Origin of the sequence: Streptomyces flaveolus, from assembly GCF_044765825.1 — a bacterium.
GTDB lineage: Bacteria > Actinomycetota > Actinomycetes > Streptomycetales > Streptomycetaceae > Streptomyces > Streptomyces flaveolus.
Map to the genome: position 1 here is coordinate 1 of NZ_JBIWKU010000004.1, position 112,863 is coordinate 112,863.

Annotated in this window: 100 protein-coding genes, 2 tRNA genes, 4 pseudogenes and 1 riboswitch (1 of these 107 only partly in view); of the genes and pseudogenes, 53 read left to right on the forward strand and 53 right to left on the reverse strand. The window is 73.3% G+C overall.

Translation table 11 applies throughout. The features are described 5' to 3' along the window. The first annotated feature begins 352 nt into the window (after positions 1-352). A complete protein-coding gene (locus ACIRG6_RS13265; protein ID WP_364821877.1) occupies positions 353-2,530 on the forward strand; it encodes an FUSC family protein in 2,178 nt (725 codons plus the stop codon). 382 nt (positions 2,531-2,912) lie between these two features. On the opposite strand, the gene ACIRG6_RS13270 is transcribed toward ACIRG6_RS13265, so the two are convergent. The 4 genes from ACIRG6_RS13270 to ACIRG6_RS13285 form a co-directional block, all read right to left on the reverse strand. Continuing rightward, positions 2,913-3,371 carry a MaoC family dehydratase gene (locus ACIRG6_RS13270; protein WP_403322513.1) on the reverse strand — a complete coding sequence of 153 codons (459 nt, stop codon included), beginning with the start codon at positions 3,369-3,371 and terminating at the stop codon, positions 2,913-2,915. 30 nt (positions 3,372-3,401) lie between these two features. Further along, complete coding sequence (locus ACIRG6_RS13275; protein ID WP_403322514.1) at positions 3,402-4,748, reverse strand: MFS transporter; 1,347 nt, start codon at positions 4,746-4,748, stop codon at positions 3,402-3,404. 134 nt (positions 4,749-4,882) lie between these two features. Further along, the gene (locus ACIRG6_RS13280) at positions 4,883-6,121 is read right to left on the reverse strand and encodes an acetyl-CoA C-acetyltransferase (RefSeq protein WP_364821880.1); all 1,239 of its coding nucleotides are present in this window, start codon (positions 6,119-6,121) and stop codon (positions 4,883-4,885) included. Between the two features lie 103 nt (positions 6,122-6,224). Continuing rightward, entirely contained in the window at positions 6,225-7,127 is a 903-nt protein-coding gene (locus ACIRG6_RS13285) for a LysR family transcriptional regulator (RefSeq protein WP_403323107.1), read from the reverse strand. A 152-nt stretch (positions 7,128-7,279) separates the two neighbouring features. On the opposite strand from ACIRG6_RS13285, the gene ACIRG6_RS13290 reads away from it, so the two are divergent. The 3 genes from ACIRG6_RS13290 (at position 7,280) to ACIRG6_RS13300 (ending at position 10,618) form a co-directional block, all read left to right on the forward strand. After that, positions 7,280-8,197, forward strand: a complete 918-nt coding sequence (locus tag ACIRG6_RS13290) for a CoA transferase subunit A (RefSeq protein ID WP_403323110.1) — start codon at positions 7,280-7,282, stop codon at positions 8,195-8,197. A 26-nt stretch (positions 8,198-8,223) separates the two neighbouring features. Then, a complete protein-coding gene (locus ACIRG6_RS13295) occupies positions 8,224-9,000 on the forward strand; it encodes a CoA-transferase subunit beta (protein ID WP_364681434.1) in 777 nt (258 codons plus the stop codon). Positions 9,001-9,070: 70 nt separating this feature from the next. Beyond that, on the forward strand, positions 9,071-10,618 hold the full coding sequence (locus ACIRG6_RS13300; RefSeq protein WP_403322516.1) for a 3-hydroxyacyl-CoA dehydrogenase: 1,548 nt from the start codon (positions 9,071-9,073) through the stop codon (positions 10,616-10,618). A 120-nt stretch (positions 10,619-10,738) separates the two neighbouring features. Here the strand turns inward: ACIRG6_RS13300 and metC are convergent, their stop codons facing one another. The 8 genes from metC to ACIRG6_RS13340 form a co-directional block, all read right to left on the reverse strand. Then, complete coding sequence (metC, locus tag ACIRG6_RS13305) at positions 10,739-11,953, reverse strand: cystathionine beta-lyase (RefSeq protein WP_403322518.1); 1,215 nt, start codon at positions 11,951-11,953, stop codon at positions 10,739-10,741. Next, on the reverse strand, positions 11,950-13,212 hold the full coding sequence (locus ACIRG6_RS13310; protein WP_403322521.1) for an MFS transporter: 1,263 nt from the start codon (positions 13,210-13,212) through the stop codon (positions 11,950-11,952). Before ACIRG6_RS13310 ends, metC begins: the two co-directional genes overlap by 4 nt. After that, positions 13,209-13,376, reverse strand: a complete 168-nt coding sequence (locus tag ACIRG6_RS13315; RefSeq protein WP_403322523.1) for a hypothetical protein — start codon at positions 13,374-13,376, stop codon at positions 13,209-13,211. The genes ACIRG6_RS13310 and ACIRG6_RS13315 overlap by 4 nt, the downstream gene beginning before the upstream one ends. Then, a complete protein-coding gene (locus ACIRG6_RS13320) occupies positions 13,373-14,590 on the reverse strand; it encodes an ATP-grasp domain-containing protein (RefSeq protein ID WP_403322525.1) in 1,218 nt (405 codons plus the stop codon). Before ACIRG6_RS13320 ends, ACIRG6_RS13315 begins: the two co-directional genes overlap by 4 nt. Before the next feature lie 21 nt (positions 14,591-14,611). Beyond that, positions 14,612-15,853: a radical SAM protein gene (locus tag ACIRG6_RS13325; protein ID WP_364821890.1), complete on the reverse strand. Its 1,242-nt coding sequence runs from the start codon at positions 15,851-15,853 to the stop codon at positions 14,612-14,614. A gap of 100 nt (positions 15,854-15,953) precedes the next feature. Then, on the reverse strand, positions 15,954-17,174 hold the full coding sequence (locus ACIRG6_RS13330; RefSeq protein WP_364681422.1) for an ATP-grasp domain-containing protein: 1,221 nt from the start codon (positions 17,172-17,174) through the stop codon (positions 15,954-15,956). 643 nt (positions 17,175-17,817) lie between these two features. Further along, complete coding sequence (locus ACIRG6_RS13335; RefSeq protein WP_403322527.1) at positions 17,818-18,345, reverse strand: protease inhibitor I42 family protein; 528 nt, start codon at positions 18,343-18,345, stop codon at positions 17,818-17,820. Between the two features lie 300 nt (positions 18,346-18,645). Next, positions 18,646-20,478 carry a glycoside hydrolase family 15 protein gene (locus ACIRG6_RS13340; protein WP_403322530.1) on the reverse strand — a complete coding sequence of 611 codons (1,833 nt, stop codon included), beginning with the start codon at positions 20,476-20,478 and terminating at the stop codon, positions 18,646-18,648. Between the two features lie 336 nt (positions 20,479-20,814). Here ACIRG6_RS13340 and ACIRG6_RS13345 point away from each other — a divergent pair, with 336 nt between their 5' ends. After that, a complete protein-coding gene (locus tag ACIRG6_RS13345; protein ID WP_350720325.1) occupies positions 20,815-21,381 on the forward strand; it encodes a DUF6328 family protein in 567 nt (188 codons plus the stop codon). A gap of 142 nt (positions 21,382-21,523) precedes the next feature. Here ACIRG6_RS13345 and ACIRG6_RS13350 read toward each other — a convergent pair whose 3' ends face one another. From ACIRG6_RS13350 to ACIRG6_RS13365, 4 genes are all read right to left on the reverse strand, one after another. Further along, a complete protein-coding gene (locus ACIRG6_RS13350) occupies positions 21,524-21,766 on the reverse strand; it encodes a DUF5302 domain-containing protein (protein ID WP_350720322.1) in 243 nt (80 codons plus the stop codon). Positions 21,767-21,854: 88 nt separating this feature from the next. Continuing rightward, a complete protein-coding gene (locus tag ACIRG6_RS13355; protein WP_403322533.1) occupies positions 21,855-23,267 on the reverse strand; it encodes a DEAD/DEAH box helicase in 1,413 nt (470 codons plus the stop codon). A gap of 206 nt (positions 23,268-23,473) precedes the next feature. Next, a complete protein-coding gene (gene pntB, locus ACIRG6_RS13360) occupies positions 23,474-24,940 on the reverse strand; it encodes a Re/Si-specific NAD(P)(+) transhydrogenase subunit beta (protein WP_364681415.1) in 1,467 nt (488 codons plus the stop codon). A 5-nt stretch (positions 24,941-24,945) separates the two neighbouring features. Further along, positions 24,946-26,511, reverse strand: coding sequence for a Re/Si-specific NAD(P)(+) transhydrogenase subunit alpha (locus ACIRG6_RS13365; protein ID WP_364681413.1), 1,566 nt, complete (start codon positions 26,509-26,511; stop codon positions 24,946-24,948). Between the two features lie 257 nt (positions 26,512-26,768). Here ACIRG6_RS13365 and ACIRG6_RS13370 point away from each other — a divergent pair. From ACIRG6_RS13370 to ACIRG6_RS13395, 6 genes and pseudogenes are all read left to right on the forward strand, one after another. Then, a pseudogene (locus tag ACIRG6_RS13370) lies at positions 26,769-27,109 on the forward strand (SpoIIE family protein phosphatase); the annotation flags it as partial. Positions 27,110-27,395: 286 nt separating this feature from the next. Next, entirely contained in the window at positions 27,396-28,385 is a 990-nt protein-coding gene (locus ACIRG6_RS13375; RefSeq protein WP_364681411.1) for a ScbA/BarX family gamma-butyrolactone biosynthesis protein, read from the forward strand. A 54-nt stretch (positions 28,386-28,439) separates the two neighbouring features. Next, positions 28,440-29,144, forward strand: a complete 705-nt coding sequence (locus tag ACIRG6_RS13380; protein WP_350720313.1) for an HAD family hydrolase — start codon at positions 28,440-28,442, stop codon at positions 29,142-29,144. A 154-nt stretch (positions 29,145-29,298) separates the two neighbouring features. Further along, on the forward strand, positions 29,299-29,988 hold the full coding sequence (locus ACIRG6_RS13385; protein WP_364681461.1) for a transketolase: 690 nt from the start codon (positions 29,299-29,301) through the stop codon (positions 29,986-29,988). A 133-nt stretch (positions 29,989-30,121) separates the two neighbouring features. Continuing rightward, entirely contained in the window at positions 30,122-31,009 is an 888-nt protein-coding gene (locus tag ACIRG6_RS13390; protein WP_225637015.1) for a transketolase family protein, read from the forward strand. A gap of 190 nt (positions 31,010-31,199) precedes the next feature. After that, entirely contained in the window at positions 31,200-31,700 is a 501-nt protein-coding gene (locus ACIRG6_RS13395) for a nuclear transport factor 2 family protein (RefSeq protein WP_350720311.1), read from the forward strand. A gap of 108 nt (positions 31,701-31,808) precedes the next feature. On the opposite strand, the gene ACIRG6_RS13400 is transcribed toward ACIRG6_RS13395, so the two are convergent. Continuing rightward, entirely contained in the window at positions 31,809-33,044 is a 1,236-nt protein-coding gene (locus tag ACIRG6_RS13400) for an MFS transporter (RefSeq protein WP_350720309.1), read from the reverse strand. Positions 33,045-33,323: 279 nt separating this feature from the next. On the opposite strand from ACIRG6_RS13400, the gene ACIRG6_RS13405 reads away from it, so the two are divergent. The 7 genes from ACIRG6_RS13405 to ACIRG6_RS13435 all read left to right on the forward strand — a co-directional run bounded on the left by ACIRG6_RS13405 (position 33,324) and on the right by ACIRG6_RS13435 (position 39,824). Then, entirely contained in the window at positions 33,324-34,388 is a 1,065-nt protein-coding gene (locus ACIRG6_RS13405; protein WP_364821899.1) for a beta-ketoacyl-ACP synthase III, read from the forward strand. A 120-nt stretch (positions 34,389-34,508) separates the two neighbouring features. Further along, positions 34,509-34,805, forward strand: a complete 297-nt coding sequence (locus ACIRG6_RS13410) for an acyl carrier protein (protein ID WP_364681406.1) — start codon at positions 34,509-34,511, stop codon at positions 34,803-34,805. Continuing rightward, entirely contained in the window at positions 34,805-36,025 is a 1,221-nt protein-coding gene (locus ACIRG6_RS13415) for a beta-ketoacyl-[acyl-carrier-protein] synthase family protein (RefSeq protein WP_403322538.1), read from the forward strand. The genes ACIRG6_RS13410 and ACIRG6_RS13415 overlap by 1 nt, the downstream gene beginning before the upstream one ends. Positions 36,026-36,094: 69 nt before the next feature. Continuing rightward, positions 36,095-36,799, forward strand: coding sequence for an SDR family oxidoreductase (locus ACIRG6_RS13420; protein ID WP_350720303.1), 705 nt, complete (start codon positions 36,095-36,097; stop codon positions 36,797-36,799). A 146-nt stretch (positions 36,800-36,945) separates the two neighbouring features. Then, entirely contained in the window at positions 36,946-38,517 is a 1,572-nt protein-coding gene (locus ACIRG6_RS13425; RefSeq protein ID WP_403323113.1) for an acyl-CoA carboxylase subunit beta, read from the forward strand. Then, positions 38,514-38,738 (forward strand): acyl-CoA carboxylase epsilon subunit, encoded by a 225-nt coding sequence (locus ACIRG6_RS13430; protein ID WP_364821901.1) that lies wholly within the window; start codon positions 38,514-38,516, stop codon positions 38,736-38,738. Before ACIRG6_RS13425 ends, ACIRG6_RS13430 begins: the two co-directional genes overlap by 4 nt. A 192-nt stretch (positions 38,739-38,930) precedes the next feature. Continuing rightward, positions 38,931-39,824, forward strand: coding sequence for a thioesterase II family protein (locus ACIRG6_RS13435; RefSeq protein WP_403322541.1), 894 nt, complete (start codon positions 38,931-38,933; stop codon positions 39,822-39,824). Positions 39,825-39,857: 33 nt separating this feature from the next. Here the strand turns inward: ACIRG6_RS13435 and ACIRG6_RS13440 are convergent, their stop codons facing one another. Further along, entirely contained in the window at positions 39,858-40,670 is an 813-nt protein-coding gene (locus tag ACIRG6_RS13440; RefSeq protein WP_350720297.1) for an AfsR/SARP family transcriptional regulator, read from the reverse strand. A 249-nt stretch (positions 40,671-40,919) separates the two neighbouring features. Between ACIRG6_RS13440 and ACIRG6_RS13445 the strand changes: the two genes are divergently transcribed. Together ACIRG6_RS13445 and ACIRG6_RS13450 are read left to right on the forward strand one after the other, a co-directional pair. Then, positions 40,920-45,011: a type I polyketide synthase gene (locus tag ACIRG6_RS13445; RefSeq protein WP_403322544.1), complete on the forward strand. Its 4,092-nt coding sequence runs from the start codon at positions 40,920-40,922 to the stop codon at positions 45,009-45,011. Between the two features lie 57 nt (positions 45,012-45,068). Next, positions 45,069-45,722, forward strand: coding sequence for a TetR/AcrR family transcriptional regulator (locus tag ACIRG6_RS13450; RefSeq protein WP_351135445.1), 654 nt, complete (start codon positions 45,069-45,071; stop codon positions 45,720-45,722). 44 nt (positions 45,723-45,766) lie between these two features. On the opposite strand, the gene ACIRG6_RS13455 is transcribed toward ACIRG6_RS13450, so the two are convergent. Further along, positions 45,767-47,683: an ABC transporter ATP-binding protein gene (locus tag ACIRG6_RS13455; RefSeq protein ID WP_403323116.1), complete on the reverse strand. Its 1,917-nt coding sequence runs from the start codon at positions 47,681-47,683 to the stop codon at positions 45,767-45,769. A gap of 126 nt (positions 47,684-47,809) precedes the next feature. Here ACIRG6_RS13455 and ACIRG6_RS13460 point away from each other — a divergent pair, with 126 nt between their 5' ends. From ACIRG6_RS13460 to ACIRG6_RS13480, 5 genes are all read left to right on the forward strand, one after another. Further along, on the forward strand, positions 47,810-48,820 hold the full coding sequence (locus ACIRG6_RS13460; RefSeq protein WP_403322546.1) for a lysylphosphatidylglycerol synthase transmembrane domain-containing protein: 1,011 nt from the start codon (positions 47,810-47,812) through the stop codon (positions 48,818-48,820). A gap of 243 nt (positions 48,821-49,063) precedes the next feature. Beyond that, positions 49,064-49,888 (forward strand): S1 family peptidase, encoded by an 825-nt coding sequence (locus ACIRG6_RS13465; protein WP_403322549.1) that lies wholly within the window; start codon positions 49,064-49,066, stop codon positions 49,886-49,888. A gap of 203 nt (positions 49,889-50,091) precedes the next feature. Further along, complete coding sequence (locus ACIRG6_RS13470) at positions 50,092-51,438, forward strand: MFS transporter (RefSeq protein ID WP_403322550.1); 1,347 nt, start codon at positions 50,092-50,094, stop codon at positions 51,436-51,438. Positions 51,439-51,501: 63 nt separating this feature from the next. Further along, on the forward strand, positions 51,502-52,569 hold the full coding sequence (locus ACIRG6_RS13475) for a zinc-dependent alcohol dehydrogenase family protein (protein ID WP_364821912.1): 1,068 nt from the start codon (positions 51,502-51,504) through the stop codon (positions 52,567-52,569). Between the two features lie 93 nt (positions 52,570-52,662). Then, on the forward strand, positions 52,663-53,937 hold the full coding sequence (locus ACIRG6_RS13480; protein ID WP_403322552.1) for a DUF4380 domain-containing protein: 1,275 nt from the start codon (positions 52,663-52,665) through the stop codon (positions 53,935-53,937). 74 nt (positions 53,938-54,011) lie between these two features. Here the strand turns inward: ACIRG6_RS13480 and ACIRG6_RS13485 are convergent, their stop codons facing one another. From ACIRG6_RS13485 to ACIRG6_RS13510, 6 genes are all read right to left on the reverse strand, one after another. Continuing rightward, positions 54,012-54,884 carry an SMP-30/gluconolactonase/LRE family protein gene (locus ACIRG6_RS13485; RefSeq protein ID WP_365023665.1) on the reverse strand — a complete coding sequence of 291 codons (873 nt, stop codon included), beginning with the start codon at positions 54,882-54,884 and terminating at the stop codon, positions 54,012-54,014. 29 nt (positions 54,885-54,913) lie between these two features. Then, positions 54,914-55,897 carry a sugar kinase gene (locus tag ACIRG6_RS13490; RefSeq protein ID WP_403322554.1) on the reverse strand — a complete coding sequence of 328 codons (984 nt, stop codon included), beginning with the start codon at positions 55,895-55,897 and terminating at the stop codon, positions 54,914-54,916. After that, positions 55,894-56,562, reverse strand: coding sequence for a bifunctional 4-hydroxy-2-oxoglutarate aldolase/2-dehydro-3-deoxy-phosphogluconate aldolase (locus ACIRG6_RS13495; protein WP_364822020.1), 669 nt, complete (start codon positions 56,560-56,562; stop codon positions 55,894-55,896). The genes ACIRG6_RS13490 and ACIRG6_RS13495 overlap by 4 nt, the downstream gene beginning before the upstream one ends. Before the next feature lie 34 nt (positions 56,563-56,596). Further along, on the reverse strand, positions 56,597-57,742 hold the full coding sequence (dgoD, locus tag ACIRG6_RS13500; protein WP_403322555.1) for a galactonate dehydratase: 1,146 nt from the start codon (positions 57,740-57,742) through the stop codon (positions 56,597-56,599). A 76-nt stretch (positions 57,743-57,818) separates the two neighbouring features. Continuing rightward, positions 57,819-58,604, reverse strand: a complete 786-nt coding sequence (locus ACIRG6_RS13505) for an SDR family NAD(P)-dependent oxidoreductase (RefSeq protein ID WP_403322557.1) — start codon at positions 58,602-58,604, stop codon at positions 57,819-57,821. A gap of 151 nt (positions 58,605-58,755) precedes the next feature. Further along, entirely contained in the window at positions 58,756-59,496 is a 741-nt protein-coding gene (locus ACIRG6_RS13510; RefSeq protein ID WP_364681375.1) for a FadR/GntR family transcriptional regulator, read from the reverse strand. Positions 59,497-59,873: 377 nt separating this feature from the next. On the opposite strand from ACIRG6_RS13510, the gene ACIRG6_RS13515 reads away from it, so the two are divergent. From ACIRG6_RS13515 to ACIRG6_RS13525, 3 genes are all read left to right on the forward strand, one after another. Continuing rightward, complete coding sequence (locus tag ACIRG6_RS13515) at positions 59,874-60,953, forward strand: mechanosensitive ion channel family protein (protein ID WP_239764728.1); 1,080 nt, start codon at positions 59,874-59,876, stop codon at positions 60,951-60,953. A gap of 129 nt (positions 60,954-61,082) precedes the next feature. Then, complete coding sequence (locus ACIRG6_RS13520; protein ID WP_318215493.1) at positions 61,083-63,302, forward strand: NADP-dependent isocitrate dehydrogenase; 2,220 nt, start codon at positions 61,083-61,085, stop codon at positions 63,300-63,302. 116 nt (positions 63,303-63,418) lie between these two features. Then, a complete protein-coding gene (locus ACIRG6_RS13525) occupies positions 63,419-64,216 on the forward strand; it encodes an N-formylglutamate amidohydrolase (protein WP_403322560.1) in 798 nt (265 codons plus the stop codon). A 21-nt stretch (positions 64,217-64,237) separates the two neighbouring features. Here ACIRG6_RS13525 and ACIRG6_RS13530 read toward each other — a convergent pair whose 3' ends face one another. The 3 genes from ACIRG6_RS13530 to ACIRG6_RS13540 form a co-directional block, all read right to left on the reverse strand. Next, entirely contained in the window at positions 64,238-64,753 is a 516-nt protein-coding gene (locus ACIRG6_RS13530; RefSeq protein ID WP_318215491.1) for a hypothetical protein, read from the reverse strand. Then, complete coding sequence (locus ACIRG6_RS13535; RefSeq protein ID WP_225638991.1) at positions 64,750-65,328, reverse strand: RNA polymerase sigma factor; 579 nt, start codon at positions 65,326-65,328, stop codon at positions 64,750-64,752. Before ACIRG6_RS13535 ends, ACIRG6_RS13530 begins: the two co-directional genes overlap by 4 nt. Before the next feature lie 71 nt (positions 65,329-65,399). Further along, on the reverse strand, positions 65,400-66,833 hold the full coding sequence (locus ACIRG6_RS13540) for a S8/S53 family peptidase (protein WP_364681360.1): 1,434 nt from the start codon (positions 66,831-66,833) through the stop codon (positions 65,400-65,402). Between the two features lie 147 nt (positions 66,834-66,980). Between ACIRG6_RS13540 and ACIRG6_RS13545 the strand changes: the two genes are divergently transcribed. After that, positions 66,981-69,779, forward strand: a complete 2,799-nt coding sequence (locus ACIRG6_RS13545; RefSeq protein WP_403322564.1) for a CHAT domain-containing protein — start codon at positions 66,981-66,983, stop codon at positions 69,777-69,779. A 7-nt stretch (positions 69,780-69,786) separates the two neighbouring features. Here ACIRG6_RS13545 and ACIRG6_RS13550 read toward each other — a convergent pair whose 3' ends face one another. Next, positions 69,787-71,652 carry a LuxR family transcriptional regulator AbsR2 gene (locus tag ACIRG6_RS13550; protein WP_403322567.1) on the reverse strand — a complete coding sequence of 622 codons (1,866 nt, stop codon included), beginning with the start codon at positions 71,650-71,652 and terminating at the stop codon, positions 69,787-69,789. 71 nt (positions 71,653-71,723) lie between these two features. Between ACIRG6_RS13550 and absR1 the strand changes: the two genes are divergently transcribed. Further along, entirely contained in the window at positions 71,724-72,803 is a 1,080-nt protein-coding gene (absR1, locus tag ACIRG6_RS13555) for a beta-glucuronidase AbsR1 (protein WP_364681351.1), read from the forward strand. Positions 72,804-73,023: 220 nt separating this feature from the next. Continuing rightward, entirely contained in the window at positions 73,024-73,194 is a 171-nt protein-coding gene (locus ACIRG6_RS13560; RefSeq protein ID WP_403322569.1) for a hypothetical protein, read from the forward strand. 164 nt (positions 73,195-73,358) lie between these two features. On the opposite strand, the pseudogene ACIRG6_RS13565 reads toward ACIRG6_RS13560, so the two are convergent. From ACIRG6_RS13565 to ACIRG6_RS13610, 10 genes and pseudogenes are all read right to left on the reverse strand, one after another. Continuing rightward, positions 73,359-74,735 (reverse strand): annotated as a pseudogene (locus ACIRG6_RS13565) (NtaA/DmoA family FMN-dependent monooxygenase); the annotation flags it as partial. A gap of 20 nt (positions 74,736-74,755) precedes the next feature. Then, positions 74,756-75,973 carry an LLM class flavin-dependent oxidoreductase gene (locus ACIRG6_RS13570; protein ID WP_403322571.1) on the reverse strand — a complete coding sequence of 406 codons (1,218 nt, stop codon included), beginning with the start codon at positions 75,971-75,973 and terminating at the stop codon, positions 74,756-74,758. A 160-nt stretch (positions 75,974-76,133) separates the two neighbouring features. Beyond that, the gene (locus ACIRG6_RS13575) at positions 76,134-76,880 is read right to left on the reverse strand and encodes a GNAT family N-acetyltransferase (protein WP_350726357.1); all 747 of its coding nucleotides are present in this window, start codon (positions 76,878-76,880) and stop codon (positions 76,134-76,136) included. Between the two features lie 81 nt (positions 76,881-76,961). Then, complete coding sequence (locus ACIRG6_RS13580; RefSeq protein ID WP_403322575.1) at positions 76,962-77,987, reverse strand: ABC transporter substrate-binding protein; 1,026 nt, start codon at positions 77,985-77,987, stop codon at positions 76,962-76,964. 58 nt (positions 77,988-78,045) lie between these two features. Continuing rightward, positions 78,046-78,828, reverse strand: coding sequence for an amino acid ABC transporter ATP-binding protein (locus ACIRG6_RS13585; protein ID WP_364821943.1), 783 nt, complete (start codon positions 78,826-78,828; stop codon positions 78,046-78,048). Further along, complete coding sequence (locus ACIRG6_RS13590; protein ID WP_350726362.1) at positions 78,825-79,805, reverse strand: amino acid ABC transporter permease; 981 nt, start codon at positions 79,803-79,805, stop codon at positions 78,825-78,827. The genes ACIRG6_RS13585 and ACIRG6_RS13590 overlap by 4 nt, the downstream gene beginning before the upstream one ends. A 210-nt stretch (positions 79,806-80,015) precedes the next feature. Beyond that, the gene (locus ACIRG6_RS13595; protein WP_403322579.1) at positions 80,016-80,165 is read right to left on the reverse strand and encodes a hypothetical protein; all 150 of its coding nucleotides are present in this window, start codon (positions 80,163-80,165) and stop codon (positions 80,016-80,018) included. Between the two features lie 31 nt (positions 80,166-80,196). Continuing rightward, positions 80,197-80,306, reverse strand: a riboswitch (SAM riboswitch). Between the two features lie 53 nt (positions 80,307-80,359). Beyond that, positions 80,360-81,019, reverse strand: a complete 660-nt coding sequence (locus ACIRG6_RS13600; protein ID WP_403322581.1) for a glutathione S-transferase C-terminal domain-containing protein — start codon at positions 81,017-81,019, stop codon at positions 80,360-80,362. A gap of 100 nt (positions 81,020-81,119) precedes the next feature. Continuing rightward, the gene (locus tag ACIRG6_RS13605; RefSeq protein WP_302898758.1) at positions 81,120-81,242 is read right to left on the reverse strand and encodes a putative leader peptide; all 123 of its coding nucleotides are present in this window, start codon (positions 81,240-81,242) and stop codon (positions 81,120-81,122) included. Positions 81,243-81,394: 152 nt separating this feature from the next. After that, positions 81,395-81,468: transfer RNA gene (locus ACIRG6_RS13610), tRNA-Pro, on the reverse strand. A 239-nt stretch (positions 81,469-81,707) separates the two neighbouring features. Between ACIRG6_RS13610 and ACIRG6_RS13615 the strand changes: the two genes are divergently transcribed. The 5 genes from ACIRG6_RS13615 to ACIRG6_RS13635 all read left to right on the forward strand — a co-directional run bounded on the left by ACIRG6_RS13615 (position 81,708) and on the right by ACIRG6_RS13635 (position 86,176). Continuing rightward, positions 81,708-82,682, forward strand: coding sequence for a bile acid:sodium symporter family protein (locus ACIRG6_RS13615; protein ID WP_364681329.1), 975 nt, complete (start codon positions 81,708-81,710; stop codon positions 82,680-82,682). A 123-nt stretch (positions 82,683-82,805) separates the two neighbouring features. Beyond that, on the forward strand, positions 82,806-83,120 hold the full coding sequence (locus ACIRG6_RS13620) for a hypothetical protein (RefSeq protein ID WP_403322583.1): 315 nt from the start codon (positions 82,806-82,808) through the stop codon (positions 83,118-83,120). Between the two features lie 304 nt (positions 83,121-83,424). Then, a complete protein-coding gene (locus tag ACIRG6_RS13625) occupies positions 83,425-83,769 on the forward strand; it encodes a cupin domain-containing protein (protein ID WP_403322585.1) in 345 nt (114 codons plus the stop codon). Positions 83,770-83,921: 152 nt separating this feature from the next. Next, positions 83,922-85,085, forward strand: a complete 1,164-nt coding sequence (locus tag ACIRG6_RS13630; RefSeq protein WP_403322587.1) for a Gfo/Idh/MocA family protein — start codon at positions 83,922-83,924, stop codon at positions 85,083-85,085. Between the two features lie 86 nt (positions 85,086-85,171). Then, positions 85,172-86,176, forward strand: coding sequence for a Gfo/Idh/MocA family protein (locus tag ACIRG6_RS13635; protein ID WP_403322588.1), 1,005 nt, complete (start codon positions 85,172-85,174; stop codon positions 86,174-86,176). Positions 86,177-86,220: 44 nt separating this feature from the next. On the opposite strand, the gene ACIRG6_RS13640 is transcribed toward ACIRG6_RS13635, so the two are convergent. The 5 genes from ACIRG6_RS13640 to ACIRG6_RS13660 all read right to left on the reverse strand — a co-directional run bounded on the left by ACIRG6_RS13640 (position 86,221) and on the right by ACIRG6_RS13660 (position 90,666). Beyond that, on the reverse strand, positions 86,221-86,634 hold the full coding sequence (locus tag ACIRG6_RS13640) for a VOC family protein (RefSeq protein ID WP_318215473.1): 414 nt from the start codon (positions 86,632-86,634) through the stop codon (positions 86,221-86,223). 95 nt (positions 86,635-86,729) lie between these two features. Further along, positions 86,730-87,632 carry a sugar phosphate isomerase/epimerase family protein gene (locus tag ACIRG6_RS13645; protein WP_364681317.1) on the reverse strand — a complete coding sequence of 301 codons (903 nt, stop codon included), beginning with the start codon at positions 87,630-87,632 and terminating at the stop codon, positions 86,730-86,732. Between the two features lies 1 nt (position 87,633). Further along, positions 87,634-88,560, reverse strand: a complete 927-nt coding sequence (locus ACIRG6_RS13650) for an ATP-binding cassette domain-containing protein (RefSeq protein WP_403322591.1) — start codon at positions 88,558-88,560, stop codon at positions 87,634-87,636. A 7-nt stretch (positions 88,561-88,567) separates the two neighbouring features. Then, positions 88,568-89,644, reverse strand: coding sequence for an ABC transporter permease (locus ACIRG6_RS13655; protein WP_239764681.1), 1,077 nt, complete (start codon positions 89,642-89,644; stop codon positions 88,568-88,570). Next, positions 89,644-90,666 (reverse strand): sugar ABC transporter substrate-binding protein, encoded by a 1,023-nt coding sequence (locus ACIRG6_RS13660; RefSeq protein ID WP_364681308.1) that lies wholly within the window; start codon positions 90,664-90,666, stop codon positions 89,644-89,646. Before ACIRG6_RS13660 ends, ACIRG6_RS13655 begins: the two co-directional genes overlap by 1 nt. A 227-nt stretch (positions 90,667-90,893) precedes the next feature. On the opposite strand from ACIRG6_RS13660, the gene iolC reads away from it, so the two are divergent. From iolC to ACIRG6_RS13685, 5 genes are read left to right on the forward strand one after another with little or no spacing between them, the layout of a single operon-like run. After that, positions 90,894-91,856 (forward strand): 5-dehydro-2-deoxygluconokinase, encoded by a 963-nt coding sequence (gene iolC / locus ACIRG6_RS13665; RefSeq protein ID WP_403322594.1) that lies wholly within the window; start codon positions 90,894-90,896, stop codon positions 91,854-91,856. A gap of 13 nt (positions 91,857-91,869) precedes the next feature. Continuing rightward, entirely contained in the window at positions 91,870-92,757 is an 888-nt protein-coding gene (locus ACIRG6_RS13670) for a Cgl0159 family (beta/alpha)8-fold protein (RefSeq protein ID WP_403322596.1), read from the forward strand. Positions 92,758-92,811: 54 nt separating this feature from the next. Then, positions 92,812-93,729, forward strand: coding sequence for a 5-deoxy-glucuronate isomerase (iolB, locus tag ACIRG6_RS13675; protein WP_403322599.1), 918 nt, complete (start codon positions 92,812-92,814; stop codon positions 93,727-93,729). After that, on the forward strand, positions 93,726-95,597 hold the full coding sequence (gene iolD / locus ACIRG6_RS13680) for a 3D-(3,5/4)-trihydroxycyclohexane-1,2-dione acylhydrolase (decyclizing) (protein ID WP_365023791.1): 1,872 nt from the start codon (positions 93,726-93,728) through the stop codon (positions 95,595-95,597). Before iolB ends, iolD begins: the two co-directional genes overlap by 4 nt. A gap of 32 nt (positions 95,598-95,629) precedes the next feature. Next, complete coding sequence (locus tag ACIRG6_RS13685) at positions 95,630-96,415, forward strand: GntR family transcriptional regulator (RefSeq protein WP_364681295.1); 786 nt, start codon at positions 95,630-95,632, stop codon at positions 96,413-96,415. A gap of 3 nt (positions 96,416-96,418) precedes the next feature. On the opposite strand, the gene ACIRG6_RS13690 is transcribed toward ACIRG6_RS13685, so the two are convergent. Together ACIRG6_RS13690 and ACIRG6_RS13695 are read right to left on the reverse strand one after the other, a co-directional pair. Beyond that, positions 96,419-97,096 (reverse strand): NUDIX domain-containing protein, encoded by a 678-nt coding sequence (locus ACIRG6_RS13690; protein ID WP_318215464.1) that lies wholly within the window; start codon positions 97,094-97,096, stop codon positions 96,419-96,421. Then, the gene (locus ACIRG6_RS13695; RefSeq protein WP_403322603.1) at positions 97,093-98,061 is read right to left on the reverse strand and encodes an alpha/beta hydrolase fold domain-containing protein; all 969 of its coding nucleotides are present in this window, start codon (positions 98,059-98,061) and stop codon (positions 97,093-97,095) included. Before ACIRG6_RS13695 ends, ACIRG6_RS13690 begins: the two co-directional genes overlap by 4 nt. A 95-nt stretch (positions 98,062-98,156) precedes the next feature. Between ACIRG6_RS13695 and ACIRG6_RS13700 the strand changes: the two genes are divergently transcribed. From ACIRG6_RS13700 to ACIRG6_RS37735, 3 genes and pseudogenes are all read left to right on the forward strand, one after another. Next, complete coding sequence (locus tag ACIRG6_RS13700; protein WP_364681276.1) at positions 98,157-98,402, forward strand: DUF5133 domain-containing protein; 246 nt, start codon at positions 98,157-98,159, stop codon at positions 98,400-98,402. Between the two features lie 158 nt (positions 98,403-98,560). Further along, positions 98,561-99,484, forward strand: a complete 924-nt coding sequence (locus ACIRG6_RS13705) for a Vgb family protein (protein ID WP_403322605.1) — start codon at positions 98,561-98,563, stop codon at positions 99,482-99,484. Continuing rightward, positions 99,451-99,564 (forward strand): annotated as a pseudogene (locus ACIRG6_RS37735) (DUF1062 domain-containing protein); the annotation flags it as partial. The gene ACIRG6_RS13705 and the pseudogene ACIRG6_RS37735, both read left to right, overlap by 34 nt. Positions 99,565-99,652: 88 nt before the next feature. Here ACIRG6_RS37735 and ACIRG6_RS13710 read toward each other — a convergent pair. Continuing rightward, positions 99,653-100,621, reverse strand: a complete 969-nt coding sequence (locus ACIRG6_RS13710) for a GlxA family transcriptional regulator (protein ID WP_403322608.1) — start codon at positions 100,619-100,621, stop codon at positions 99,653-99,655. A 135-nt stretch (positions 100,622-100,756) separates the two neighbouring features. Here ACIRG6_RS13710 and ACIRG6_RS13715 point away from each other — a divergent pair, with 135 nt between their 5' ends. Both ACIRG6_RS13715 and ACIRG6_RS13720 read left to right on the forward strand, forming a co-directional pair. Further along, positions 100,757-101,395, forward strand: a complete 639-nt coding sequence (locus tag ACIRG6_RS13715) for an HD domain-containing protein (protein ID WP_403322610.1) — start codon at positions 100,757-100,759, stop codon at positions 101,393-101,395. Positions 101,396-101,484: 89 nt separating this feature from the next. Then, the gene (locus ACIRG6_RS13720) at positions 101,485-102,411 is read left to right on the forward strand and encodes an NADP-dependent oxidoreductase (protein WP_403322613.1); all 927 of its coding nucleotides are present in this window, start codon (positions 101,485-101,487) and stop codon (positions 102,409-102,411) included. A 144-nt stretch (positions 102,412-102,555) separates the two neighbouring features. On the opposite strand, the gene ACIRG6_RS13725 is transcribed toward ACIRG6_RS13720, so the two are convergent. Beyond that, a complete protein-coding gene (locus ACIRG6_RS13725) occupies positions 102,556-102,903 on the reverse strand; it encodes a MerR family transcriptional regulator (RefSeq protein WP_350721886.1) in 348 nt (115 codons plus the stop codon). A gap of 541 nt (positions 102,904-103,444) precedes the next feature. Between ACIRG6_RS13725 and ACIRG6_RS13730 the strand changes: the two genes are divergently transcribed. Then, entirely contained in the window at positions 103,445-104,017 is a 573-nt protein-coding gene (locus tag ACIRG6_RS13730; RefSeq protein ID WP_364681262.1) for a hypothetical protein, read from the forward strand. A gap of 76 nt (positions 104,018-104,093) precedes the next feature. On the opposite strand, the gene ACIRG6_RS13735 is transcribed toward ACIRG6_RS13730, so the two are convergent. Further along, positions 104,094-104,819 carry a dienelactone hydrolase family protein gene (locus ACIRG6_RS13735; RefSeq protein ID WP_364681259.1) on the reverse strand — a complete coding sequence of 242 codons (726 nt, stop codon included), beginning with the start codon at positions 104,817-104,819 and terminating at the stop codon, positions 104,094-104,096. A gap of 251 nt (positions 104,820-105,070) precedes the next feature. Between ACIRG6_RS13735 and ACIRG6_RS13740 the strand changes: the two genes are divergently transcribed. Both ACIRG6_RS13740 and ACIRG6_RS13745 read left to right on the forward strand, forming a co-directional pair. Next, a complete protein-coding gene (locus tag ACIRG6_RS13740) occupies positions 105,071-105,340 on the forward strand; it encodes an EamA family transporter (protein WP_403322616.1) in 270 nt (89 codons plus the stop codon). A gap of 70 nt (positions 105,341-105,410) precedes the next feature. After that, complete coding sequence (locus ACIRG6_RS13745) at positions 105,411-105,851, forward strand: ankyrin repeat domain-containing protein (protein ID WP_403322618.1); 441 nt, start codon at positions 105,411-105,413, stop codon at positions 105,849-105,851. Positions 105,852-105,904: 53 nt separating this feature from the next. Here ACIRG6_RS13745 and ACIRG6_RS13750 read toward each other — a convergent pair. Continuing rightward, positions 105,905-105,978: transfer RNA gene (locus ACIRG6_RS13750), tRNA-Pro, on the reverse strand. A 100-nt stretch (positions 105,979-106,078) separates the two neighbouring features. On the opposite strand from ACIRG6_RS13750, the gene ACIRG6_RS13755 reads away from it, so the two are divergent. The 3 genes and pseudogenes from ACIRG6_RS13755 to ACIRG6_RS13765 all read left to right on the forward strand — a co-directional run. Next, positions 106,079-106,606, forward strand: a complete 528-nt coding sequence (locus ACIRG6_RS13755; protein ID WP_364681250.1) for a DUF309 domain-containing protein — start codon at positions 106,079-106,081, stop codon at positions 106,604-106,606. A 284-nt stretch (positions 106,607-106,890) separates the two neighbouring features. Next, positions 106,891-107,664, forward strand: a complete 774-nt coding sequence (gene cobF / locus ACIRG6_RS13760; protein WP_318215440.1) for a precorrin-6A synthase (deacetylating) — start codon at positions 106,891-106,893, stop codon at positions 107,662-107,664. Between the two features lie 89 nt (positions 107,665-107,753). Continuing rightward, positions 107,754-108,020 (forward strand): annotated as a pseudogene (locus ACIRG6_RS13765) (MFS transporter); the annotation flags it as partial. Positions 108,021-108,071: 51 nt separating this feature from the next. On the opposite strand, the gene ACIRG6_RS13770 reads toward ACIRG6_RS13765, so the two are convergent. Together ACIRG6_RS13770 and ACIRG6_RS13775 are read right to left on the reverse strand one after the other, a co-directional pair. Further along, positions 108,072-108,821 (reverse strand): cobalt-precorrin-6A reductase, encoded by a 750-nt coding sequence (locus tag ACIRG6_RS13770; protein ID WP_364681245.1) that lies wholly within the window; start codon positions 108,819-108,821, stop codon positions 108,072-108,074. 154 nt (positions 108,822-108,975) lie between these two features. Continuing rightward, complete coding sequence (locus tag ACIRG6_RS13775) at positions 108,976-109,698, reverse strand: DUF4232 domain-containing protein (protein WP_403322621.1); 723 nt, start codon at positions 109,696-109,698, stop codon at positions 108,976-108,978. A gap of 278 nt (positions 109,699-109,976) precedes the next feature. On the opposite strand from ACIRG6_RS13775, the gene ACIRG6_RS13780 reads away from it, so the two are divergent. Then, complete coding sequence (locus tag ACIRG6_RS13780; RefSeq protein ID WP_403322624.1) at positions 109,977-112,286, forward strand: ATP-binding protein; 2,310 nt, start codon at positions 109,977-109,979, stop codon at positions 112,284-112,286. Here the strand turns inward: ACIRG6_RS13780 and ACIRG6_RS13785 are convergent. Then, positions 112,283-112,863 carry the 3' portion of a sulfite exporter TauE/SafE family protein gene (locus ACIRG6_RS13785; RefSeq protein ID WP_403322627.1) on the reverse strand. 193 nt of this gene lie beyond the right edge of the window, so 581 of the gene's 774 nt are visible here — the last part of the coding sequence; its start codon lies off the right edge, out of view — the gene reads right to left on this strand; its stop codon occupies positions 112,283-112,285. The genes ACIRG6_RS13780 and ACIRG6_RS13785 overlap by 4 nt on opposite strands.

Sequence of the window (112,863 nt, forward strand, 5' to 3'; positions counted from 1 at the left end):
CGCCTACGAGCACTTCGACGCCCGTGACGAGGGCTGGACCAAAGTGGTCCTGCACCCCGACGGACACGGCAACGGCCACAAGCGGTAAGAGAACCGCGGCCACCGCCCCGCCTGTGTCCCCCGGACCGGTCCGGGGGACGGGTGGCGATCTGCAACAGCGATCGTCCGCGCTCCGGCCCGGGGGACGGACGGCGGACGCTCAGCAGTGTCCGCCGTGGCGGCACCCCGTCCAGCGGCTGCGGCCGCCGGCCAGTTCGCGGGCCGCGTGGGAGGCTTCTGTGACCGACGGCTGCCGCACCTCGACCAGGCCACCGACGCGACCCGGCGGGGCGTTCCGGTCAGGCGGACACCCGTGACGTGGCTGCGTGCCTTCGGTGAGGTCGTGCGATCCGGGCTCACCGTCGAGGAGACGCGGCTGGAGCCCCTGCTCGCGCTGCGCACGGCCGCGGGGGTGGCGCTCGTCGTCGGGCCGACGCTGTGGCTGATCTCCCCTGCGTACGCCGCGTCCGCCGCCCTCGGCGCCTACTCCGCGGGCGGGGCAACCTTCCAGCGCACCTGGCGTCCACGCAAGGTGATCGCGCTCGGCGCGGGCGCGGGTCTGGCGCTCAGCACCTTCGTGGGCTACCTGGCGGCGGGGCGACTCGCGACGTTCCTCCCACTGCTGGCGGTATGGGCCTTTGCCGCGGGAATGGCCTGGGCCGTCGGATCGACCGCCGGGATCGTCGCAGCGACGACCGTGGGCAGCATGCTGGTGACCATCACCCTGCCCACGAGCGTCGGGCGCGCCCTGGAGCACGCCGGGGTCATCGCGCTCGGGGGCGTGACGCAGGCCGTGCTGATCTACCTGTTCCCGATCCGGCGTTGGGGGGCGCATCGTGACGCGCTCGCCGACGCCCTGGCCGCCGTGGCGGACTACGCCCGCCGGTTGCGGCACGACCCGACCGCCCCGTTCGACCCGGAACCGCTGATGACGGCCCGGGACGCGGCCGCCGTGACGCCGTCACAGGCCCGCACCCGCCCCTCCGTCCTGCACGGCCCCCGGGGACTGGCCGAGCGCATTCGGCCGGTCGTCGCCGCGCTCGCCGACCCGGACGTGGGAGCCCCGGCGGAGGGACCCGGGCGGGACCGCGCGCGGGAGTTGCTCGACGCGGCCGCCGACGTTCTGGATGCGGCCGCCCGTTCGATCCGCCGCGGCGCTCCCGCCGAGGTGCGGCCCGCGAGCATGGACGTCCTGCGCGTCGACGAGGAGCACGAGGTGCTGGAGGGCCCCGCGCGGCAAGCCGCCGAGCGGCTCGTGGAACTGCTCGGCGAGGCATTGGAGATCGCCGGGAGCGGCGGCGCGCGCGGGAGGACGCCCACGCCGCCCGGCCCCGCCCGTGCCCGGTTCCTGGTGCGCCCGACCATGCTCAGGCTGGTCCCGGTCGTCGCCCGGGCGGTCCGCCGTGAGCTCCGCCGGGACTCGCCCGTGTTCCGGCACGCCGTCCGCCTGGCGGCGGTGGCCACGCTCGGCTATCTGATCGCCACCCGGCTCCCGCTGGGCCACGGCTACTGGGCGCCCATCGCCTCGGTGATGGTGATGCGGCCGGACTTCCACCGGACGTACGCGCGTGCGGTGGCCCGTCTCGCCGGGACCCTGGCGGGGGTCGCGCTCGCCACCGGGATGGTCCGGGCCCTGGGCCCGGACGCCCATGTGTTCGGCGCGCTGGCGGTGGTCTCGGCGGGTCTGTCGTACACGCTGAACCGTACCGGCTACGCCTACTCGCAGTGCTTCACCGCCGCGTACGTCGTCTTCCTGCTCGGCATGGGCGGCCAGGCATGGGAGCAGACGGTCCCGGAGCGGGTGGTGCTCACCCTGCTCGGCGGGGCCCTGGCCATGCTGGCGTACGTGGTGTTCCCCGCGTGGGAGACGCCCCGGCTGCCGGGCCGGCTTGCGGACTGGCTCGCCGCCGACGGCCGCTACGCGGCCGCGGTGCTCCGGGACTACGCCGAACCGACCCGCGAGCATCACGTCGATATGCGCAGGGCCCTGCTGGCGAGCAGGGAGGCACGTGCCGCCTGGCAGGAGGCATACGACCGGGCACGGCAGGAACCGGTGCGCCCCAGGGGTCTGACGTCGCGTGAGGCGCAGGAGGCGCAGGAGGCGCTCAAGGGTTTCGGCCGGGCGGCGATGCTCATGGAGAGCCACGTCCCGCGGGCCGACGGCCGTTCCGTCCCGGAGGCGGAGCGGTTCGCCGAGGCTCTGGAGGCGGACACCGCCAAGGCAGCGGTGGACGTGCGCGAGCACAGGAATCCGGACTGGGGGCGCATGGAGGAGGCGCTCCACGCTTGGGAGGACACCGCCGCCGGCAACCGGAGCCCGGTCGTGCGACGCGAGGCGGAACTGCAGAAACGGGCCTTGGAAGACCTCGCGACGGCCGTGAGCCGCACCCCCCTGGAACGGGACGTCGGCTCTGCTCGCGAGGAGCAGCGGGTGCGGGCCGCCGTGGCGGCGGAAGGTGACGGGTCGGGACCCGCGCACCGGGGTGAGTGACGAAAAGTCGGCCACGGGGAGCGCCGCGTACGCCGCTGTTCCCATCCGAGGATTCGGCCCATCCGGGGTGCTGGCGCTGACGCCGTTTCGACGGCGGGCACGAGCGGTTGTCGGCGGTGGTTCCTTTCCTCGGCGGGAAGGACGGCGAGCCGCGTGCGACCGAGCCGTCCTTCCGTACGAGGGGCCGTGGGCGGGGGTGATGGTCGGGTCGCGGCGGCGGGCGGATCGGCTCGGCACAGTCGCCGCACTTGAGCAGCCCCCGAGGACGGGGCCCGTGCCGTGGGCGAGCTGTCGGGCCCCGTAGCGGACCTTCCGGGCGCAAGTCGTGATCACGCCTTGCCTCCACGGCGGGCCCACGCGTGCGCGTCGCGGCGTCGGCCGCTCAGGGACAGAAGTGGGTCAGTGACTCCGCGACGCAGGCCGGTTTCTGCGACCCCTCCAGTTCGAAGGTGAACGCCCGCGTCATCTGCACCCCGCCCCGGGCGACCTCCTTGACCTCGCCGACCGAGGCGCGCAGCCGGACGCGGCTGCCGACGGGGACGGGTGCCGGGTACCTGACGCGGTTGACGCCGTAGTTGAGTGCGCGCCCCACCCCGGTCACCTGGAGCAGCTCGCCGAACATCGGGATGCCCCAGCTCAGGACCATGTAGCCGTGTGCGATGGTGCGCCCGTACGGGCCGTCCGCGGCGCGCGCCACGTCGGTGTGGATCCACTGGTGGTCCCCGGAGACGTAGGCGTAGGCGTCGATGAGTTCCTGGGTGACCTCCTTCCAGCCCGAGTGCCCGAGGTCGCGTCCGCCGAGGGCGAGGATCTCCGGGATGCCGTGCACGGTCAGGGGCATGGGCGGTACTCCGTTCTGCGTGTGGGACGGTCAGGCGCTGACGGGGGCGGTGCGGGACTCGGCGACGGCGGGGCCTGCGGCCTGCTCGTCGTGGTCGGGACGCCTGAGCAGCAGGAGCATGCAGCCCAGGGTGAGTGCCACCTGGAAGACGGCGTAGGCGATGACCGCGGTGACGGAGCCGGTCCGGTTGAGCAGGAACTGGCCGATGATCGGCGTCGTGCCGCCCAGCAGCGTGCCGCACAGCTGGTAGCAGAGTGAGATTCCGGTGTAGCGCAGGTGGGCGGGGAAGCGGCTCGCGAGCATGCCGGCGAGGGCGGCGTAGTACAGGCAGTGCGGGATGGTGGCGACGGAGACACCGAGCATCGCCAGGCCGTAGTTCTCGGTGCCGATGAGGACGAACATCAGTGGCATCAGGACCAGTTCGGGCACCAGCATCACGAGCACGGCGCGGGACCAGCTCTTCATCCTGGTGGCCATGACCGCGCCGAAGGGCTGGACGACGATCTGGGTGATGTTGGCGACCAGGATGATCGTGAGGAAGGAACTGCGGTCGAATCCGAGCGAGCTGGTGGCCCAGGACAGGGCGAACGTCGACTTGAAGTAGGTCGCCGACAGGCCGATGGTGCAGGCGCCGATGCCGAGGACGATCAGCATGGGGTGGCTGCGCAGTACCTCGGAGAGCGGAAGCCTGACGACTTCCTTCTTCTCGATCAGCTTGGCCATGGCCGGGGACTCGGCGACCTTCAGCCGGACCAGCAGGCCGACCATGACGAGCGCGGCGGAGGCGAGGAAGGGCACCCGCCAGCCCCAGGCGACGAAGGCGTCGTCGGGCAGTTGGCTGATGGCCAGGAAGCTCAGGGTGGAGAGGGTGTTGCCGACGGGCGAGCCCTGCTGGGCGAACGCCCCGTACAGCACCGATTTGCCCTTGGGGGCGTGTTCGGAGGCGATCAGCACGGAGCCGCCCCATTCACCGCCGAGACCGATGCCCTGGATCATGCGGATGCAGACCAGGAGGATCGGGGCGGCGATGCCGATGGACCCGTAGTCCGGGAGCAGACCGATCGCGGTGGTGGAGAGCCCCATCATCAGCAGGGTGATGACGAGGGTCTTCTTGCGGCCGAGGCGGTCGCCGTAGTGGCCGAAGACGATGCCGCCGATGGGGCGGGCGAGGAAGCCGACCCAGAAGGTGGCGAAGGCGACCAGGGTGCCTACGGCGCCTCCGAGCTCGGGGAAGAACACCTTGTCGAAGACGAGTGCCGCCGCGGTGCCGTAGATGTAGAAGTCGAACCACTCGATGGTCGAACCGATGAAGGCTCCGAATCCCGCGCGGTTGGCGGCTTTCGTCTTCTCGCGTGCGGTGGCGGTGGACGCACTCATGGGTGGCTCCCTGTGAACATCGTTCATCAAGCGGATGGGGATGACTGACCGGGCGTCGCCCGGGACGCCCTGCGCCGCGCGAGTGGTACGGGGACGGCGGCGCGGAAGGGAAACGGCTGCGGGGGGGGGTGTCCTCAGGCGGTGACGCGCTCGAAGACCGCGGCGAGGCCCTGGCCGCCGCCGATGCACATGGTCTCCAGGCCGTAGCGGGCCCGGCTGCGGTGCATCTCGTGGGCGAGGGTGGCGAGGATGCGGGCACCGGTGGCGCCGACCGGGTGGCCGAGCGAGACTCCGGAGCCGTTGACGTTGATCCGCTGCTCGTGGTCCTTCTCGCCGAGGCCGAGCTCCCGGGTGCAGGCCAGGACCTGGGCGGCGAACGCCTCGTTGATCTCGATGAGGTCGATGTCGGCGAGGGTGAGCCCGGCGCGGCCGAGGGCGGCGTGGGTGGCCGGGACCGGCCCGATGCCCATGGTGGCGGCGGGGACACCGGCCCGGGCGAAGGACACGAGACGGACCAGCGGGGTGAGGCCGAGCCTTGCGGCGGTGGCGGCGCTGGTGACCAGGCAGGCGGCGGCCGCGTCGTTCTGACCGCTGGCGTTGCCCGCGGTTACGGTCGCCTCCGGGTCGCTCTCGCCCATGATCGGGCGCAGTGCCGCGAGTTGGCCGGCGGTCGTGTCGGGGCGGGGGTGCTCGTCGGCGGTCACCACCGTCTCGCCCTTGCGTGTGCGTACGGTGACGGGGACCGTCTCCGCGTCGTAGCGCCCCTCCGTCATGGCGCGGGCGGCTCGCATCTGGGAGCGCAGGGCGAGTGCGTCCTGGTCGGCGCGGCTGATGGAGTAGGCGCGGCGCAGGTTCTCCGCGGTCTCGATCATGCCGCCGGGGACGGGATGGTGGACGCCGCCCGCGGTGACCCGGCCGCGGGCCAGTGCGTCGTGGAGCTGGAGGCCGGGGCCCTTGATGCCCCAGCGGCCGTCGTGCGTGTAGTAGGGGGCGGCGCTCATCACGTCGACGCCGCCCGCGATGACGACCTCGCTGAAGCCCGCCCGGATCTGCAGGGCGGCGTCGAGGACGGCTTGCAGTCCCGAGCCGCAGCGGCGGTCGGTCTGGAGGCCGGTGACGGTGTCGGGGAGCCCTGCGTCCAGGGCGGCGACGCGGCCGATGGCCGGGGCCTCGGACGTGGGGTACGCGTGTCCGAGGATCACCTCGTCGACCCGGCTCGGGTCGATTCCTGTGCGGGCGACCACCTCCGCGACGACGCGTGCGGCGAGCGCCGCGGGTGTCTGCTGGGCGAAGACTCCGCCGAAACGCCCGATCGGGGTGCGCAGCGGTTCGCAGATGACGACGTCCGAGGGGTCGTCCGAGGGGTCGGGCACGGCGGAACACCTTTCGGCGGCTCGGGTGTGTGGGGCGACCTTCGCACCCGACCACTGAGTCGGTCCAATATCGAGTTGGCCTCCTATTGATTCGTCTCCCGTCTCAACGGGCCGGGGAAGGCGTCGGCAGGGCCTCCTCGGCCACCGCGAGTACGGTCCGCAGAGCGGCGGACGGATTGTCGGCGCGCCAGGCGAGCGCGGCCTGCCGCCGGACCGGAGGGCCGGCCAGGGGCCGGTAGACGAGCCCGCCCTGCTGGATGTGCCGGACGGAGGAGACGGTGAGTGTGACACCGACACCCGCCGCGACGAGGGCCAGGATCGTGTACGAGTCGGGGGCCTCCTGCACCACCCGCGGGTTGAAGCCGGCCGACTCGCAGACCTGGACCATCGCGTCGCGCACCGTGGAGCCGGCGTTCGCGGGGAAGGAGACGAAGGGTTCGTCGGCGAGGATCGCGATCGGGATGCTCTCGAGTCCGGCCAGCCGGTGGTCGGAGGGCAGAGCGCACAGCAGCTCCTCCTCGTCGATCACCCGGTAGGCCACCCCCGGCTGGGTCACCGGGAGACGGACGAACCCCAGATCGAGGGATCCGTCGGCGACCCGGGACAGGGCGACGTTGGCATACGTCTGCCCCTTCATGACCAGCTCCAGCCCGGGGTGGGCGGCCCGCACGGCCCGGGTCAGGTGGGGCAGCGTCTCGTGGCTGGAGGCGCCGGCGAAGCCGATGGTGACCCGGCCGCACTCCCCCCGCCCCGCGGCCTTGACCGCTCGCACCGCGGTGTCGAGGTCCTCCAGCACGGCCCGGACGGGTCCGAGGAAGGTCTCCCCCTCGCTGGTGAGCCGTACCGAGCGGGTGTTGCGCTCGAAGAGCTGGACGCCGAGCTCCTTCTCGAGCTGGCGGACCTGCTGGCTGAGCGGGGGCTGGGCCATCTGCAGCCGCTTGGCGGCCCGGCCGAAGTGCAGCTCCTCGGCCACCGCGGTGAACGCCGTGAGATGACGCAGTTCCATCGGAGAACCCATTCTTCGGAGTGTCGTCTTAATGGGACCTTAATTTGGTATTGGACAGCACTCAATAGCTGCTGCCACGGTAGGGCGACCGCACGCACTCGCCGAGGAGCACCGTGGAACGGACGCAAACGGCCGACGGGGCCGGCAAAGTCATGTCGATGAGGGAGGCCGTCGCCACCTTCGTGCACGACGGCGCCACCGTCGGCATCGAAGGCTTCACCCATCTGATCCCCACCGCCGCCGGGCACGAGATCATCCGTCAGCGCCGCCGTGACCTCACCGTCGTACGGATGACGGCGGACATCGTGGTGGACCAGATGATCGCCGCCGGCTGTGTCTCACGGCTGGTCTCCTCCTTCGTCGGCAACTCCTCGGCCGGTTCGCTCGGTGAGCTGCGGCGCAGGATCGAGCGCGCCGACCCGGCGCCGCTGGCCTTCGAGGAGTACAGCCACTACGGGATGGTCTGCCGCTACCTGGCCGGTGCGCAGCGGCTCCCCTTCTATCCGCTGCGCAGCTACGGCGGCAGCGACCTGCCGGGCGTCAACGACGATCTGCGCAAGGTGACGTCTCCCTATCCGGGGCCGGACGGCGAACCCGAGCAGATCTACGTCGTCCCGCCGGTCAATCCGGACGTCACGATCGTCCACGCCCAGCGGGCGGACCGCCTGGGCAACACCCAGATCTGGGGGTTGACCGGCATCCAGGCGGAGGCGGTGTACGCGGCGGACAGGGCCATCGTCGTGGTCGAGGAGGTCGTCGACGAGGAGGTGGTCCGCTCGGATCCCAACCGGACGCTGATCCCGGCACACGCCGTCGACGCCGTCGTCGTCTGCCCGCGCGGCGCGCACCCGTCCTTCGCACAGGGCTACTACGACCGCGACAACGCCTTCTACCGTGCCTGGTCCCACATCAGCGCGGACCCGGAGCGGCTGCGGGAGTGGCTGGACGAGTGGGTGTACGGAACGGCCGACCACGCCGAGTACGCCGCGAAGCTGGGCGAGGAGTACTGGGCGGGGCTCGCGGTCGGCGAGGCGCTCAGCGAACCGGTGAACTACGGGCGGCGGCTGTGAGCACGCCGCGGGAAAGGAAAGAGACCGTGACGCTCACCGCACCCGAGGCGGTCACGTCCTCGGAGCTGCTCTCCGTCGTCGCCTCCCGTGAGCTGGCCTCCCGGCGGACGGTGTTCGCCGGCATCGGGCTGCCGACGCTCGCCGCCGAGCTGGCCCATCTGACCGTCGCGCCGCAGATCGAGGTCGTGTACGAGTCCGGGGTCTGCGGCGCGCACCCGTCGCACCTGCCGGAGACCATCGCCGACGCCGTCCTCGTCTCGGGCGCGGAGGCGGTGCTGTCGATGCCGGCGCTGTTCGGATATGTGCTGCAGGGCGGCCACATCGACGTCGGTTTCCTGGGAGCCGCCCAGATCGACCGCTGGGGCAACCTCAACACCTCCGTGATCGGGGACTGGGAGCGCCCGGACGTGCGGCTGCCGGGCTCCGGCGGCGCGATCGAGGTGATGGCCAACTCCCGTGAGGTCTTCGTGGTGATGCGCCGCCACACTCCGCGCTCCTTCACCGAGACCCTGGACTTCTGCACCACCCCCGGACCGGACCGGGCGCTGGCGGAGGGCATCCGCCCTCTGGGCGTCGGCGTCACCCGGGTCATCACCGAACTGGGCATCCTCGCCCGTGAGGGCATCGGGGAGGAACTGCGGCTCATCGCCGTCCACCCCGGTGTGACGGTCGACCAGGTCCGCGAGGCCACCGGCTGGGAGCTGAAGGTGGACGGCTCCGTGGAGACCGTGGAGCCGCCGACCGCGGCGGAGCTGCGGCTGCTGCGGGAGGACGTGGACCCCAACCGCGTCTACCTCCGCTGAGCCGACTCGCCTTTCCGGTTCCCCGAGCCCCTACCGCACGTTCCGCACCTACGAGAGGACCGTAATCGCCATGCGCATCAGGATCGTCGGTGCCGGAGCCATGGGCCGCGGTATCGCCCAGTGGGCTGCGTCCGCCGGACACACCGTGGAGCTGTGCGACGTCCGGCGGGAGGCCGTCGCAGCGGCCGTGGACTTCGTACGGTCCATGCTGGAACGGGCGGTGGACAAGGGCCGGATGTCCACCGGGGACCGCGCGTCCGTCCTGGAGCGGCTGGTCCCGCTGGACGACCCGTGGGTCCCCGGCCCGGACGTCGAACTGGTCGTCGAAGCCGTACGGGAGGACCTGGACACCAAGGCCGAGGTGTTCGGGAAACTGGAGCAGGTCCTGCCCGCCTCCGCCGTCTTCGCCACCAACACCTCGTCCCTGTCCGTGACCCGGATCGCCGCCACCCTGGACGACCCGAGCCGGCTCGTGGGGCTGCACTTCTTCAATCCCGTGCCGCTGATGAAGATCGTCGAGGTGGTGCCGGGTGCGGCGACCCGGCCGGACATCCCGCCGGCCCTCACCGCGCTGGTGGAGGGCTGCGGCCACCGCGCGGTCACGGTCGCGGACACGCCGGGCTTCCTGGTCAACCACGCCGGCCGGGGCCTGGTCACGGAGGCGCTGGCGCTGCTGGAGGAGTCGGTTGCCGAACCGGTGGACATCGACCGGATCGCCCGGGACGTGCTGGGGCTGCGGATGGGTCCGTTCGAGCTGATGGATCTCACGGGGCTCGACGTCACGGCCGCGGTGATCGACTCGATCTGGGAGGGCTTCCGGCACGAGGACCGCCTGCGCCCCTCCTATCTCACCCCGAACCGGGTGACCGCGGGCCTGCACGGCCGGAAGACGGACCGGGGCTGGTACGCCTACGGCCCCGATGCTCCAGCCCCCGCCTCCGTCGCCGAGCCGCCGGTGACGGGCGACGCGGACCGGCCCGTGTTCGTGACGGAGACGGACTCGCCGTCCGCGGCCGCGCTGCGGGAGGCGCTGGCCGCCGCCGGGGCGACCGTGGAGGACGGCCCGGAGCCGTCCGGTGACGCGGTGGTGCTGGTTCCGGTCTGGGGCGCCACGGTGGCCTCCGCCGTGGCCGCGCTGGGTCTGCCCGCCGGACGCACCTTCGGGGTGGACCCGCTGCCCGCGGGGGGCCGGCGCCGGGTGCTCGCGGTGACACCTGCGGCCGATCCGTCCGCCGCGCGGGACGCGCGTGCGGTCCTGGCCCGGGCGGCGGACGGTGAGGAGCCGTACGCCGTGTCGGTGGTGCGGGACACGGCGGGCTCAGTGGCACAGCGGCTGCTGGCCTCCGTGGTGTCGGTCGCCTCCTCGATCGCGGAGCGCTCGCTCGCCGCCCCGGCGGACATCGACCTGGCCGTGAGGACCGGACTCGGCTACCCCGTCGGGCCGCTGTCCTGGGGTGACCGGATCGGCGCCGCCCGGATGCTGGATCTCCAGCGGGCCCTGCACGCCACGACCGGCGACCCGCGGCACCGCCCGACCCGGTGGCTCACCGAGCGCGCCCAGCTCGGTCTCCCCCTGGCGGCGCCGGGCACGTCGCCCGCCGACTGCACCGGCCGGTGACGGCGGAAGTCTCCGTTTCTCAGGGAGCCGCGTCTCGGGCACGCCGGATCGTCGACGTGCCCGGTGTCCCCCACCGCCCGCGCGGCGGGGGACGGGACCCCCGGAGCCTCCGCGAGCCTTCTAAGTGATCCGGTGCGACACGCGTCCGCGCAGGAGGGCCGCGAACCCCGCCCTCAGGTCCTCCTTCAGGTCGGCCAGGGCCTCGAAGCCGACGTGCACCCGGATCAGGGGGCCGCGGCCCGCCCACGTCCCGGGCAGTCGACGGGAGACGGGGTCGGCGGGGACGACGAGGCTCTCGTAGCCGCCGTAGCTGTGGCCGAGACCGAAGAGGCGCAGCTGGTCCAGCATCGCGTCGATGTGCGGTTTGCCGAAGGACGGATCGAGTTCCACCCCGAACAGGCCGGTCGCGCCGGTGAAGTCGCGGCGCCACAGATCGTGGCCGGGGTCCCCGGGCAGTGCGGGGTGCAGGACCGCCGCCACACCTTCCTGTTCCGCGATCCAGCGGGCCAGTTCCCGTCCCTGTTCGTGGTGGCGGGCCAGGCGCACCCCGAGGGTGCGCAGTCCGCGCAGGCCCAGGTAGGCGTCGTCGGCGCTCGCGCACTGGCCGAGCCGCATCGCCGCCCCCCGGACGAGCGGGTAGCTCTCCTCGGTGCAGACGACCGCCCCGAGGATGCTGTCCGCGTGGCCCGTCAGGTACTTGGTCGCGGAGTGCACCACGGCGTCCACGCCCGCGCCCAGTGCCAGCGGGCGGTGGTACACGGGTGTGGCCCAGGTGTTGTCGGCGACGGTGGCCACCCCGCGGGCCCGGCAGACGGCGGTGAGCGCCGGGATGTCCTGCACCTCGAAGGTGGTGGAGCCCGGGGACTCGAGGTACAGCAGCCGTGTCCGGGGGCGGATCAGCCGGGCGATCGCGGCGCCGTCCGCGGTCGGACTGTAGTACTCGGTCTCCACCCCCAGCGTGGCGAGCGAGTCGCAGAACTTCCGGGTCGGCAGATACACCGAGTCGCTGACGAGGATGTGGTCGCCGGCCTGGACGTACGCGAGGATCGTCGTGGTGATCGCCGCGAGGCCGGAGCACGTCACCACCGCGGCGTGGCCGCCCTCCAGTTCGGTCAGTGCCTCCTCGAAGGCGCGGGTGGTGGGCGTGCCGAAACGGCCGTAGACCGGGCCGCCGCGCTTGAGCGGGTCGGCCTGGGAGGCGTCCATCTCGGCCACGTCCCGGTAGAGGACCGTGGAGGCGTGGTGCACGGGCGGGTTGACGTAGCCGCCCTGCCGACGTGGGTCCGAACCGGCGTGGACGTACCGTGTCTCCGGCGAGTCGACGGGCTCGTTCACCGGCCCACCGCCGGTTCGGGCAGCGGCGGTTCGGGCACGGCGGGCTGCCGGTAGCGGCCGAGCGCCAGGGCGAGCAGTGCCGCGATCGCGCACTGAGCCCCCACCACGAGCCAGAACGTGCCCAGGTGCCCGGCGGACTTGTAGTGGGCGAAGACGAATCCGCCGACGACACCGGCGAGGAGTCCACCGACTCCGCCCGTGAGCCGCTGCACCCCGAAGGCGAACGCGGCGTTGCGCGGCAGGAGGTCGACGAGTTCCAGGTCGCAGCGGAGGAAGAGGAAGATCTCCCCCATGGTGAACAGCGCGGTGCCGCCCAGCAGGGCCGGGGTGCCACCGAGGGCCATGACCGCCATGCCGGCCGCCATCACGGCGAACGAACCGGCCATCAGCAGGCGGTAGTCGGCCCGGGCGATACGGTCGGCGAGCACCGGCTGGAGCACCACCACCATGGCGCAGTTGAGCAGCATGACCCAGCCCAGCGCCTGGATGTCGGACACCCCGGCCGCGTACAGACCTATGAAGCTCTGGAAGAAGAAGTACAGGTAGTAGGCGAGCGCGGTGAACAGGACCGGGCGCAGCGCTCCCCGCAGCGCCGCCCACTTCCCGGTGGGCCCTTCCTCCCCGGCCGTCTCCGGCGCCGCGGCCGGCCGGCGCTCGGCCTGCTTCAGGGTGATCTGGTGGGCCACGGTGATCAGCGCGAAGAGCGCGGCGAGACCGATGAGCAGTGCCATCGGGTCGGCGTCGACCAGCAGCGCGGCCAGCAGCGGGCCGAGGCCCATACCGGCATTGAGCGCGGCGCTGCTCACCCCGAGGAACAGCGGTCGCAGCTCGTCGGAGACGCTGGTGACGATGTACGCCTTGTTCGCCGGGAGGTACAGCGCGGGGCCGCCCGCCACGAGGACGACGGCCGGGTACGCCGCCCAGGGCACCTTGACGGCCACCCCGAGCAGCACCAGGCCGGCAGTGCGCAGGGCGAGCGCGAACACCATGGTCCGCTTGAGCCCGAGCCGGTCCACGACCGCGCCGCCGAGGATGCTGCCGCCGAACTGGATGAAGGTGGCCACCGCCACCAGGACCCCGGCCACGCGGATGTCCAGGTGGACGGCCTCGACCATGAGCACCCCGATGAACGGGGTGACCATGTAACTGCCCAGCGCGACGACGAACGACAGGACGATCAGGGCCTTGAGCCCGGACGGCAGACCGGTGAACGTCCGGTACCTCGCGGTGAGTCCGCCACCGGCGCGTCCCCCGCTCACGGCGCGTCGCTCTCGCCGGTGGCCACGGGGCGTTCCGAGGGCAGGCCCCACTCGCTCCGGGAACCGTCGTACACGGCGAGTTCGCGGTGGCCGGCCCGGACCGGCGGGCCGGGCGGGCCGGGCGGGCCGACGGCGTCGGTTCCCGTGGGCGCCGGCGCATTCACGCGATACCTCCCGAGGACGGGGCCGGCCGCCACCGGGAGGTGTCGGAGAACCAGCCCGCCACGCGTTCGAGATTGGCGGCCACCTCCTCCTCGCTGTCGCCACCGACCACGTAACCGGCCAGGAACAGCCCGGACTTCACGCCGCCGTGGAACTCCTGGCCGGCGGTCCCGGTGACCATCACCTCACGGACGCACTCGGGCTGCTCGGCCGCCGTGGGCAGCCGCTCCAGCACCCCGTTCTGCGGCGGGATGCACAGGGCGCCTGCGGGCCGGTACCCGTGGGTGGCCGGCGTCGGGGTCAGGCCGCACTCGGCGTACAGCCACGCCTTGTCCAGGTCCATCCCGAACGCCTGCCGGACCAGCGCGCTGATCATGCCTCCGCCGGTGCGGCTGGCGATCTCGCAGAAGACCAGCCGGTCGTCCGGCGTGATCCAGAACTCGGCGTGGAAGGCGGTGTGCGGCGGCGTCGGCAGCTCGGCCAGCACCGCCCGCGCCGCCTTGACCAGCCGGTCGTACTCGGGATCCTGCCGGGTGAGCGGCAGGTTGGCCACCCAGTCGTTGCTCCGGAACGACAGACAGTCGTTGAGGTAGCGGAAGGGGTGGACGAAGACGACCTCCCCGTCGGCCACCAGCCCGTCCACGTGGTACATCTGCCCGGGAACGAACACCTCGATCTCGCTGCTCCCCCGCCACGGACTGGCCAGGTAGGCGTCCAGCTCCGCCTCGTCGCGGATGATCGCCGCGCCCAGCGAGCCCGACTCGGACACCGGCTTGATCACGACCGGGTAGCCGTGCTCGGCGACGAATTCGAGGGCGGTGTAGGCCGAGTCGAGCCGGCGGTAGGCCGGCACGTCGACGGGACCGCCCGCGAGATGGTCCTTCATCACGACCTTGTCGCGGAAGGCCAGCGCGCTCGCGGTGTGCTGTCCCGGCAGACCGAGCAGCTCCCGCAGCTGGGCGGCGCGTACGACATCGGCCTCGGCCCGGGCGAAGACCGCCTCGACCGCGAACTCGCGGGCCAGCCGCAGCGCGGTCTTCTCGACCAGCTGGTTGGTGTCGTACGCGTCGAAGGCGTGCACGTGCGGGAGATGGGAGTAGCTCTCCGCGTACTCACGCGCGGTCACGACGACCGGGACGATCCCCGAGCCGGCCAGCCACTGGTCGTACGGGGTCTTGGCATACGGCGTCTTGGCGAAGACGAGGATGTGGCGCATTGCTGGGGTCTTTCTCTCGGTTCAGGAGGCGGAGTCGGTGAGGAGCGGCAGCCGGCGCCGCTCCGGGACCCGGGAGATCAGGCCGAGTTCCTCGGACAGCTCGGTGGCGAAGCAGCCGTCCTTGTACGTGCCGGACATCCGCTTGGCGGTGAACGCCTCGATCTCCTCGTGGTCGAACTCCACGTCGTACGTGGTGCCGCCGGTGGTGACGGTGCGGGTCAGGATGCCGAGGTGCGGTTCGAAGGTGTTAACACAGCCGACGACGTCGCCGATCTTCTCGCGGCGGCCATCGGGGCCCTCGGAGAGCACCTCCTCCGGCGCGGGGATGGCGGCGAAGAGCTGACGACCGGCCCGGCACCAGCCGACGTGGCCGGGGAAGCCCATGGCCTTGATGCCGAACGTGCCGAAGTCCTCGCTGACGCCGAGCTGGAAGCCGAGCGGGATCGTCTCGTGGAGCCACTTGAAGTCGCGGTACGCCTGCTCGACCTCCTGGCGGCTCAGCCGCAGCTCGGGGTGGCGGTTGCCGTGGTCGGTGAAGTTGTTGAAGCGGACGGTGGCCACGCCCAGCTTGTTGAAGTAGTGGGCGTAGCGCTCCAGGGAGGTGCGGCCGTGGTTGTGACGTCCGACGGTGACGCCGATGTTGACGCGGAACGCGTCCTCGGGGGCGACGCCCTTGTTGTACTCGGCGATGCGGCGCAGCACCTCCTCGGTGTCCGCGCCGGAGAAGACGCCCTTGATGGGGTACGTCTTGTGATCGGTGACCTCGAGGTTCTCGTCGATCACGCCGTGGTAGGTGATGGAGATGGTGCCGTAGCCGTTCTCCACCGCCCGGTCGAGGAGTTCCCGCCAGTTGTCGGCGAGCAGGGGGCGTCCGCTGGTCCAGGCGTCGCCCTTCTCCATCGTGGCGGTCGGTGTGTGGTCCAGCTCCTGGCGGAACTCGCGGTTGTTGGCCGGTCCGTAGAGGTTCATGAACTCGCCGTCGTAGGCGAAGCTGTCCACGTAGCGCGGGTACACGTGGTACCCGTGCGACTGCAGGCCCTCCAGGATGCGGGGGCCTTCCTCCATGGCGAAGGACTTGTCGTAGACCTTCTCGTAGTTGACGAACCAGCAGTGCGCGCACTTCTGGCCGCAGGTGTTCTTGCCGACCTTGGTGTCGAGGTCGAGGTAGATGTGGATGTCGTCGGGCTTGATGTCCTTGAAGGGCGTGGAGAACGGGACATCGCCGTGGAAATCGTAGGAAATCGGCGCGTTTTTGACGGTCATGTGGTCCCCCCGGTGTGGTGTGGTCGTCGGGAATGAGGCAAGCAGGCAGAACGGAGCGGAAGGTGCTCCAGGAGACGCGGTGCCGCGGTGCGGTCGCGCGTCAGAGGTGCGGCTCGGGCGCGGTGGTGACCACCGTCCGTGCGGTGAGTTCCGCGACGGCCGCCGCACAGGCTTCGGTGCCGGCCGCGGTCAGGACGGCCATGCCGAGCCGGTCGGCGGAGGAACGCATCGGGCGGACCTCGTCGCCGGGCCGGACGGAGAGTTCCCAGGCGTCGATCCGGCCGTGGGCGAGGGCCGGCGGCGGCGCGACGGCCGTGACGCGCCCGGGCGGGGCGGTGAGGAAGACGGTGGCGGCCGCGGCCGCCGTGGCGGCGCTGCGGCGGACCCCCGCGCCGATCGCCCAGCCCAGGGCGGCGCGTCGCCACTCGACTCCGGTCGTGAGCCGGACCAGGTCCGCGATGCCGTCGCCGCCGAGCCGGGTGTGGGTCTCGATGACGACGATCTTGTCGCCGTCGACCATGACCTCGGTGTGGCTGGGGCCGTCGGTGAGCCCGAGGGCGTCGAGGAGTTCACCGACCGCGCGGGCGACCAGCTCCTGACGTCGCGGGTCCAGGGAGGGCGGCGGCATCATGTGGCTGACCTCGACGAAGCCGTCCGCGGTGCCCTTCTCGGCGATGCCGACGACCGTGTGCCGCCCGCCCGTGGAGAGGGCCTCGACGCTGAACTCCCGGCCCTCGGCGAACTGTTCGTACAGGGTGGCGGCCGTACGGCGGTCCGCCGGGAGCGCGTCGACGCTCTCCATCAGGGCGATGGAGGCGCTGCCGACCCCGTCGACCGGCTTGGCGATGACCCGCCCGTAGGCGGCGAACAGCCGGTCCACCGCCTCGGTGTCGTCCCCCGCCGCGAAGGCCGGGTTCAGATGCGGTGCCTCGCGCTCCAGGACGCGCCGCATGGCCAGCTTGTCGCGGGTGACGCGGACGACGGCCGGGTCCACGCCGGTGACGCCGAGCCGGCGGGCGGCCAGGGCGGCCGGCTTCAGGCCGAACTCGGTGAGCGAGACGACGGCGGTGGGCCGCAGCGGGCGCAGCACCTCGTCGGTGAAGGCCAGGAAAGCGGGCAGGTCCCGGAAGTCGGCCGTCAGGACCCGGGTGCCCGGGTCGAGGGCAGGGGCACCGGGCTGCTGGACGTGGATCAGCTCGCCGGGCAGAGACGCCGCCGCCCTTGCCACGGTCGGGTTGGCGCCGATGATCACGAGAACGGAGTCGTCGTCCGTGTCCCTCGGACAGTCCTCGTCCGGCCCGCCCGTACTCACTGCGTCCACTTCTTCCTCCCCCTGCCGCACCCGACTGCTCGTTCGGTCGACGCGGTCAGCAAGACAATGCAAGCGCGCTCAGAGGATGTCAACAGGCTCACGCACAGTGACGATCGAGCCTCGCGACCATGCCTGACCTGGCAACTGCCCGCATCCGCTGGGCATGTCCGACCCCTCGTACGGCCGAGGCGCGCACCGAGCCAGGCCGCCAACGGACGCCCCCCGCCACATCATTCCGGCCAAGTTTCGGCCGCCAGGAAACATTCCGTTCACAAAAGCCGCTGTACGACGTGCCGGTCGTCGGCGGTTTCTGGTCAATAGTCGGCAGGGAGCGCCGCGCGGCGGCGATTCAGGCCGGCGCAGCGGGGCCGCGACAACACCCCGCCACTATCCGCTCACAGCCTTTTCCTGGGAGCCGCGCGACGAGCAACCGCCCGAGTTCGAGGAGTCGCGACGCGTGCAGCCAGGCGGCCGCTGTGTCGTCGGCGGCGGTGCCGCCCGCGGGTTCGGTGCCGGCCACCAGCCACTCGCCTACGAGGGCGGCCGCCTCCCGGCGGGGCAGGGGCTCGGGCAGCCGCGCGGGGCGGGCGAGTCCGCGGGCGCGCACGGTGTCGGCGAGGAAGGCGACTCGTCCGACCGGGCCGGCTGCGGCTCAGGCGACGGTGACGGTGTAGGTGATGCGCTCGGGGGCCTGGGAGGGGGTGGCCGATCCCGTGGCCGGGGTGGCGGAGGGGGCTGTCGTCCCGGGGGGCCGCGTGGAGGTGTTGCCCTGGCAGGTGGTGAAGGTGCAGTGCAGCAGCGTGAACCGGGTGGTTCCCTTGCCCTTGGCCTCGAAGGTGAAGGTGAGCCGGCCCCCGGCACCGGGCAGCGGCTCTTCGCCGGAGTCCGACGCGTGGTCCCGGCCGCGGCTGACGAGTACCGAGCTGTCGGGCGCGGGGTCGACCAGGTACCAGTACTCGCGGGTGGAGGCGTTCTGGTCGACGGTGAGCGTGAAGCGCTCGCCCGGCTCGGCGGTGATGCTGGTGTCGTTCACCGGGCGGCCCGAGGTGCCCTCGGAGCCGGCCGGTTCGCCGGTGCCCGGGCCGCAGCCCGTGGTGAGAGCGAGGAACGCGGCCGCCGCGACGGCGGCACCGCCCCTGCTACCGGGAAAGACAGACGCTGTACGCGTGGGGGAGATCATTGCTGGAAGCCTTGCCCATGGGGGAGTTGTACACCTGGAGCATGTCACCCTGCTGGGCGATGACGGTCATCGCGTGGACGCCCTCCCCACGCCGGCGCCGACACCGGCGCCGACGCGGCGCCGTGGCCGGCATCGCCGTCGGAGCAGGTCGTGCCGGACTCGACGGCGGAGCCAAAAGCGAAGTTGAGCGGTGTCGTAGTAGAGGCTCCACACCCCGCACCCGTCCACCGGGCCGTGCAGATCACCCGGACCAGGGGGCGCGCCCGGCTGGGTCGCTCGATGGCTGCCTTCCCGTCGTGCTCAGCCGAGGGCGCGGTCGAGGTTGAATGCGGCACTGATCAGCGAGAGGTGGGTGAACGCCTGGGGGAAGTTGCCGAGTTGTTCTCCGCTCCGGCCGATCTCCTCGGCGTAGAGGCCCACGTGATTGGCGTAGGTGAGCATCTTCTCGAAGGCCAGCCGGGCTTCCTCCAGGCGTCCGGCGCGGGTGAGCGCCTCGACGTACCAGAAGGAGCAGATCGAGAACGTGCCCTCGGAACCGGCCAGGCCGTCAGGGCTGGCCTGCGGGTCGTAGCGGTAGACCAGCGAGTCGGAGACCAGTTCCTCCGTGAGCGCGTCGAGGGTGGAGAGCCACTTGGGGTCGGTGGGCGCGATGAACTTGGCCATCGGCATCATCAGCACGGAGGCATCGAGCACGTCACTGCCCAGATCCTGGACGAACGCTCCGCGCTGTGCCGACCAGCCCTGGCTCATGATCTGCCGGTAGATCGCGTCCCGGCTCCGCTGCCAGCGGGCGAGATCGGCGGGCAGGCCGCGCCGGTTGGCCATCCGGATCGCCCGTTCGATCGCGACCCAGCACATCAGCCGTGAGTAGACGAAGTTCCTCCGGCCGCCCCGGGTCTCCCAGACTCCCTCGTCAGCCTGGTCCCAGTGGTCGCAGAGCCAGTCCACCACGGAACCGACCTCGTCCCAGTGCGCACTGCTGATGGGCTTCCCCCACTTGTCGTACAGGTACACGGAGTCGATCATCGCCCCGTAGATGTCCAGTTGGAGCTGCCCGGTGGCGGCGTTCCCCACCCGCACCGGAGTGGATCCCAGGTGCCCTTCGAGGTGGAGCAGCTCGGATTCGGGCAGCTCGGTGCGGCCGTCGATGCCGTACATGATCTGCAGCGGACCGGCCGGACCGGCTCCCGGCTCGATGCACCGCTCGGACAGGAAGCCCATGAACGCCTCGGCCTCCGAGGTGAATCCCAGGCGGAGCATCGCGTAGACGCAGAACGCGGCGTCGCGGACCCACACGTACCGGTAGTCCCAGTTGCGCTCGCCGCCGATCCGCTCGGGCAGGCTCGTCGTCGGGGCGGCGAGGATCGCACCCGTCGGCACGTAGGTGAGCAGCTTCAGCGTCAAGGCGGACCGGTTCACCATCTCCCGCCAGCGGCCGCGGTAGCGCGAGCGGCTCAGCCAGCGGCTCCAGAACCGGACCGTCGCCTCGAACTGCTCCTCGGCCTCGGCGCGCGGGCATGCCCGCGGGCGGAGGTCATCGGTGGTCCGGTCGAGGGCGAACACCACGGACTCGCCTTCGAGGAGTTTGAAGTGCGACGTGACGTCCCTCCTGTCGGCTTCCAGCGGCGCGGTGGAGGACAGCGCCAGCGACAGGGAAGGGGACTCGAAGACTGCTTCGTGGGCCTGCACGCGCACGGTGTGCGGTTCCGCGGCGTAGCCGAAGCGGGGTGCGACCCGGGCCCGGAACGGCAGGGTGCCCCGGACGCAGATCACCCGCCGGATCAGCCGGTGCCGGGACGCCTCGCGGGATTCGTCGAAGACCGGCATGAAGTCCTGGATCTCCGCGACCCCGTCGGCGGCGTAGAACCGCGTGATCAGCACATTGGTGTCGGGGAAGTAGAACTGCCGCGTCCGCGCCGGCACGTCGGCGGCCAGCTCCCACGATCCGCCCCGGTCGGCGTCGAGGATCGACGCGAACACGCTGGGGGCGTCGAAACGTGGGCAGCAGTACCAGTCGATCGTGCCGTTCGTCCCCACGAGCGCGGTGGTACGGAGATCACCGATCAGACCATGCTCGGAGATCGGCAGATAGCGTGAGCCGTCCACTCCCCCGGATCCGTTCCCGAACTCCATGCCGGCCTCCCTACCATCAGGCCACGGGCAGGTGCGGGCTCGAAAAGCCCCCTTCATGATAGTTCGACCCGAATCTCATGACAGCGATGCGAAGCACCACCTCCAACATTTATTCGAACAGCAGCTTCCGGTCGGGATCATCCACCGGCCCTGGGGCACCGCGCGCCCTCAAGATCGCGGACATGGCCACCCGCCCCTCCCGGCAGCCACCGGCCGCTGTCCTCGGCGGGGATCGGGCCGGCTTCGCCGCAGGGCACGGACATGGTGGTCGTGCGCCAGCACCTGCATGAAGAAGGCCGGACGGGGCAGACGGTCGGCCTGCGATCGGGAGGTGCCATGACCACAGCGGAGCAGTCGGCCGAGCTCCGGGAGAAGACCGCTTGCTGCGCACATCACGACGGCCACGGCCCGGGCTCCGGTGCCGAGGCCCCGGAGTCGCCGCGCGAGCGGGTGAACCGCCGCTGGAACGAGATCCTTCAGGAGACGCGGGTCACCCAGACCGGCGTGCAGATCCTCTTCGGCTTCCTGCTGAGCGTGGCCTTCACCCCGCTGTTCCGGGAACTGGGAACGGTGGACCGCGTCATCTACGTCACCACCGTGGTCCTGGGGGCCTCGGCGACGGGATCGCTCATAGCGCCCGTGTCCATCCACCGCTTCCTGTCCGGTCAGCGCATGAAGGACGACGTGGTGGAGGCCGCCGGCCGCTTGATGATGTGCGGGATGGTCCTGCTCGCGCTGACCATCGGCTGCACGCTGCTGCTGATTCTGCGTTTCGTGATCCCCGGCGTCCTCGCCGAAACGCTCGCCGCCGGTGTCATGCTCTGGTTCGGTCTGTGCTGGTACGTGCTGCCGCTGCACCTGCGCCGTCGCGCCGCTCGGCGCTCCCCCGCCGACGACGCGTAGCCGGTCGCGGGCGATGCCTTCGCTCACGCCTCGCCCGCGACGTGCGCAGTCGGATACGCACGTCGCGGGCCACTGCACGGGGCGCGCGGGTCAGGAGCGCGCGGAGTGCCGGTGAAGCGCCCGGGTCCCGGGACCGGTGGGCTCAGCCACCGCTCTTGCGCCGGAACGACCGCTGGCTCGCGGCCGGGCCGTGCGCCGCGCGCACCTTCGACGCGTCGGGGTTGGCGGCCATGTCGGCGGCGTCCGCCTGCGCACCGCGCTTGCGCGCCAGGGCTTCGCGGAACTTGCGCTTGAGGTCGTAGTTGCCGTCGCTGTCCGGCGTCAGAGGGGACGTCTCGGCGGCGGCCGGCTCCGAACCTTCCGTCGATGCGGGCTCTGCGGTCATGGTGACCTCCTGGGTTCGGGGGTGGGGCAAGCACAGCTTGCCATGCCGGGCGCGGTGCGGGGCGCCGGTGACCTCATCCCGCTGCGTTTCAGCCGTGGCGACGCACCAGGGCGGCCTTGCGGGCCTCGGCGAGCTTGCGGGCCTCGCCGGCCTTCCGGGACTTGCCGCCGGCGCCGCGGGAGGGGTCCTTGCTGGTGCCGAGGCCGCGGAACGGCGCGTTGTTGTTCTTGGGCCGGGGGGCGGGGGGCCCGCCGTCGAGCGGGGTGCCGGAGGGAGCCTTGGCGCCGGTGATCCGGCTCAGCTGAGCCTCGCCAGAACGCACCTTGGTGACGGTCGGCTCGATGCCGGCCCCGGCCAGCATCCGGCTCGTCTCGCGGCGCTGGCCGGACAGCACGAGCGTGACCACGCTGCCGGACTCACCGGCACGGGCGGTGCGGCCCGCCCGGTGCACATAGTCCTTGGGGTCGGTGGGCGGGTCGACGTTGACCACGAGATCGAGGTCGTCGACGTGCAGGCCACGGGCCGCGACGTTGGTCGCCACCAGGACGGTGATCTGGCCGTTCTTGAACTGCGCCAGGGTCCGCGTGCGCTGTGGCTGGGACTTGCCGCTGTGCAGCGCCCCGGCGTGCACCCCGCTGGCCCGCAGATGCCGGGTGAGCTGGTCGACGGCGTGCTTGGTGTCGAGGAAGAGCAGGACGCGGCCGTCGCGGGCGGCGATCTCCGTGGTGACGGCGTAGCGGTCGGGGCCGTGGACGACCAGGACGTGGTGCTCCATCGTCGAGACGGCGCCCGCGGACGGGTCGACCGAGTGGACGACGGGGTCGTGGAGGTAGCCGCGGACGAGCTGGTCGACGTCGCGGTCCAGCGTGGCCGAGAACAGCATCCGCTGACCGTCGGGGTGCACCTGGTCGAGCACGTCGACCACCTGCGGCAGGAATCCCAGGTCGCACATCTGGTCGGCCTCGTCCAGCACGGTGATCCTCACCCGTCCCAGGCGGCAGGCGTTGCGCTCGGTCAGGTCGTGCAGGCGTCCCGGGGTGGCGACGACCACCTCGGCTCCCTCGCGCAGCGCGGCGATCTGCCGGCCGATCGACATGCCGCCGACGACCGTGGCCATCCGCAGCCGCAGTGCCTCGGCGTACGGCGCCAGCGCCTCGGTGACCTGCTGGGCCAGTTCCCGGGTCGGCACCAGGATCAGCGCGAGGGGCTGCTTCGGTTCGGCGCGCCGGCCGGCCGTGCGGGTCAGCAGCGGCAGGCCGAAGGCGAGCGTCTTGCCCGATCCGGTGCGCCCCCTGCCCAGGACATCGCGCCCCTTCAGGGCATCGGGAAGTGTGGCGGCCTGGATCGGGAAGGGTTCGCGCACCTCGAGTCGGCTCAGCGTCCGCAGCACCTCGCCCGGCAGTTCCAGGCCGGCGAAGGAGACGGCCGGGGGCAGCGCCGGGGTCGTGACACCGGGCTGGGCGGGACCGCCGTGAGCGGTGCCGGAGTCGTCGGGATGCATCGTGAACAGCCTTCCGCAGGGGAACGTACCGAGGAAGGCCCGGCAGGATCGAACAGCCCGCGCACAAGCGGAACCGAACGTGCAGAATCGCCCACCGCGACGACCACGCAAACGCATGACACTAACACAGGGCACGACAGCACGCCGTGATCCCGATCTCCCCTCCCCGCGGGCGGCCACCGGCCGGGCCGGTGACCGCCCTCACGTCAGCCGCGGACCGGCGTGGCCCGACGCGTGCCCGGGGCCGGCCCGTGGTCGTCGTTCGAGCCGAGCGCGTGCAGGATCTCCTCGACGCTCAGCTTGGCGTCGCCGAAGAGCATGCTGCTGTTCTCGCGGAAGAAGAGCGGGTTCTGTACGCCCGCGTAGCCGGAGGCCATGGAGCGCTTGAAGACGATGACGTGTTCCGCCTCCCAGACCCGCAGCACCGGCATGCCGGCGATCGGGCTGGCCGGGTCCTCGGCCGCCGCCGGGTTGACGGTGTCGTTCGCGCCGATGACCAGGACGACGGAGGTGTCCGCGAAGTCGTCGTTGATCTCGTCCAGTTCCAGGACGATGTCGTAGGGCACCTTGGCTTCGGCCAGCAGCACGTTCATGTGCCCCGGCAGGCGCCCCGCGACGGGGTGGACGCCGAAGCGGACCTCCACGCCCCGCTCCCGCAGCCGCCGCGTCAGCTCCGCGACCGGGTGCTGGGCCTGGGCGACGGCCATGCCGTATCCGGGGGTGATGATCACCGAGGTGGCCCGGGCGAGCATCTCGGCCGCCTCCTCGGCCCGCACCTCGCGGTGCTCGCCCTGCTCCTCGTCGCGGCCGGACGGTGCCTCGATGCCGAAACCGCCCGCGATGACGGAGAGGAAGGAGCGGTTCATCGCCTTGCACATGATGTAGGACAGATAGGCGCCGGAGGAGCCGACCAGTGCGCCCGTGACGATGAGCAGGTTGTTGTCGAGCAGGAAGCCCGCCGCTGCCGCGGCCCAGCCGGAGTAGCTGTTGAGCATCGAGACGACGACGGGCATGTCGCCGCCGCCGATCGAGGCGACCAGGTGCCAGCCGAGCGCCAGGGCCAGCACGGTCACCGCGATCATCAGCGGCAGGCCGGGGCTGATCGTGAACCACACCGTCAGCGCGACGAAGACGCCCAGGGCGCCGACGTTCAGCGCGTTCTTGCCCGGCAGCATCAGCGGACGGGACGCGATGCGCGCCGAGAGCTTCAGGAAGGCGACGATCGAGCCGGTGAAGGTGACGGCGCCGATGAAGATGCCGATGAACACCTCGGCGTGGTGGATGCCCAGCAGGTCGGCACCGATCCGGGTCTGCGCCGTGCCGTGCGCCTCCACCTCCAGGTAGCTGTTCCAGCCCACCAGCACCGCGGCGAGGCCGACGAAGCTGTGCAGTACCGCGATGAGTTCGGGCATCTGCGTCATCTCGACGCGCCGTGCCCGCCACAGGCCGAGCGCCGCGCCGAGCACCATCGCCAGCACGATCAGGGCCACCGCCCCGGCGGTGATGCTCTGCGCCGCCACCACGACCGTGGCGGCCAGGGCGAGGGCCATGCCGGCGATGCCGTGGACGACGCCGGCGCGCGAGGTGCGGTGCTGGGACAGGCCGGCCAGGCTGAGGATGAACAACAGGGCGGCGACCAGGTCGGCAGCGTGAGAGGCCGTCATGGAGGTCATCCGGCTCAGCCTTTCGAGAACATGGACAGCATGCGGCGGGTGACGGCGAAACCTCCGAAGATGTTGATGCTCGCCAGCAGGATCGCCGCGAAGGACAGCGCGGTGACGATCCTGCTCTCGTGCCCGATCTGCAGCAGGGCGCCGATCACGACGATTCCGGAGATCGCGTTGGTGACCGACATCAGCGGTGTGTGCAGCGCGTGGTGCACCTTGCCGATGACGTAGTAGCCGATCACCACCGCCAGGGCGAACACGGTCAGGTTCTCGGCGAGTTGGGCCGGGGCGAAGGCCACGAGCAGGAACATCGCGAGCATGCCGAGCGCGAGCACGCCGAGGCGTGCCGCGGGCGTCGGTCCCGGTCGTCCGGGCCCTGGCGGGGCGGGTTCGGCGGCGGGCCGCACGGGCCCCGGGGCCGGCGCCGCCGAGACCGCCACGGGCGGTGGCGGCCAGGTGACCTCCCCGGCCCGCACCACGGTCACGGCCCGCTGCACGACGTCGTCGAAGTCGATCGTCAGCTGCCCGTCCTTGCCGGGCGTGAGCAGCTTGACCAGGTTGAGCAGGTTGGTGCCGAACAGCTGCGACGCCTGGGCGGGCAGCCGGGAGGCGAGGTCGGTGTAGCCGATGACGGTGACGCCGTTCCCGGTGACCACCGTGCGCCCCGGCACGGTGCCTTCGACGTTGCCGCCCTGGGCAGCGGCCATGTCGACGACGACGCTGCCCGGCTTCATGACGGCCACGTCCTCGGCCGTCAGCAGGCGCGGCGCCGGCCGGCCCGGGATCAGCGCGGTGGTGATCACGACGTCCACGTCCCGGGCCTGCTCGTGGTAGAGCTCGGCGGCGGCACGGTCGTAGTCGGCGGTGGTCGCCTTGGCGTACCCGTCGGCGCTCGTCTCCTGGGCGACGTTCACCGGCAGGTACTCGCCGCCGAGGGACTTCACCTGGTCCGCGACCTCGGGCCGCGGGTCGGTGGCCCGTACGATCGCGCCGAGGCTGGAGGCCGCGCCGATCGCCGCCAGACCGGCCACACCCACGCCGGCGACGAGCACCTTCGCCGGCGGGACCTTGCCCGCCGCGGTGACCTGGCCGGTGAAGAACCGGCCGAAGACGTGCGCGGCCTCGATGACCGCCCGGTACCCGGCGATGTTCGCCATCGACGACAGCACGTCCATCGACTGCGCCCGCGAGATGCGCGGCACCGCGTCCAGCGCCAGCGCGGTCACCCCGGCGTCGGCGAGCGCCCGCAGCAGTTCGGGCTTCTGTGCCGGGGCCAGCAGGGCGACCAGGGTGGCGCCCGGCCGCAGCCGGGTGACCTCCTCGTCGGAGGGGGAGTTCACCTTCAGGACGACGTCCGCGGTCCACGCCTCGCCGGTCTCGGCGCCGGCATCGAGGTAGGACCGGTCACTGAAGCCGGAGGCCGCGCCGGCCCCCGGCTCCACCACGACCTCGTAACCGAGGCCGAGCAACTGGCGGACCGTCGTGGGAGTCGCCGCGACACGCCTCTCCCCCGGAACGGACTCGGCCACCACGCCGATGCGCTGTGGTGGGTGGTGCGCGGATTCACGTGAAGACATGTCTCGTGTTCTCTCCTCGAAGGGGATGTAACGGGATGTCCTGGGTGTCCCTCGGCCCCTTTCCCTGGGGGCGCAGCCGTAGGAACCTACCCGTCGGAGCCGCCCGTGCAGAGGTGTACGACCGTGGCGCGTCTCACTCGGCGGGCGCTGCACCGCCGTCTGCCACCCGGACCTGCCGCCGGCGCGAGGCGGCTTCCCCGACCGGACAGGCGCGGTGGCCGCTCGGAGGGGCAGAATCGGTTCCAGGAGGCCCTGGGACCGGGCCGGACGGCACGACGTCGTTCCTGGACGTGCCCGCCGGGGCGCCGCTGGGGACCGGGGTGATCCCGTACGACCCGGTCGACTGCCCCGTGCCCCGGCGGGGGCGGCTGACGCTGTACACGGACGGGCTGAACAGGTCGCGCACCGCCGGTCCGACTCCGGGCCCGGCCTGCCGCAGATCCAGCACGCCGACGTGAGCGACGAGAGCGGGCGCGGGCTTCAGCCGATCAACATGCTGTGCCGGCGCTGGGGTTCGTGCCGCACGCCCGGCGGCACGGTCGTCCGGGCCGGACAGGACCTCCCCGCGCGCGGCGGGAGCACCCCTCCCGTGCGGTGAGGACCGCGAACCCGCCGCAACCCGCCGCGTCCCCGCCGCGAATGCACCGCGCTCCCCGTCCGGGCCGTCGGCCGGGACGGGGCCGGGCCGAGGGCGTCCCCGCGGGCCCCCTCGCCGGACTCGGCCCGGTGCGCGCGCCCGGCCTCGGTGCACCGGACGGTCCACGGGCCGACTCGGGTCGTGGACGGTGCCAGCCCCCGCGGGTGGACGTGATGGCGGTGTGACCGGGTGATGAGGCGGGGCGGCCACGGTGGCAGTACATGCACCCGGCCGAGAGGAGAGCCCGATGTCGGTAACCGTGCGGTCGCGCACCGCGGCGGGCGGTGACGCCCGGCGGACCCCGCACACGGTGCCGCGCGAGAGCGTGCACCGGCACTCGCAGTCCGAAGTGTTCCTCGGTTCCGCCGGTCCGGGGCCGGACGGGAGCTTCACGGCCCGGGCCGTGCTGCCGCGGGCGCACCCGTACTGGACGGACCACGCACATCCGCGGACAGCCGATCCCCTCCTGCTGCTCGAATGCTGCCGCCAGGCCGAGACCTACGCGGCGCACGAGTACTTCGGGGTGTCGGCGGACACGAAGTTCGTCCTCGTCGACTGGTCGCTCGCGCTGGAGCCGGCGGCCGACGGGCCGGCCGTGGCGGGCACGGAGGTGGCGATCGACGCCACCACGCACGACGTCGAGCGGCGGGGCGACGCGCTGCGGTCCCTGGCCTACCGGATGCGGCTGTCCGTGAGCGGCGCACCCGCCGGCGAGGTGCGGATGCGCGTGCGCTACGTGCCGGAGGCGGTCTACCGGGCCATGCGCGCCCGCCGGGGCGGCTCCGCCCTGCCCAGCTCCCTGGAGTACCGCGGCCGCCCGGACGGTGTCCCGGCCCCGCCCGCCGAGGTGGCCCGGACGGCCGCGGACAACGTCGTCCTGCTCGACGTACGGCGGGACGGTGACGCGGTGCGGGCACGCATGCGGGTGGCCGGCGACCACCCGAGCCTCTTCGACCACGCCCAGGACCACGTGCCCGGCATGGTGCTGATGGAGGCCGGACGGCAGGCCGCGCTCCTGGCGCTGGCCCGCTTCGGCGGCCACCCGGCGGCCGACTGGCGGATGAGCGTCCTGCGGGCGGAGTTCAGCGCCTACGCCGAACTGGACGCGCCGTTGACCGTCACCGCGCTCCGGCCCGAGCCCGCCGACGGCGCCGACGGGGCCCTCGGCGTACGGGTGACGTTCGCCCAGAGCGGCGGGACACCCGCCGAGGCCTTCTTCGCGGCCGTCACCGGCTGACCGTCCGCGCCCGTCGATCACGTACCCACTCGACAACACCCACAGGAGTTCGCCATGGAGTTCGACTCCCTGCGCCTGGTCGCCCTCGACACCGACGGCGTCCTGTTCAACGACACGTACAGCCCCGTCATCGAACGCTTCGTCACCCGGCACGGAGGGCGCTACACCCCGGAGCTGGAACGCGCGGTGTGGGGCTCCCCGCAGCTCGCCGCCGGGCAGTTCATGGCACTGGAGTGCAAGCTGCCCTGCTCGGCACAGGACGTGATGACCGAGTTCTTCCAGGAACGCGACCGCTACCTCCGGGAGCATCCGGTGGAGGTCACGCCGGGTACCGAGGGGCTGCTGGAGCTGCTGCGCTCCACGGGTGTCCGGGTCACCAGCTACGGCGGCCGGGAACGGTCGTACTCCTTCGACCGCTTCCTGGGACACCTCGCCGGCTACTTCGACGCCGAGACGCCCTATGTGGACGTCAACCCCTTCCGGCCCGGCGTCAAGGAGATCGTCACCGACGTCTTCGGCTACCGGTACGACCAGGTCCTCTTCGTCGACGACATCAACCGGGTGGCGGAGGTGACCAAGGCCCTGGGCGCCGGGTTCGTGGGCGTGCCCGCGAGCATGCCGCACAACTTCCAGCGTGCCCAGATGGCCGAGACGGGCGTGCGTCACACGGTCGACAAGCTGGACGGGATCACCCTCGACGTGCTGCGGGACGTCGACCGCCGCCTCGCGGACGGCACGCTGTGGGACCTGTCCCGGTGAGCCACCGTCCCGCGCCGTCCGCCGCCCCGACCACAGGAGGTGTCCCGTGACCGTTCCCGTCCGCAGCCGCACCGCACTCACCGCTCCGCCGCCGCCGGCGGACGCCGCCCGCACCCCGTTCGGCTACCACGACCTGGACGCACTGGTGGGCCTGATGACCGGGGACGAGAAGCACCAGCCGTCGTCCGCGTCCACCCTGGACGTGCTGTGGGTGCTCTACGACCGCGTCCTGCGCACGGACCCGCGCCGGCTGGACGACGAGCGCCGTGACCGCTTCTTCCTGTCCAAGGGGCACGGCCCCATGGCGTACTACGCGGTCCTGGCCGCCAAGGGGTTCCTGCGCCGGGACCTGCTGCCCCGCTACGGGGACTTCGACTCGGTGCTCGGCTACCACCCCGACCGGGAGCTGGTACCCGGTGTCGAGATGGCCAGCGGCTCCCTGGGGCACGGGCTGCCGCTGGCGGTCGGTACCGCGCTGGGCCTGCGTGCCCGCGGCCTGGACGAGGTCGCCACCTGGGTACTGCTGGGCGACGCCGAACTCGACGAGGGGTCCAACCACGAGGCCATCGCGTTCGCGGGCCGGGCGGAACTGGAACGGCTGCACGCGGTGGTGATCGACAACCAGTCGGCGAGCATCGGGTGGCCGGGCGGCGTGGAGGCCCGGTTCGCCCTGGAGGGCTGGACCGTGCGCAGGGCCGACGGGCATGACCACCGCGCCCTGGAGGAGGCCTTCCGCGCCCCGCACCCCGGTGCCCCGCTGGTGGTGGTGGCCGAGGTCGAACGCAAGGACGGCCTGCCCCGCACCCCGGACGACGGACCGGGCGGCACCGCCGTCCCCGACTGACCGTCCCCCGACCGACCGGGGCCGGGCACCGCGGCGCGGCCGCCGGTGCCCGGCCCGAACGGCCGTCACGACGGCCTTCGACACCGAGGAGGAAGACACCGTGGTCCTCACCTGGGAGCAGCGGTTCGCCGACATCAACGCCATGCGGCAGCGGTTCGCCGCCGTCATCGCCGACCTCGTCGAGGAGGATCCGCGAACCGCGGCCGTCTTCGCCGACATCACCTGGGACAAGCTGCCGCCCGGTGCGCGGGAGCATCCGAGGTTCATCAACGTCGGCATCCGCGAACAACTCATGATCGACATCGCCGGTGGGCTGTCGATGGCCGGACTGAGGCCCATCGCCCACACGTTCTCCAGCTTCCTCGTGGAACGCCCCTTCGAGCAGATCAAGATCGGGCTGACCCACCAGCGGGCCGGAGCGGTCCTCGTCAGCGCGGGCGCCTCCTACGACCTCGCCGTGGACGGCCGGACCCACCAGTCGCCCGCCGACGTGGCCCTGCTGTCCACGCTGGAGGACTGGAACATCCACGTGCCCGGGCACGCCGACGAGGCGGAGGCACAGCTGCGCGCCGCCGCGCGCGGCGACGGCTGGGACTACGTCCGGCTGTCCACCGAGGCCAACGAACGGCCGCTGTGGCACGGGGAGGACGGCTTCGTCGTCCTGCGTCAGGGGTCGCGCGGCACGGTGGTCGCGGTGGGGCCGCTCGCCGACGCGGTGCTGGCCGCGGTCGAAGGACTGGACGTGACCGTGCTGTACGCGCCGTGGGTCCGCCCCTTCGACGGCGCGACCCTGCGCGCCACCCTGACGGCGCCGGACGTGGTGCTGGCCGAGCCCTACCTCGCGGGCACCTCCGCCGCCGAGGTGACCGACGCGCTGCGCGACGTACCGCACCGGCTGCTGTCGCTCGGCGTGGCACGGGAGGAGCTGCGCCGGTACGGCACGCCGGCCGAGCACGCGGCGGCGCACGGTCTGGACGCGGCCGGACTGCGGCGCAGCATCGGGGAGTTCCTGGCCCGCTGAGTGCCGGCTCCCCCGCGCGCCTCGCCCGGTCCCGGCCGCTCCCGCCTGCCCGCCCCGCGGGCCACGACGCGGGAGCGGCCGGGGCCGTGTCGCCGGAGGGACGGACCGCCGGCGGCCGGGGCGGGGCGCGAGCGCACGAGACCGAGGACGGGTCCGCCCGACTGCGGCGACCCGGGAACAGGAGGAACGCATGAGTACGACGGACACGGCCGCCACCGGCGCGGCGCCGCAGGTGGCCGACGACGCCGCCCGCATCACCGACCTCGTGGACGATCTGTTCGAGGCGATGGAGGACGGCGACTGGGACCGGGTGCCGGCCCTGCTCGACGACGAGATCGAGGTCGACCACACCTCCCTGACGGGCGGTGCGCCGGTACGGCTGACGCGGACACAGTTGATCGCACGGTGGCGTGCGGCGCTGCACCCGGGCAAGACCAACGCCCACGTCCTCGGCCGGTGCCGGGTGCGGGTGCGCGGGACGTACGCCACGGCCCGCTTCAGCTGCCATGTGCTCAACGCCCTGGAGCCCGCGCTGGGCGGCGCCGAGTGGGAGGCGTGGGGCCGGCACACGCTGACACTGCGCCGCAGCGGTGCGGTGTGGCGGGTGGCGGGCATGGACTTCGCCACGTTCCACACCCGCGGTGACGTGCGGGCGTACACCCACACTGCCGGTTCCGCCGCGCCGGAGTAGGCGGGGCGTGCGCCCACCGCGGACACGTCGGTGACGGGGACGGAGCGAGGGCCCCGGCCGGGAATTCCGGCCGGGGCCCTCGCCTCGGTGCGTCGCCGCGCGGCGGTGTCACACGGTGGTCGGGTGCCGCCCGGCCTCCTCGTACCGGGCGCGGAGCTGCTGCTGGCGGGCGCGTTCCGCGCCACTGCCGAACGCCCACGCGAGCAGGCCCGCGGCGGCCAGGGCCACGCCCACCCAGCAGGAACCGTCCCAGCCCCAGCGGTGGTAGGCCTCGGCGGAGCACGCGGAGCCCACGGCGCCGCCCAGCGCGAAGGAGATCATGTATCCACTGGCCAGCCGGGACCGGGCGTCGTCGTTCAGCTCGTACACGACGCTCTGGTTGGTGACGTGCACCGCCTGGATCGCCGCGTCCATCACCACGGCTCCGGCCACCAGCCACAGGATGCTGGTGCCGCCGAGCATCAGCAGGGCGAAGGACAGCGCCAGCACCGCCAGGCAGACACCGGAGGACTGCCACCGCCAGTGGCGGTAGCGGTCGATCAGCCGGCCTCCGCCGGAGGTCATGAGCGCTCCCGCGACCCCGGACAGCGCGAAGACGCCGATGCCGATCTGCGAGTAGGAGAACGGCGGCGCGGTCAGCAGGAAGGCGACGCTGGTCCAGAAGGCGGTGAAGGCACCCATCACACAGGCGCCGAGGAAGCAGCGGGAGCGCAGCACCGGCTGGTCGCGGAACTGGGTGAGGACGGACAGCACCTGGGCGCCGTAGGCCATGCGCAGCGGCCGGGAGCCGTCGCGCACGATCCGCGGCACGGCCACCGTCACCACGGCCATGGCCACAGCGGCCACCGCGTAGACCGTGCGCCAGCCACCGGCGGCGGCGATCAGGCTGGCGACCGTCCGGGACAGCAGGATGCCGAACAGCACGCCCCCCATGATCACGCCGAGGGCGCGGCCGCGGGTGGCGTCGTCGGCCAGTCCCGCGGCGTAGGCGGTCAGGATCGGGATGGCGACGGCGCCGACGCCGATGAGCACGGCCAGCAGATCCAGCACCAGCACGTTCGGGGCGAGGGCGCTGCCCGCCAGGGCCAGGGTGTCCAGGGCGAACAGAGCGGTCAGCAGGAACTGCCGGCGCATGATGTCGGCGGCCGGAACCACGAACAGCAGGCCGCAGGCCACGCCGATCTGACCGGTCGTCACCAGCAGGGACACCGCCGACGACGAAGCGTTCAGATCGTGCGCCATGCGGTCGAGCAGCGGCTGGGCGTAGTAGGCGTTCGCCGTCGTGATGCCGCAGACGACGGCAAGCAGCAGCGTCAGCCCGCGCGTCAGAGGTCGTGACTGCACCTGCGGGAGCCTCCTCCTGTGATTCGGGCCGCGGCGCGGGTGCGCGCCGCGGGACTGCGGGATGCAGCGTCGTCCTTCACCCTCTCCCGGTTCCCTCCCCGCGTGCTCACATCCCGCTCATCCGGGTGTCGTGACCCGTGTGTGGGGCGCTCGTGAGCCGGAGCGGAGCGCGGGCGCCCACCGTGACGTCAGGGCCCCCGGACGGGTACCGGGTGCCGTCGCCCCGGCGGGCGTGCCGGAGCGGTGCGCAGACGACGAGACCACGGAGAGGCAGGCGAGGTGGACGTGCAGGACGCGCGACCCGCGGACGCGGGGACACGGGAACGGAGCGCGGTGCTCGCGGGGCTGGGCGCGTGGGTGCCGCGAAACGTGGTGACCAACGACGAACTGGCCCGCGTGCTGGACACCTCCGACGAGTGGATCCGCTCCCGCACCGGCATCCGCCGCCGGCATGTGATCTCCCCCGGGGAGAGCACCGGCGACCTGGCCGTGGAGGCCGGCCTGCGGGCTCTGGCGTCGGCCGCCCCGAGCGGCGGTGCCGACGGCGGTGACCGCGCGGCGGACGCGGTGGTGCTGGCGACCAGCACCCCGGACCGGCCCTGCCCGGCGACCGCGCCGGAAGTGGCGAGCCGGCTGGGCCTGGGCGGTGTGGCGGCCTTCGACGTCTCGGCCGTCTGCTCGGGATTCGTCTACGCCCTGGGCGTGAGCGGTGCCCTGATCACGTCAGGGGCCGCCGAGCGCGTGCTGGTGGTGGGGGCGGACACCTTCTCCACCATCCTCGACCCCGGCGACCGCACGACGCGGGCCGTCTTCGGGGACGGCGCGGGAGCCGTGCTGCTGCGGGCGGGGCATCCCGCCGAGCGGGGCGCCCTGTGCGGGCTGACCCTGGGCAGCGACGGCACGCGCAGCGACCTGATCCAGGTCCCCGGCGGTGGCTCCCGCCGGCGGTCGGCCGGCGAGCCCGCGCGGGAGGCCGACACCTACTTCACGATGGCCGGCCGGCCGGTGTTCGGCCAGGCCGTGCGGCGGATGGCGGACAGCGTGCGCGCGGCCGCGGGCGAGCTGGGCTGGAGCGTGACCGACGTGGACCGGGTGGTGCTGCACCAGGCCAACGCCCGGATCACCGCCGCGGTCGCGGATCGGCTGGACCTGCCCGTCGACCGCTTCCCGTCGAACATCGGCCAGGTCGGCAACACGGTGGCGGCCTCCATCCCGCTGGCCCTCGCGGACGCCGCGCAGGACGGCGTCCTGCGCCCCGGCCACCGCGTCGTGCTGTGCGGCTTCGGCGGCGGGCTCACCTGGGGCGCGGTCGCACTGGAGTGGCCGCAGGTCGAGCCGGGATGAGCACAGCGGCGTCCGCACGCCGGAAGAGCGACCGACGGCGCGGCCGCCGGTCCGACCGGCAGTACCGCGACAACGAAGCACAGCAGAAGACGGCAGTACTCACAGAAGGAGTGATTTCCCATGACGCAGACCCGGATCACGACCGGCGACGGCACCACGTCCGGCGGCCCGGACCGGGAGGCGGACGTGCAGCGGCGGATCGCCGCCGTCCTCACCGGTCAGTTCAAGGTCCCCGCCGAGTCGGTGCAACCCCACACGACGCTGCGGGAGATGAAGTTCGACTCGCTGGTGCTCATAGAACTCGGGCTGGTGCTGGACAAGGAGTTCTCAGTGGCCATCGAGGACGGTGAACTGTCCGACGAGTTCACCCTGGAACAGCTCGCCGAATTCGTCGTCGGCAAGCAGGCGGACGCCTGATGGCCGCGGACGTCGTCATCACCGGCCTCGGCCTGGTCACCCCCGCCGGCGTCGGTGTGGAGGAGAACTGGGCGCGGGTTCTGTCGGGCCGCTCCTGCGCCGCCCGCGACGACGCGCTCGACGGCCTGCCGGTCGACCTGTGCTGCCGCGTGCCCGGCTTCGACGCCGACGCGCTGCTGGGCGGGCGGACCGCCTGGCAGCTCGACCGGTTCGTGCAGCTCGCCGTGGCCGCCGCCCGCATGGCGGTACGGGACGCCGGCTGCTCCAGCGACACCTGGGACGGCACCCGGGTCGGCGTGGTGCTGGGCAACTCGCTGGGCGGGCCCGGCGTGCTGGAGGAACAGCACGCCGTGCTGTGCGAGGCCGGTTCGCGGCGGGTGTCGCCGCTGACCATCCCCAAGTACCTGCCGAACATGGTGGCCGGTCAGGTGGCCATCGACTGCGGCGCGCAGGGACCCAGCCTGGTGACGGCCACGGCGTGCGCCTCCGGGGCGACCGCGGTCGGCCTGGGCCGGGACCTGCTGCGGTCCGGGAGGTGCGACCTGGTGCTGGCAGGGGCCAGCGAGTCGGCGCTCACCCCGACCACCCTGGCGGGCCTGGCCAAGATGGGGGCACTGTCGCGCGGGAAGCCCGACGCCGAGCGCGCCAGCCGGCCCTTCGACGCCGACCGGGACGGCTTCGTCGCCGCCGAGGGCGCCGGGGTGCTGGTGCTGGAGCGGGCGGCCGACGCGCGGGCCCGCGGCGCCTCGATGCGGGCGGCGGTCAGCGGCTACGGCGCGGCGACCGACGCCCACCACGCCACCGCGCCGCACCCCGAGGGCCGTGGCATCCAGCAGGCGCTGCGGCAGGCGCTCGCCGACGCCGGGGTCTCCCCCGGCGAGGTCGACCACGTCAACGCGCACGGCACGTCCACGCCGATGAACGACCTGGTCGAGGGCGCGGTCCTGCGCCGGGTGCTGGGCGAGCGGCCGGCCGTGGCCTCGACGAAGGGGGTCACCGGGCACGCCCTGGCGGCCGCCGGCGCGATCGAGGCGGCGTACACCGCGCTGGCGGTGGAGCGGGGCACGGTCCCGCCCACCGCCAACCTGGAGCGACGGGACCCGCGCATCGACCTGGACGTCGTCAGCGGTGCTCCCCGCCCGGTCGGCATCGATGTCGCCGTCAGCACCTCGCTCGGCTTCGGCGGGCACAACGCCGCCCTGGTGCTGACCGCGGTCTGAGACCCACCCACCCCGGCCCGTGCCCGCGCCCGTGCGGCGCCGGTGCGGGCCCGGCGAAAGGAGTTGCACATGAGCAGGTCCGTGCTGGTCACGGGCGGCAACCGGGGCATCGGCCGGGCCGTCGCGGAGGCGTTCGCCGCCGACGGCGACCGGGTGGCGGTCACCCTGCGCTCCGGGCGCCCCCCGGCGGGGGCGCTGGGGCTCACCGCCGACGTGACCGTGCCCGAGCAGGTCGAGGCGGCGTTCAAGGCGGCCGGGTCGGAACACGGGCCGGTGGAGGTGGTGGTCGCCAACGCCGGTGCCACGCTGGACACCCCGGCGCTGCGGATGACGGAGCAGTGCTTCGACGACGTGCTGGCCGCCAATCTGCGAGGCGCGTTCACCACCGCCCGCAACGCCGTGCGCGCCATGCTGCCGGCGCGGCGCGGCCGGCTCGTGCTGCTGTCGTCGGTGCTGGGCTTCACCGGGTCGCCCGGCCAGACCAACTACGCGGCCGCCAAGTCCGGGCTGGTGGGCCTGTGCCGCTCGCTGGTGTGGGAGCTGGGTGATCGCGGGATCACCGTCAACGTCGTCGCGCCCGGCATCATCCGCACCGACATGACGGCCGGGATCGGCGAGGGCCGGATGGCGGAGCTGATGCGGATGACGCCGCTGGGCCGGCCCGGAACGGTCGACGAGGTGGTCGCGGCGGTGCGCTTCCTCGCCTCGGCGGACGCGGGTTACGTCACCGGGGCGGTCCTCCCGGTGGGCGGCGGCCTCGGCATGGGCCTGTGAACGGCGGCCCGCGCGCCGGCGTCCGCGGCCCGGACGGCGGTGACGCGGGCCTCGCGGAACCGAGAGGAACCAGGGCGCCCGCGACCGGGCGTCCGCGACCCGAGGAGGCAACGATGGCGTACCAGGAGGCGGACCGCCGCGCCGCGATGTCCGGGGGCGGGCCCCCGGTGGACGAAGCGCGCCACCGCGTACGGCGGTTGCGCACGCTGAAACGGTCCGTGTCCGCCGGTGATCCGCACGCCACCCGGCGGCTGCGCGACAAGGGCCGGCTGACGGTGCGGGAGCGGCTGGACCTGCTGCTGGACCCTGGCTCGTTCCGGGAGATCGAACCGTTGCGCCGCCACCGCGCCACCGGCTTCGGCATGGAGAATCGCCGGCCGCACACCGACGGGGTGGTGACGGGGTGGGGAACGGTGTACGGGCGGCGCGTGTTCGTCTACGCCCACGACTTCCGCCTGTTCGGCGGGACGCTCGGTGAGGCCCACGCCGAGAAGATCCACAAGGTGATGGACCTGGCGCTGGCCGCCGGGGCTCCGCTGGTCTCCCTCAACGACGGGGCGGGCGCCCGCGTTCAGGAGGGGGTGAGCGCGCTGGCCGGCTACGGCGGCATCTTCCGCCGCAACGTCCGCGCCTCGGGCGTGATCCCCCAGATCAGCGTCGTGCTCGGGCCGAGTGCCGGGGGTGCCGCCTACTCCCCGGCGCTGACGGACTTCGTCTTCATGGTGCGCGGCACTTCGCAGATGTTCGTCACCGGCCCGGACGTGGTGCGCGCGGTCACGGGCGAGGACGTCGGCCATGACGGGCTCGGCGGTGCCGACGTGCACGCCGACGTGTCGGGGGTGGCGCACTTCGTGCACGAGGACGAGGAGAGCTGTCTGCAGGACGTGCGCTACCTGCTGACCCTGCTGCCGTCCCACAACCGCGCACTGCCCCCCGACCAACCGTCGCACGACCCCGCCGACCGGCGCTGCGAGGCGCTGCTCGACCTGGTTCCGGCGGACGCGAACCGCTCCTACGACGTCCGGCGGGTGATCGGGGAGGTGGTGGACGACGGTGAGTTCCTGGAGGTGCACGAGCGGTGGGCACCCAACGTGGTGTGCGCGCTGGCCCGGCTGGACGGGCAGGTCGCCGGGTTCGTGGCGAGCCAGCCCGGGCACACCGCCGGGGTGCTGGACATCCACGCCTCCGAGAAGGCGGCCCGGTTCGTGCAGATGTGTGACGCCTTCAGCATCCCGCTGGTCACCCTCGTGGACGTGCCCGGCTTCCTGCCCGGCGTCGAACAGGAGCACGGCGGCATCATCCGGCACGGGGCGAAGCTGCTGTACGCGTACTGCGACGCCACCGTCCCCCGTGTCCAGGTGGTTTTGCGCAAGGCGTACGGCGGCGCCTACATCGTGATGGACTCGCGTTCCGTCGGGACCGACCTGTCCTACGCCTGGCCGGGCAACGAGATCGCCGTGATGGGCGCGGAGGGGGCGGCGAACGTCGTGTTCCGGCGTCGTATCGCCGAGGCGGACGATCCGGAGGCGATGCGGGCGAAGCTGGTGGAGGAGTACCGGCAGGAGCTCATGCACCCCTTCCACGCCGCGGAACGCGGACTGGTCGACGACGTGATCGACCCGGCGGACACCCGGTCCGTGCTCGTCGACGCGCTGCGGATGCTGAGGGACAAGCACGCCGACCTGCCGGCCCGCAAGCACGGGAACCCCCCGCTGTGAGCGGCGAGTCCCCCGCCGGTGACGCCGCCCCCGTGCTCCGCGTCGTGCGGGGCGAACCGGACGCGACCGAACTCGCGGCGCTGGTCGCGGCACTGGCCGGGCGCGGCGTCCCCGGGGCCGGCGGGCCCGTGTCCCACGAGGCCCCGGCGCGTCCGGCGACCTGGCGGCGGGCGGGCGGCGGCTGCTCGCCGCGGTCCTGGCGCCGCGCAGGCCGCGGTTGAACCGGCCCCCGGGGCCGCGCGCCGGGGAGGGACCCGTCGGCATACGCCCGGGGCTCCCTCCGCCGCGGCACGCCTACGGGGTCCCCGCGTGCGCGCACACCCGAAGCCACACGTCGGATGCCGGGCGGGAGGAGCCCGCCGGAGCGGCCTGGGTTCCGGCCCGGCACCGGCTCGATCCGAGGAGGCGACACCATGCGAGTGAGGACAGGGCCGCGTGATGCGGCGGAGCGGAGCGGTGGACACCGTCGCTGGACGGTGCCGCTGCGGCCGGCGCGCACGGACGCGCGGGCCCGCGTCGTGCTGTTCCCGCACGCCGGCGCGGGACCGGCGCCGTACCGGCCGCTCGCGGACCTGCTGCCGGGCGACCTCGACGTGCTGGGCGTACTGCCGCCGGGCCGCGAGCAGCGGGACGCGGAGGCTCCGCGGTACACGCCCGAGGACGCCGTGGCGGGCGTGACCCGGGAACTGGCCGCCTCGACGGCGGATCCGGGCGCGGCGGCACCGCCCACGGTGCTCTACGGGCACAGCCTCGGCTCACTGCTGGCCGTGCTGACGGCAGACGCGGCGGACCGGCCGGTCACCGCGCCCGCGGGAGGCGGTGGTTGCGCCGAGCTGGTGCTGACCTGCGGCATGCCGGGCACCCGCGGCCTGTCGCGTCCCGGAGGCGGGCGGCCGCCGGCCACCCTGACGGCGGTGTTCGCCGGGCACGGACTGCCGGCGGACGCCCTGACGGCTCCGGATCTGACCGCGGAGCGACGCGTCCTGGCGCACGACCTGCTGGTGGCCCACCGCGCGCTGGCGGCGGTCGACCCGGTCAGGCTGCGCCGGCCGGTCACCGTGCTGTCCGGTGCGGACGACCCGCTGGTGCCCGCGGTCACGCTGCCGCTGTGGGCGCCGTTCACCACGGGCCCCTTCCGGGGCCGGGTGGTGGAGGGCGGGCACTTCTTCCCCTTCGCCCCGCAGGGCCGGGACCTGGTGGCCGCGGAGCTGACCGCCGCGGCCCGCCGGGCGGCGGCCGGGTGTCCGTCCCCGGCCGGCCGCTCCCGGAAGGGCGGGCGGGGCATTGCGGTCACGAGGGCCGCCTGACGTCCGCTCGTCCGCTCCCCGGCCGCGGTGGTCTCAGGCCACCGCGGCCAGGTGGCGGCTCAGTTGCTCCTGGCTGGGGGCCTGAGGGGCCTCCAGCACGGTCCGCTGCAGCCGCTGCAGGCGCGGTGAGGGCTCCAGGCCCAGCTCTCCGGCCAGGGCCGACCGCAGTGCGGCGTAGACGTCCAGGGCCTCCCCGCGCCGCCCGGACAGGTAGAGGGCCGTCATCAGCCGCTCGTGCAGCGCCTCGTCGTGGGGGTGCAGCGCGGTCAGGGCGCGCAGTTCGCCGATCACCTCCGAGTACCGGCGCAGTCGCAGGTCGAGGGAGAGGCGGCGGTACAGCACCACGTTGCGGTCCTCCTCCATCCGCAGCAGGTGGGCGGTGAGCACGGGGCCGGCGGGCACGTCCGCCAGCGGCGCGTCACGCCACAACGCCAGGGCCTGGTTCAGCCGCTCCGACGCGGACTCCGTGTCGCCCCGGTCCTCCGCCTCGTCCGCCTCGCGCACCAGCCTGCGGTGTTCCGCGAGATCGCTGTGCTCGACGGCCAGGGCCAGCCGGTACCCGGTCGGCTCGGTGACGAGGAGGCTCTTGGGATCCTCCGGCGAGCCGGCCTCCCGGCAGGCCTGCGCCAGCCGCTTGCGGATCTGCAGCACGTTGTTCTGGATACCGGTCGCGGCGCTGGCCGGCACCGCGTCGTCCCACAGTTCGCGCTCGATGGTGCCGACCTGCGCGACTCTCCCCGGGTTCATCACCAGCATCGCCATCAGCTTGCGCGCCTTGATCGCCGTGGGCACCACGGAGCGGCCGGCGATCGTCACGCGCAGCGGCCCCAGCACTTGGACGTCCACCCGTTGTCTCCTCACGGATCCGTACGCATACCTTCGTACATCGGTGAGTCTGAGTTCATTCATGCATCACAGTACACGAATGCTTGCGACAGCCCGTCTTCCCCCAACTCGACTGCACACGCGCGAATATGACACTCCGTTTGTCACCGTATCGAGATGCTTTCCGGATGCCTCCCCGGGAACCGCACCGAGGGACAGTGCCCTGTAGTCCATCTTTGGACTGCGATACGCACCGGAGGGAGAGACCTCATGACGCAGCCGACCGACTCCTGGATCGCCGTGGTCGGAATGGGTTGCCGTTTCCCGGGAGCGGCGGACGTCGCACAGTTCTGGGAGCTGCTGCGGCGCGGCGAGGACGCGGTCGGCCCCCTGCCCGCGGACCGGCCCGCACTGGAGGAGTGGTCGGCGGGTGCCGCGCCTCCCTATGCCGGCACCGTGCCGGACCTGCTGGCCTTCGACCCAGCCTTCTTCGGCATCTCGCCCCGCGAGGCGCGGTTGATGGACCCTCAGCAGCGACTGCTGCTGCACGTCGTCTGGGAGGCGCTGGAGAGTGCCGGAATACGCCCCTCCACCCTGTCCGGAACCGCCACGGGCGTCTACGTCGGCCAGGCGACCGGCGACTACGCCGACGTCTGCGGCCCGGCCGCCGGCTCGGACGCCGGTGCCATGGCCGGCAGCCGGCTGCGGGCGGTGACGTCGGGACGGCTGTCGTACGCGCTGGATCTGCGCGGACCCAGCCTGACCGTCGACACCGCCTGCTCGTCCTCGCTGGTGGCGGTCCACCTGGCGCGGCTCGGCCTGCTGGCCGGTGAGTGCGATGTCGCCGTCGCCGCCGGGGTCAACGCCATCCTCACCGAGGCGGACGCCGTCGCCTACGCGCGCAGCGGCATGCTCGCCGCCGACGGCCGGTGCAAGTTCGCGGACGCCGACGCGGACGGGTTCGTGCGCAGCGAGGGGGCCGGAGCCGTCCTGCTCAAGCGGCTCGCCGACGCCGTGCGCGACGGCGACGAGGTGCTCGCGGTGATCCGGGGCAGTGCGACGGTCAACGACGGCCGCGGCGGCGAGTCGATGCTTCAGCCGTCGGTCAGCGGCCAGGCGGCGATGATCCGCGCGGCCTGCCGCAGCGCCGCGGTCTCCCCCGGCGACCTGGACTACGCGGAAGCCCACGGCACCGGCACCCGGGTCGGTGACGGCATCGAACTGGGGGCCTGGGCCGAGGTGCTGGACGGACGCGAGGCGCGGCCTCCGCTGACGCTGGGCTCGGTGAAGACCAACATCGGGCACACGGAGGCCGCCGCGGGCATCGCCGGCCTGATCAAGACCGTACTGGTGGCCCGCCACCGCCTGATCCCGGCCAGTCTGCACCTGACCCGGCCCCACCCCCTGCTCGCGGCGGGGGATCTGCCGCTGCGCGTGGCCGACCGGCCGCTCGCACTGACGCCGCGGGGTCCGCACCCCCTGCTGTCGGCCAGTTCCTTCGGGCTCTCCGGCACCAACGCCCAGGTCGTCATCACCGACCTCGCCCCGGCTGCCTCCTCCCCGATGACCGCCGCAGCACCGGCCGCAGCGGCCCTCACCACGCATGCCTCCACGGCGCGGGACACCGCGGCAGCCCCACAGGGCCGGGGCGGGCACCGGGACGCCGCGGCACACGGCCCGGCGGAGCCCGGGTCCCCGGCTTGCGTCCCTGCCGCCGCGCACGACCCGGACCACGGCACCTCCGCCGGCCCGGCGGAGGACCGCGCCCCCGGCCGGGCGCCCGAACTGCTGGTGCTCAGCGCGCGCAGCCGGCGGTCACTGCGCCGGCTGGCCGCACGGTACGCCCGGCACCTCGTCGACGGCGCGGGACGCGGGCAGGCACTGCGCGACGTCTGCTTCAGCGCCGCCGTGCACCGCGACGCCCACCCCCACCGTCTGTGGGCCGTCGCCGCCGACCACGCCGGCATGGCCCGCGTCCTGAACGCCCTGGCCGAGGGCGAGGAGATCCCCGACGGGGGCATGGCGGCCTCTCCCCGGGCGGGCCGGCGCACGGTGGCGTTCGTGTTCCCCGGCCAGGGCGGACAGTGGGCCGGCATGGGGGCGCGCCTGTGGCACCGGGAGCCGGCCTTCCGCGAGACCATGGCCGCCTGTGACGCCGCGGTGGCCGGTGAACTCGGCTGGTCGGTGACCGACCTCGTCACCGCGGACGGCGGCGAACTGCCGGAGGCGGTCGGCCTGGTCCAGCCCGCCCTGTGGGCCATGGAGGTCTCCCTGGCCGCACTGCTGCGGGCCCGAGGCGTCGAGCCGGACGTCTGCCTGGGGCACAGCATGGGCGAGGTGGCCGCCGCGCAGGCCGCGGGAGCCCTCACCCTGCCCGACGCCGCGGCCGTCATCTGCCGCCGCAGCGCCCTCATGGAGCGGGCGGCCGGACGCGGCGGCATGCTGGTCGTCGGCCTGCCGGAGCACGAGGCGGCCGACGCCGTAGCGGACCTGCCGGTGTGCGTGGCAGCCGTCAACTCCCCGTTCGACAGCGTGCTCGCCGGACCTCACGAGGCGCTGCGGAAGGTGTCCGACCGGCTCGAGGCACGGGACGTCTTCTGCCGCGCCGTTCCCGTGGACGTCCCTTCCCACTCCCCCGCCATGGAACCGCTGCGCACCGAACTGGCGCACCGCCTGTCCGGCATCACGCCGCGGCCGGCCACGACCGAGATGTTCTCGACGGTGCGTCGCGCGCCGGTGGCGGGCACGGATCTCGACGGGGACTACTGGGCGGACAACCTGCGCCGGCCCGTGCGGTTCCTGGACAGCGTGCGGGCTCTGGGCGAGCGCGGAGAGACGGTGTTCGTGGAGGTGAGCCCCCATCCGGTACTGCACCAGGCGCTGCGGCGCACCCAGCGGGCGGCGGACGCCGAGGAGACCGTCGTGCCGGTGATGGTGCGCCGTCAGCCGGTGGAGGCACTGGCCGCCCGTGCGGCCGGACGCGTCTTCGCCTTCGGCGGCCGGGTGGACTGGCGGCGCTGGTACGCCGACGGCGGCCGCCGGGTCCCCCTGCCCTCCTACGCCTGGGACGCGGAGGAGTTCGGCCCGCCCGTGACCGCTTCACGGCCCGCTCCGGACCGGGGCGTCCCACGGCGACGCCGCAGCCGTGACGTCGCGTTGGCCGCGCTCGGCGTGGAGCGGGCGGGCGCAGGCGTCCACTGGGGCGACCCCGCACCGCTGCCCCCGACATTCGCCCTGGACGCCGCCGCACGGGCCGCGGGCGACGCCCTCGGCCGGACGGCGAACGGGTGGACGACCCTGGAGGACGTCCGGCTGTGCGCGCCGCCGCCTCCTCTGGCCGCCGTCGCGGACGCGGCCCTGCGCGTGGTACTGCAGGACGCGCCCGGCGCCCGCGGGCCGGCGTTCCAGGTCGCCGTGGCGCCCGACGGCCGACCCTGTGCCCGGCCACGGCCCGACGAGGACGGGACGGAGGCGGGGGCCGGCCCGGACACCGATGTCTTCGTGACCGGTCGCGTCACCGCCGCCTCCGGCCCGGGTGACGACGTCCCACCGCTCGACGGGGCGCTGGACGGACTGGCGCGGTACTGCCCCGAGCACCTCACCGGGGACGCCTTCTACCACCGGACGGCCGGCCTGGGGTGCCGTGTCGACGCCCCCCTGCGTCTGGTGGAACGCCTGTGGCTGGGGCGGGACCGGGCCATCGCCCAAATGCGGTTGCCGCACGGGCCGGACGCCGCCGGCCTGGAGGCCGCCCTGCTGACGGTGCTCACGGTGTGCCCGGCGGACGGACCGGGGCGCTTCCTGCCGACCGGCTTCGACCGCGTACGGCTGAGGTCCGGCGGCGGGGGTCCCGCCTGGGCCGTGGTGCGGCGGCAGGCGGGCGACGACCCCCCGGACGCCGCCGGGGCGTGCTGCGCCCTGTATCTGTACGGCGGCGACGGAGAACCGTGGGCGGCCTTCGAGGGCATCCGGCTGCGGCGCGCGGTCCACGCCGGCGACGTCCCGCACACGGCGCCGTCGCGGCCACCGGCGTCCGGCAACCGGCCGGCGGCGGACACCGCGGACACGGTCCTGCGCCTGGTCGCCCTGGTGCTCGGCACGACCGTCGACCGTCTGGACGCCCGGTGCTCGCTGCGCGACCTGGGCATGGACTCCCTGCTCGCCACCGAACTGGCCACGCGGCTCACCCGCGCCCTGGGCCGGCGTGTCCATCCCCGCCGCCTGCTGGCGGAGCGCGACGTCTCCCGGCTCGTCGAGGGGCTGTCCCAGGAGGCGAGCGTCACGTCCGCCGCGAACGCACCGTCCGGCACCGAAGCAGCCGACGCGGCCGACGTAGCCGAAATGGGTCTTGTTGATCTATGACTGCGGGTCAAAAATAGACTCTAGTCCGGACACAGCCGTCGAGAAGCAGGGGAGCCCATGTCCGCCACCCAGTCAGCCCGGCCCCTGGGGCGCCGCGAACGCAGTAAGCAGAGGGTCAGGGACGCCATCTACTCCGCCGCGCTCTCGCTGTTCGCCGAACAGGGTTACGACCGCACCACCATCGACCAGATCACCGAGCAGGCCGACGTCGCCCGCGGCACCTTCTTCAACTACTTCCAGCGCAAGGAAGATCTCGTCACCGCCTGGGCCGAGGACCGCGCCCAGCGACTGGAGGCCTGCATGGAGGAGACACTGCACTCCGGCCAGGACGACGTCACCGTCCACCTGACCCGGTGCGTCACCGCCCTCGCGGAGTTCAACGAGGCCGAACTCGCCTACGCCCCCGCCATGGTGGAGGCGTGGGTGAAGGCCGGCCGTCCGCTGACCGAGGAGCCGTACACCGGCCGGATCTTCGCGCGCATCATCGAGGAGGGCCGCCGGCAGGGGCAGATCTCCACCGACGTCGACCCGCTGCGCGTGGGCAACCTGCTGCGCGATTCCTACCTGGGCGCGCTCTACCGCTGGTCCCGCGACCCCGCGGCGGCGGCTCCCCTGCACACCGAACTGCGCGAGCTGCTGCGGATCGTCCTGGACGGCGTACTGGCCCACTCCCGTGTCATCCCCTCCCCCACCAGAAGGGGCGACACGTGACGGCGGCGGTACGCCCGGCCGGGCGGCGCCCGCGCCTTCGTGCCTCAACGCCCTGACGGCTCCGGCTCGGCCTGCCGCGGCCTGGCGGCCGCGTCCCCGGCCGGCCCGGGCGCGGCGAACTGCGTGCGGTACAGCTCGGCGTACCTGCCGCCGGCCGCGAGGAGTTCGTCGTGCGTGCCGCGTTCCACGATCCGGCCCGCCTCGACGACCAGGATCTGGTCGGCCGCCCGGACCGTGGACAGCCGGTGGGCGATCACGATGGCCGTCCTGCCCTCCAGGGCCTCGGTGAGCGCTTCCTGGACGGCCGCCTCGGAGGTGTTGTCGAGGTGTGCGGTGGCCTCGTCGAGGATGACGACGCGCTGGCGGGCCAGCAGCAGCCGGGCGATGGTCATGCGCTGGCGTTCGCCGCCGGAGAGGCGGTAGCCGCGCTCGCCGACCACGGTGTCGAGGCCGTCGGGCAGGGACCGTACGAGGTCGTCGAGGCGGGCGCGGCGCAGCGCGTCCCACAGCTCGGTGTCGGTGGCCTCCGGGCGGGCCAGCAACAGGTTGGCGCGGACGGTGTCGTGGAAGAGGTGGCCGTCCTGGGTGACCATGCCGAGGGTGTCGCGCAGTGACCGGGCGGTGAGGTCGCGGACGTCGACCCCGCCGATCCGTACGGCGCCGGCGTCGGTGTCGTACAGGCGCGGCAGCAGCTGGGCGATGGTCGACTTGCCGGCGCCGGAGGAGCCGACGAGCGCGATCGTCCGGCCCGGTTCGGCGCGGAAGGAGAGTCCGTGCAGAACCTCGTCACCGCCGCGGGTGTCCAGGGAGGCGACCTCTTCGAGGGAGGCCAGGGAGACCTTGTCGGCGGACGGGTAGCCGAAGCGGACGTCGTCGAACTCGACGGCGACCGGGCCGTCGGGGACGGGGCGGGCGTCGGGCTTCTCGGCGATCAGCGGGGTCAGGTCCAGCACCTCGAAGACCCGCTCGAAGCTGACGAGGGCGCTCATCACCTCGACGCGGGCCCCGGCGAGCGCGGTGAGCGGCGCGTACAGGCGGGTGAGCAGCAGCGCGAGGGCGACGACGGCGCCCGGGTCCAGGGTGCCGCGCAGGGCGAACCAGCCGCCGAGGCCGTAGACGACGGCCAGGGCCAGGGCGGAGACCAGGGTGAGCGCGGTGATGAACGCGGCCTGGGCGGTGGCGGTGCGCACGCCGATGTCCGCGACGCGGCGGGCGCGGGCGGCGAATTCCGCGGACTCCTCCTCCGGGCGGCCGAACAGCTTGATGAGCGTGGCGCCGGGCGCGGAGAAGCGCTCGGTCATCCGGGTGCCCATCGCGGCGTTCAGGGTGGCGGCCTCGCGCTGCATCCGGGCCATGCGGCGGCCCATGCGGCGGGCGGGGAGCACGAACACCGGCAGCAGCACCAGCGCGACGAGGGTGATCTGCCAGGACAGGGTGAGCATGACGGCGAGGGTCAGCAGCAGGGTGACCAGATTGCTGACCACCCCGGACAGGGTGTTGCTGAAGGCGCGCTGGGCGCCGATGACGTCGTTGTTGAGACGGGAGACCAGCGCTCCCGTACGAGTACGTGTGAAGAACGCCACCGGCATGCGCTGCACATGATCGAACACAGCCGTCCGCAGGTCGAGGATGAGTCCCTCCCCGAGCGTCGCCGACAGCCTGCGGGAGAGGATGCCGAGCGCCGCCTCGGCGACCGCGATCACCGCGATCAGCAGGGCCAGGCGGACGACCGTGCTCTCGTCGCCGCCGGTCACGATGGCGTTCACGACCTTTCCGGCCAGCACGGGGGTGGCGACGGCGAAGAGAGCGGTCGCCACCCCGAGCAGCACGAACCAGGTGATGCGGCGGCGGTGCGGGCGGGCGAAGGCGCCGATGCGGCGCAGGGTGGCGCGGGCAAAGGGACGGCGTTCCTGCTCGGCGTTCATCACGCTGTGCAGCTGCGTCCAGGCGGTGGTCTCCATGCTCATGCGGATGACGGTATGACCTCGAGCTTCCTTGAGGTCAAGGACGGCGTGCCCGCGATCCGTAAGCCCGCGTCCGCGCGCCGGTCATCCGCAGTTGGCGCGGCTCGGGGAACGTCTTGTGATGTGACAGCGGTACGCCGTCCCGAGACGCCCCTTTCCGGCCGTGTCCCGACCGTCGGGCGCGGCCGTGCCGGCCTGCACGGCCGGGCCCGTCCGGTCCGGCGGCTCGTCTGTGTCCTTCCGCTGCTGCTGGTCACCGTGGTGGCGGTGCGGCACCGGTCGGTGCTCGCCGAGGGTTTCGGCCGGCTCTCCGACGCCGAGGGGCCCTGGCTGCTGTCGGCGGCCGGCGTGACGTGTCTGACCTGGGTGGCCGCCGCCTGCACCCGGCAGGGTGCGGTGGTGGAGCGGCTGCCGTCGGGGCGGCTGCTCGCCACCCAGTTCGCGGCGGGCGCGGCCAACCATCTGCTGCCGACGGGGCTGGGCGCGAGCGCGGTCAACCTGCGGTTCATGACGGTGTGCGGGCTTCCTCTCGCCCGTTCGTCCGCCGCCCTCGCCCTGTATCTGCTGGCGGAGAGCGCCGGGCGGCTGGCCCTGCTGGGCGGCCTGCTGCTCGCGTTCCCCGGCGCGCTGCGGCTGGGCACGCTGCTGCCCGAGGGGGCCGTCGGCCCGCTGCTGCTCGCCGCGGGGACGGTGCCGGTCGTGGCGGCGGGTGCGCTGGTGCTGGTGCGGCGGCTGCGGACGGCCCTGGTCTCCTTCTTGCGGACGGCGCTCGGCGAGGCCCGCTCGGTGCACGCCCGCCCGGCGCGGGCGCTCGCGCTGTGGGGCGGCGCGCTGGCCTTCCCCGCGCTGCAGGCGACCGCGCTGGTGCTGGTCGGCCGGGCGCTGGGGCTCGGGGTGCCGCCCGGGCACATGGCGGTGGCGTACCTGGCGGCGACCGTCGCGGTCGCGCTGGTGCCCACGCCGGGCGGCATCGGCTCGGTGGAGGCGGCGCTGGTCGTGGCGCTGGTGGCGGCGGGCGGCCCGGCGGCCGTGGCCACGGCGGTGGTCCTCGCCTTCCGCGTCATCACCGTGTGGCTGCCGCTGCTGCCGGGAGCGCTGACCCTGGCGGTGCTGGTGCGGACGAAGGTGCTCTGAGAGCGGCGCCCTCGGGCCCTGTGGTGGTGGTCAGCCGGGTGTCCGAGGAAGGTACCGGTGACGGCATCCGGTGCGGTGGACCCCCTGCAGATGCGGTGATGCGGAGCATGCCGTCCGGGGGTTCTCCCTACCCTGCGCGGGCCCGCTCGCCGGAGCCCGGACAGGCCCACTGACCGGATGGATCAGTTCCTCTTGATCGCGGAGGCTGGGCACGTCGCACCTGCTCGATCGATCGGAGAACCAGTGTTCAGCTTGACGTCCTCGCGCCGCACGGTGGCGCGCACCGCCGCGGTGGTCCTGACGGGAGCGGCGTGCGCCGCTCTCATGGCCGGCAGCGCCGAAGCCATCGTCAACGGGGAGGATTCCACGCAGCGTTACCCGTCCATGGTGTCGATCCCGGTGACGGGTGTGGACGACCCCGCGTTCAAGGGTGTCTGCGGGGGATCGTTGATCGACCCGAAGTGGGTGCTCACGGCTGCCCACTGCGTGGACCCGACGCTTGTCACCCTGGACGGCACCGTCCGGATCGGCAGTGCGTGGAAGACGTCCGGGGGCACGGTCCGGTCGGTCGCGAAGACGGTGTCCCACCCGGGCTACCGGAACGGCGACGGCACCGGCCCCAACCGCGACGACCTCGCTCTGATCCGCCTGGACCGCCCGGTCGCCGAGAAGCCCCTCCGCATCGCCGACAAGCCGGGGCGGCCCGGCACCCCGACCCGGATCCTGGGCTTCGGCACCATCGTCGACGTACCCGACCTCGACGGATGGGTCTTCCCCGAGCGGCTCCAGGAACTCGACACGCGCAGGGGCGCCGACTCCGAGTGCGCGCCGGGCTACGCGGACCGCACCCGCCTGTGCACGATCAGCCGGGTGCCCAAGGCCATGGCGTGCAACGGCGACTCGGGTGGCCCCCAGCTCCAGCGGGGCCGGACGGGGCGCTGGGAACTCATCGGCGTCACCTCGGGCCCCGGTGCCCCGGGCGTGCGCTGCAGCGAGGGTCCGGGGCTCTACACCAGCGCGCCCGCCTACGCGGGCTGGATCCACCAGGCGACGGTCCGCAACGGCTGATCCGGGACACCGGCACGGTGCCCGTGCCGCTCGCCGCACCGCAGGCACGGGCACCGGGGCAAAGGGCATCACTGACCACGCACGTCACCGCGCCCTGTGACCGGTACCACCATTGAAACCCCAGATTAATTCATATTTAATGGCTGCGCTTGCCGCTTCCGGCTACGTCCCCGGCCTGTCCCGGGCCCCAGGAAGGAACTTCGATGAGCACAGCCCCCGGCGCGCCGACGGTGCCGCGCAGCGCGCTGCCCCGGGTGGAGCGCATAGGCATCCCCCGCCCCCTGATGTGGGGATATGTCGCCGTACTGATCTTCATGATCGGCGACGGTGTCGAGTCCAACTACCTGGAGCCGTACCTGCGCGACGGCGGCTTCACCTCGTCCGGCGCGGGACTCGTCATCAGCGTCTACGGCGCCTTCGTCGCCCTCGGATCCTGGCTCTCCGGCGCCCTGTCCAACCTGTGGGGACCGCGCCGCGTGATGCGGATCGGGGCGGTGCTCTGGATCGTCTTCGAGGTCCTCTTCCTCACGGTGGCCCTCCCCAGCCACAACCAGCTGCTCGTCTACGTCTTCTACGGACTGCGGGGCATCGCGTATCCCCTCTTCGCCTACGCGTTCCTCCTGTGGATCCAGCTCACGGCGCGCAGGGAACTGCGCGGGTCCGCCGCCGGCTGGTTCTGGTTCGCCTACAGCGCGGGACTGCCGACCATCGGTTCGGCGATCGCCGCCGTCAGCATTCCGCTGGTCGGTGCCTACTCCACCTTCTGGCTCTCCCTGGTGCTGGTCGTGCTCGGCGCGGCGATCGGTTCCTTCGCCGTGAAGGAGGCCCGCGGGACGCGGCCCATGGTCGACACCACGGCCCCGGACTTCTCCCTGCGGTCCGAACTGCTGCGCGGTGTCAGCGTGCTGAAGCGCCACCCGCGCATCGGCATCGCCGCGGTGGTCCGGATGATCAACACGACGCCCTACTTCGGGTTCTTCGTGTTCCTGCCGTCGTTCTTCACCGACGACATCGGCATCAGCGAGTCGAAGTACCTGGCCCTGGTCACCTTCATGGGCGTCATCGGCATCCTCGCCGACCCCTTCTTCGGCCGGTTGAGCGACAGGCTGGGCTGGCGCGACACCATCGCCTGGGCCGGCGGTGTGGGCTGTGCGCTCGGCGTGGCGCTCGTCTACTGGGTGCCGCAGATGGCGCCGGGCAACTACGCGGTGGCGCTGCTGGCCACGGTCGTCTACGGAATCATGCTCGCCGGCTACATCCCGCTGTCCGCGCTGCTGCCGTCCCTGGTGCCCGAGGAGGACAAGGGCAACGCCATGGGCATCTACAGCCTCGCCGCCGGACTCTCCACCTTCGTCGGACCGCTGACGTACTCCGTCGTCGACCCCCTCGTGGGCCACACCGGCGTCGTCATCGTCTACATCGGCATGTACCTGGCCGGCGCCCTGCTCACCTGGCGCTACCTGGACGTCCCCGAGGACCCCGGTTCGCGCCCGGCCCGTGGTGCCGTCCCGGCGGCGCCCGCCTCCCTCAAGGACCTCCAGTCCTCCTGACCCGGCCCGGTCCCCCACCGGCCCGCGCACACACGCGCGCAGCACCGAACCACGAGGAACACCATGAGCACAGACACCAGCACCGCCACGATGACGGGCGCCTTCCTGCCCGGCGACGGAACCGTCGACCTGCGCGCGACGCCCCGCCCCCGGCCCGGCCACGGTCAGGTCGTCCTGCGCACCCGGGCCTCAGGGATCTGCGGCAGCGACATCCACTACATCTACAACGGCCACATCGGCGAGGGCGGCGCCCGGTACGACAACGTCGTGGCCGGTCACGAGCCGGCCGGCGAGGTCGTCGAGGTCGGTCCCGGCTGCAAGCGGCTCAAGCCCGGTGACCGTGTCGCCGTCTATCACATCTCCGGCTGCGGCCAGTGCGACGAGTGCGCGCGCGGCTACTTCATCGGCTGCACCTCCGAGGCTCGCGCCGCCTACGGGTGGCAGCGCGACGGAGGCCACGCTCCCTATCTCCTCGCCGAGGAGAACACCTGCGTCCCGCTGCCCGAGCCGCTGACCTACGTCGACGGCGCGTTCATCGCCTGCGGCATCGGCACCGTCTACGAGGCGCTCACCCGCATCGCCCTCAGCGGTGCGGACCGCCTGCTCGTCACCGGGCTCGGCCCGGTCGGCGCCGCCGCCGCACTGGTCGCGCGGGCCTTCGGCGTGCGGACCGTGTACGGCGCCGAGGTCGTCCCGGAGCGGATGGAGTGGGCCCGTTCCCTGGGACTGTTCGACGAGGTGCTCGACTCCTCCGCCGAGCCGCTGGAGCGGATCGGGGAGCTGACCGACGGCACCGGGGTGGAGGCGGCCGTCGACTGCTCCGGTCATCCGGCAGCCCGTTCCCTCGCCCTGAAGGCCCTGCGGGTGCGCGGCCGACTGGCTCTCGTCGGCGAGGGCGGACAGATGACGCTGGACGTCTCGGACGACGTCCTGCACAAGCAGATCGTCATCTCCGGGTCCTGGGTCACCTCCGTACAGGGCATGACCCGGCTGGCCGAACTGCTGGCCCGGCAGGAACTGCACCCCGAGCGCCTGGTCAGCGACCGGTTCCCGCTCGCCGAGGCCGATCACGCCTACAAGGCCGCCGCGGGCCGCGCCGCGGGAAAGGTCTGCCTCGTCTTCGAGGACTGACGAACCCGGCCGGCCGCCGTCCCTCTCCCGCACGACCGGACGGCAGTGGTTCACCCCCTGCCGTCCGGTCCGTTTCCTCCGAGGAGCACGTCTGTGAGCAGTACCCCCGCCCACCGGGCCGACCGAGGCCTCGTCCGCGTCGTCCGCCGGGCTCGTGCCGGGCACGAGATCGTGGAGGTGGACAATGGCCTGCTCCGCCTGGTTCTCGCGCCCGCGCTGGGCGGGCGCATCCTGTCCGCGGTCCGTGACGGACGGGAGTTCCTGTACCGGAACCCGGCCCTCCTCGACGAGGCGCTCAACGCCCGGGACCCACGGGCCGTGGGCCCGCACGACGGGCCGATGTCCGCCTGGCGCAACTGGGGCGGCGACAAGACCTGGCCGGCTCCGCAGGGCTGGTCCGGGCCCGGCGAATGGGCGGGGCCCCCGGACCCCGTACTGGACTCGGGACCGTACGCGTACGCCGTGGACGTGGCGGACGACGGTTCGCGCGCCGCCATCACCCTCACCAGTGGTGACGACCCGCGCACCGGGCTGCGGCTGACGCGCGGGATCGTCCTGGAGGCCGGCCGGGCCGACTTCGCGCTGCGGCTGAGCGCGCGGAACGTCTCGGCACAGAGTGTGCGCTGGGCGCTCTGGAACGTCACCCAGTTGCCGGGACACCCGGCCCGGCAGCCGGGCGACGGTGTCTGGCTGGGTACGGCCGGATCGGGCGCGCCGGACACCGTGGACCTGGTCGCGGGCACCGGACGGCCCCGCGTCGAGCGCAGAGGCGATGTCCTGCACGTCCCGGCACAGGACGTCGTCGGCAAGGTCGGCTTCCCCGACGCGGCCGGGTGGATCGCCCATGTGGGCCCGGCCGGTACCTGGACCTACCGCTTCCCTGTCGACCCCACCGCCCCGTACACCGACGGCGGTTCGCGGGCCGAGGTCTGGATGGAACACCCGCTGGACGCGCCGCTGGAGCACCTCGGCGGGCTGCGGCCGAGCCACCGGGTCGTGGAGTGCGAGGCGCTCGGCCCCTGCCGCGAGCTGGCTCCCGGGGAGTCGGCCCACCTCGACGGCACGATGTCGCTCGGTCCCCGTCTCGGCGCGGTGAACTCGGTGGGCCGGCACGCCTGGTGGAGCGAGCCGCTCACGTTCGCCGAGGGAACGCTGACCGGCGTGTGCGTGCCGTCGGGCAGCGGTCCGGCCGGCCTCCTGCTGCTGGACGCGGACGGCCGCGTACTCCGTCGGCAGGAGCTCGGCGCCTGTGCGGCGGGCGCGCCCCTGGCCCTGGACCACGCGGTGCCGGCCGGCCGCGACGCCGTGCGTCTGGAGGTGCGCTGTGGGCGGGACCTGCTGGGATCGGTCGCGGTGACGGCCGACTGACCTCCCTCACACGTCTGTGCCCGGCACCGTGGCAGACCACGGTGCCGGGCACAGGCGTGCGGGGCGCAGGCCGGTCAGGTCGCCGTGGACCCGTAGGCGGCCGCCGGCGGGCCGGGCACGTCGACCCGGGCCCGGAACACCGCTCCGTCGAGCGGCCCGGGCGAGGGGAGACCCACCCGGGCCGTGGTGACGTGGAGGGTGCGTCCGTCGTCGCCGCCGAGGCAGACGCCCGCGGGCTGGGCCACCGGAAGGCGCAGTACGGTCTCCACCGCGCCGTCGGGCAGATACCGGCGGACCTCGCCCGCGCCCCAGACCGCCATCCACAGGGCGCCTTCGGCGTCGACGGTCATGCCGTCGGGGCTGCCGTCGTCGACCCGCGCGAACTCCTCGCCCGCGTCGAGGTCACCGTCGCGCGGATCCACGCGGTAGCGGCGTACGACACCGCGGGCGCTGTCCGCCAGGTACATCGTGGTGCCGTCACGGTCGAACGCGGGTCCGTTCGGGATCGTGAGGCCGTCGAGGACCCGGGTGACCGTGCCGTCGGGGTCGGTCCGGTACAGGGAGCCGGCGCCGGGTGTCCCGTCGTAGGCCATGCTCCCGGCCCAGAAGCGGCCGTGCGGGTCGGCGCATCCGTCGTTCATGCGCATCGCCCTCGACGCGTCCCGCTCGGGCTCGGCCAGCCACTCGGGGGCCGTGCCGGGGGTGAGCAGGCAGATGCCGGTGCCGGCCGCCGCGATCCAGGTGCCGGGCTGGCTCGCGACCGGGGCCACCGCGCCGAGCGGCACGTCCAGGCGGGCAAGGGACCGCAGGGGGGCGGCGCCGTCGCCGTCCGGGGTGAGCAGGCGGCCGGTGAGGATGTCGACGCAGACGAGCCGGCCGTCGGCCCAGCGGATGCCCTCGCCGAGTTCCAGGCGGTCCGGTGCGCCCAGGGGCGTCGGATCGGTCATGGTGCGGCACTCCCGGTGGTCGTGGACGGTCAGCGGATCGTGGTGCCCGGAGCGGCGGCGAGCAGGCCCAGTTCGTCACGGCGGGGCAGCCCCTCCCAGTCGCCGTCCGAGGCGACGGCGAAGGCCCCGAGCGTGTTGGCGCGGTCGAGGCGTCCGTCCGGGGGCAGTCCGTCGAGCAGACCGGAGAGGTATCCGGCGCAGAACGCGTCACCCGCGCCCACCGTGTCCCGTACGGGCACTCGCAGGGCGGAAACCGTGTGCCGGGAGCCGTCCCGGTCACGGAAGGCGGCTCCCTCTCCCCCGCGCTTGACGACCACTTCGCGCACTCCGGCGTCCAGCAGTGCGTCGACGGCCCGCTCCTCCCCCTCGGGCCGCTCGGCGAAGGCACGGGTCACCACGGGCAATTCGTCGTCCGAGGCGATCAGGACGGTGATGTGCTCCAGCAGGGGGAGCAGTGCCCGGCCCGCCTTCTCGGCCGGCCAGAGCCGCTGCCGGTGGTTGACGTCCAGGGTGACCGTCCAGCCATGGGTGTGCGCGTGGGCGGCGGCCTCGCGCACCGCCTCCAGCGGGCCCGGGCCGAGGGCACAGGTGATGCCGGTCAGGTGCAGGACGCGGGCGCCGGCGCCGAGAGCGGGCGCCAGGTCGGTGGGGGTGAGCAGCGAGGCGGCCGAGTCTCCGCGCCAGTAGTGGACCCGCACCAGGTCGGCGACCCGGCGCTCCCGGAGCAGGCCTCCGGTGGGCGCCTTCGGGTGGACACCGGCGTGGTCGGTGTCGACGCCCTCGCCCCTGAGCGTGCGCAGGATCAGGCGGCCGGGCTCGTCGTCGCCGACCAGCCCCGCCCAGGAGGCACGGTGGCCCAGCCGGGCCAGGCCGATGGCCACGTTGGACTCGGCCCCGGCGACGGTGGTCCGCGCCTGGGCGCCGACGGCGAGCGGTCCGGGCAGCTGTGCGGCGAGCATGGTCTCGCCGAACGTGAGGACGTCGGCGGCCACGGTTCCCGGAGCGGTGGTCATGCCTCCTCCCGCTGCGCTTCGTGGGCGCAGAGCGCGACGAACCGGCGTGCCCGGGCGCGCAGGGCGTCCGGATCACCCCCGTGCGCGGCGTCGCCCACCAGGGGCGAGCCGACGCCGACCGCTACCGCGCCGTGGGCGAGGTACTGCTCGGCGCTGGTGAGGTCGACTCCGCCGACCGGCACGAAGGGCAGGTCGGGGAAGGGATCACGCAGGGCCTTCAGGTAGGCGGGGCCGCCGATCGAGGCGGGGAAGAGCTTGACGGCGTCGGCCCCGGCCCGGCGGGCGGCGACGGCCTCGGTCGGGGTGAGGGCGCCGGCCAGGACCGGCAGGCCGACGCGGACCGAGGCCGCCACCGACTCGGTGAGCGCGGGGGTCACGATCCAGCGCGCGCCCGCTTCCCGGGCGCGGGCGACGTCGTCCTCGGTCAGCACGGTGCCCGCCCCGATGTGGGCCGAGGGGCCGGCCTCGGCGACGGCCCGGCGGATGACACCGAGGGCGTCGGCGGTGTTGAGGGAGACCTCGACGAGGGCCACGCCTTCGTCGAGCAGGGTCAGGACCGTGCGCAGCGCGGCATCGGCGTCCGAGCCGCGCACGATGGCGGCCAGCCGGGTGCGCCGCAGCACGGCGGAGAAGGGTTCGGCGTTCACGGTGTGCGGGAGTTCCATGTTCACGTCCGGGAGGGTCGGGGTCGGGCGGGGGTCACCATTCGGCGAAGGAACCGTCGGTGTGCCGCCATACCGGGTTGCGCCAGTCGGCGACGCTGTTGTCGGCGGCGCGGACCGCCTTCTCGTCCACCTCGACGCCGAGGCCGGGGGCCGCGGTCCGCAGCAGGTGACCGTCGTGGAAGTGCAGCGGCGTGGTGTCGACCAGGTAGTCCAGCGGACCGGCGCCCACGTTGTAGTGGATGCCGATGCTCTGCTCCTGGATGAGGAAGTTCGGCGTGCTGAAGGCGATCTGGAGGCTGGCGGCGAGCGAGACGGGGCCCAGCGGGCAGTGCGGCGCGAGGAGCACGTCGAAGGTCTCGGCGAGCGCGGCGATCCGGCGGACTTCGGAGATGCCGCCGGCGTGGGACAGGTCGGGCTGGACGACCGCCACCCCGGCGGTCAGGGCGGGGAGCACGTCGGTGCGCGAGTAGAGGCGTTCCCCGGTCGCCAGCGGCACCGGAGAAGCCCTGACCAGGTCGCACAGCCGGTGGGTGTACTCGGGGAGTACGGGCTCCTCGACGAACAGCGGGTTGTACGCGGCGAGATGCGGGAGCACCTTGGCCGCGTTGGCGGCCGTGAACCGGCCGTGGAAGTCGACGGCGAAGTCCTTGTCGTCGCCGAGTGCCTCGCGCGCGGCGGCGGCCCGGGAGACGACTTCGTCGATCTCCCGGGTGGTCGCCAGCCGGTTCATGCGCCCGGAGGCGTTCATCTTCACCGCGGTGAAACCGGCCTCCACCTGCTCGCTCACGGCCTCGGCGATCTGGGCGGGTTCGTCCCCGCCGACCCAGGTGTAGGCCCGCACGCGGTCGCGCACCGGGCCGCCGAGCAGCTGGTGCACCGGCGCGCCGTAGGTCTTCCCCGCGATGTCCCAGAGCGCCTGGTCCAGTCCGGCGACGGCGCTGGAGAGGACCGGGCCGCCGCGGTAGAACGACCCCTTGGTCATGGTCTGCCAGTGGTCCTCGATCCGCAGCGGGTCCCGCCCCACGAGGAGTTCGGACAGTTCGTGCACGGCGGCGCGGACGGTGGCGGCGCGGCCCTCGACCACCGGCTCGCCCCAGCCGACGACGCCGTCGTCGGTCTCGACGCGGCACAGCAGCCAGCGGGGCGGCACGGCGAAGGTCTCGACGCGGGTGATCTTCATGCTTCTCCTTGGTGCGGCCGGGCACCGCCGGCCGGTCGGGGTGCCGGACACGGGCGCCCACCGCGGGCGGCGCGATTCAGGAAGAGGTCTTGTAGGCACTCCAGCCGCCATCGACGACCAGCGAGGCGCCGGTGACGAAAGAGGCGTCGTCGCTCAGCAGGAAAGCCGTGGCCCCGGCGACCTCTTCGGGACGGCCGAGCCGTCCGGCGACGGTCTGCTCCGCGCTGCGCTGCCGGTCCTCCTCGCCGATCCCGTCCCAGGCCCGGGTGAGCACAGGTCCGGGCAGCAGCGCGTTGACCCGTACGTCGGGCCCGTACTCGACGGCCAACTGGCGGGCCAGTCCGGTGAGTCCGGCCTTGGCGGAGGCGTAGGCGGGGCGGCCCGGCAGTCCGACGAGGGCGTGCACCGAGGAAACCAGCACGGCGCTGCCGCGGGTGGCGCGCAGATCGTCCAGGCAGGCACGGAAGCCGAGGAAAGCGCCGGTCAGCGTGACACCGAGCTGCTGGTTCCACTGGTCGAGCGTGGTGTCGTGGGCGGGGGCGACGCGCACGGCGTAGGCATTGGAGACGAGAGCCGAGACGGGCCCGTAGGCCCTGCGAACGGCGTCCAGCGCCGCGGCCCAGGACGCTTCGTCGCTCACGTCGGTCGAGTGGAACATCGCCTCCCCGCCGGCGTCCCGGATGGCGCGGGCCGTGCGCTCGCCTTCCGTCGAGTCGATGTCGGCGACGAGGACGCGGGCTCCCTCGCCCGCGAGCCGTCGGGCGATCGCGGCTCCGATCCCCCCGGCCGCTCCGGTGACCACGGCGACGTGCCCGTCGAAGCGAGGCACTGTCCCGGACGGCTGCGGATTCGTGGACGGCATGGGCGGCTCCGAAGACTGCGGTGCGGACGGGTCGGGTCTCGTGCGGCCGGTGAGCAAGGACCCACCGCCACCGATATTAAATATGAATTATCGAGGGAGGCCAAGACACCCCCTGAGGCGCCCGTCACAGGGGAAAGGTCTCGCCGCCGTGTCAGCGGGCCTCGCGGTGAGCGGTGCGGTCCGCCGGGCCCACCGTCCGCCCGGTGAGCTGGTCGAGGTCCTCGACCGCCTTCGCCAGCAGGTCGAGCATGGCGAGTTCGGCACGGGCCGCGTCACCGTCGCGCACGGCGTCGAGGACCGCACGATGGCTGGGCACGGGGTCGTCGACGGAGGCATGGGCATGGACGAGACGGTCCCGCTCCCGCAGGCCCGGCTCCAGCAGCATGTCCATGCGGGCCAGCATCTCGTTTCCGGTGGCCGCCAGAAGCGCGCGGTGGAATGCCGCGTCGGCCTCGGCCGCGTCGGACGAGTCCGCCCGAGCCCGCCCCATGAGGCCGAGCGCCGCCTCCAGGGCCTCGAGGTCGGCGTCCGTCCTGTGCAGGGCGGCACGGTGGGCGGCAGCGGGCTCGATGATCGAGCGGACATCGGCGAGGTCCCGCATCAGCTCCTCACCGGCTCCCCCCTCGACGCGCCACCGGATGACGTCCGCGTCGAGGAGGTTCCAGTGCTTGCGCTCCCTGACGAACGTGCCCCGCTTCTGCCGTGCGTCGACGAGTCCCTTGCCGGCCAGGACCTTCAGGGACTCGCGCATGACGGTCAGACTGACGTCCAGCTCCTCCCCCAGCGCCCGCACGTCCAGCGTGGTGCCCTCGGGCACGGCGCCGCCCACGATGCGCGCTCCGAGCGACTGGACCACCTGTCCGTGCACGCCGCGGGTGCTGTAGGCCGCCATGCCGCCATCTCCTTGACATCGGGCGCACCTGAGGCGCGCGGGGGTGGGCGCCGCGGGCGCGAACGCGGGCCCATGGTAACGCCACGTATTAATTACTAATACATCTGACAGTGCTGTGAGCAGCGCGGTCGGGCCGTATCGCTCCAGCGCTCTCTCGCCGAGTACCGGCGACAGGCCGGCACCTGGCGGTGCCCGGGCGCCCCGTCGGTGCGGACGCCCCTGCGGGATACGGCAGGATGAGCCCTCGCGCCGGTCGAACTCCCTTGCGGGCCGGTGCGATCGCACAGATGAGAATCGAGCAGGTGACAGGTGACGAGTAAGCACATCCGCCCGTCGGTCAGCGGCTTCGCCGCTGCCGCACCCCTTGGAGGTGACCGATGACCGAGGACCTCACCGTGGACCACCTGGTGCCCGCCGGCATCGCACTGGCCGCCGGTCTGCTGGGGGCGTTCCTGCTGCGCATGCTGCTGCGCTGGCTGGGACGGCACGCCGAGCGCACCCGGTGGGGCGGCGACGACGTGATGGTGGACGCGCTGCGCACGGTGGTGCCGTGGGCGGCGGTCTCGGGCGGCGTGGCGGGCGCGGCGGCGGCGCTGCCGCTGACCCGGACCGTGCAGCACAACGTCAACCAGGTGCTGACGGTCCTGCTGATCTTCGTGGTGACGGTGTCGGCGGCCCGCGTGATCGCCGGGCTGGTCCGGACGGTGACGACGTCCCGTTCCGGGGTGGCCGGGTCGGCGACGATCTTCGTCAACATCACCCGGGTGCTGGTGCTGGCGATCGGCTTCCTGGTGGTGCTGCAGACGCTGGGCATCTCCATCGCGCCGATGCTCACCGCCCTGGGCGTGGGCGGTCTGGCCGTCGCCCTGGCCTTGCAGGACACGCTGGCCAACCTGTTCGCGGGCATCCACATCCTCGCCTCGAAGACCGTGCAGCCGGGCGACTACATCAGGCTCAGCAGCGGCGAGGAGGGCTACGTCGAGGACATCAACTGGCGGCAGACCACCGTCCGCGCGCTCTCCAACAACCTGGTGGTGATCCCCAACGGGCAGCTCGCCAAGACGAACATGACCAACTTCATGCGCCCCGAACAGCAGCTGACCATCCTGGTGCAGGCGGGCGTCGCCTACGACAGTGATCTGGAGCACGTGGAGCGGGTCACGATCGAGGTCGTCGCCGAGGTGATGACGGAGATCACCGGGGCGGTGCCGGAGCACGAGCCCGCCGTGCGCTTCCACACCTTCGGCGACTCGCGGATCGGTTTCACCGTGATCCTGGGCGTCGGCGAGTTCAGCGACCAGTACCGGATCAAGCACGAGTTCATCAAGCGCCTGCACCGGCGTTACCGCGAGGAGGGCATCCGCATTCCGGCGCCCGCCCGCACGGTCGCGCTCCAGCAGGGCACCGTGGTGATCCCGCAGCAGCGGACGGGCGAGGACACCGTGCCCTCCGCCTGATCGATCACCCCCTCGGCCGGGGCCGCGCGGCCGGATGGCCGGAATCTCCGCGCGACCCCTGTCGAGCCGAGGTCGAGCACGAGATATCTTGATGTCGAGCAATGTTGCAGACGTGGAGCGGAGCACCCGGTGACTGACTCGACCATCATCTACACACACACTGACGAGGCCCCGGCCCTGGCGACGTATTCCTTCCTGCCGGTGATCCGGGCGTACGCCTCGCAGGCGGGTGTCTCCGTGGAGACCCGGGACATCTCGCTGGCCGGACGGATCATCGCCCTGTTCCCGGAGTACCTCACCGAGGACCAGCGCATCCCGGACGCCCTCGCCGAGCTCGGCGAGCTGGCCAAGACGCCCGCGGCCAACATCATCAAGCTGCCGAACATCTCGGCGTCCATCCCGCAGCTCAAGGCCGCCATCGCCGAGCTGCAGGGCCAGGGCTACGCGCTGCCGGCCTACCCCGACGACCCGAAGACCGACGAGGAGCGCGACATCCGCGCCCGCTACGACAAGGTCAAGGGCTCCGCGGTCAACCCGGTCCTGCGCGAGGGCAACTCCGACCGCCGCGCCCCGGCCTCGGTGAAGAACTACGCCAAGACCCACCCGCACCGCATGGGCGCCTGGACCCCCGAGTCCAGGACGAACGTCGCGACCATGGGCGAGAACGACTTCCGCTCCACCGAGAAGTCCGTGGTGATCGCCGAGGACGGCACGCTGCGGATCGAGCTGGTCGGCGACGACGGCACCACCACGGTGCTGCGCGAGTCCGTGCCGGTGAAGAAGGACGAGGTCGTCGACGCCTCGGTGCTGCGCGTCGCCGCGCTGCGCGAGTTCCTGACCGCGCAGGTCGCCCGCGCCAAGTCCGAGGGCATCCTGTACTCGGTGCACCTGAAGGCCACGATGATGAAGGTCTCCGACCCGATCATCTTCGGCCACGTGGTACGCGCCTTCTTCCCGAAGACGTTCGCGCAGTACGGCGACGTGCTCGCCAAGGCCGGCCTCACCCCGAACGACGGCCTGGGCGGCATCTACAAGGGCCTGGAGGCCCTGCCCGAGGGCGCCGAGATCAAGGCCTCCTTCGACGCCGAGCTCGCCGAGGGCCCGGAGCTGGCGATGGTCGACTCCGACAAGGGCATCACCAACCTGCACGTGCCCTCCGACGTCATCATCGACGCCTCGATGCCGGCCATGATCCGCACCTCCGGCCACATGTGGGGCGCGGACGGCCAGGAGCACGACGCCCTCGCCGTCATCCCGGACTCCTCCTACGCCGGCGTGTACCAGGCCGTCATCGAGGACTGCCGCGCCAACGGCGCCTTCGACCCGTCGACGATGGGCTCCGTCCCGAACGTCGGCCTCATGGCGCAGAAGGCCGAGGAGTACGGCAGCCACGACAAGACCTTCGAGATCCCCACCACGGGCACGGTCCGCCTGGTCGACGCCGACGGCAACGCCGTCCTGGAGCAGACGGTCTCCGCCGGCGACATCTTCCGCGCCTGCCAGACCAAGGACGCCCCGATCCGCGACTGGGTGAAGCTGGCCGTCACCCGCGCCCGCGCCACCGGCGACCCGGCCGTCTTCTGGCTGGACGAGGGCCGCGCCCACGACGCCAACCTGATCGCCAAGGTCAAGGCGTACCTGACGGAGCACGACACCGAGGGCCTGGACATCCGGATCCTCAACCCGGTCGAGGCGACCAAGCTGTCGGTGGAGCGCATCCGCCGCGGTGAGAACACCATCTCCGTCACCGGCAACGTGCTGCGCGACTACCTGACCGACCTGTTCCCGATCCTGGAGCTGGGCACCAGCGCCAAGATGCTGTCGGTCGTCCCGCTGATGGCGGGCGGCGGCCTGTTCGAGACGGGCGCCGGCGGCTCCGCGCCGAAGCACGTCCAGCAGCTGGTCAAGGAGAACTACCTGCGCTGGGACTCCCTGGGCGAGTTCTTCGCCCTGGTGCCGTCCCTGGAGCAGTACGCGGCAGCCACCGGCAACGGCAGCGCCAAGGTCCTCGCCGACACCCTCGACCGCGCCACGGCGACCTTCCTCAACGAGGACAAGTCCCCGACCCGTCGCGTCGGCGGCATCGACAACCGCGGCAGCCACTTCTACCTGTCCCTGTACTGGGCGCAGGAGCTGGCCCGGCAGACCGACGACGCGGACCTGGCCAAGGCCTTCGCCCCGCTCGCCGAGACGCTCGCCGCCAACGAGCAGAAGATCGTGGACGAGCTGAACGCCGTGCAGGGCAAGCCGGCCGAGATCGGCGGCTACTACCAGCCCGACCCGGCCAAGGCCGCCGCGGTCATGCGCCCGTCGGCCACCTGGAACGAGGCGCTGGCGTCCCTCGCCTGATCCTCGCCGGCCCCCGAGGGCTCCCGGGCACCCCGTCTCCGTCCGTCGGAGGCGGGGTGCCCGTCTCTTCGACGCCGCCTGCCGCGTCCCTGCGACCACCCTTCCGGAGCAGCCCCATGACCGACGCCCCGCAGACCTTCGAGCTGCTGCCCGGCGCAGCGCACTCCCCCGTGATCCTGCACGTGCCGCACTCCTCGCGGGAGATACCGGCCGCCGTGCGCCCCGGCATCGTCCTCGACGACGCGGCACTGGAGCGGGAGCTCGACCACATCACCGACTCGCACACGGCCGAGATCGCCGAGGCGGCGGCCGGACTGGCCGGCGTCACGCCCTGGCGGTTCGTGAACCGGGCGTCGCGGCTGGTGGTCGACCCGGAGCGGTTCCCGGACGACCGCGAGGAGATGACGGCCGTCGGGATGGGCGCCGTGTACACGCGGACCACGCACCGCGAGGTGCTGCGGGCCGACGGCACCGACCCGGAGCCGCTGCTCGAACGGTACTTCCGGCCGTACGCGCGGGCGATGACCGAGGCGGTCGCCGCCCGGCTCGCCGCCACCGGACGGGCCGTGATCGTCGACGTCCACTCCTACCCCACCGAGCCGCTGCCCTACGAGCTGCACGGCGAGGGCCCGCGCCCGCCCGTCTGCCTGGGCACCGACGGCTTCCACACGCCGCCCGAGCTGCTCGCCGCCGCCCGTGAGGCGTTCGCGGCGTGCGGGGAGACCGGGCTCGACAGCCCCTTCAGCGGGACGTACGTGCCGCTGGACTTCTACGGGCAGCGGGGCGAGGTCGGCGCCCTGATGGTGGAGATCCGCCGGGACACCTACATGACCGAGCCGGGCGGCCCGGCCGGGCCCGGTCTGTCCCGCCTCGCGGCATCGCTGGCGGCGCTCGTCGACGCCGTATCGGACTGATCGCGCGGCCGTCCGGTCACGTCAGGCGCGCAGCCACTGAGTGACGACCACCTCGCCGCCGGTCCGCAGTCGCAGGGCGAACGGGCCGGTGGGCGGGGCGTCGCCGGTGAAGCGGCCCATGTCGTCGGCCGTCAGCCGGGCATGGGCCAGCGGGCCGGTGAGCACCTCGATCCGGGCCGGGCCCGGCGGAAGCACCTGTCCGAACAGTCCGTCGGAGGTCACCTCCACGTCGACGGTCACGTCGTCCGCGCGGAAGGTCAGCATCCGCGGCGGGTCCGACTCCCCCCGCACCGGCATGGCGTCGGTCAGCGAGTCGAAGGTCAGCTCGGCGACGCGTGCCTCCAGGTCGTGCAGCGCGTAGGCGTCGACGGCGAGCCGCCGCAGCTCGGCCGGTACCGGGTCCAGGATCGCGGCGGCCTGCCGCAGCTCCTCCTCCAGCAGCCCGGTGGCCAACTCCCCGTCGGTGAACGTCCCGTCGGGCGGTCCGTCCTCGGCGTCGTCGTCGTAGCCGTCGTATCCGTCGTGCAGGTCGCTCATGGCGTGGTCCCCCGTGCCTCCAGCCGGGCCCGCAGCCGGCGCAGACAGCGCTGGCGCATCGGCCCGATGCTGCCCACCGCGATTCCCAGCGCGGCGGACACCTCCTGATAACTGGGCGGTGGCGAGGAGATCAGCACCCTCAGCAACTGGCGGCAGCGTTCCCCCAGTTCCTCGAACTCCTGCCACAGCCGCCGCACGCGCTCGGTCTGCGCGGCGGCCTCCTCGGAGTCGAGCACCGACTCCTCCGGCGTACGGTCCTCGCTCGGCCGGTCCAGCAGCTGCGGATCGTCGGTCGGCGTCCAGCGCTTCGACGCCTTGAGCAGCTTCAGACACTCGTGGCGTGCCGTGCTCGCCAGCCACGAGCCGGTCTTCTCCGGTTCGCGGATCCGCCCCAGGTGCTGGGCGAACCTGAACCAGGCGGTCTGGTACACCTCGTGCGCGTCGGCGTCGGACAGGCCGTGTGCCCGTACGACCGACCACACCAGCGGGCCCAGCCCGTCCACCAGTGACTTCCAGGCCGCCGCGTCCCCGTCGGCGGCCGACCGGACGAGCGCACCGACATCTGCACGGTCCACGGCCCCACCCCTCGTGTACGACTCGTCATCGTACGCCGCGCAGGGGGCGGGTCCGCCCGGCATGACGCCGCTCACGCCCGAGCGGCCGGCGGTTCGACGGAGGCCGGACGCCAGGTGGGCGGCAGCAGCGCCGGTACGTGCGCGCCGCGGACCTCGGCGAACTCGCCGTTCTCCGCGAGGAGTTGCCTGCGGGCCGCGCGGGGGTCGGTCTCCTTGTGCGCCGTCATGTGGGAGGCGACCAGGCCGGCTGCCACCGGGGTCGCGAAGGAGGTACCGCTCCACTGTGCGTGCCCTTCGAACATCACCTGGTCCGGCTCGGCGGGCGCCTCGCCCGGCTCGCTGAGCACCCCGTTGTGCCGGGGGTACTGGCAGGTGCAGGCGTAGCCGAAGCCGAACCGGCAGGCGTCGTAGGTGGAGTGCTGGTAGACGTACGGCACGGGCGCCTCGAAGCCGGTGAGGGCGCTGGTGAGGCGCTCGCCGGGGGCGTAGGCCTTGACCCAGCCGCCATGGTTGCTGAAGCAGGCGCCGAACTCGCCGTCGGCGCGCAGCGCGCCCACCGACAGGACGGCGTGCTCCCAGCCGGGCAGGTCGGCGTAGGCGGCCGGCCAGAAAGGGGTGGCGCTGGCGTTGTTGCCGGCGGCGGCGACCAGCAGGGTGCGCTGTGCGCGCAGTTCCTCCATGAAGGCCTGGAGGCCGAGCAGGCCGTCGGTGCGGCCGTTGGAGGTGCCGGCGGAGAGACTGAGGATGTCGGGCCAGCCGCCCCGGTCGACGGCCTCGAAGAGCTTCTCGCCGAACTCGGACTCCAGGACGGCACCGGCGTCGTTGAGGGTGCCGCGCACGGTCACGTCGGTGTTGGGGGCGACGGCGGCGAGGAGCCCTGCGATGAACGTGCCGTGGCCGACGTACTGCTGGAGGACGCCGTCGTCGTCGCACTCCCGGATCTGGGCGTCGCCGTCGGTGTGGACCAGCAGCGGGGAGGAGCGGTAGTCGTGCATGAGCCCGGTGTCGACGACGAGGACGCCGACGGCGGTGCCCGCGTCGTACGCCGTCGCGGCCGGCGCCGGGTTCGGCGGCTCGCCGGCCGGGGCGGGCACGGGTTCGTCGCCGGGGCAGGCGTTGACGGCGATCGAGACGACGTGGTTGCGGCTGATCAGGCGGCGGCCCGCGCGGCCCTCCACCGTTCTGAGGGAGCGCAGTGCGCCCGCCACGGTGAGGTCGCCGCCCGGACCGCCCTCGCCGGGGTCGCCGACCTGGATGCGGGTGATGCCCGTGCGGTTGGTCTCGGGGCTCGCGCGGCGGACGTGGTCCGGGGTCAGCCCGGCGAACGTGGTGAAGTGCTCGCGCACGGTGTCCTCGACCAGGCGGGCCTCCTCGCCGTCGCGGGCGAGGACGACGCCCTTCTCGTAGAAGAACTCGGCGGAGTCGTCCGGGCCCATCGCCAGCGGGACGCCGGGCATCGAGCGCTGGATCTGGTCGAACTGCTCGCGGAAACGCTGTGGTGCCATGCGGGTCCTCCACTGAGGCGGCTGTCGTGGCGACGGTCGCCGGCGCTCGTTCGCGGTGTCGGCGGTCGTCAATCAGAGTCCGGGGGTGGCTGATTGATACAGACTCGAACCTGTGGGACGTGGTTGCGGACCACTACCATCCCTGGGGTGACAGCGGGAAACGACTCGGTTCTCCAACTGCTGCCGATGGTGTTCGCCGCCCCCGACGAGGCCGTGGAGCGGGCGGGAGAGGTGCTCGACTCCGATCCGTCGCCGCTGCACGCCTCGGTCGCCCACCAGGTGATCGGCATCTGGCAGCGGGACTTCGGCGACATGCGGCGGGCGCTCGCCCATCTGCGGCGCGCCCGCGACCTCGCGGCCCGGGCGGACTCGGCCGAGCGGGAGGCGGATGTGCTGGCCACGCTCGGGGTGGCGCTGGTGCACGCCGGCCGCACCCGGGACGGCCTGGCGGCGTTCGAGCGGGGCGTGGCGCGCGGCACCGGGCACACCAGGGCGCGGGTGCTGTTCCGGCGGGCCTACGTGTGGTGGGTGCTGGGCCGGCACGGCGAGGCGCTGGAGGACGTGCGGCGGGCGATCCCGGTGCTGCGGCAGGCGGACGACGTGATCTGGACGGCGCGGGCGCTGACGCTGCGGGCCACCGTGCATCTGGCGCTGGGCGCGGTGGAGCGGGCGGAGGCGGACTTCGCGGCGGCGGATGCGCTGTGGGACACGACCGGCCAGGAGCACGACAAGGCCGACGCGGTGGAGAGCCGGGGTCTCGCGGCGTTCCGGTCCGGTGACGTGCCGGCGGCGCTGCGGCTGCTGGACGAGGCGGAGGAGCGGTACGCCAAGCTGGGCACGCCGACGTTCATGCTGACCATCCGGCGCTGCGAGGTGCTGCTGGCGGCGGGGCTGGCGCGGGAGGCGCTGGCCGAGGCGGACGCGGCGATCGCCGCGCTGGACGGCATCGGCGGGCAGTCCACGCGCAAGGCGGAGCTGTTGCTGGTGGCCGCGCGGGCGGCCCGGCTGGCGGACGACGCGCAGACCGCGATCGCCCGCGCGGCCGTCGCGGTACGGCTGTTCGCCGCGCAGCGGCGCACCTGGTACGAGACGCACGCCCGGCTGGTGCTGATCGAGGCGCGGGTCACGGAGGGGCGCGCATCGGGCCGGCTGGTCGCGGACGCGGCGGAGGTGGCGGAACGGCTGGCCGCGTTCGGGGCGCCGGCCGCGCCGGAGGCGTCGCTGCTGGCGGGCCGGATCGCTCTGGACCTGGGCTGGACGGCCGACGCGGAACGGCATCTGGCGGTCGCCGCGCGCAGCCGCCGCAGCGGGCCGCCGCTGGCGCGGATGACGGGCTGGGCGGCGCAGGCGCTGCGGGCCCGGGCGGCCGGGTCGGCGCGGGGGGTGCTGGAGGCCTGCCGGCGGGGACTGGACGTGCTGGACGACCACCGGATGACGCTGGGCGCCTCGGAGCTGCGGGCCCGGGCCACCGCGCAGGGCGCGGAACTGGCGGCGATGGCGCAGCGGGCGAGCCTGGTCTCGGGCGGGCCGCGGCGGCTGCTGGTGTGGAGCGAGCGGTGGCGGGCGACGGTGCTGTCGGCGCCGCCGGCCCGGCCACCGGCCGACCCGGCGCTGCTGAGCGGTATGACGGCGTTCCGGGAGATCGCCGCCCGCGCGGAGGAGGCCCGGCTGGACGGCGGCCGGCCCGTCCCCGTGCTGGAGCGCGAACAGCGGCGCCTGGAACGGGAGATCCGCTCCCGCACCCTGCACATGCGGGGCGAGGCGTCCGGGGACGGGGACCGGTTCGACGTGGACCGGCTGCTGCGGCGGATCGGTGCCGGCGTACGGCTGGTGGAGCTGGCCGTGCTCGACGGGCGGGTGCACGTGCTGCTGTGCGGGCAGGGCCGGGTCCGGCGGTTCGAGGCGGGACTGCTGGCCGAGGCGGAACGGGAGGCCGAGCACGTGCAGGCGGGGCTGCGACGGCTGGCCCACCCGGGGGCGGAGGCGCGGCTGCCGGTGGTGGAGGCCGCGGGGGTGCGTCTGCAGGAGCTGCTGCTCGGTCCGGCGGCGGCGCATCTGGGCACCGGTCCGGTCGTGATCGTGCCGCCGGCGCGGCTGCACCGGGTGCCGTGGGCGCTGCTTCCCGCGCTGCGGGAGCGGGTGCTGAGCGTGTCGCCGTCGGCGAGCAGCTGGCTGCGCGCCCATGAGACGACACCGCCGCCCGGCGGCCGCCGGGTCCTGGTACGCGGCCCGGGGCTGGCGACCGGAGGTGCGGAGGTGACGGAACTCGCCGATCGCACCCTGGCCTCGGCACCCGACGGCCGGTTCGAGGCGCCGGATGCGCTCCGGGAGCGCGGGGGGCGAGACGCGGGGGTCGTCCGGCACGGGCCCGTGGCCGCGCCGTCGGGCGAGGAGCCGCAGGCACCGCCGGCCGCCGGGCCGGGCGACGCGCGCGGTGGCGGGACAGAGGCGCGGGCCGGGGAGCGGTACGGGGCTCCGGTCCTGCTGGAGGGGGACGAGGCGCGGGTGCCTCGGGTGCTGCGGGAGTTGGACGGGGCCGCGCTGGCGCACATCGCCGCGCACGGCACGTTCCGTGCGGACAGCCCGCTGTTCTCGTCGCTGCGGATGGCCGACGGCCCGCTCATCGTGCACGACTTGGAGCGGCTGGACCGCAGCCCCTACCGGATCATCCTGTCCTGCTGCGACACCGCCCGGTTCGCGTCCGTCGGCGCGGACGAGCTGCTCGGGCTGGTGACCGCGCTGCTGCCGCTGGGCACGGCCGGGGTGGTGGCGTGCAGCGCGCCGGTCAACGACGCCGCGGTGGTGCCGCTGATGCTCGCGCTGCACAAGGGGCTGGACGCCGGGCTGTCCCTGGCGGAGGCGCTGCGCGACGCGCGGGCCGCGCTGCCGGGCGACGCGGTGCACCAGGCCACGGGGTGGGCCTTCTCGGCGTTCGGAGCTGCCTGACGGCGGATCAGGCCGACTGGGCCGCGGGCAGGTCGACCAGCCAGGGCAGGGCGCCTCGGTCGCCGGCGCCGAGCCGGGTGTAGGCGCTGTAGAGGTGGTTGCCGACGGTGCGGACGGAGAGGGTGAGTCTTTCGGCGATCTGGCGGTTGCTCAGCCCCGCTGCGGCGAGCGTGACGATCTGCCGTTGCCGGGCCGTGAGTTCGCCGAGCACCAGTCCGGACAGGGCCGGGGTGCGGGCGCCCTCGCAGCGCCGGGCGAGGGCGACGGCGCGGGTGCGGGCGGTGCGGGCGGCCCGCGGGTCGCGGTGGGCGCGTACCGCCTGGGCGTGCGCCTCGGCCGCGAAGAGCAGGAAGCCGCGCCGCTCCAGTTCCTCGGCCACCCGGTCCAGTCGGGGCCCGTCACCGCGGGCGAGGGCGTCGGCGTGGGCGGCGAAGACGCCGGTCAGCCGGCCGGCCGCGCGCTCGGGGGCGCCGAGCCGGACGGCGTCGTAGGGATCGCCGCCGGAGGCCGCCCGGACGGCCCCGTCGAGGTCGCCGCGCACGGCGGCCGTCCACGCGGCAGCGCCGCCGCCCGGCGCGGGACCGGCGGGACGGTCGTCGTCCCCGTCACCCCGCGCGGTCGGCACCTCGCCCGACTGGGCGGCGGCCAGGGCGAGTTCGGTCAGGCACCCGGGGTCGTCGACGTCCTGCCGCAGGCCTTCGCGGGCCCACGCCGCCGCCTCCCGCAGCCGGCCGCGCAGCCGGGCCAGCCGGGCGCGGACGGCCGCGTCCCCGGCCGGAACCGGCGCCCCCTCCACCACCAGCCACTCCCCCACGGGCGCGGGAAAGGCCCGTACGTCGTCCCGCTCGATCCGCCGGTGCAGGGCTTCCGTCTCCGCCGTCAGGGCGGGCCCGCACCGGTCCGGGGTGCGGGCCAGCCGCCGGGCCCGCAGCCGGCCGGCCGCGGCGCGCAGGACGGGTCCGTGCAGCGGGTGGGCGAGGCGGGCGGCGCCGTCGTCGTCGACGCGGACCAGGCCCTCGGCCTCCAGGCACTCCAGGGTCCGCAGGTCGAGGGTGTCCGGGTCGAGGAGCAGGGGTTCGGCGAAGGCGAGGCGGTCGAGCGTCTCGCGTTCCTCGGGACGGGCGCGGTCGAGGAGGTGGGCGGCACGTTCGCGCACGGCCGGGGTGAGGGGGAGCGGGCCGCGCCAGGCCCGTTCGTCCGTGCCCGGGACCGGGGTGAGCAGCCCTCGTTCCCGTACGGCGGTGAGCAGTTCGCGCAGCAGCCGCAGGTCCCCGCGGCTCAGGCGGTGCAGCCGGTCCACGGTCAGCGGTTCCAGGGTGGTGCCCGCGCCCGCCGTGAGCAGGTCCGCGGTCTCCTCGCGGGGCAGCGGCTCCAGGGTGAGCCGGGGCAGCAGCTCGCCGGTCCACAGCCGGGAGACCGCGCCCGGCACCGGGGCGCCCTCGGTGGCGACGACCAGGAGCCGGGTGCGGCCGTGCACGGCGAGCTGGTGCACGAGGGCGGCGGAGGCGTCGTCGAGCAGGTGGGCGTCGTCGACCAGCAGCAGGCGCACGCCCGACAGGAGGTGCACGGCGCGGTGCAGGGTGACGGCCTCGGGCAGCAGGTGGGCGAAGGCGGCGAAAGGGATGCCGCGGGTCTCCGGCGTTCCGGCCGCGCGGGCACAGTCCGTGCCGCGGACGGCCTCCGTCACGAGCCGGGTCTTGCCGCAGCCCGCCGCTCCCGTCACCACGATGCCGCCCCGCCCGGCGGACAGGGTCCGGCGCACCAGCTCCAGTTCGTCGGCGCGGCCGGTGAACGGCCAGGGCAGCTCCAGCGTCTTCGCGTCCCGCGCGGACGTCGTCACAGTCGTCACGGAAACAGGAGTCCGCCTACTCATTCCTGATACAGGGCGACTTGAGTAGCCCTCGACTCAGGTGCCCGGGCGGGCCGGACGGCAGGCTGTGGGCCATGACCGCACGCTACTGCTCGCTCGCGCAGCAGCCCGCCCCCGCGTATCCGCCGGGGCTGGCCGCCGAGCGGCACGCCGCGCTCGCCGGCGGGCAGCGGATGTGGGTCAACGGCACGGTGCTGCACTACTGCTTCCTCGGCGGCGACACCGACACCTCGGTCGTCCCCCTGCGGGGCACGGGCCGGCCGCGACGGGGGGCGTGGGCCGGTACGGAGGAGCAGCGGGCCGTGGTGCGCGACTGCTTCCAGGAGTGGCAGGACCTCGGGCTCGGGCTCGTCCTGACCGAGGTCGGCGACCGCTCGGAGGCGGAACTGCGCATCGGCTTCCGCCCCGGCGACGGCTCCTGGTCGGCGGTGGGCCGCGACGCGCTGCGGGCCGGCCTGAACGACCGCACCATGAACTTCGGCTGGGACCTGACCGCGCCCGGGGAACGCGCGACGGCCCTGCACCAGATCGGGCACGCGCTCGGCATGCTGCACGAGCACCAGAGCCCGTACGCGGGCATCCTCTGGGACGACGAGGCCGTCTACGCCGAGCTGGCGGGGCCGCCGAACCACTGGAGCCGGGAGCGGACGTTCCACAACATCCTGCGCAAGCTGGACATGGACGAGGTCAACGGTCCGGTCTGGGACCCGCAGTCGATCATGGAGTACCCCTTTCCGTCGGGACTGATACTGGAGCCGGAGCACTACCGTGCGGGCCTGCACCCGCCCGGCACCCTCTCCGCCGCCGACAAGGAGTTCGCGCTGCGCTGGTACCCGCCCGCCGGCCGGCCGGGACCGCTGGTGCCGTTCCGTTCGGTGCCGCTCGGCCTCGGACCGTGCGAACAGGCCGACTTCCGTCTCGATCCGCCGGAGACCCGGGAGTACACCGTCGGCACGTTCGGCGACAGCGACGCCGTCGTCGTGGTCTTCGAGGAGCGCGGCGGGGAGCCCCGCTTCCTCGCCGGCCACGACGACGGGGGAACGCCCCGCAACGCCACGATCAGGGCCCGTCTCGTCAAGGGCCGCCGCTATGTCGTCCGGGTGCGCCTGTACTCCTCGTGGGGTGCGGGCGAGACGGCGGTCATGTGCTGGTGACCGCACGGCTCCACCGCACCCCGTCCACGACCGCCCACAGTCCGGCGCCGGGGGACGGCCGGGGACGTCGCCTTCGGGGGACAGTGTCGCCAGGACACTGACTGAGGTGACGTCCCCGGCCCACCGGGCCCGCTGCTTCGGGGGAGGCAGCGGGCCCGGTCATCTTCGGCGGCCGGGCCGCGGTTCAGCGATGGCGGCGCCGGGCGCCGTGAAGACGTACGTGGTCATTCTGAGTGACGGGGCCCGCCTGAAGATCAAGGCGAGGCGATGGGCGCGGGAGGCCGGAGAGGAGGTGGTGACCTTCTTCGGCAGTGACAACAAGCCCAGCGCGGTCTTCAGCCTGCGGGGCATCGTCGGCGTGATCGGCCCGAAGGCTCTGGACGAGTCGTAGGCCGGCCGTTGCCCGTGCCGCGTCCGCCGCGCGACGGGGCGGCGGACACGGCCACTGCCGTACGGCGCGCGCTCAGCGCGCCACGAGTCCCGGCTCGGCGACCGTCTTGCGCACGCCCGTGACCGGGTCGGGGCGGTGCACGATCAGGGTGATGGCCAGGAACCTCACGACGCCGCCCGTTCGTCGGCGTGCGCCGTGCCGGGGTGGGTCAGGCCGAGGTGGTCGCGCAGGGTGGTGCCCTCGTAGTCGGTGCGGAAGACGCCCTGTTCCTGGAGCAGCGGGACGACCTTGTCCGCGAACTCGTCCAGGCCCGCCGGGGTGATGTGGGGGACGAGGATGAAGCCGTCGGCGGCGTCGGCCTGCACGAAGTCGTTGACGGTGCGGGCCACGGTGGCCGGGGAGCCGACGAAGGTCTGGCGGTTGCCGGTGTGGATGACGAGGTCGCGGATGGACCAGCCGTTGGCCGCCGCCAGTTCGCGCCACTCACGGGCGGTGGCCAGCGGGTCGCGGTACATCCGCACCTGGGCCCGGCCGCGCGCGATGTGTTCCCCGGTCACGTCGGGGTCGATGTCGGGCAGCGGGCCTTCCGGGTCGTAGGCGGACAGGTCCCGGTTCCAGACGAACTCCAGGTGCTTGAGGGCGGTGGCCCCGCTGACCTGCTGCCGGCGGACCTCACGCGCCCGCTCCTCGGCCTCGTCGTCGGTGTCGCCGAGGACGAAGGTCGCGGCGGGGAGGATCAGCAGGTCGTCGGGGCGGCGGCCGTACTTGGCGAGGCGGCTCTTGACGTCCCGGTGGAACGCCCGGCCCTCGTCGAGGGTGGCGTACCGGCTGAAGATGGCGTCCGCGTCGGCGGCGGCGAACTCGCGGCCCTCCTCGGAGTCCCCGGCCTGGAAGATCACCGGGCGGCCCTGCGGGGAACGCGGGACGTCGAAGCGGCCGTGGATGTCGAAGTGCTGTCCCCGGTGGACGAACGCACCGGCCTTGGCGTCGCGGAGGAAGATGCCGGTGGCCGGGTCGGCGACGATCTCGTCGCCGCGCCAGGAGTCGAAGAGTTCGTTCGCCGTGGCCAGGAACTCGCGGGCGCGCGAGTAGCGCTCCTCCTGCGGCAGGAAGCCGCCGCGGCGGAAGTTCTCGCCGGTGAACGCGTCCCAGGAGGTGACGACGTTCCAGGCGGAGCGTCCCCCGGAGAGGTGGTCCAGGCTCGCGAACTGCCGGGCCACCTCGTAGGGCTCGTTGAAGGTGGAGTTGATGGTGCCGGTCAGGCCGAGCCGGTCGGTGACGGCGGCGAGCGCGGCGAGGATCGTGAAGGTGTCGGGGCGGCCGACGACGTCCAGGTCGTAGATCTGCCCGCCCTGTTCGCGCAGGCGCAGGCCCTCGGCGAGGAACAGGAAGTCGAACTTGGCCCGTTCGGCGGTCCGCGCGAAGTGCGCGAAGGAGCTGAACTCGATGTGGCTGCCGGCCCGGGGGTCGCTCCACACGGTGGTGTTGTTGACCCCGGGGAAGTGCGCGGCCAGGTGGATCTGCTTCAGCGGCTTGGTCATGGTGGTGGTGTCCTCCCGGCTCAGGCGGTCGCGGTGGCGGTGGCGGCGTAGCGGTTGGCGGGGCGGGCGAGGCCGAGCAGTCCGCGCAGGGTGTCCGCCTCGTAGGCGTCGCGGAAGAGTCCGCGGCGCCGCAGCTCGGGGACCAGGCCGCGGGTGATCGCCGGCAGGTCGTGTCCGAGGACGGCGGGGCGCAGACGGAATCCCGTCAGTCCGGTCGACGCGAACTCCTCCAGCAGGTCCGCGAGTTGTGCGGGGGTGCCGGTGAAGACGCGGGCGTCGCTCGTGTACGGCGTCCCGGCGAGCTCGTCCAGGCGGTCCTTGCGGGCGGTGGCCTTCGCCTGGTCGTCGTCCAGGAAGACCACCAGGTCGGCGAAGACCTGCAGCGGCTCGGCGGCGCGGCCGGCCGTCTCCTGTTCGGCGCGGATCTCGGCGACGATCTCCCGCGCCTGGGCGCTGTCGTGCGGGGTGACGTAGCCGACGTCGGCCTGCCGGGCGACGAGCCGGTACGGCACGGTCCAGTGGGCGAGGGCGGTGACCAGCGGCTGGCCCTGCGGGGGCCGGGGGGTGATGGAGGGGCCCTTGACGCTGAAACGCGGGCCCCGGAAGTCGATGTAGTGCAGCTTGTCCCGGTCGATGAACCGTCCGGTGGCCACGTCCCGGATCTCCGCGTCGTCCTCCCAGCTGTCCCACAGCCGGCGGACCACCTCGACGTGGTCGGCGGCCTCGTCGAACAGCTCGGTCACCAGCTCGCGCGCGGCCGGGCTCTCGTAGCCGTCGATGCGCGGGGCGGTGCGGCGGCCGAAGTGGGCGGCCTCGTCGGGGCGGGCGGAGATCTTCACGCGCAGACCGGCGCGGCCGGTGCTGACGTAGTCGAGCGTGGCGATCGCCTTGGAGATGTGGAACGGCTCGGTGTGGGTGGCGATCACGGTCGGCACCAGCCCGATGTGCCGGGTCAGGGGCGCCACGCGGGAGGCGATCAGGACGGCGTCGAGCCGGCCGCGGACCTGGTCGGTGCGCTCGTCCGGGCCGAGGAGGCGGGAGGACTGCGGGCCGAGGCCGTCCTCGATGGTCACGAAGTCGAGCAGGCCGCGCTCGGCCTCGGCGACGAGGCCGGCCCAGTAGGCGGCGGTGAACAGCTCCGAGGGGCGGGCCACCGGCTCGCGCCAGGAGGCGGGGTGCCAGCCGGTGCCGTCCAGGGCGACGGCGAGGTGCAGGGGAGAGGGAGGAGTGGTGGACACGGGTGTGCCTTCCTGGTCGTCCGGAGAGGAACGTGGGCCTCGGCGCGGGGGCCGGGTCGGGGCCGGGAGCGGAGGCGGACGGAGCGGGCGGCGCCCGCCGCGTCCGTCTCCGTCCGCCGGGTGGGCCGTACGGGCGGCGCCGCCGTGCTCGCGCCGTCGGTCACCACGCCCCCGGCGCGGCGGCTGGGCCGGGCGTGCGCACGTCACGGAAGTCGGTGTGGCGGCGCAGGGTGAAGCCGATGGACTCGTACAGCCCGATGGCCCGGGTGTTGCTCGCGGCGGCGTGCAGGAACGGGGTGTCGCCGCGTTCGCGGATGCCCGCGGCGACGGCACGGACCAGGCGGGTGGCGAGGCCCCGGCCGCGGTGGTCCGGGTCGGTGCACACGGCGCTGATCTCGGTCCAGCCGGGCAGTCTGAGGCGTTCGCCGGCCAGGGCGACCAGCCGGCCCCGGTGCCGGATACCGAGGTAGGTGCCGAGGAGCACGGTGCGGGGCAGGAACGGGCCGGGCCGGGTGCGGGCGACCAGGTCCAGGATCTCGGGGACGTCGGCGGGCCCGAGCCGTACGGCCTCGGGGTCGGGTTCGGCGTGCAGGGCGGTGTCGACGAGCTGGACGCCGGGCACGCCGCCGGAGGTCCGCCAGCCCTCGGGGACGGTGGGCGCGCCGGGTACCGCCACCACCGTGTCCGGACCGACCAGGCGGTGCAGGTCGGCCCAGGCGGCCGGGTCGGCGGGGTCCTCGAGGGCGGCGAAGACGGCCACGTCCGAGGGGTAGCGGGCGGCCTTGCCGAGGCGTTCGGCGAAGGAGGCGTGCGGGCCGGTCAGGGCGGCCCAAGCGGCGTTGTCGAGAGGGTGCGGGGCGGGGGCGGCCGGGGCCGCGTCGGCGCGGAGGGCGGTCGGCTGGGTCACGGGTGCGGGATCCTTTCCTGCGGACTGCGGACTGCGGACTGCGGACTGAACCGACCGTGGGGACACGTCGGTGACGGAGCGTCAGGAGTTGTCGAGCGGCAGTCCGGGCGGGTTGACCTCGGAGGACTCGACGGCCTCGCTGGAGAGGTTCCAGGCGGACAGCCACTTCGCGTACTGGCCGTTCTCGATCAGGTGGTCGATGGCGTCCGCGATCGGCTCGGCGAGCCCGCTGTCCTTCTTGGTGGTGGCCGCGATCAGCCCTTGGAGGGAGGCGCCGGCTCCCGAGTACGTACCCGCGCTGCGCGTGGCGTTGGGGGACTTCGCCGTCTGGGTGATGTGGTAGGCGACGCCCGGGTTGGCGGCGAAGTAGGCGTCGATCTTCCCGCCGGTCAGCGCCAGGTAGGTGCTGCTCTTGCTGGCGTAGTGCTTGACGGTGAGCTGCTTGCCCTCCTGCTTCAGCTTCGCCTGCCACTCCAGGAGGATCTTCTCCTGGTTGGTGCCGTTGTCGACGGCCACGGTCCTGCCCGCGAGGTTGCGGTAGTCGCCGTCGAAGTTCCAGGTGCTCTTCTTCGGCACCTCGAAGCCGACGTCGTCCTTGCGGTAGGAGGCGAAGTCGTACTTGCGCTTGCGTTCCTCGGTGTCGGTGATGTTGGCGAAGGCGACGTCGGTGCGGCCGCTGTCGATGCCGACGAACATGTTCTCCCAGGTGGAGTTCTTCAGTTCGGGCTCCAGTCCGAGCACGGCGGCGACCAGCCGGGCCAGGTCGGGTTCGGCGCCGGTGAGGGACTTCTGGTCGTCGCCGACGTACGCCAGCGGCGGGAAGCCGTCGGGCAGGGCGCCGACGCCGATGACGAGTTTGCCGCTGCTGCGGACCGACTCGGGCAGGCGGGCGCTGATCGACTTCACTTCCGGGACCTTGAGCGTGGTCTCCTTCGCGGCGCCGTTGGACAGCCGGCCCACCGTCACCGTGCCCGCGGCGTCGGTCGTGGTGGCGGCGTCGCTGTCTCCGCCGCAGGCGGCGAGCCCGGTGGCGAGGGCGGTCGCGGCGGTCGCCGCCGTGATGCCGCGGAGCAGACCGCGTCGGGAGAGGGAGAGGTGGTGGCGCATGGCTGTCCTTGTCGCTGGGAGGGATGGGGAGATGGGGGCGGTGCGGGAGCGGTGGGGGTCAGAGGACCTTGGCGAGGAAGTCCCGGGTGCGTTCGTGCCGCGGGTGGTCCAGCACCTCGGTGGGCGGGCCCTGTTCGACGATCCGGCCGTCGTCCATGAAGACGATGCGGTCGGCGACCTCGCGGGCGAAGCCGATCTCGTGGGTGACGATGACGAGGGTGGTGCCGCTGGTCGCCAGGTCCTTGATGACGGCGAGGACCTCGCCGACCAGTTCGGGGTCGAGGGCCGAGGTCGGCTCGTCGAAGAGGATGATGCCGGGCCGCAGGGCCAGGGCGCGGGCGATGGCGACGCGTTGCTGCTGACCGCCCGAGAGCTGGCGGGGGTAGGCGCCGGTCCGGTCGCCGAGGCCGACGCGGGTGAGCAGGTCGCGGGCCAGTTGCCGGGCCGCGTCGCGGGGGAGCTTTCCGGTGGCGACGGGGGCGGCGGCGACGTTGTCGAGGACGGTCAGGTGCGGGAACAGGTTGAAGTTCTGGAAGACGAAGCCGATCCGGCCGCGCTGGCGCAGGATGGCCCGCTCGCCGAGCTCCTTCAGCCGGGTGCCGTGGCGCCGTACGCCGATCGGCTCGCCGCCGACGCTGACGTGGCCGACGTCGGGCTTCTCCAGGTGGTTGACGACCCGCAGCAGCGTCGACTTGCCGGAGCCGGACGGGCCGAGGACGACGGTGACCTCGCCGGGCCGTACCGTCAGGTCGATGCCGTCGAGCACGTGGTGGGTCCCGTACCACTTGTGGACGCCGTGCACCTCGAGGGCGGCCGGGGTGATGTCGGTGGCGGTGATCATACGGCGGCCTCCCGGCGCAGCCGGGCCCTGACCTCGGTGAGGCCGGCGCGCGCCTTCTGCAGGGGCGTCGGCGGCAGGCTGCGGGTCGCTCCCCGGGCGAAGTACCGCTCGACGTAGAACTGGACGACGGACACGGCGCTGGTGAGGAGCAGGTACCAGACGGTGGCGACCAGCAGCAGCGGCACGATGTCGCCGGGGTAGGTGCTGCCCATGGTCTGCACCGAGCCGAACAGGTCGAGCAGGGACACGTAGAACACCAGGGACGTGCCCTTGATGAGGCCGATGAGCTGGTTGACGTAGTTCGGGGTGATGGACCGCAGGGCCTGCGGCAGGACGATCCGGCGGAACTGGTAGCCCTTCGGCAGGCCGAGGGCCGCGGCCGCCTCGTGCTGGCCCTGGTCGACGGAGAGGATGCCGCCGCGGACCACCTCGGAGGCGTAGGCCGCCTCGTTGAGGCTGAGGCCGACGACGGCGACGGCCAGGTCGGTGGCGAGCCGGGACTCGTCGAAGGTCACGAAGGCCGGTCCGAAGGGGACGCCCAGGCTCAACGTCTGGTACAGGGCGGAGAAGTTGTAGAGGAAGATCAGGACGACGATCAGGGGGACGGACCGGAACAGCCATGTGTAGGTCCAGCTCACGGCGCGCAGGACCGGGCTGCCGGAGAGCCGGGCGAGGGCGAGCAGGACGCCGCCCAGCAGGCCGAGCACGGCGCTGAGCGCGGCCACTTCGAGGGTGATGAGGAGGCCGTCGAGGATGGTGGGGCGCAGGAACCAGTAGCGGAAGCGGTCCCACTGGTAGAAGGGGTTGGTGGCCAGGCCGTGGACGATCTGGGCGACGACGACCAGGACGGCGGCGGTCGCGATCCAGCGGCCGGGCCGGCGCAGCGGCAGCACCCGCTGTGCGGTGGGTGGCCGGGGGCTGTCGGTGGCGGGCGGTGCCTCGACGAGGGACACGGCGGCGCCCGGGGGTTCGCTCATGGGAGGACTCCGGTGGATTCGGACACCCCGGGGTCGTGCGGACGGCGGTGGGCCGCTACGGCGCGGTGGCGCGGCGGGAGCCGCTCCGGAGCGCGAGGCGGCGCACGGGGCAGGGCACGGGACCGAGGCGGGACGGACAACGGCACACCGCGTGGGCGGTGTTCGTCGTGGCCGGGCTGCCGCTGCGAGGGCTGGGGTCCGGGAAGGAGGTCAGCCCCGGCGGCGGCCGCGGCCGCGGTCGGTACACAGTGCGCTGCTGACGCGGAGCAGATCGACGGTCCGGTCGGCGACGAGTGGGCTCGGGTACGGGCGTACGGCGCCCTGGGGGCGGCGGTCCGCCGTCCTGGAAGCTGCGTACATGTCCGTCACCGTCACTGTTCCGGCCCCGTGGGCCTCGCGCTTACCGAAGTGTCATCCGGTCCGGTCGTCACCTGGGGCACCCCACCGCGGAGCGAGGGTTGCCGGTCAGCAAGCCAGGGCTTGTCGCTGACGCTCATGACCGTTCTTGGTCCGTAAGTAAGGCAGTTGACCGTGCTCGTGTCAACGCCGTTCCGTCAGGTGGGACGGCCCCCGAGGTGGCGCGCGAAGGCCGGGTGCGCGCTCAGGCGCCGCACGTGGGACCACAGGGCGGGGTGGCGGTCCGTGCGGTGCGCGGTGTCGAGCCGGGTCAGGGCCACCCACACCTCGACGTCGGCCGCGGTGAGCCGCTCCCCCAGGACGTAGGGGCGGTCGGTCAGCCGTTCCTCCAGCAGGTCCAGCACCGCCGGGTCGGCCGCCCGGGCGCAGAGCAGCTCGACGGCCTCGATCGCCGCGTCCTCGCCGCGCGGGTACAGCTCGGGGCCGGCGGAGGCGAAGTGCCGGGCGAGGTCGCGCATGATGTCGGGCGCGTGGGTGCTCACGATCCGGCCCGACCAGTCGTCGCTGAGCACCGGCGCGACGGCCGGGCCCCGGTAGTGGTGCGCGCTCGCCTCGTACAGCGGACGCAGCGCGGGGTGACCGCCGTCGGCGCAGTCGGCGCCGGGGTCGAGGAGGGTCACCGGGCACACCTCGTCCAGCCCGAGCGCGCTGTGGACGACGGCGATGCGCAGACAGTCGTCGTGGCCGGGCGACAGGTGGAGGCGGTAGCGGCGCGGCACGGCGTAGTGGCCGCTGCGGGGGTCGCGGCCGATGCGTCCCCGGAAGGCGGGGGCGGGGGCGAGCGGGATGACGGACATGGTTCTCCTCGGATGCGGGGGGCGTGGAGACACGCGCGGCGGAAGCGGCGGCGGCCGGCCGCGAGCGGGCACGGCTCGGCCCGGCTCGGCTCGGTTCGGCTCAGTCCTGCGGCCTGATGGCGCTGCAGACGCGGAGGAGGTCGATGTGGCGGCGGGAGGTGAGCAGAGGGGACGGGTGCGGCGTACGGCCCGCGTCGGCGACGGCCGGCTCGATGCTCCCCATGTTTCCCTACCCGTTCACTAGGATTACCTGGGAAGTGTCGGCCGGTGTCCGGGGTGCGTCAAGGGGGCGTCCACGCTGTGGTCCGCCGCGTGCGGGGCCGGCACGAGAAAGGGCCCCCGCGAGCCATTGCTCGCGAAGACCCTTCGCCACCGTCGGGACGACAGGATTTGAACCTGCGACCCCTTGACCCCCAGTCAAGTGCGCTACCAAGCTGCGCCACGTCCCGGTGTGCGTCGCACGGTCCGCTGGTGACGGTTTCCGTGTGATCACGCAGGTCAACCCTACCCCATCCGCCGGGCGGGGCGGAGTCGCCGGCCGTCCCCCCGCGGAGCGCCCGGCGAGGATCGGATGGGCCGCGACTGAGCAGAGGCCGGCCGTACAGCGGCCAGTCGGCGCGAGCCGTCTGGATGATCACATCGCGAGACGGCATTGCGTCCCGCCCGCCGCCGGGCGTTACCTCGCACGGTGCGAACCGAACGACCCGAACACCTCAGTGACCGGCCCACCGGCGACCGTCCCACCGGCGACCGCTCCGCGCGCCGTGCCGTCACCGTCTTCCCCCTCCTCGTCCTCGCGGCGGGCGCCCTCGGCCTCCTGCTGCCGGGGAGTTTCACCGGGTGGGGCGAGGCGGTGCCGTACCTGCTGGGCGTGGTGATGTTCTGCATGGGCGTCACCATGACGCCGGAGGACTTCCGCGGGGTCGCCCGGCGTCCCTGGGCGGTGGCCCTCGGGCTGGTCGCGCACTACGTCATCATGCCGGGGCTCGGCTGGGCGATCGCCCACCTGCTCGACCTCTCGCCGCAGCTCGCCGCCGGCGTGATCCTGGTCGGCTGCGCGCCCAGCGGCACGGCCTCCAACGTGGTGACCTATCTGGCCCGGGGCGACGTCGCCCTGTCGGTCTCCGTCGCCACCGTCTCCACGCTCGTCGCCCCGCTGGTCACCCCGCCGCTGACGCTGCTGCTGGCCGGTGAGTACCTCCCGGTCGACGCCGGTTCCATGGTCACGGACATCCTCAAGACGGTGCTGCTGCCGATCCTCGCGGGCGTCGTCGTACGGCTCGTGGCGGGGCGGTACGTGCGGCGGGCGCTGCCCGCGCTGCCATGGCTGTCCGCGCTGACGATCTCCGTGATCGTGGCCGTGGTCGTCGCGGGCAGCGCCGACGCCATCAAGTCGGCGGCCGGGACGGTGTTCCTCGCCGTCGTGCTGCACAACGGCCTCGGGCTGGCGCTCGGATACGGCGCGGGGCGCCTCGGCCGGCTCGGCGAACCGGCGAGCCGTGCCATGGCCTTCGAGGTCGGCATGCAGAACTCCGGCCTGGCGGCCTCGCTGGCCACCGCCCACTTCAGCCCGCTGGCGGCGCTGCCGGCCGCGGTCTTCTCCGTCTGGCACAACGTCTCCGGCTCCCTGACCGCGGCCTGGCTGTCACGCCGGGGGCGGTGACCCGCGGTCGGCCCTCCGGCAGTACGGTACCGGCACCTTGGAGGAGGGAACCGAGTTGAGCACCCCGGGAACCACGCGGCCCGCCTCACCCGTGCGTGCCGTCGCCGACGGGACGGCCGGCTCGTGAGCGCCCGCCGGCGGATCGTCGCCGTCCGGGCGGGGCTGTGCCTGGCCGGCCTCGCCGCGACCGCCGCGCTCCGCGCCGATCCGTACGCGGACGGGCCCAGGGCCCCGGGCGAGGATCCGACTCCCGCGGAGAGCCACGCCGTCGACTGCGCGGAGATCGCCGACCGCGTCGCCCGGGAGCTCCGGGAGCACGACGAGGCACCGGGGCGGGCCGCGTCCCCCACGTACCGGAGCGACACGGCCTTCACGGTGACGCTGGTGCCCGAGGAGTGCGCGGACGAGCTGGACGCCCGCGGCCTGTCGTCGTCCTGACCGTCGGGGCACCCCTTCTACGCCGACGCCGGCCCCGCGTCCTCGCGTCGGCCGGCGTGCGTCCCCCTGCCGCCGGGGCGGTCAGCGCGCGCCGGCCGGCGTCTGCTCCGCGCTGTCGCCGACCGGCCTCGTGCGCAGGGCCGCGATGCCGACGAAGACTTGGTCGAAGTGATGAGGCCGACACGGAGCGGCCCCTCATCCGCCCGACGACGGCGCACGGCACGACGAAGTGTCCGTTCACGCCCGCGGATACGGCACACCCTGTCGCCCCCGCGGCCCCCTCCGTCCCGGCTAGCGTCGCCGCATGACCCACAGCTTCGTTGTCCACGTCCCCGACGCCGAGCTCGAACCCGAGCCCCTCGCCCCCGACCGGATCGTGTCCGGCACCCCCGAGGTCACCGGCAAGGTGGTGTGGGAGTCGGCGGACGGCCGCCAGGCGCGCGGCATCTGGCAGATCACCCCCGGCGTGGTCACCGACACCGAGGCGGACGAGCTGTTCGTCGTGCTCAGCGGCTCCGCCACCATCGAGGTGGAGGGCGGCCCGACGCTGACGGTCGGGCCGGGCGACCTGGCCGTCCTGCGCGAGGGCGACCGGACGACGTGGACGGTGCACGAGACGCTGCGCAAGGCGTACGCGATCAACCTCTGACAGGTCACCCGGACAGGGCTGCCCCGCGGCACGTCTCCGCCCCGCCCGGGACGCGCCCGAACCCCCTTTGTCCTGTCAAACGGTTGACATGATGCGGAGGGTCCGCACAGGGTGGCCTCGACAGATCACGGTCCGGTCCTCGAGGGGCTCTCATGGTGGATGCGCTCGGTGTCGCCGTCGTCGGATTCGGCTGGATGGGCCGGGTGCACACCCGGGCGTACGCCCGCGTCCGGCACCACTATCCGCGGCTGCCGCTGCGTCCGGAGCTGATCGCGGTCGCCGAGGAGGTGCCGGGCCGGGCCGAGGAGGCCGCCGCGCAGTTCGGGTTCGCCTCCGCCACCCGCGACTGGCGCGACGTGGCCGCCGACCCGCGCGTGCGGGCGGTCAGCATCACCGCGCCGAACTTCCTGCACCGGGAGATCGGCGTGGCGATGGCCGAGGCCGGCAAGCACATCTGGATCGAGAAGCCGGTCGGCCTCACCGCCGGGGACACCCGCGCCGTGGCGGACGCCGTGGCCGAGGCCGGCGTACAGAGCGCCGTCGGCTTCAACTACCGCAACGCGCCCGCCGTCGAGACCGCCCGCGAGCTGATCGCGTCCGGGGAGATCGGCACCGTGACGCATGCCCGCATCCGTCTGTTCAGTGACTACGCGGCCCACCCCGAGGGGGCGCTGACCTGGCGCTACGAGCGGGAGCGCGGCGGCAGCGGGGTGCTGGGCGACCTGGCCTCGCACGGCGCCGACCTGGCCCGGTTCCTGCTCGGCGACATCGCGTCCCTGACCGCCGACACCGCGGTCTTCCTGCCCGAGCGGGCCCGGCCCACCGCCGCGACGGCCGGCCACGCACGTGCCTCGGGCGGCGAACCCGGCCCGGTGGAGAACGAGGACTACGTCAACTGCCTGCTCCGCTTCGCCTCCGGAGCCCGCGGCGTCCTGGAGGCGTGCCGGGTCTCGGTCGGCGAGCAGAACAACTACGGCTTCGAGGTGCACGGCACGCGGGGCGCGGTGTTCTGGGACTTCCGCCGCATGAACGAACTGGGTGTCAGCCGGGGCACGGCGTACCAGGACCAGCCGGTCAGCACGGTCCACGTCGGCCCCGGGCACGGCGAGTTCGCCGCCTTCCAGCCGGGCGCGGCCAACGCCCTGGGCTACGACGACCTGAAGGTGGTGGAGGCCCACCGCTTCCTGCGCTCGATCGCCGAGGGCGTCCCGTACGGCGCCACCCTGACCGACGCCGTGCACAGCGCGGCCGTACTGGACGCGATGGCACGGTCGGCCGAGCGCCGGGCCTGGGTCGAGGTGCACGCCGAGGAGTGACCTCGGGCCCGGCGGGCGGGAGCGGACCCCCGCCGGCCCGCCCGCGTACCCACGACGGCAACCACACACAAGGAGCAGCGGAACCCATGCGCATCGGAATCCTCGGCCTCGGCCGCATCGGCACCTTCCACGCCGAGACCCTCTCCGGACTCGACGCCGTCGGCTCGCTCGTCGTCGCCGACCCGTTCGCGGACGCCGCGCGGGCCGCCGCCGAGCGGTTCGGCGCCGAGGTGGCCCCCTCGCCCGAGGCGGTGCTGGCCGCCGGGGTGGACGGCGTGGTGGTCGCCGCCGCGACCGACGCCCACCCGGGCCTGATCCTGGCCGCCGTCGAGGCCGGAGTGCCCGTCTTCTGCGAGAAGCCCGTCGCCCGCACCATGGCGGAGGGCGTCGAGGTCCTCAAGGCGGTCGCGGGCCGAGACGTGCCGGTCCAGATCGGGTACAACCGTCGCTTCGACGCCGGGTTCGTCGCGGCGCGGGCGGCGGTGCGCAGCGGCGAGCTGGGCACGCTCCACACCGTGCGGTCGACCACGCTGGACCCGGCGCCGCCGCCGGCCGCGTACGTCGCCGCCTCCGGGGGCATCTTCCGGGACTGCTCCGTGCACGACTTCGACATCATCCGCTGGGTGACGGGCCGTGAGGTGAGGGAGGTGTACGCCGTCGGCGGCAACCGGGGCGCCGAGCACATCCGCGAGGCGGGCGACGCCGACACCACGGGCGCGGTCCTCACCCTGGACGACGGCACGATCGCGGTGGTCTCCAACAGCCGCCACAACGCGCGGGGGCACGACGTCCGCATGGAGATCCACGGCTTCGCGGACTCCATCGCCGTCGGACTGGACGACAAGCTGCCGCTGCGCTCGGTCGAGCCCGGCGTCACCTTCCCGGCCGGTGTCCCGCACGACTTCTTCATGGACCGCTTCGCCGCCGCCTACCGCGCCGAACTCACCGCGTTCACCGAGGTCGCCGCGGGTACGCGCCCCTCCCCCTGCACGATCGAGGACGCGCTGGAGGCGGGCTGGATCGCCGAGGCGTGCACGCTGTCGCTGCGCGAGCACCGCCCCGTGACGGTCGCGGAGGTACGGCGGGCCTGAGCACACCCCCGCAGCCGCGGACCGGCCGGCCCTCCCGGTGGCGGTCAGCCCCGGCGCTCGGTGATGTTCACCATCCAGGGGATGCCGAACCGGTCCGTGCACATGCCGAAGACGTCGCCCCACATCTGCTTCTCCAGCGGCACGGCGACGGTGCCGCCGTCGGAGAGCTTCTCCCAGTAGCCGCGCAATTCGGCCTCGTCGTCGCCGCTGAGGCTCACCGAGAACGTGTTCCCGGGGCTGTACGCCATGCCGGGCGGCATGTCGGCGCCCATCAGGGTGAAGCCGCTCGGCGTCTCCAGCATGCCGTGCATGATCTTGTCGGCCTCCGGGGCGTCGGCGTCGCCGAACGCTCCGAAGGTGTTCAGCGCGAGGGTCCCGCCGAAGACCTGCTCGTAGAACTCCATCGCCTGGCGGGCGTCGCCGTCGAAGCTGAGATACGGATTGAGGCGCGAGGGCATCAGAACCTCCCAAAACGGGACGAACGGACAGTTCCTTGCACGCTAGCCCGTGGCACGGACGACGGCTCGCCGAGCGGGAGGCGGGGGCCGGGCCGTCAGGCGCCGCAGGAGCGCAGGAACCGGCGGGTGCGGATCGCGATGGGCAGTGGCTTGTCCGGTGCGCAGGGGTACATGTCCTGCTCGACGATGGCGAACAGGTCCACGCCCAGCCGCTGGGCCGCCGTGAGCACCGGGCCCAGCTCGGGGACGCCGGACGGCGGTTCGCACATCACCCCGCGCTGGACGGCCGGACCGAACGGCACGCCGTTCGCGCGCACGCCGGCGAGGATCTCGGGGTCGACCTGCTTGAGGTGGAGGTAGCCGATGCGCTCGCCGTAGGTCTCGATGAGTTTGACGCTGTCGCCGCCGCAGTAGGCGTAGTGGCCGGTGTCCAGGCAGAGGCCGACCAGGTCGGCGTCGGTGGAGTCGAGGAAGCGCTCGACGTGCTCCTCGGTGTCGATGTGGGTGTCGGCGTGCGGGTGGACGACGATGTCCAGGCCGTAGGTCTCCCTGACCTGGTGGCCGAGGCGTTCCATGCCCTCGGTCAGGTGGGTCCACTGCTCGCCGGTGAGCTCCGGCGGTTCGAGGATCTCGGCGGTCCTGTCGTCGCGCCAGAAGGACGGGATGACGACGAGGTGGGTCGCGTCCACGGCCCGGGCGAGGGCGGCGACGCGGCCGACCTGTTCCCAGGTGGCGTCCCACTCGGTGGGGCCGCGGTGCAGGCCGCAGAAGATGGTGCCCGCGGAGACCCTGAGCCCGCGCCGGGTCACCTCGTCGGCGAGCCGGGCCGGGTCGGTGGGCAGGTAGCCGTAGGGGCCCAGCTCGATCCACTCGTAACCGGCCTCGGTGACCTCGTCCAGGAAGCGTTCCCAGGGCACCTGCCGGGGGTCGTCGGGGAACCAGACGCCCCAGGAGTCGGGGGCCGAGCCGACGCGGATGCGGTCCAGGGCAGCGGGCATGTCAGGCCTTCCCTTCGGCGGTGTCGGACGCGGCTGCGCGGGACGCGGGAACCTCCGGCTCCTCCCCCGGGAGTGCCGCCGTGTCGACCCCGCCGACCTGCGCCAGTTCGTGCTTGAGCGCGGCGAGTTCGGCGCCGCCGGCCATGTGGTTGGTGAGTTCCTCGACGGTGATGCCGGCCCGGGCTGCGCTGAGTTCGAGGGTGCCCAGGCGCAGCACGCTGAAGTGGTCGCCGACCAGGTAGGCGTGGTGGGGGTTGTGGGTGATGAAGATGACGCCGAGACCGCGTTCGCGGGCGGCGGCGATGTACTTGAGGACCACGCCGGACTGCTTGACGCCCAGGGCGGCCGTGGGCTCGTCGAGGATGAGGACGCGGGCGCCGAAGTAGACGGCGCGGGCGATGGCGACGCACTGCCGCTGGCCGCCCGAGAGGGTGCCGATGGGCTGTTCCAGGTCGTCCAGGGCGATGCCCATGTTGCGCAGTTCCTCGTCCGCGGTCTTCTTCATGCGGGCGATGTCGAGGCGGCGGACGGGCCAGGGACCCTTGGTCATCTCGGAGCCGAGGAAGAAGTTCCGCCACACCGGCATCAGCGGCACGGTGGCGAGGTCCTGATAGACGGCGGCGATGCCCCGGGCGAGGGCGTCGCGGGGGGTGGTGAAGCGCACCGGGTCGCCGTCGACGAGGAGGTCGCCCTCGGTGTGCTGGTGCAGCCCGGAGACGATCTTGATGAGGGTGGACTTGCCGGCGCCGTTGTCGCCGAGCACGCAGGTCACCCGGCCGGGGTGGACGGTGAGGTCGACTCCGTGCAGGGCACGGATGTTGCCGTAGGACTTGCCGGCGCCGCGCAGTTCGACGAGCGGCCGGCCGGCGTCCCCGGGGGCGGTGTCCGCCAGGACGGCGCCCTGGGTGCCGGTGGTCTTGCTGGTCATTTTCCGATCACCTCCGGGTCGCCGCGCGGCGGACCCACAGATTGATGAGGACGGCCCCGAGCAGCATCACTCCGAGGAACGCCTTGAACCAGTCGGGGTTCCATCCGGCGTAGACGATGCCCTGGTTCACCATGCCGAACATGAAGGCGCCGAAGACCGGGCCGATGGCCGAGCCGTAGCCGCCGGTGAGCAGGCAGCCGCCGATGACGGCCGCGGCGATGTAGATCAGCTCCTGGCCGACGCCCTCGCCGGACTGCACGGTGTTGAAGGAGAACAGCTGGTGCATGCCGACGAACCAGGCGCCGAAGCCGACCAGCATGAACAGCGTGATCTTGGTGAAGGTGACGGGGACGCCGACCGCGCGGGCGGACTCCTTGTTGCCGCCGACGGCGAAGACCCAGTTGCCGTACTTGGTGCGCAGCAGCACCCAGGTGGCCAGCGCGGCGAAGACCAGCCACCACACGACGGTGATCTTCACCTGGACGCCGCCGACGTCGAAGGACGAGGCGAAGAGCGCCTCGGCCTGGCCGAAGCCGTCCATGTCGCTGATGTCGTCGGTGGCGACGTTGCCGGTGACCAGTTTGGTGACGGCGAGGTTGACGCCCTGGAGGATCAGGAAGGTGCCGAGGGTGACGAGGAAGCTCGGCAGTCCGGTTCTGACGAGCACCCAGCCGTTGAACGCACCGACGCCCAGGGAGACCACGAGGGCGACGATCACACCCATCCAGACGTTCATGGTCAGCTGGTAGCTGAGCATGCTCGCGGTGAGCGCCGAGCTGACCACGGCGACACCGGCGGACAGGTCGAACTCGCCGCCGATCATCAGCAGGGCGACCGGCAGCGCCATGATGCCGATGGTGGACGACTGGTAGAGGACCGTCGCCATGGAGCTGCCGTCGCGGACCGAGGGCGCGGCGATCAGGAAGAAGACGTAGACGGCGACGGCGCCGAGGAGGACCCCGACCTCGGGCCGGGCGAGCAGCCGCAGCGCCAGGGGGCGCTGCCGGGTCCGCCCGTCGCCGGGTCCTGGGCCGGGGGCCGGCGGTGCGGTCACCGCCGGCTCGGCCTGCGGGGTCGTGCTCATCACCGGGTGCCCTTCGAGGCGAACTCGGCGACGGACGTGACGTTGGACTTGTCGACGAAGGCCGGGCCGGTCAGCACCGGCTGCTCACCGCCGCCGCTGTAGTTGCCGTTGTTCTTGTAGAGCCACAGGCCGTCGACCGCCAAGTAGCCCTGGAGGTAGGGCTGCTGGTCGACGGCGAACTCGATGGTGCCCTTCTCGATGGCGCCGGTGAGTTCCTTGTTGAGGTCGAAGGTGGCGACCTTCGCCTTGCTGCCGGTCTCCTCCACCGACTGCGTCGCGGTCATGGCGAACGGGGCGCCGAGCGTGACGACGTGGTCGATGGCGCCGTCCTGCTTCAGCTTCGCGGTGACCGTCGACTTCACGGACGGCATGTCGGTGCCGTTGACGTAGAGGTTCTCGACCGAGCCCTCGAAGGTCTTCTTCACGCCGTCGCAGCGCTGGGTCAGGCCGACGTTGCCCTGTTCGTGGATCACGCAGACGGCCTTCTTCGCGCCGACCTCGTTCAGCTTCTTGCCGAACGCCTCGCCCGCCACGCTCTCGTCCTGCCCGAAGAACTCCGTCAGGCCGAGCTTCTTCCAGTCGGCGAGGCCGGAGTTGAGGCCGACGACGGGTATCCCGGCCTGCTCCGCCTTGGCGAGGACACCGCGCAGGGCGTCCGGCTTGGCGAGGGTGACCGCGATGCCGTCGACCTTCTGGTCGATCGCGTTCTGCACCAGGTTGGCCTGGTTGCCCGCGTTGGGGTCGGCGGAGTAGACGAGCTTGATGTTGTCCTTGGCGGCGGCGGCCTCGGCGCCCTTGCGGACGATGTCCCAGAAGGTGTCGCCGGGCGCCTGATGGGTGACCAGGGCGACCGTCATGCGGGGGGTGTTCGCCTTGCCCGCGGAGGCACCGGAGTCCCCCTCTTCGTCGGCCTTCTTGCCCCCGGAGCTGCTGGAGCAGCCGGCGAGGGTCAGCGCCGCCGCCGCGGCGAGGGCCACGGCCGGGGCGAATCTGCGGGAGCGGGCGTGCGAAGAGCGGACCATCTTTCCTGCACCTCACTGTGCGACGGGGAGCCGTGTGTCGGACCGGAGAAGAACGGCTGTTGCGCTGGGACCGGATACAAGTCCTTGAGGGGCCCGCTGTCAATACTTTGTCAAGACATCATTTCACGAGCTAGTCCGAATGTAAGTACAAACTCTTGACAGGGTCGTCCCGCAGTCCTACACCTGGGAGGCGGCAGGCCCCCCGCCCAGCCCGAGGAGCGTCGCACATGGCCGAGTCAGTCCGGCATTTCGATCTGATCACGATGGGCCGCATCGGAGTGGATCTCTATCCCCTTCAGACGGGTGTATCCCTCGCGGAGGTCGAGACCTTCGGCAAGTTCCTCGGCGGTTCGGCCGCGAACGTGGCGGTCGCCGCCGCCCGCCTGGGCCGTGCCACGGCCGTCATCACCCGCACGGGCGACGACCCGTTCGGCGGCTATCTGCACCGGGCTCTCAAGGAGTTCGGCGTCGACGACCGCTGGGTCACGCCGGTCGCCGCGTACCCGACGCCCGTCACCTTCTGCGAGATCTTCCCTCCGGACGACTTCCCGCTGTACTTCTACCGCCGGCCCAAGGCGCCCGACCTGGAGATCCATCCGGAGGAACTGGACCTCGACGCGATCCGCGCGGCCCGCGTCTTCTGGATCACCGGCACCGGACTGAGCGAGGAACCGAGCCGTACGGCCACCCTGGGCGCCCTCGCCCACCGCGCCAGGGCCGGGATCACGGTCTTCGACCTGGACTGGCGCCCGATGTTCTGGGCCGACCCCGACCGGGCCCGCCCCTACTACGCCGAGGCGCTGCGGCACGCGACCGTCGCCGTCGGCAACCTCGACGAGTGCGAGATCGCCACGGGCGTACGCGAGCCGCGGGCCTGCGCCGAGGCACTCCTGGCCGCGGGCGTGGAGCTGGCCGTCGTCAAGCAGGGCCCCGAGGGCGTCCTCGCCGTGCACCGCGACGGGCGGACCGCCGAGGTGCCTGCGGTGCCGGTCGAGGTGGTCAACGGCCTCGGCGCGGGCGACGCGTTCGGCGGCTCCCTCTGCCACGGCCTGCTGTCCGGCTGGGACCTGGAGCGGACCATGCGGTACGCCAACGCGGCCGGCGCCCTCGTCGCCTCCCGACTCGCCTGCTCCTCCGCGATGCCCACTGGGGCGGAGGTCGACGGCCTCCTCGCGCGATCCACTCCCTGAACGGAGCGTTGCCTTGTCCCTCAGCATCCCCGACCTCACGGCGGTCAGAGCCCGGCACCCGGAGGCCATCGCCGAGGCGGCGGCCCGCCGGGTACGCCGTCCGCTGATCGGCGACTCCGGGCGCCTGATGATCGTGGCCGCGGACCATCCGGCGCGCGGCGCGCTCGGCGTCGGCGACCGGCGGCTCGCCATGGCCAACCGGGCCGACCTGCTGGAACGCCTGTGCACCGCGCTGTCGCGGCCCGGCGTCGACGGGGTGCTCGCCACCGCCGACGTGCTGGAGGACCTGCTGCTGCTCGGGGCGCTGGAGAACAAGGTCGTCATGGGCTCGATGAACCGCGGCGGTCTCGCGGGCGCCGCCTTCGAGATGGACGACCGCTTCACCGGGCACCGCGCCGAGGACATCGCCCGCCTGCGCTTCGACGCGGGCAAGCTGCTGCTGCGCATCGACTACGACGATCCCGGCTCGCTGGCCACCCTGGAGTCCGCGGCCCGCGCGGTCGACGCCATGGCGGCACGCGAACTCCCCGTGTTCGTGGAGCCGTTCGTCTCCCGCCGGCTCGACGGCCGGGTCCGCAACGACCTGTCCGCCAAGGCCGTCACCCACTCCGTCGCCATCGCCTCGGGCCTGGGCGGCACCTCCGCCTACACCTGGCTGAAACTGCCCGTCACCGATGACCCGGACGACATGGGCGAGGTCCTGGAGACCTCCACGCTGCCCGCGGTCCTGCTCGGCGGCGACATAGGCGGCTCCCCCGCGGACCAGGCCGCCGCCTACGAACGCTGGCGCAAGGCGCTCAGGCTGCCCACCGTGCAGGGCATGGTCGTCGGCCGCTCGCTGCTCTACCCCGCGCAGGGCACGGTGGAGCAGGCGGTGGACACCGCCGTCGGCCTGTTGTGACCCGGGGAAGGTGACGCAGGAGCCGTGACACAGGACAGGACAGGAGAGGACCCGATGACGTATCACCTTCCCGCGGGCAAGGCGGCGGGCGGCCCGTACGCCGTGGACGTGACACCCGAGAAGGCCGGCTGGGGCTACTCCGGTCTGCGCGTGCTCCACCTGCCGCCCGGCGGCAGCCACACCTTCGACAGCGGCGACAGCGAGTGGATCGTCCTCCCCCTCGGCGGCGGCTGCACGGTCGCCACCGCCGACGACTTCGGCCGGGACACCTTCGAGCTCACGGGCCGCGCCTGCGTGTTCGACGGCGTCACCGACTTCGCGTACGTACCCCGGGACGCCCGTACGACGGTGACGTCCGCCGACGGCGGCCGGTTCGCCCTCACCGGCGCCCGCTGCACCCGCCGCCTGCCCGCCCGCTACGGCCCGGCGTCATCGGTGCCGGTGGAGCTGCGGGGCACCGGGAACTGCTCGCGGCAGGTCAACAACTTCGCCGCGGCGGCCCCCGCCGGAGGCGCTGATGGACAGGGTTTCGAGTGCGACAGGCTGATCGCGGTCGAGGTGATCACGCCGGGCGGCAACTGGTCCTCGTTCCCGCCGCACAAGCACGACGAGCACCGCCCCGGCGAGGAGTCGGTGCTGGAGGAGATCTACTACTTCGAGTTCGCCGGCCACGAGGGCACCCCCGGCCTCGGCTACCAGCGGGTCTCGCCGTCCGGGCGGGGACGGGGCACGGACGTGCTGGCCGAGGTCCGTGACGGGGACGTGGTCCTGATCCCCGACGGCTGGCACGGACCGTCGATGGCCGTACCGGGCCATCACATGTACTACCTCAACGTCATGGCGGGTCCGGAGGCCGAGCGCGCCTGGCTGATCCGCGACCACCCCGACCACGCCTGGATCCGCGACACCTGGTCCGGCCAGGCGGTCGACCCCCGGCTCCCCCTCTACACCGCACCGGAGAGGTCCGCATGAGCACCGTCACGCGCCGACTGACCACCGCCCAGGCACTGGTGCGCTTCCTGGCCGCCCAGTACACCGAACGCGACGGCGCCCGGCACCGTCTGATCGCCGGCACCTGGGGCATCTTCGGCCACGGCAACGTGGCCGGCCTCGGGCAGGCACTCGTCGAGTACGCCGGCGTCATGCCGTACCACCAGGGCCGCAACGAACAGGCCATGGTGCACGCGGCCGTCGGCCACGCCCGCCAGCTCAACCGGCTCTCCGCGCAGGCGGTGACGACGTCCATCGGCCCGGGCGCCACGAACCTGGTCACCGGCGCCGCCCTCGCCACCGTCAACCGTCTGCCGGTCCTGCTGCTCCCCGGCGACTACTTCGCCTCGCACGCGGCCGACCCCCTGCTCCAACAGCTGGAGCACCCGGCCGAGGGCGACGTGTCCGTCAACGACACCCTGCGCCCGGTGTCCCGGTACTTCGACCGCGTCACCCGCCCGGACGCCCTGATCGCCTCCGCGCTCCGGGCGATGCGGGTGCTGAGCGACCCGGCCGAGACCGGCGCGGTCACCCTCGCCCTCCCCCAGGACGTGCAGGCGCAGGCGTACGACTGGCCGGAGGACTTCTTCGCCGACCGCGTCTGGCGCGTACGGCGTCCCGCCCCCGATCCGGCGGAACTGGCCGAGGCGGTCCGGGCGGTCCGCGCCGCCGAGCGCCCGCTGATCGTCGCGGGCGGCGGCGTCCACCACAGCGAGGCGGAGGAGGCGCTGAGGGCGTTCGTGGACGCCACCGGCATCCCGGTCGCCTCCACCCAGGCCGGCAAGGGCTCCCTGCGCCACGACCACCCGGCCGACCTCGGCGGCATCGGCCACACCGGCACCGCCGTCAGCGACGACCTGGCCCGCACCGCGGACCTGGTGATCGGCATCGGCACCCGCTACTCGGACTTCACCACGGCCTCCGGCACCCTCTTCCAGCGCCCGGACGTCCGCTTCGTGAACCTCAACGTCACCGCCTTCGACGCCCACAAGCTCGCCGCCCGCACCCTGGTCTGCGACGCGCGCACCGGCCTCACCCTGCTGACGGACGCCCTCACGGGACATCGGGTGGCGCCGTCGTACGAGGCGGAGTACCGCGCGGGCAAGGACCGCTGGGAGCGGGTGGTGGAGGCCGCCCTGACGGCGGACGACGACAACGCCGTCCCCACGCAGACCCATGTGCTGGGCGCGCTGGACGCGGTGGTGGGCGACGAGGACGTGGTGATCAACGCGGCCGGTTCGCTCCCCGGCGACCTGCACAAGCTCTGGCGGGCCCGCTCCGCGCGCCAGTACCACCTGGAGTACGGCTACTCGTGCATGGGCTACGAGATCCCGGCCGCGCTCGGCGTGCAGCAGGCGGCGCCCGGGACGCCCGTGTGGGCGCTGGTCGGCGACGGCACCTATCTGATGAACCCGACGGAGATCGTCACCGCCGTGCAGGAGAACCTGCCGGTCAAGCTGGTCGTCGTGCAGAACCACGGCTACGCCTCCATCGGCGGCCTGTCCGAGTCGGTCGGCGCCGAGCGCTTCGGCACCGCCTACCGCCATCGCGCCGCCGACGGCACCTTCACCGGCGCCCCGCTGCCCGTCGACCTCGCCGCCAACGCGGCCAGCCTCGGCATGGAGGTGCTGCGCGCCAAGACGGTGCGCGAGCTGCGGGAGGCGCTGACGGCGGCCCGGGAGGCGACCCGCCCGACCTGCGTCTACGTCGAGACGGACCCGGCGGCGACCGCTCCCGGCGCCGAGGCCTGGTGGGACGTTCCGGTGGCCGAGGTCTCCGCCCGCCCGGCCGCCGCCGACGCCCGCGCACAGTACGAGCGTGCCCTCGCCGACCGCCGCCACCACCTCTGACGTTCCGTCACTCACGCAAGGGAGGTACGTCCATGGCGAAGACCGGCGGCCCCGCGCGTGCCGTGACCGCCCCCGCGTCCGGCTCGCTGGACTTCGTCCTGGACCGCGGCAGTCCGGTGCCGCTGTACCACCAGCTGGCCCAGCAGCTGGAGGCGGCGATCGAGCGCGGCGTCCTGACGCCGGGGAACCTGCTGGGCAACGAGGCCGACCTCTCGGTCCGCCTCGGCCTGTCCCGGCCCACCGTCCGCCAGGCCGTCCGGTCGCTGGTCGACAAGGGGCTGGTGGTCCGGCGGCGCGGGGTCGGCACTCAGGTGGTGCACAGCCGCGTCAGACGCCCCCTGAGGCTGAGCAGCCTGTACGACGACCTGGAGGCGGCCGGGCAGGGTCCGGCCACGCGGGTGCTCCGCAACGAGACCGTCCCGGCCGGCGCCGGCGTGGCCGCCGCCCTGGGCGTCGCGGAGGGCGCCGGGGTCACCGTCCTGGAACGGCTGCGCCTCACCCACGGCCGGCCGGTGGCCGTGCTGTGCAACTACCTGCCGGGGGGCCTCCTGGACCTCGACACGGGCCGCCTGGAGTCGACCGGCCTGTACCGGATGATGCGCGCGGCCGGCATCACCCTGCACAGCGCTTGTCAGACCGTCGGCGCCCGCTCGGCCACCCGCGAGGAGGCCGCCCGCCTCGACGAGGGGGAGGGCGCCGCCCTGCTGACCATGCGGCGCACGGCGTACGACGACACGGGACGGCCGGTCGAGTACGGCACGCACCTCTACCGGGCGTCCCTGTACTCGTTCGACTTCCAGCTGCTGGCCGGACCGTGAGCCTCACGCGCGTTCGCGGGGTGGGGCGAACGGGCCCTCCAGTGCCGCCCACTGGAGCAGCATGATGGTCTTGGCGTCGGCGATCTCGCCGGTCCGGATCATCTCCAGGGCACGGGGGAAGGGCAGTTCCAGGGTCTCGATGTCCTCGCCCTCCTCGCGCAGGCCGCCGCCCGCGTGGGTGCGGGTGGCGGGGCCGTAGGCAGCGGCGTAGAAACTGACGCGTTCGGTGACCGAGCCGGGGCTCATGTACACGTCGAAGACGTGCCGGACCTCGCCGACGGTGTGCCCGGTCTCCTCGACGACCTCGCGCCGCACGGCGACCTCGGGGTGCTCGTCCTCGTCGTCGAGCACCCCGCCGGGGGTTTCGATCAGCATGCCGTCGGGGTGTCCGTTGACGTACACGGGCAGGCGGAACTGGCGGGTGAGCAGGACCGTTCCGCGTTCGGTGTCGTGGAGCAGCACGGTGGCTCCGTTGCCGCGGTCGTGTGTCTCGCGCTCCTGGGTGCTCCAGGTGCCGTCGGCGCGCCGGAGGTCGAAGGTGGTGGTGCGTTCGACGTACCAGTGGCTGGAGAGGAGCCGGACGTCCCGGATCTTGACGTGCGGGTTGCCGGTCAGGTCCTGGCCGGCCCGGTCGAGTCCGGTGCGGCCCCGGCGGTCCGGGGTGTCGATGCCGGCGGTCATCGGGCGCCGTCCGGCGCTGTCGGGCGGGGCGCTGCGGGGTGGGGCAAGGTGGTCATGCCCGCTTCTATCACCCCGTCCGGCTCCGCACGAAGTCGAGGGAGGAGGCGAAGCAGCGTTCCACGTCCGCCTCGGCCGCCCCGATCCACAGATGATCGGCCCCGGCGACGGTCCGGAAATCGGCCGCCGCGCCGACCGCCTCCAGCGCCGACGCCAGGGCCTGTCCCTGGGTGACGGGGATGACCGTGTCCCCGTCCGTGCAGGATCAGGAAGGGCGGGGCGCCCGGCGTGACCCGGGCGACCGGGCCGGCCTCGCGGGCCCGGTGCGGGGCGTCGGCGGCGGGGGCGCCGAGCAAGCCCGCCTCGGGGGTGCGCGGCGGCGCGGCGGTGAGGTCGGTCGCGCCGTACCGGACGACGCAGCCGCGCAGGGGCGGGCCGGCGGTGAGGGCGAGGAGCGCGGCGAGGTGGCCACCCGCGGACTCGCCCCAGGCGACGACCCGTTCGGCGTCGATGCCGAGGTCGGCGGCGCGGGCGCGCAGCCAGGCCAGGGCCGCGCCGAGGTCGTCCAGCGGGGCGGGGAACACGGCCTCGCCGCTGAGCCGGTGGTCGGGGCAGACTACGGCGGACCCGGCCCGGACGAGGCGGGCGAAGGGTCCGGGCCGCCAGGTGCGGAAGCGCGGGCCCAGGTCGTCGCGCAGCCCGGTGCGCCAGGCCCCGCCGTGCACGAAGACGATGACGGGCAGCGGTTCGTCGGGGGCCTCCTCGGGGAGCCACACGTCCAGTTCCAGGGCCGGCTGCCGTCGTGCACGGCGTAGGGGACCGCGCGCAGCAGCCGTACGCCGTCGGCGGGGTGGGCGGCGGGCGGAAGGGGCGGCGAAGGCGGCCTGGAGCTCGTCGCGGGCCTCGACGTGCGGCGCCGCTCCCTGGCGGACGCGCGCCCGGCGCAGCGGCGCCGCGCACTGACGCATACCGCGAGGCGGCGGGGGCATACGGGTTTCCGGAATCCGCAGTGACGGTTGTCGCGGGACCGCTCGACCGGCCCGCCTGTGAAAGAGGTTGTTCTGTGCTGCTGCCCGCTGAGAAGGACCTGCGCGCGGTGCTGGCCCGTTTCGCCGAGGCCCGCTTCCGTCACGACCTGGAGCCCACCGGCCGTTCGAGCCGAGAGCTGGAAGACACCTCGTACACGCTGTGCGTGATGACGGGCACCCAATCGGTGGACGAGGCCCTCAGCGCCGCCGACGCCCTCCTGGAGCGGCTGCGGGCGGGCCGCGAGCAGGCCGTCAGGACCGACCAGCGTCTGGCTGCTTGACCGGCACAAGGCGGCCCGGCTGGTTCCGTGGCATGACGCGGCTGTCGCCGTTCTGCGGATTCCTCCCGTCGCGTGGCCGGGATATCCAGGAGCATGCGGGGCCGCCGCCGGACTAGCATGCGCAGTTCCGCTGTCCGTCCGCCCTGCGAGGAACCTTCATGCCGGATCGTCCGACCGTTTCCCTCACGGAGCTCTCCGTTTCCGACCGCGAGGCCGGACCCTACGGAATCGCGGCCGGACCGGACGGCGCCTTGTGGTTCACCATGGTCCATCACGGACGGATCGGCCGGCTCACACCCGACGGCGACACCACCTCCTACCAGCTCGAGTCCGCTTCCAGCGGGCCGTCGATCATCACAGCGGGCCCTGACGGCGCACTGTGGTTCACCGAGTTCCGGAGTCATCGCATCGGCCGCATCACCACGGCCGGAGACATCTCCTCCTTCCCGCTGCCGACTTCGGATGCCGGGCCGTTCGGGATCGTGTCGGGCCCTGATGACGCACTGTGGTTCACCGAAGCCGGCGCCGACCGCATCGGCCGTATCACGACCGACGGTCACGTCACCGAGTTTCCCCTCCCGATCACGAAGGCCTTCCCCTCGGCCATCACCGCAGGACCGGACGACCGGCTCTGGTTCACCCTGAATCAGGCGAACGCGATCGGCGCCATCGGCAGCGACGGCGCCGTGACCATCCATCCGTTGCCGACACCGGCCGGCGCCCCGGTCGGCATCACGGCCGGCGCCGACGGCGCCCTGTGGTTCGTCGAGATCGGAGCCGGCCGGATCGGGCGGATCACTCCCGACGGGAAGATCACAGAATTCGCCCTGCCCGACCCCGCGTCACGGCCGCACGCCATCGCCGCCGGCGCCGACGGGAACTGCTGGTTCACCGAGTGGGGCGCCAACCGCATCGGACGGATCACCCCCGACGGCCGTATCGACGAACACGATCTCCCCAGCCCGTCCTCGGAACCCCACGGCATCGTCCAAGGACCGGACGGCGCGATCTGGACCGCTCTCGAGATCGGGAAGATCGCACGCCTCGGTGCGGTCTTTCGCGAGCCGAGGCCGAGCGACTGATCACGGAGGGGAGAGTGGTGTCGGCAGTCCGGCTGAGCGGCAGGCTCTCCGGCGACTTCACCTTCACGCTCAAGCACTGAGCCCTCCTCGGGCCCAGGGCCTGTCCGGCACGATCCGCCGGACAGGCCCTGGGCCTCTCGCCGCGGCAGGGCCCGGACGGACGCACCGCTACTCGGGGCGCCGGGCGGTGGTGAACCGGCGCTGGTAGGCGGCAGGGCTGATGGACAGCTCCCGCGCGAAGACGCGACGCAGGCTCTCGTAGCTCGGGAAGCCGGCCATGGAGGCCGCCTGCGTCGCGGTGTACCCGTGGTCGAGCAGCGACTTGGCGATGTCGAACCGGATCGACTCCACGTACCGGGCGGGTGTACTGCCCAGCTCCTGCCGGAACAGCCTGGTGAGGTGACGGGTACTGACGTTGAGGCGGGTGGCCAGTTCGGTGAGGGAGTAGTCGCCGGCGGGGTCCGCCGTGACCAGGTCGACGACCTTGCGCAGGGCGGGTGAGCGGGGCGCCGGCCCCTGCAAGGGCGCGGAGAACTGTGACTGACCGCCCGCCCGTTGCAGGTAGACCACCAGGGAGCGGGCCACCTCCCGGCTGACGTCCGGTCCGTGGTCCTCCTCGACGAGGGCCAGCGCGAGGTCGATGCCCGCGGTGACGCCGGCGGAGGTGTACACCGTGCCGTCGCGCACGTAGATGGCGTCGGGTTCGACGCGGGTCTTCGGGTGCCGGGCGGCGAGTCTGTCCGCGATCTTCCAGTGGGTGGTCGCCCGTTTGCCGTCCAGAAGGCCGGCCGCGCCGAGGACGAAGGCACCCGAGCACACGGAGGCGACCCGGCCGGAACGGGCTGCCAGCTCCCTGGCGGCTTCCACCAGGTCGGGCGTGACAGGCGTGCCGGGGTAGACGTCTCCGCCCGGCATCAGGAACGTGCCGGGGTCCGGTTGCGTGGCGGCGCTGCCGTCGACGGCGATCCGCATGCCGATCGAGGCCGTGACGTCGGCACCCGTCGTCGACACCAGGGCGATCCGGTAGTCGCCGCCGAGCAGGTTCGCCTCGCCGAACACTTCGGCGGGGCCGGCGACGTCGAGCAGTTTGACCCCGTCGTAGACGAGGATCGTCACCCGATGCGTATCGGATCTCACGGGCCCATCCTGGGATGACTGGATTCGAGTGGTTCATGGCCGGACCGAGGCGGCGCCGAAGGCCGCACGGCCCACATGGTGGAGAACGGACGCACAATCCCTTCGTAGTACATCGCACCGGAAAGCACGGACACCATGCCCGACATCATCGCAGGAACGGAAATCCCCGGGACTCCGGCTGCCGCGGAGGCCACGGAATTCCTTCGGGAGAAGACGACTCCTTTGATCTTCCACCACTCCCGGCGTGTATTTCTCTTCGGTTCCCTCCACGCGCGTCGGCTCGGCCTGAGGCCCGATCCCGAGTTGCTCTACATGTCGGCGGTTTTCCATGACGTGGGCCTTTTGATCCCGTTCTCGGACGTGCGGCAGCGTTTCGAGCTGGACGGCGCCGACCACGCGCAGAAGTTCCTGCGCGACCACGGGTTCTCCCGGAGCGCCGCCGAGGTGGTCTGGACGGCGGTCGCCCTGCACACGACGCCGGGGCTTCCCGGCCGGATGGGCCCCGAGTCGGCTGCCACGAACTACGGCGTGCTGACCGACGCGGTCGGCTGGGGGCTGGACGGGCTGGAAGGCGACCAGGTGGACGAAATCGTCGCCGCTCATCCGCGGGGCGATTTCAAGAAGGAGTTCTTGCAGGCATTCGTCGACGGCCTCAAAGACCGCCCGGACACCACGTACGGAACCATGAATGCGGACGTCCTGGAGCACTTTGTTCCCGGTTTCCGTCGTACGTCCATGGTCGAGCGCGTCATCGATGCGCCCTGGCCGCGGTGAGCCGGCAGCCATGGCGTCGACGTTTTCGCCAGCGACCGAAAATGCTGACGCCCCGCGTCTCCCACCCGACACCGACAGAGGAGTAACTCGTGCAAGCCATCACCGTCCGGGACCGCGAGGCCGGGGTCACGGGACTGACCCTGGAAGACCTTCCCCGTCCCCATGCCGCGGAGAACGACGTCATCGTGCGGGTGCACGCCGCCGGCTTCACTCGGGGGGAGCTCGACTGGCCCGCGTCCTGGACCGACCGCGCCGGCCGGGACCGCACCCCGAGCGTGCCCGGCCACGAGGTCTCCGGGGTGGTGGAGGAGCTCGGCTACGGGACGACCGGTCTCACCGTCGGCCAGCGGGTCTTCGGGCTGACCGACTGGACCCGCGACGGCTCGCTCGCCCAGTACGTCGCCGTGGAGGCCCGCAACCTCGCGCCGCTCCCCGCCGACGTCGAGCACACGGTGGCGGCCGCGCTGCCGATCTCCGGACTCACGGCGTGGCAGGGCCTGTTCGACCACGCACGTCTCGTCACCGGCCAGACCGTCCTGATCCACGGCGCCGCGGGCGGTGTCGGTTCGATCGCCGTCCAACTCGCCCGCGAGGCGGGTGCCCACGTGGTCGGTACGGGCCGCGCCGCAGACCGGGACACCGTGCTCGGCCTGGGCGCGCACGCGTTCCGCGACCTGGAGAACGACCGGTGGGAGGACGCCGGGCAGGTCGACGTCGTGTTCGACGTGATCGGCGGCGACATCCTCGACCGCTCGGCTCCGCTCGTGCGGGCCGGCGGCACGCTCGTCACCATCGCCCACCCGCCCACCGTGCGACCGGACGACGGGCGGGCCGTCTTCTTCGTGGTGGAACCGGACCGCGCTCGCCTCGCCGACCTCGCCCGGCGGCTGCGGGACGGACGGCTCCGGGTGCGGGTCGGCGCGGTCCGGCCGCTCGCGGAGGCAGCCGCCGCACTCGCCCGGCGAGAGCGCGTCCCCGGCCGCACCGTCATCCGGGTCGCTGAGGACGAAGGGTGACGGGGTCGGACCGGTCCAGTGAAGGAACGACCGCCAGGTCCGGCCCGACTCGGTGGCCGTGCGGATGTGCTGCGGGGCGACGAGGGCGTCCGGCCTGCCCTGTGGCCCCGCAGCTCAGCGGTCCGTCCCTGCGGGAGCCGAGCGTCAGACCGCGCTTTTCGGCTGCGCGCCGGTGCCCTGGGCCGCGCGGAGCTCTTCGTTGATGCGCTGGGCCTCCTCGAGCTGGTCCTCGAGGATGATGATCCGGCAGGCGGCCTCGACGGCGGTGCCGGCGTCGACCAGTTCACGCGCGCGGGCGGCGATGCGCAGCTGGTAGCGGGAGTAGCGGCGGTGGCCGCCTTCGGAGCGCAGTGGCGTGATCAGGCGGTGTTCACCCAGGGCGCGGAGGAAGGCGGGGGTGGTGCCGAGCATCTCGGCGGCCCGGCCCATGGTGTAGGCGGGGTAATCGTCGTCGTCGAGGTTGTCGGCGGGGCGGGAACTGCCAGGGGGCATAGACCTCTTCTTCCGGGTGACGCGTCGGGGGGCCCGGGCGCCGACTGGCGCCCGGGCCCCGAGCTTTCCACACCATCTACCGGCTGACTGCGCCGGCCTTCTGTATCCGCAGGTTCCGCCTGGGAGGGCGGGCTTGCGGGGATCGCGGCTGCGTGACCGGGGACCACCTTCCAATCCGGGGTCTGCGGTACCCGGGCGGCTCTACCCGCCCGGGCGATCCTGATGGCGTTCGGCTCCTTACCTCTTTCGATCGATCTTTCCGTACTGCTGTGCGGCCCGTGGAGCCGCTCGGCTTGATCTGCTTGCACGGCAGTTCGTCTCTGCCGTGCCCTTCGACTTCTGGCTACACCCAGAACGGTAGCTTCCGTCCCGGGCAATGTCTACACCGGCCACTGCAGATTTACTCCACCCAGGGCCGTCCGGATTTTCCTTCTGTCATGTCCGGAACCCGTGACCCGAGCGCGTCAGGTGGCTCTGGGTGGGGCTGCATCCCGGTGCGGTGGCCGTGGTGGGGCATCGACACCGACAGTGATGTCGCGCAGTGGAACGGGATCGTCGCCCTGGGGGTGCCCGGCAGCGGGCGCGCCGCCCCCGAGGTGGAGCGGAGCTGTTCCGCACCGACCCGCCGCCCGAGCGGCTGGCGGCGGGCGACATCTGCCGGGTCGGAGTGCCGCCGACCACGGTGCACGTGACGGCCGTCGACCACCACGATCCCCCGCTCGAAACGGGCCGGCTGCCCCGTCCTCGTCTGACGGTGAGCGTGCTGCGCCGCGGCCTGTCCTATCGGGAGTTCCCGGACGAGAGCCATCTCGACGGCACGGGGCATTCCCTCCACCCGGGTGACGGGATCCCCTTCACCTTCGAACTGTTGCTGCGGCCGTACGCGTCTCTCCAGCCGGGCGACGAGGTCGCGGACGCCGCCGGCCGGGCATGGCGGTTCGACGGGCCCTGGGACTGGGCCGCCTTCGACGGCGAACCGGCCGGCGCGGGCCCCGAGTGGCCGCTCGTCCTGCTCACCCGCGCGGGAACGCCGTGCACCGTCGAGGAGAGGCGGTGGCCGCGGGCACGGCGAGCGGTTCGCACCGGAAGACGGTCCGGGACTGGATGTCCCTGACCGAGGCCTCACCCACCCCCTGACCGGTCGCGTACCGAGACCAGCGGCCCCACAAGGGCCCGCGCCCACTGCGGGATCACTCCGCCACGGGCACGCATTCGGTGAGCAGGTCCACGATGTCGCGCCAGGCTCGCGCCGCGTGCCGTGGGTGGTGGCCGACGCCCGGGAGCACGGGCTGGTCGACGGGCGGGTGGTGGAAGGCGTGCAGGGCGCCGCCGTAGACCACGAGGCGCCAGTCGACGCCCGCGGCCTGCATCTCGGCGGTGAACGCGTCGCGTTGCGCGACCGGCATGATCGGGTCTTCCGACCCGACGCCGGCCCATACCGGGCAGCGAATGCGGGCCGCCTCGCCCGGCCGGCCCGTGGTCAGTCCGTTGACCGTCCCGATCGCCCGCAGGCCGACGCCGGCGCGTCCGAGTTCCACTCCGATGGCGCCTCCGGTGCCGTAGCCGACGGCGGCGATCCGGTCGGGGTCGGTCCGCGGTTCGGCACGCACCACGTCGAGCGCCGCGTGGCCGATGTCCCGCATCCGGTCGGGGTCGGCGAGCAGCGGCAGGCAACGGGCCAGCATGTCCTCGGGGTCGGTCAGATGGCGACCGCCGTGGAGGTCGAAGGCCAGCGCCACGTACCCCAGTTCGGCGAGAGCGTCGGCCCGGTGGCGCTCGACGTCGCTGAGCCCCGGGCCCTCCGGTCCGAGCAGCACCGCGGGCCGGCGGCCGGTGCCGGCCGGCAGCGCGAGGTGCCCGATCATCGTCAGGCCGTCGGCGGGGTACTCGACCGTGCGCGTCATCACTGTCGTCATGCGACGGGACGGTAGTGCCCGTCGAGCCGGCCGGGACGTTGTTTCTGCCGTCGGCAGAGCAGAGCGGGGCCGGCCAGCGGAACGCGGCGCTGGCTCACCCGGACCGTCTCGGCGGATGGAGACGGCGGCGCCGGCCGCGGAGGTGGCGGAGGGACGCGGTCCGGGGCGGCGCTGACGGACGGCCCGGTCGCCAGCCTGGGGGTGGCCGTGCAGTACATCGGCCTCGCGCAGGCGGATCCGGCGAGTGGTCTGTGGCCCGTGGCCGCCGGCCCGAGTTCCGCAGATCCGCCGGGTCGTGGGGCCGGGCCGTTCTGATCGGGGCGGGAGCCGCCCTCGGCCTCATCCTCTATCTCTGGGCCACCCGGCTGAAGATACTGGCCGTCGCCGTCGTCCTGGCCTCGCTCTACCCGGCCGTCCCGACGGCCCTCGGACTCGCGGTCCTGCGCGAAAGGGTCACCCGCGCACAGGCGACGGGTCTGGTGGGTTCGGCCGCCGCCGTCATCCTGCTCAGCCTGGGGTGACACGGCCCGCTGCGCGTGCTCGGACGCCCCCCCGGCGGCGCCGTCCGGCTGCCCGCTAGGCTCGGCGGTCGTGAACCGACGGCGGCGAAAGAAACTGTCCGGGCGTCTCGTCGACGCCGCACTGGTCGGCGACCTCACGCGGGTGAGCGCGCTGCTGCGCGCGGGCGCGCCGGCCGAGACGGCCGACTCCCGGGGTACCACGCCGCTGTACCAGGCGGCGGTGAACGGAGACGCCGGCATCGTCCGCATCCTGCTGGCGGCCGGGGCCTCGCCCGACACGGAGAGCGGTACCGGCTCGGAGGGCACACCGCTGTGCGGGGCGGCCTGCTGGGGCCACACCGAGACGGTGCGCGCCCTCCTGGAGCACGGCGCCGACCCGAACCTGCGGGAGGACCACGGCACGGGCCGGTCCCCGCTCGACTGGGCGACGAAGGGTCCGCATCCCAAGACGGCGGAGCTGCTCGTCGCCGCGGGCGCCCGGCCGGGACCGGCGTCCCTTGACCATGACTGAAGGCCGGTCTCGGATCTCTCCGAAACCGGCCTTCGGACCACGACTCTCACGAGTCGGGACGACAGGATTTGAACCTGCGACCCCTTGACCCCCAGTCAAGTGCGCTACCAAGCTGCGCCACGTCCCGATGTGCTCACGCGCGGTGCACCGCGCGATCACGCGGACAGCACTTTACCCCACACCCCGGGCTACGCCTAAGCGGGGACGGGCGAGGGACAATCGGCCCCATGGACAGCCCTGCCGACAGCACAGCCTCGGACCGCCCGGTGGACCCGCGGGACCGCGACGACGAGGGGCGGGCCCGCAACGCCCGCCCGCGGGACGGGCTGGGACGCCCGCTGCCGTACGGCGCGGACGGCGTCCCCCGCCAGCCCGAGGGCGTCGTACGGGCCCCCGACGAGACGGTCGCCGAGGCGCAGCGGCTGCTGGACGAGGGCAAGCCCTTCCACGCGCACGAGGTCTTCGAGGACGCCTGGAAGTCGGGCCCCGAGGAGGAACGGGAGCTGTGGCGGGGCCTGGCCCAGCTGGCCGTCGGGCTCACGCACGCGGCCCGCGGCAATGTCACCGGCGGGGCCAGGCTGCTGCGGCGCGGGGCCGGGGCCGTGACGGAGTGGGCGGCGTCGGAGCACGGTCAGGGGCGGCCGTACGGGATGGAGCTGGACGCGGTCGCCGGGTGGGCCCGGGAACTGGCCCGGGACGTGGAGGACGGCGCGCCGGTGGATGCAGGGGCTCGGGCGCCGCGGCTGCGGGGCTGAAGCCCCCTTCGCGGGCCCCGCGAGCGGACTGCCGCCGGGCCGGGACCCGCGGCCACAGGAACCCGAGCCGCCGCGGGGCCGCGGCGCGGGACGTGGAGAACGGCGCCGGTGGACGCGAGAGCCCGGGCACCGAGGCTGCGGGGCCGAAGCCCTCTTCGCGGGGCCCGCGAGCGGACTGCCGCCGGGCCGGGACCCGCGGCCACAGGAAACCGGGACCCCGAGCCGCCGCGGGCCGAGGGCAGCCCGGGCGGGGCGTCGTCGGTGGCGTACGGCAGACTCGGGGCGTGCGGACAATTCATGTGATCGGTATCGGCGCGGGCGACCCCGACCAGCTCACCCTCCAGGCGGTCCGGGCGCTGCGGAGCACGGACGTGTTCTTCGTCCTGGACAAGGGCGAGGCCAAAGCTGACCTGGTGCGACTGCGCCGGGACATGCTGGAGACGCACGTACCGGAGGGCACGTACCGGGTCGTCGAGGCGCGCGACCCGGAGCGGGACCGCACCGCGGGCGGCACGGCGTACTCCCCCGCCGTCGGGGACTGGCGCAGCGCCCGCGCCGGCATCTACGAGCGGCTGATCGCCGAGGAGCTGGGCGAGGACGAGAGCGGCGCGTTCCTGGTCTGGGGCGATCCGGCGCTGTACGACAGCACGCTGGGCATCCTGGAGGAGATCCTGGACCGGGGCGCGGTGGCGTTCGAGTACGACGTCGTGCCCGGCATCAGCAGTGTCTCCTCGCTCGTCGCCCGGCACCGGACCGGGCTCAACCGGGTCGCGCGCCCGGTGCAGATCACGACCGGCCGGCGCCTCGCCGAGGGCTTCCCGGAGGGCGTGGACGACGTGGTGGTGATGCTGGACGCCCAGCAGACCTTCCGGCAGTACGCGGACCAGGACATCGACATCTACTGGGGCGCCTACCTGGGCACCCCGGACGAGATCCTCGCCTCCGGCCCGATCGCCGAGGCCGCGCCCCGCATCGAGCGCCTGCGCGCCGAGGCCCGGGAGCGCAAGGGCTGGATCATGGACACGTACCTGCTGCGGCGCAACCCGAAGGACCGCTAGACCCTGCCGCCCGGCTGACAGTCGCCGAGGAAACGTCACGGACCGCTGCGATCCAGCCGCCCGTGCTGGACAAGCGCCGCCGCAACGTCGTCTTCGTCACGACGGTGGAGGAGGGGTTCCTCACCCGGCACGGTTCGCTGCTCTCGCACACCGAGGCCGGCGCCCGCGAGGCCCTGGTCATCGGGCGGGCCTGGGCCACGTGGTTGGAGGACCGGGTGGAGCAGGACATCGGCCGCTCCTCGGACGCGGACCTGCGCGTCGCCGTGGACGCGATCGCCAAGCGCCTGCTGGTCGAGGATCTGAGCAACGGGCTGCCCGCCCGAGTGCGCCGGCCCGTCGCCGAGGCGGCGCACTGAGACAGCGGGAGCGGTCCGACGGGCCGCCGCGCGCCGGCGGGGCCGCTTCCGTCAGGGTGCGCCGAAACCGAGCCGCTCCAGTACGCCGGACACGTCGGGCACCACGGGCACGCCCGCCGGCAGCGGGGGCCTGCGCACGACGACCACCGGCAGGGCGAGGTCCCGGGCCGCCGTCAGTTTGGCCGCCGTGGCCGCTCCCCCGCTGTCCTTGGTCACCAGCACGTCGATGCGGTGGTCGCGCAGGACGGCGGTCTCTCCGGTCACGGTGAACGGACCACGGGCCAGCAGGATCCGGAGGTCCGGCGGGAGGGGCGGGTCGGGAGGCTCCACCGAGCGGGCGACGAAGTGGAGGCCGGTCAGGTGCGCGAAGGCCCCCAGACCCAGGCGGCCGGTGGTCAGGAAGACACGGCGGCCGAGACCCGGCAGCAGGCCGGCCGCCTCCGGGAGGGACGCGACCGGGTGCCACCGGTCACCGGGGCCGGGGCGCCAGCCGGGCCGGCGCAGGATCACCGCCGGGGTCCCGCAGACCGCAGCGGCGCGTGCCGCGTTCGCCGTGATGGTCTCGGCGAAGGGGTGGGTCGCGTCGACGAGGGCGCTCACCCCCTGTTCGCGCAGCCACACGGCCAGCCCGTCCGCACCGCCGAACCCGCCGACGCGCACCTCGCCGTCGACCGCGCCCGGCCGGGTGACCCGCCCCGCCAGCGATGTCGTCACCCGCACCCCGGGCCGGTCCGCCAGGACGGCGGCGAGGCGGCGGGCCTCGGTGGTGCCGCCGAGGACGAGGACGTGCGGGATCGGCATGGTGTCGAGAGTACGAGGTGGCCCGGTCCGGGCATGCCACCGGCTCCGGTGGCCGCGGCCTCTGCGGGACGGGCCGGTGGGCAGGCTCACCCCGGCGCGGTCCGGTGGCGGTGCGAGCGCGTCACCCGAGGTGCCGGCGTCTCCTGCGGAGGGCTCAGAAGTCGTCCGCTCCGTTGCGGAGTTCGGGCGTCCAGTAGCCGGTGAGCGCCTTCGCCGGGTCGACGGCGATGCCGTCGCTGCCGGGCGCGGTGACGGCGATGACCGTGGAGTCGCCCTCCAGCATGACGGAGAACGCGGACACGGGCTCGTTCTCCTCGTCGACCCCGCCGTCCGACAGCTTCACCAGGGCGTAGGCCGGGGCTCCCGCCTGGAGCACGACCGGCGTGGCCGGCTTGCTCTTGGCGACGGCCGGGACGTCCTGCTTGTGGCTCTCCAGGAACTGGATCTGCGGAAAGCCCGTCAGCCGGCAGGAGTGCCCGGTGCTGTTCCGCGCCGTGAGGACGAGGTGGGTGTAGGGCGGACCGTCCTGCGTGGCGGCGGTGACGCGGACGTCCCGTGCGGTGCAGACCGGGGTGGAGGCGGACGCCTGCTCGCCGGTCGCACCGGTGTCACCCGCGGAGGCGTCGGTGGAGCCCGCCGAGTCCTTCGATCCCGCCGAGTCGGCCGAACCCGCCGCGCCGGACGTGCCGGACGTGCCGGTGCCCTTGCCGGCCGTCGTCCCGTCCGCCGCCGGGGACGACGCCACCGTGGTGGTGGCGGACGGCGCGGACGTCGACTTGCTGTCCGCGTCGCTCTGGCAGGCGGTGAGGGACAGGACGAGGGCGGTGCCCGCGACGGCGAGCAGCGCGGAGCGCTGACGCAGAGTGCTGTGGTTCATGTGAGGGATCCCCGTTCGGTGAGCTACGGCATGCATGCCACGGTCGTTCGACGACGGGTGGTTCGAGCCGTTCCCGAGCCCGCACCGGCTCCGTCCCCGGCGGATCCGTCCGCCGGGGGCGTCCGGACCGCGCAGGCCGGGAGGGCGTTCCGCGTCGGCCTTCAGTCGATCACTTCCGGTCTCCGCCGCCCAGGCGGTTCTCCCGGCAGAAGTCCCGTGGGCGATACTTCTGCCGGTGGCTCGCGTCCGGACGAGCCGGACGATCGGGGTCATCGACGGTGCGCGACGGCACGCCTTCTGCTGGGGACTTCGGGCGGCAGTTGCGGGACCTGCGGGGCCGCGCCGGGCTGAGCCAGGAGGCACTGGCCCATGCGGCAGGGGTGAGCGTCAGGGCTCTGGCCGACATGGAGCGCGGACGCACCCGGGGTCCGCAGCGCCGTACCGTGCAGGCACTGGCCGAAGCGCTGGGACTGGACGGCGACGAGGCGGCGAGCCTGGAGGGATCCGCCGCCCTCGGCCGTCCGCGTCCCCGGACGGCCACCGACCCGGCCGGCCCCGGCACCCTGGCCCTGCCCCGCGACATCCAGGACTTCACCGCCCGCGGCCCGGCCCTCGCCCGGCTGCTGGACCTGGCGCGGGACGCCGAGTCCGGCCGGCCGGTGGTCACCGTGGTCGCCGGGCAGCCCGGTCTGGGCAAGACCGCGTTCGCGGTGCACGCCGCGCACCGCCTCGCCCCGCACTTCCCGGACGGGCGGATCGCCCTCGACCTGCACGGCATGGATCCCGAGCCGACCACGCCCCGGGACGCGCTGGCCCGGCTCCTCGGCGCGATGGGGGTCGCCGACGCGGCGATACCGGCCGGCACCGACGACCGTGCCGGTCTGTGGCGGTCCCTGGCCGCCGGGCGGCGCATGCTCCTGCTGCTGGACAACGCCGCCGACGAGTCCCAGGTCGGCCCCCTGCTGCCCGGCACCGGTCCGTGCCTGACCATCGTCACCAGCCGCCACGCCCTGGCGGGTCTGGAGTCCGTGCACCGCACCGATCTGGCCCTGCTGCGGCGTGAGGAGGCGGTGGAACTGCTGACCCGCATCATCGGCCCGGACCGGGTGCGGGCGGAGGCACAGGCGGCGCGCGATCTCGCCGACCTGTGCGGGCACCTGCCGCTGGCCGTCCGGATCGCCGGCCAACGGCTCCTCAGCCGGCCGCACGAACGCCTCGGCAAGCTCGTCGCCCGCCTCGCCGCCGAGGGCCGGCGCCTGGACGGCCTCCAGGCCGGAAGTCTGCGGGTGCGTGCGGCCTTCGCGCTCTCCTACCGGCAACTGCCGCCGGAGACGCGGACGGTGCTGCGGCGCGCCGCGCTGTCCGCCGGAGCGGACTTCGGCCCCGAGACCGCCGCACTCCTGGCCGGACTGTCCTACGACGAGGCGGTCGCCTGCGCCGAGGAACTGACCGACGCCGGGCTGCTCCAGAGCGATGCCGGCGCCGAGCGGTACCGCTTCCACGACCTGCTCAGGCTCTACGCCGCCGAGCAGGTCGAGGCCGAGGACGGCCCCGAGGTCCGCGACGCCGCCCTCGACCGGACCGCGCACTGGATGCTGCGCCGTGCCACCGCCGCCGCGCTGCACTTCGACGTCGACCACGAACGGACCGCACCGCAGGACGATCCTGACCCGGAGACGGCGCCCACCGGCCGGGAAGAGGCGCGGGCCTGGCTGGAGGCCGAACGGGCCCAGTGGCTCGCCGCGTTGCGCCGGGCCCATGACACGGGCGGGCACCGGCAGGTCCTGGACACGGCGGAGGCGATGCACTGGTTCTCCGATCTCAACCAGCACTGGGAGCAGTGGGTGGAGGTGTTCCAGCGCTCCGCCGACTCCGCCCGTGCCCTGGGCAGCAGGCGGGAGGAGGCCGTTCACCTCAACTATCTCGCCTGGGCCTACAACCTGTGCGTGCACGACCCGCACGCCGCCCTGGCGAGCGCGGACGCCGCGCTCACGGCGGCCCGCGAGTGCGGGGACGGGCTCCAGGAGGGCTGGGCACTCGGCTACGGCGCGGGGGCGCTGAACCGGCTGGGGCGCGCGGGAGAGGCCCAGGAGCGCCTGCGCGAGGGGGCCCGCTGCCTCGCCTCACAGGAGTCGCCGCAGGGCCGGCTGGCCGAACTGACGAGCCTCAACTCCCTCGGCACCCTGCTGCGCCAGGCCGGACGGGCGGCCGAGGCGCTGGACATCCACCGCCGCAGCGAGCGGATCTGCCGCGCGGGGGTCCCGGGCCGTACCGACGAGGTGATCGCGTTGTACCTCGCTGTCGCCCGGCAGCAGATCGGCAACGACCTGGCGGCCCTGGAGCGCTGGCAGGAGGCCGAGGCACCGCTGCGGCAGGCCCTCGCCGCCTTCGACGCCGCGAAGATGCCGGCCTGGACGGAGCAGGCCCGGCTGGACCTGGGCCAGGTGCTCGACGCCATGGGACACCCCGACGCCCGGGAGACGCTCCGCACCGCCCGCGACGCCCTCGCCGCGCTGAGAAGCCCCCGTCAGGCCGAGGCCGCCACCGCACTCGACACGCTCGACGAAGCCGCCGCCGGCACCGTCTAACGCAGGAGCAGTTGCAGGCCGCCCACCACCGTCGCCGCGATGACCAGTCGCTCGAAGAGTCGCTGGTTGATCCGTTTCACCGCCCAGGTGCCGAGGAAGGCGCCGGGCACCACGAACACGACGAGCACGGCGTCGAGGAGCAGCGAGTGGCCGTCGATCAGGCCGAGGCCGGCGCTGAAGGGCAGCTTGGAGACGTTGACGATCAGGAAGAAGAAGGCCGAGGTGCCGAGGAAGCCGAGCTTGCGGAAGCCGGCGGAGAGCAGGTACATCGACATCACCGGGCCGCCCGCGTTGGCGACCATGGTGGTGAAGCCGCCGAGGACGCCGTACGAGCGGGCCTTGACGCGGCCGGCCCGGGAGGTGATCTCGTCCGGCTGCTCGGCGGCGTCGGCCTGCCGCCGGCGCCACACCGTCATGCCGGCCATGCACAGCAGGATCACGCCGATCGACGTCCGTACGACCGTGTCGTCGGCCCACACCAGGAACACGGTGCCCACCACCACGCCGGCCCCCACCGCCGGGAACAGCCGCCACAGCGTGGGCCAGTGCGCGTGGCGCCGGTAGGTGAGGACGGCCA

Bases quoted from the DNA above. Each gene is read 5' to 3' on its own strand.
- ACIRG6_RS13270 (WP_403322513.1), bottom strand. From the start codon at position 3,371: ATGCCCCTGACCGTGCACGGCATCCCGGAGATCCTCGCCCTCGGCGGA.
- ACIRG6_RS13275 (WP_403322514.1), bottom strand. From the start codon at position 4,748: ATGAGTGCGTCCACCGCCACCGCACGCGAGAAGACGAAAGCCGCCAAC.
- ACIRG6_RS13285 (WP_403323107.1), bottom strand. From the start codon at position 7,127: ATGGAACTGCGTCATCTCACGGCGTTCACCGCGGTGGCCGAGGAGCTG.
- ACIRG6_RS13290 (WP_403323110.1), top strand. From the start codon at position 7,280: ATGTCGATGAGGGAGGCCGTCGCCACCTTCGTGCACGACGGCGCCACC.
- ACIRG6_RS13300 (WP_403322516.1), top strand. From the start codon at position 9,071: ATGCGCATCAGGATCGTCGGTGCCGGAGCCATGGGCCGCGGTATCGCC.
- ACIRG6_RS13320 (WP_403322525.1), bottom strand. From the start codon at position 14,590: ATGCGCCACATCCTCGTCTTCGCCAAGACGCCGTATGCCAAGACCCCG.
- ACIRG6_RS13325 (WP_364821890.1), bottom strand. From the start codon at position 15,853: ATGACCGTCAAAAACGCGCCGATTTCCTACGATTTCCACGGCGATGTC.
- ACIRG6_RS13335 (WP_403322527.1), bottom strand. From the start codon at position 18,345: ATGATCTCCCCCACGCGTACAGCGTCTGTCTTTCCCGGTAGCAGGGGC.
- ACIRG6_RS13340 (WP_403322530.1), bottom strand. From the start codon at position 20,478: ATGGAGTTCGGGAACGGATCCGGGGGAGTGGACGGCTCACGCTATCTG.
- ACIRG6_RS13345 (WP_350720325.1), top strand. From the start codon at position 20,815: ATGACCACAGCGGAGCAGTCGGCCGAGCTCCGGGAGAAGACCGCTTGC.
- ACIRG6_RS13350 (WP_350720322.1), bottom strand. From the start codon at position 21,766: ATGACCGCAGAGCCCGCATCGACGGAAGGTTCGGAGCCGGCCGCCGCC.
- ACIRG6_RS13355 (WP_403322533.1), bottom strand. From the start codon at position 23,267: ATGCATCCCGACGACTCCGGCACCGCTCACGGCGGTCCCGCCCAGCCC.
- pntB (WP_364681415.1), bottom strand. From the start codon at position 24,940: ATGACCTCCATGACGGCCTCTCACGCTGCCGACCTGGTCGCCGCCCTG.
- ACIRG6_RS13365 (WP_364681413.1), bottom strand. From the start codon at position 26,511: ATGTCTTCACGTGAATCCGCGCACCACCCACCACAGCGCATCGGCGTG.
- ACIRG6_RS13375 (WP_364681411.1), top strand. From the start codon at position 27,396: ATGTCGGTAACCGTGCGGTCGCGCACCGCGGCGGGCGGTGACGCCCGG.
- ACIRG6_RS13380 (WP_350720313.1), top strand. From the start codon at position 28,440: ATGGAGTTCGACTCCCTGCGCCTGGTCGCCCTCGACACCGACGGCGTC.
- ACIRG6_RS13385 (WP_364681461.1), top strand. From the start codon at position 29,299: ATGACCGGGGACGAGAAGCACCAGCCGTCGTCCGCGTCCACCCTGGAC.
- ACIRG6_RS13395 (WP_350720311.1), top strand. From the start codon at position 31,200: ATGAGTACGACGGACACGGCCGCCACCGGCGCGGCGCCGCAGGTGGCC.
- ACIRG6_RS13410 (WP_364681406.1), top strand. From the start codon at position 34,509: ATGACGCAGACCCGGATCACGACCGGCGACGGCACCACGTCCGGCGGC.
- ACIRG6_RS13415 (WP_403322538.1), top strand. From the start codon at position 34,805: ATGGCCGCGGACGTCGTCATCACCGGCCTCGGCCTGGTCACCCCCGCC.
- ACIRG6_RS13420 (WP_350720303.1), top strand. From the start codon at position 36,095: ATGAGCAGGTCCGTGCTGGTCACGGGCGGCAACCGGGGCATCGGCCGG.
- ACIRG6_RS13425 (WP_403323113.1), top strand. From the start codon at position 36,946: ATGTCCGGGGGCGGGCCCCCGGTGGACGAAGCGCGCCACCGCGTACGG.
- ACIRG6_RS13435 (WP_403322541.1), top strand. From the start codon at position 38,931: ATGCGAGTGAGGACAGGGCCGCGTGATGCGGCGGAGCGGAGCGGTGGA.
- ACIRG6_RS13445 (WP_403322544.1), top strand. From the start codon at position 40,920: ATGACGCAGCCGACCGACTCCTGGATCGCCGTGGTCGGAATGGGTTGC.
- ACIRG6_RS13450 (WP_351135445.1), top strand. From the start codon at position 45,069: ATGTCCGCCACCCAGTCAGCCCGGCCCCTGGGGCGCCGCGAACGCAGT.
- ACIRG6_RS13455 (WP_403323116.1), bottom strand. From the start codon at position 47,683: ATGGAGACCACCGCCTGGACGCAGCTGCACAGCGTGATGAACGCCGAG.
- ACIRG6_RS13470 (WP_403322550.1), top strand. From the start codon at position 50,092: ATGAGCACAGCCCCCGGCGCGCCGACGGTGCCGCGCAGCGCGCTGCCC.
- ACIRG6_RS13475 (WP_364821912.1), top strand. From the start codon at position 51,502: ATGAGCACAGACACCAGCACCGCCACGATGACGGGCGCCTTCCTGCCC.
- ACIRG6_RS13485 (WP_365023665.1), bottom strand. From the start codon at position 54,884: ATGACCGATCCGACGCCCCTGGGCGCACCGGACCGCCTGGAACTCGGC.
- ACIRG6_RS13490 (WP_403322554.1), bottom strand. From the start codon at position 55,897: ATGACCACCGCTCCGGGAACCGTGGCCGCCGACGTCCTCACGTTCGGC.
- ACIRG6_RS13495 (WP_364822020.1), bottom strand. From the start codon at position 56,562: ATGGAACTCCCGCACACCGTGAACGCCGAACCCTTCTCCGCCGTGCTG.
- dgoD (WP_403322555.1), bottom strand. From the start codon at position 57,742: ATGAAGATCACCCGCGTCGAGACCTTCGCCGTGCCGCCCCGCTGGCTG.
- ACIRG6_RS13505 (WP_403322557.1), bottom strand. From the start codon at position 58,604: ATGCCGTCCACGAATCCGCAGCCGTCCGGGACAGTGCCTCGCTTCGAC.
- ACIRG6_RS13510 (WP_364681375.1), bottom strand. From the start codon at position 59,496: ATGGCGGCCTACAGCACCCGCGGCGTGCACGGACAGGTGGTCCAGTCG.
- ACIRG6_RS13515 (WP_239764728.1), top strand. From the start codon at position 59,874: ATGACCGAGGACCTCACCGTGGACCACCTGGTGCCCGCCGGCATCGCA.
- ACIRG6_RS13525 (WP_403322560.1), top strand. From the start codon at position 63,419: ATGACCGACGCCCCGCAGACCTTCGAGCTGCTGCCCGGCGCAGCGCAC.
- ACIRG6_RS13530 (WP_318215491.1), bottom strand. From the start codon at position 64,753: ATGAGCGACCTGCACGACGGATACGACGGCTACGACGACGACGCCGAG.
- ACIRG6_RS13540 (WP_364681360.1), bottom strand. From the start codon at position 66,833: ATGGCACCACAGCGTTTCCGCGAGCAGTTCGACCAGATCCAGCGCTCG.
- ACIRG6_RS13550 (WP_403322567.1), bottom strand. From the start codon at position 71,652: ATGAGTAGGCGGACTCCTGTTTCCGTGACGACTGTGACGACGTCCGCG.
- absR1 (WP_364681351.1), top strand. From the start codon at position 71,724: ATGACCGCACGCTACTGCTCGCTCGCGCAGCAGCCCGCCCCCGCGTAT.
- ACIRG6_RS13580 (WP_403322575.1), bottom strand. From the start codon at position 77,987: ATGCGCCACCACCTCTCCCTCTCCCGACGCGGTCTGCTCCGCGGCATC.
- ACIRG6_RS13585 (WP_364821943.1), bottom strand. From the start codon at position 78,828: ATGATCACCGCCACCGACATCACCCCGGCCGCCCTCGAGGTGCACGGC.
- ACIRG6_RS13590 (WP_350726362.1), bottom strand. From the start codon at position 79,805: ATGAGCGAACCCCCGGGCGCCGCCGTGTCCCTCGTCGAGGCACCGCCC.
- ACIRG6_RS13595 (WP_403322579.1), bottom strand. From the start codon at position 80,165: ATGTACGCAGCTTCCAGGACGGCGGACCGCCGCCCCCAGGGCGCCGTA.
- ACIRG6_RS13600 (WP_403322581.1), bottom strand. From the start codon at position 81,019: ATGTCCGTCATCCCGCTCGCCCCCGCCCCCGCCTTCCGGGGACGCATC.
- ACIRG6_RS13605 (WP_302898758.1), bottom strand. From the start codon at position 81,242: ATGGGGAGCATCGAGCCGGCCGTCGCCGACGCGGGCCGTACGCCGCAC.
- ACIRG6_RS13625 (WP_403322585.1), top strand. From the start codon at position 83,425: ATGACCCACAGCTTCGTTGTCCACGTCCCCGACGCCGAGCTCGAACCC.
- ACIRG6_RS13630 (WP_403322587.1), top strand. From the start codon at position 83,922: ATGGTGGATGCGCTCGGTGTCGCCGTCGTCGGATTCGGCTGGATGGGC.
- ACIRG6_RS13635 (WP_403322588.1), top strand. From the start codon at position 85,172: ATGCGCATCGGAATCCTCGGCCTCGGCCGCATCGGCACCTTCCACGCC.
- ACIRG6_RS13640 (WP_318215473.1), bottom strand. From the start codon at position 86,634: ATGCCCTCGCGCCTCAATCCGTATCTCAGCTTCGACGGCGACGCCCGC.
- ACIRG6_RS13645 (WP_364681317.1), bottom strand. From the start codon at position 87,632: ATGCCCGCTGCCCTGGACCGCATCCGCGTCGGCTCGGCCCCCGACTCC.
- ACIRG6_RS13650 (WP_403322591.1), bottom strand. From the start codon at position 88,560: ATGACCAGCAAGACCACCGGCACCCAGGGCGCCGTCCTGGCGGACACC.
- ACIRG6_RS13655 (WP_239764681.1), bottom strand. From the start codon at position 89,644: ATGAGCACGACCCCGCAGGCCGAGCCGGCGGTGACCGCACCGCCGGCC.
- ACIRG6_RS13660 (WP_364681308.1), bottom strand. From the start codon at position 90,666: ATGGTCCGCTCTTCGCACGCCCGCTCCCGCAGATTCGCCCCGGCCGTG.
- iolC (WP_403322594.1), top strand. From the start codon at position 90,894: ATGGCCGAGTCAGTCCGGCATTTCGATCTGATCACGATGGGCCGCATC.
- iolB (WP_403322599.1), top strand. From the start codon at position 92,812: ATGACGTATCACCTTCCCGCGGGCAAGGCGGCGGGCGGCCCGTACGCC.
- iolD (WP_365023791.1), top strand. From the start codon at position 93,726: ATGAGCACCGTCACGCGCCGACTGACCACCGCCCAGGCACTGGTGCGC.
- ACIRG6_RS13685 (WP_364681295.1), top strand. From the start codon at position 95,630: ATGGCGAAGACCGGCGGCCCCGCGCGTGCCGTGACCGCCCCCGCGTCC.
- ACIRG6_RS13690 (WP_318215464.1), bottom strand. From the start codon at position 97,096: ATGACCGCCGGCATCGACACCCCGGACCGCCGGGGCCGCACCGGACTC.
- ACIRG6_RS13695 (WP_403322603.1), bottom strand. From the start codon at position 98,061: ATGCGTCAGTGCGCGGCGCCGCTGCGCCGGGCGCGCGTCCGCCAGGGA.
- ACIRG6_RS13705 (WP_403322605.1), top strand. From the start codon at position 98,561: ATGCCGGATCGTCCGACCGTTTCCCTCACGGAGCTCTCCGTTTCCGAC.
- ACIRG6_RS13715 (WP_403322610.1), top strand. From the start codon at position 100,757: ATGCCCGACATCATCGCAGGAACGGAAATCCCCGGGACTCCGGCTGCC.
- ACIRG6_RS13725 (WP_350721886.1), bottom strand. From the start codon at position 102,903: ATGCCCCCTGGCAGTTCCCGCCCCGCCGACAACCTCGACGACGACGAT.
- ACIRG6_RS13735 (WP_364681259.1), bottom strand. From the start codon at position 104,819: ATGACGACAGTGATGACGCGCACGGTCGAGTACCCCGCCGACGGCCTG.
- ACIRG6_RS13755 (WP_364681250.1), top strand. From the start codon at position 106,079: ATGGACAGCCCTGCCGACAGCACAGCCTCGGACCGCCCGGTGGACCCG.
- ACIRG6_RS13770 (WP_364681245.1), bottom strand. From the start codon at position 108,821: ATGCCGATCCCGCACGTCCTCGTCCTCGGCGGCACCACCGAGGCCCGC.
- ACIRG6_RS13775 (WP_403322621.1), bottom strand. From the start codon at position 109,698: ATGAACCACAGCACTCTGCGTCAGCGCTCCGCGCTGCTCGCCGTCGCG.